The 110,409-nt window shown below is 65.6% G+C and carries 109 protein-coding genes and 2 pseudogenes (1 of these 111 only partly in view); 52 read left to right on the top strand and 59 right to left on the bottom strand.

Going from position 1 to position 110,409, the window contains the following annotated elements; all coding sequences use genetic code 11:
* A protein-coding gene (locus tag IE097_RS08340) for an RsmB/NOP family class I SAM-dependent RNA methyltransferase (RefSeq protein WP_189459818.1) crosses the window boundary here: on the top strand, positions 1-1,229 show its 3' portion. The gene continues 28 nt to the left of window position 1, outside the view; 1,229 of the gene's 1,257 nt are visible here — the last part of the coding sequence; the start codon falls outside the window, past its left edge; its stop codon occupies positions 1,227-1,229.
* A 65-nt stretch (positions 1,230-1,294) separates the two neighbouring features.
* Here IE097_RS08340 and IE097_RS08335 read toward each other — a convergent pair whose 3' ends face one another.
* The 7 genes from IE097_RS08335 to IE097_RS08305 all read right to left on the bottom strand — a co-directional run bounded on the left by IE097_RS08335 (position 1,295) and on the right by IE097_RS08305 (position 6,613).
* Positions 1,295-1,729: a ClpXP protease specificity-enhancing factor gene (locus IE097_RS08335; protein WP_189459817.1), complete on the bottom strand. Its 435-nt coding sequence runs from the start codon at positions 1,727-1,729 to the stop codon at positions 1,295-1,297.
* A 52-nt stretch (positions 1,730-1,781) separates the two neighbouring features.
* On the bottom strand, positions 1,782-2,387 hold the full coding sequence (locus IE097_RS08330; protein ID WP_189459816.1) for a glutathione S-transferase N-terminal domain-containing protein: 606 nt from the start codon (positions 2,385-2,387) through the stop codon (positions 1,782-1,784).
* Between the two features lie 156 nt (positions 2,388-2,543).
* Entirely contained in the window at positions 2,544-3,320 is a 777-nt protein-coding gene (locus IE097_RS08325) for a cytochrome c1 (protein WP_189459815.1), read from the bottom strand.
* A gap of 16 nt (positions 3,321-3,336) precedes the next feature.
* On the bottom strand, positions 3,337-4,689 hold the full coding sequence (locus IE097_RS08320; protein ID WP_189459814.1) for a cytochrome b: 1,353 nt from the start codon (positions 4,687-4,689) through the stop codon (positions 3,337-3,339).
* An 18-nt stretch (positions 4,690-4,707) separates the two neighbouring features.
* The gene (petA, locus tag IE097_RS08315) at positions 4,708-5,286 is read right to left on the bottom strand and encodes a ubiquinol-cytochrome c reductase iron-sulfur subunit (protein WP_189459813.1); all 579 of its coding nucleotides are present in this window, start codon (positions 5,284-5,286) and stop codon (positions 4,708-4,710) included.
* A gap of 119 nt (positions 5,287-5,405) precedes the next feature.
* Complete coding sequence (locus IE097_RS08310) at positions 5,406-5,861, bottom strand: hypothetical protein (RefSeq protein WP_189459812.1); 456 nt, start codon at positions 5,859-5,861, stop codon at positions 5,406-5,408.
* Complete coding sequence (locus IE097_RS08305) at positions 5,858-6,613, bottom strand: Nif3-like dinuclear metal center hexameric protein (protein ID WP_229797498.1); 756 nt, start codon at positions 6,611-6,613, stop codon at positions 5,858-5,860. Before IE097_RS08305 ends, IE097_RS08310 begins: the two co-directional genes overlap by 4 nt.
* Positions 6,614-6,620: 7 nt before the next feature.
* Here IE097_RS08305 and IE097_RS08300 point away from each other — a divergent pair, with 7 nt between their 5' ends.
* Positions 6,621-7,772 (top strand): Do family serine endopeptidase, encoded by a 1,152-nt coding sequence (locus IE097_RS08300; protein WP_189459811.1) that lies wholly within the window; start codon positions 6,621-6,623, stop codon positions 7,770-7,772.
* Positions 7,773-7,827: 55 nt separating this feature from the next.
* Here IE097_RS08300 and IE097_RS08295 read toward each other — a convergent pair whose 3' ends face one another.
* On the bottom strand, positions 7,828-9,798 hold the full coding sequence (locus IE097_RS08295; protein WP_189459810.1) for a monovalent cation:proton antiporter family protein: 1,971 nt from the start codon (positions 9,796-9,798) through the stop codon (positions 7,828-7,830).
* 104 nt (positions 9,799-9,902) lie between these two features.
* Between IE097_RS08295 and IE097_RS08290 the strand changes: the two genes are divergently transcribed.
* The 13 genes from IE097_RS08290 to IE097_RS08230 all read left to right on the top strand — a co-directional run bounded on the left by IE097_RS08290 (position 9,903) and on the right by IE097_RS08230 (position 19,028).
* Entirely contained in the window at positions 9,903-10,874 is a 972-nt protein-coding gene (locus IE097_RS08290; RefSeq protein ID WP_189459809.1) for a KpsF/GutQ family sugar-phosphate isomerase, read from the top strand.
* A gap of 15 nt (positions 10,875-10,889) precedes the next feature.
* Positions 10,890-11,405 carry a KdsC family phosphatase gene (locus tag IE097_RS08285; protein ID WP_189459808.1) on the top strand — a complete coding sequence of 172 codons (516 nt, stop codon included), beginning with the start codon at positions 10,890-10,892 and terminating at the stop codon, positions 11,403-11,405.
* A 3-nt stretch (positions 11,406-11,408) separates the two neighbouring features.
* Positions 11,409-11,987: an LPS export ABC transporter periplasmic protein LptC gene (gene lptC, locus IE097_RS08280; protein ID WP_189459807.1), complete on the top strand. Its 579-nt coding sequence runs from the start codon at positions 11,409-11,411 to the stop codon at positions 11,985-11,987.
* Positions 11,962-12,582, top strand: a complete 621-nt coding sequence (gene lptA / locus IE097_RS08275; protein WP_189459806.1) for a lipopolysaccharide transport periplasmic protein LptA — start codon at positions 11,962-11,964, stop codon at positions 12,580-12,582. Before lptC ends, lptA begins: the two co-directional genes overlap by 26 nt.
* On the top strand, positions 12,579-13,307 hold the full coding sequence (gene lptB / locus IE097_RS08270; protein ID WP_189459805.1) for an LPS export ABC transporter ATP-binding protein: 729 nt from the start codon (positions 12,579-12,581) through the stop codon (positions 13,305-13,307). Before lptA ends, lptB begins: the two co-directional genes overlap by 4 nt.
* Positions 13,308-13,315: 8 nt before the next feature.
* The gene (locus IE097_RS08265) at positions 13,316-14,737 is read left to right on the top strand and encodes an RNA polymerase factor sigma-54 (protein WP_189459804.1); all 1,422 of its coding nucleotides are present in this window, start codon (positions 13,316-13,318) and stop codon (positions 14,735-14,737) included.
* Between the two features lie 27 nt (positions 14,738-14,764).
* A complete protein-coding gene (hpf, locus tag IE097_RS08260) occupies positions 14,765-15,094 on the top strand; it encodes a ribosome hibernation-promoting factor, HPF/YfiA family (RefSeq protein ID WP_189459803.1) in 330 nt (109 codons plus the stop codon).
* 113 nt (positions 15,095-15,207) lie between these two features.
* On the top strand, positions 15,208-15,675 hold the full coding sequence (gene ptsN / locus IE097_RS08255; protein WP_189459802.1) for a PTS IIA-like nitrogen regulatory protein PtsN: 468 nt from the start codon (positions 15,208-15,210) through the stop codon (positions 15,673-15,675).
* A gap of 74 nt (positions 15,676-15,749) precedes the next feature.
* Positions 15,750-16,694 carry an HPr(Ser) kinase/phosphatase gene (gene hprK, locus IE097_RS08250; protein ID WP_189459801.1) on the top strand — a complete coding sequence of 315 codons (945 nt, stop codon included), beginning with the start codon at positions 15,750-15,752 and terminating at the stop codon, positions 16,692-16,694.
* A 19-nt stretch (positions 16,695-16,713) separates the two neighbouring features.
* Positions 16,714-17,568: an RNase adapter RapZ gene (gene rapZ, locus IE097_RS08245; RefSeq protein WP_189459800.1), complete on the top strand. Its 855-nt coding sequence runs from the start codon at positions 16,714-16,716 to the stop codon at positions 17,566-17,568.
* Between the two features lie 29 nt (positions 17,569-17,597).
* Positions 17,598-17,936: a NusG domain II-containing protein gene (locus IE097_RS08240; protein WP_229797497.1), complete on the top strand. Its 339-nt coding sequence runs from the start codon at positions 17,598-17,600 to the stop codon at positions 17,934-17,936.
* Positions 17,917-18,432 (top strand): Gx transporter family protein, encoded by a 516-nt coding sequence (locus IE097_RS08235; RefSeq protein ID WP_189459799.1) that lies wholly within the window; start codon positions 17,917-17,919, stop codon positions 18,430-18,432. The genes IE097_RS08240 and IE097_RS08235 overlap by 20 nt, the downstream gene beginning before the upstream one ends.
* Positions 18,429-19,028, top strand: a complete 600-nt coding sequence (locus IE097_RS08230; RefSeq protein WP_189459798.1) for a flavin prenyltransferase UbiX — start codon at positions 18,429-18,431, stop codon at positions 19,026-19,028. Before IE097_RS08235 ends, IE097_RS08230 begins: the two co-directional genes overlap by 4 nt.
* 3 nt (positions 19,029-19,031) lie before the next feature.
* Here IE097_RS08230 and IE097_RS08225 read toward each other — a convergent pair whose 3' ends face one another.
* From IE097_RS08225 to IE097_RS08210, 4 genes are all read right to left on the bottom strand, one after another.
* Positions 19,032-20,381 (bottom strand): MATE family efflux transporter, encoded by a 1,350-nt coding sequence (locus tag IE097_RS08225; RefSeq protein ID WP_189459797.1) that lies wholly within the window; start codon positions 20,379-20,381, stop codon positions 19,032-19,034.
* Between the two features lie 46 nt (positions 20,382-20,427).
* Positions 20,428-20,721, bottom strand: coding sequence for a hypothetical protein (locus IE097_RS08220; RefSeq protein WP_189459796.1), 294 nt, complete (start codon positions 20,719-20,721; stop codon positions 20,428-20,430).
* Between the two features lie 275 nt (positions 20,722-20,996).
* Positions 20,997-21,449 carry a D-aminoacyl-tRNA deacylase gene (dtd, locus tag IE097_RS08215; RefSeq protein ID WP_189459795.1) on the bottom strand — a complete coding sequence of 151 codons (453 nt, stop codon included), beginning with the start codon at positions 21,447-21,449 and terminating at the stop codon, positions 20,997-20,999.
* 62 nt (positions 21,450-21,511) lie between these two features.
* On the bottom strand, positions 21,512-21,901 hold the full coding sequence (locus IE097_RS08210) for a hypothetical protein (RefSeq protein WP_189459794.1): 390 nt from the start codon (positions 21,899-21,901) through the stop codon (positions 21,512-21,514).
* Between the two features lie 166 nt (positions 21,902-22,067).
* Between IE097_RS08210 and asd the strand changes: the two genes are divergently transcribed.
* The 3 genes from asd (at position 22,068) to IE097_RS08195 (ending at position 24,459) form a co-directional block, all read left to right on the top strand.
* Positions 22,068-23,174: an aspartate-semialdehyde dehydrogenase gene (asd, locus tag IE097_RS08205; protein WP_189459793.1), complete on the top strand. Its 1,107-nt coding sequence runs from the start codon at positions 22,068-22,070 to the stop codon at positions 23,172-23,174.
* A gap of 74 nt (positions 23,175-23,248) precedes the next feature.
* Positions 23,249-23,647 (top strand): hypothetical protein, encoded by a 399-nt coding sequence (locus tag IE097_RS08200; protein ID WP_189459792.1) that lies wholly within the window; start codon positions 23,249-23,251, stop codon positions 23,645-23,647.
* Complete coding sequence (locus tag IE097_RS08195) at positions 23,644-24,459, top strand: arylamine N-acetyltransferase family protein (RefSeq protein WP_189459791.1); 816 nt, start codon at positions 23,644-23,646, stop codon at positions 24,457-24,459. The genes IE097_RS08200 and IE097_RS08195 overlap by 4 nt, the downstream gene beginning before the upstream one ends.
* Here IE097_RS08195 and IE097_RS08190 read toward each other — a convergent pair.
* Genes IE097_RS08190 through IE097_RS08155 form a run of 8 tightly spaced genes read right to left on the bottom strand, consistent with a single transcriptional unit; the run spans position 24,456 to position 32,820 of the window.
* Positions 24,456-25,001 (bottom strand): isochorismatase family protein, encoded by a 546-nt coding sequence (locus IE097_RS08190; RefSeq protein WP_189459790.1) that lies wholly within the window; start codon positions 24,999-25,001, stop codon positions 24,456-24,458. The two genes, IE097_RS08195 and IE097_RS08190, sit on opposite strands and share 4 nt — an antisense overlap.
* A 4-nt stretch (positions 25,002-25,005) precedes the next feature.
* On the bottom strand, positions 25,006-25,770 hold the full coding sequence (yaaA, locus tag IE097_RS08185) for a peroxide stress protein YaaA (RefSeq protein ID WP_189459789.1): 765 nt from the start codon (positions 25,768-25,770) through the stop codon (positions 25,006-25,008).
* Positions 25,771-25,781: 11 nt separating this feature from the next.
* Complete coding sequence (locus IE097_RS08180) at positions 25,782-26,402, bottom strand: response regulator transcription factor (RefSeq protein ID WP_189459788.1); 621 nt, start codon at positions 26,400-26,402, stop codon at positions 25,782-25,784.
* A complete protein-coding gene (locus IE097_RS08175) occupies positions 26,386-28,611 on the bottom strand; it encodes a PAS domain-containing sensor histidine kinase (protein WP_189459787.1) in 2,226 nt (741 codons plus the stop codon). Before IE097_RS08175 ends, IE097_RS08180 begins: the two co-directional genes overlap by 17 nt.
* A 10-nt stretch (positions 28,612-28,621) precedes the next feature.
* A complete protein-coding gene (locus IE097_RS08170; protein ID WP_189459786.1) occupies positions 28,622-29,617 on the bottom strand; it encodes a 2-hydroxyacid dehydrogenase in 996 nt (331 codons plus the stop codon).
* A gap of 48 nt (positions 29,618-29,665) precedes the next feature.
* On the bottom strand, positions 29,666-29,917 hold the full coding sequence (locus tag IE097_RS08165; protein ID WP_189459785.1) for an RNA recognition motif domain-containing protein: 252 nt from the start codon (positions 29,915-29,917) through the stop codon (positions 29,666-29,668).
* A gap of 25 nt (positions 29,918-29,942) precedes the next feature.
* Positions 29,943-30,878 (bottom strand): complex I NDUFA9 subunit family protein, encoded by a 936-nt coding sequence (locus IE097_RS08160; RefSeq protein WP_189459784.1) that lies wholly within the window; start codon positions 30,876-30,878, stop codon positions 29,943-29,945.
* Between the two features lie 13 nt (positions 30,879-30,891).
* Complete coding sequence (locus IE097_RS08155) at positions 30,892-32,820, bottom strand: lytic transglycosylase domain-containing protein (protein ID WP_189459783.1); 1,929 nt, start codon at positions 32,818-32,820, stop codon at positions 30,892-30,894.
* A gap of 290 nt (positions 32,821-33,110) precedes the next feature.
* Here IE097_RS08155 and IE097_RS08150 point away from each other — a divergent pair, with 290 nt between their 5' ends.
* The gene (locus IE097_RS08150) at positions 33,111-34,385 is read left to right on the top strand and encodes an O-acetylhomoserine aminocarboxypropyltransferase/cysteine synthase family protein (protein ID WP_189459782.1); all 1,275 of its coding nucleotides are present in this window, start codon (positions 33,111-33,113) and stop codon (positions 34,383-34,385) included.
* Positions 34,386-34,445: 60 nt separating this feature from the next.
* On the opposite strand, the gene IE097_RS08145 is transcribed toward IE097_RS08150, so the two are convergent.
* On the bottom strand, positions 34,446-35,441 hold the full coding sequence (locus IE097_RS08145; protein ID WP_229797496.1) for a YeiH family protein: 996 nt from the start codon (positions 35,439-35,441) through the stop codon (positions 34,446-34,448).
* 254 nt (positions 35,442-35,695) lie between these two features.
* Between IE097_RS08145 and IE097_RS08140 the strand changes: the two genes are divergently transcribed.
* The 8 genes from IE097_RS08140 (at position 35,696) to IE097_RS08105 (ending at position 45,209) form a co-directional block, all read left to right on the top strand.
* Positions 35,696-36,622, top strand: coding sequence for a LysR family transcriptional regulator (locus tag IE097_RS08140; protein ID WP_229797495.1), 927 nt, complete (start codon positions 35,696-35,698; stop codon positions 36,620-36,622).
* A 49-nt stretch (positions 36,623-36,671) separates the two neighbouring features.
* On the top strand, positions 36,672-37,565 hold the full coding sequence (gene glyQ, locus IE097_RS08135; RefSeq protein WP_189459780.1) for a glycine--tRNA ligase subunit alpha: 894 nt from the start codon (positions 36,672-36,674) through the stop codon (positions 37,563-37,565).
* Positions 37,566-37,569: 4 nt separating this feature from the next.
* Positions 37,570-38,043, top strand: a complete 474-nt coding sequence (locus tag IE097_RS08130; protein WP_189459779.1) for a surface-adhesin E family protein — start codon at positions 37,570-37,572, stop codon at positions 38,041-38,043.
* Positions 38,044-38,048: 5 nt separating this feature from the next.
* A complete protein-coding gene (gene glyS / locus IE097_RS08125; protein WP_189459778.1) occupies positions 38,049-40,124 on the top strand; it encodes a glycine--tRNA ligase subunit beta in 2,076 nt (691 codons plus the stop codon).
* A 64-nt stretch (positions 40,125-40,188) separates the two neighbouring features.
* Positions 40,189-40,728, top strand: a complete 540-nt coding sequence (gmhB, locus tag IE097_RS08120; RefSeq protein ID WP_189459777.1) for a D-glycero-beta-D-manno-heptose 1,7-bisphosphate 7-phosphatase — start codon at positions 40,189-40,191, stop codon at positions 40,726-40,728.
* Between the two features lie 222 nt (positions 40,729-40,950).
* The gene (locus tag IE097_RS08115; protein ID WP_189459776.1) at positions 40,951-41,679 is read left to right on the top strand and encodes a lysophospholipid acyltransferase family protein; all 729 of its coding nucleotides are present in this window, start codon (positions 40,951-40,953) and stop codon (positions 41,677-41,679) included.
* On the top strand, positions 41,680-42,357 hold the full coding sequence (locus IE097_RS08110; protein WP_189459775.1) for a M48 family metallopeptidase: 678 nt from the start codon (positions 41,680-41,682) through the stop codon (positions 42,355-42,357).
* Positions 42,358-42,542: 185 nt separating this feature from the next.
* Positions 42,543-45,209: a family 20 glycosylhydrolase gene (locus tag IE097_RS08105; RefSeq protein WP_189459774.1), complete on the top strand. Its 2,667-nt coding sequence runs from the start codon at positions 42,543-42,545 to the stop codon at positions 45,207-45,209.
* Between the two features lie 82 nt (positions 45,210-45,291).
* Here the strand turns inward: IE097_RS08105 and IE097_RS08100 are convergent, their stop codons facing one another.
* Complete coding sequence (locus IE097_RS08100; protein WP_229797494.1) at positions 45,292-48,063, bottom strand: glycosyl hydrolase family 18 protein; 2,772 nt, start codon at positions 48,061-48,063, stop codon at positions 45,292-45,294.
* Between the two features lie 333 nt (positions 48,064-48,396).
* On the bottom strand, positions 48,397-49,929 hold the full coding sequence (locus IE097_RS08095) for an MFS transporter (protein WP_189459773.1): 1,533 nt from the start codon (positions 49,927-49,929) through the stop codon (positions 48,397-48,399).
* 228 nt (positions 49,930-50,157) lie between these two features.
* On the opposite strand from IE097_RS08095, the gene IE097_RS08090 reads away from it, so the two are divergent.
* Entirely contained in the window at positions 50,158-50,805 is a 648-nt protein-coding gene (locus IE097_RS08090; RefSeq protein WP_189459772.1) for a TetR/AcrR family transcriptional regulator, read from the top strand.
* 91 nt (positions 50,806-50,896) lie between these two features.
* On the opposite strand, the gene IE097_RS08085 is transcribed toward IE097_RS08090, so the two are convergent.
* From IE097_RS08085 to IE097_RS08060, 6 genes are all read right to left on the bottom strand, one after another.
* On the bottom strand, positions 50,897-51,148 hold the full coding sequence (locus IE097_RS08085) for a DUF2798 domain-containing protein (RefSeq protein WP_189459771.1): 252 nt from the start codon (positions 51,146-51,148) through the stop codon (positions 50,897-50,899).
* Between the two features lie 176 nt (positions 51,149-51,324).
* Entirely contained in the window at positions 51,325-51,828 is a 504-nt protein-coding gene (locus tag IE097_RS08080; RefSeq protein WP_189459770.1) for a heme-degrading domain-containing protein, read from the bottom strand.
* Positions 51,825-52,865, bottom strand: coding sequence for an oxidoreductase (locus IE097_RS08075; protein ID WP_189459769.1), 1,041 nt, complete (start codon positions 52,863-52,865; stop codon positions 51,825-51,827). The genes IE097_RS08080 and IE097_RS08075 overlap by 4 nt, the downstream gene beginning before the upstream one ends.
* Positions 52,858-53,613, bottom strand: a complete 756-nt coding sequence (locus IE097_RS08070; RefSeq protein ID WP_189459768.1) for a DeoR/GlpR family DNA-binding transcription regulator — start codon at positions 53,611-53,613, stop codon at positions 52,858-52,860. Before IE097_RS08070 ends, IE097_RS08075 begins: the two co-directional genes overlap by 8 nt.
* Before the next feature lie 57 nt (positions 53,614-53,670).
* A complete protein-coding gene (locus tag IE097_RS08065; RefSeq protein ID WP_189459767.1) occupies positions 53,671-54,246 on the bottom strand; it encodes a hypothetical protein in 576 nt (191 codons plus the stop codon).
* Positions 54,247-54,374: 128 nt separating this feature from the next.
* Positions 54,375-55,694, bottom strand: coding sequence for a deoxyguanosinetriphosphate triphosphohydrolase (locus IE097_RS08060; protein WP_189459766.1), 1,320 nt, complete (start codon positions 55,692-55,694; stop codon positions 54,375-54,377).
* Between the two features lie 185 nt (positions 55,695-55,879).
* Between IE097_RS08060 and IE097_RS08055 the strand changes: the two genes are divergently transcribed.
* The 6 genes from IE097_RS08055 (at position 55,880) to IE097_RS08030 (ending at position 62,221) form a co-directional block, all read left to right on the top strand.
* Positions 55,880-56,968 (top strand): ABC transporter ATP-binding protein, encoded by a 1,089-nt coding sequence (locus tag IE097_RS08055; RefSeq protein ID WP_189459765.1) that lies wholly within the window; start codon positions 55,880-55,882, stop codon positions 56,966-56,968.
* Positions 56,969-56,980: 12 nt separating this feature from the next.
* Positions 56,981-57,907 (top strand): ABC transporter permease, encoded by a 927-nt coding sequence (locus tag IE097_RS08050; RefSeq protein WP_189459764.1) that lies wholly within the window; start codon positions 56,981-56,983, stop codon positions 57,905-57,907.
* On the top strand, positions 57,897-58,676 hold the full coding sequence (locus IE097_RS08045; RefSeq protein ID WP_189459763.1) for an ABC transporter permease: 780 nt from the start codon (positions 57,897-57,899) through the stop codon (positions 58,674-58,676). The genes IE097_RS08050 and IE097_RS08045 overlap by 11 nt, the downstream gene beginning before the upstream one ends.
* Positions 58,677-58,825: 149 nt before the next feature.
* On the top strand, positions 58,826-59,887 hold the full coding sequence (locus tag IE097_RS08040) for an ABC transporter substrate-binding protein (RefSeq protein WP_189459762.1): 1,062 nt from the start codon (positions 58,826-58,828) through the stop codon (positions 59,885-59,887).
* A gap of 125 nt (positions 59,888-60,012) precedes the next feature.
* Positions 60,013-61,071, top strand: coding sequence for a polyamine ABC transporter substrate-binding protein (locus IE097_RS08035; protein ID WP_189459761.1), 1,059 nt, complete (start codon positions 60,013-60,015; stop codon positions 61,069-61,071).
* A gap of 40 nt (positions 61,072-61,111) precedes the next feature.
* Positions 61,112-62,221 (top strand): VanZ family protein, encoded by a 1,110-nt coding sequence (locus IE097_RS08030; RefSeq protein WP_189459760.1) that lies wholly within the window; start codon positions 61,112-61,114, stop codon positions 62,219-62,221.
* Positions 62,222-62,264: 43 nt separating this feature from the next.
* On the opposite strand, the gene IE097_RS08025 is transcribed toward IE097_RS08030, so the two are convergent.
* A complete protein-coding gene (locus tag IE097_RS08025; RefSeq protein WP_189459759.1) occupies positions 62,265-62,861 on the bottom strand; it encodes a 6-pyruvoyl trahydropterin synthase family protein in 597 nt (198 codons plus the stop codon).
* 56 nt (positions 62,862-62,917) lie between these two features.
* Between IE097_RS08025 and IE097_RS08020 the strand changes: the two genes are divergently transcribed.
* Positions 62,918-63,136, top strand: coding sequence for a hypothetical protein (locus tag IE097_RS08020; protein ID WP_189459758.1), 219 nt, complete (start codon positions 62,918-62,920; stop codon positions 63,134-63,136).
* Positions 63,137-63,532: 396 nt separating this feature from the next.
* Positions 63,533-63,997, top strand: a pseudogene (locus IE097_RS19670) (carbohydrate-binding protein); the annotation flags it as partial.
* A 360-nt stretch (positions 63,998-64,357) separates the two neighbouring features.
* On the opposite strand, the pseudogene IE097_RS19665 reads toward IE097_RS19670, so the two are convergent.
* A pseudogene (locus IE097_RS19665) lies at positions 64,358-64,711 on the bottom strand (hypothetical protein); the annotation flags it as partial.
* Between the two features lie 42 nt (positions 64,712-64,753).
* Between IE097_RS19665 and IE097_RS19660 the strand changes: the two are divergent.
* Together IE097_RS19660 and IE097_RS08010 are read left to right on the top strand one after the other, a co-directional pair.
* On the top strand, positions 64,754-66,751 hold the full coding sequence (locus tag IE097_RS19660) for a chitinase C-terminal domain-containing protein (RefSeq protein WP_229797518.1): 1,998 nt from the start codon (positions 64,754-64,756) through the stop codon (positions 66,749-66,751).
* Between the two features lie 176 nt (positions 66,752-66,927).
* Positions 66,928-67,083, top strand: coding sequence for a hypothetical protein (locus IE097_RS08010; protein WP_189459757.1), 156 nt, complete (start codon positions 66,928-66,930; stop codon positions 67,081-67,083).
* A 132-nt stretch (positions 67,084-67,215) separates the two neighbouring features.
* On the opposite strand, the gene IE097_RS08005 is transcribed toward IE097_RS08010, so the two are convergent.
* Genes IE097_RS08005 through IE097_RS07985 form a run of 5 tightly spaced genes read right to left on the bottom strand, consistent with a single transcriptional unit; the run spans position 67,216 to position 71,153 of the window.
* Complete coding sequence (locus IE097_RS08005) at positions 67,216-67,893, bottom strand: DUF502 domain-containing protein (protein ID WP_189459756.1); 678 nt, start codon at positions 67,891-67,893, stop codon at positions 67,216-67,218.
* A gap of 27 nt (positions 67,894-67,920) precedes the next feature.
* The gene (gene ubiB / locus IE097_RS08000) at positions 67,921-69,435 is read right to left on the bottom strand and encodes a ubiquinone biosynthesis regulatory protein kinase UbiB (RefSeq protein ID WP_189459755.1); all 1,515 of its coding nucleotides are present in this window, start codon (positions 69,433-69,435) and stop codon (positions 67,921-67,923) included.
* Positions 69,435-69,998 (bottom strand): ubiquinone biosynthesis accessory factor UbiJ, encoded by a 564-nt coding sequence (locus IE097_RS07995; RefSeq protein ID WP_189459754.1) that lies wholly within the window; start codon positions 69,996-69,998, stop codon positions 69,435-69,437. Before IE097_RS07995 ends, ubiB begins: the two co-directional genes overlap by 1 nt.
* A complete protein-coding gene (gene ubiE, locus IE097_RS07990) occupies positions 69,998-70,735 on the bottom strand; it encodes a bifunctional demethylmenaquinone methyltransferase/2-methoxy-6-polyprenyl-1,4-benzoquinol methylase UbiE (protein ID WP_189459752.1) in 738 nt (245 codons plus the stop codon). Before ubiE ends, IE097_RS07995 begins: the two co-directional genes overlap by 1 nt.
* A gap of 22 nt (positions 70,736-70,757) precedes the next feature.
* Entirely contained in the window at positions 70,758-71,153 is a 396-nt protein-coding gene (locus IE097_RS07985; RefSeq protein ID WP_189459751.1) for a gamma-butyrobetaine hydroxylase family protein, read from the bottom strand.
* Positions 71,154-71,319: 166 nt separating this feature from the next.
* Between IE097_RS07985 and phoB the strand changes: the two genes are divergently transcribed.
* From phoB to IE097_RS07965, 4 genes are all read left to right on the top strand, one after another.
* Complete coding sequence (phoB, locus tag IE097_RS07980) at positions 71,320-72,009, top strand: phosphate regulon transcriptional regulator PhoB (protein ID WP_189459748.1); 690 nt, start codon at positions 71,320-71,322, stop codon at positions 72,007-72,009.
* A gap of 94 nt (positions 72,010-72,103) precedes the next feature.
* Positions 72,104-73,399, top strand: coding sequence for a phosphate regulon sensor histidine kinase PhoR (gene phoR, locus IE097_RS07975; RefSeq protein WP_229797493.1), 1,296 nt, complete (start codon positions 72,104-72,106; stop codon positions 73,397-73,399).
* 187 nt (positions 73,400-73,586) lie between these two features.
* Positions 73,587-74,666, top strand: coding sequence for a transaldolase (tal, locus tag IE097_RS07970; protein ID WP_189459746.1), 1,080 nt, complete (start codon positions 73,587-73,589; stop codon positions 74,664-74,666).
* Positions 74,667-74,746: 80 nt separating this feature from the next.
* Entirely contained in the window at positions 74,747-75,481 is a 735-nt protein-coding gene (locus tag IE097_RS07965; RefSeq protein WP_189459744.1) for a class I SAM-dependent methyltransferase, read from the top strand.
* Between the two features lie 4 nt (positions 75,482-75,485).
* Here the strand turns inward: IE097_RS07965 and ntrC are convergent, their stop codons facing one another.
* The 10 genes from ntrC to glnA form a co-directional block, all read right to left on the bottom strand.
* On the bottom strand, positions 75,486-76,886 hold the full coding sequence (gene ntrC / locus IE097_RS07960; RefSeq protein WP_189459742.1) for a nitrogen regulation protein NR(I): 1,401 nt from the start codon (positions 76,884-76,886) through the stop codon (positions 75,486-75,488).
* The gene (glnL, locus tag IE097_RS07955; protein WP_189459740.1) at positions 76,883-77,962 is read right to left on the bottom strand and encodes a nitrogen regulation protein NR(II); all 1,080 of its coding nucleotides are present in this window, start codon (positions 77,960-77,962) and stop codon (positions 76,883-76,885) included. The genes ntrC and glnL overlap by 4 nt, the downstream gene beginning before the upstream one ends.
* A gap of 217 nt (positions 77,963-78,179) precedes the next feature.
* The gene (locus tag IE097_RS07950) at positions 78,180-78,674 is read right to left on the bottom strand and encodes a DUF4124 domain-containing protein (RefSeq protein ID WP_189459738.1); all 495 of its coding nucleotides are present in this window, start codon (positions 78,672-78,674) and stop codon (positions 78,180-78,182) included.
* A 32-nt stretch (positions 78,675-78,706) separates the two neighbouring features.
* A complete protein-coding gene (locus IE097_RS07945; RefSeq protein WP_189459736.1) occupies positions 78,707-78,997 on the bottom strand; it encodes an Rdx family protein in 291 nt (96 codons plus the stop codon).
* 15 nt (positions 78,998-79,012) lie between these two features.
* Positions 79,013-79,636 carry an HAD-IA family hydrolase gene (locus IE097_RS07940; RefSeq protein ID WP_189459734.1) on the bottom strand — a complete coding sequence of 208 codons (624 nt, stop codon included), beginning with the start codon at positions 79,634-79,636 and terminating at the stop codon, positions 79,013-79,015.
* Positions 79,637-79,669: 33 nt separating this feature from the next.
* Positions 79,670-81,148 (bottom strand): GGDEF domain-containing protein, encoded by a 1,479-nt coding sequence (locus IE097_RS07935; RefSeq protein ID WP_189459732.1) that lies wholly within the window; start codon positions 81,146-81,148, stop codon positions 79,670-79,672.
* Positions 81,149-81,260: 112 nt separating this feature from the next.
* Positions 81,261-81,737, bottom strand: a complete 477-nt coding sequence (locus IE097_RS07930) for an SgcJ/EcaC family oxidoreductase (RefSeq protein ID WP_189459730.1) — start codon at positions 81,735-81,737, stop codon at positions 81,261-81,263.
* Positions 81,738-81,870: 133 nt separating this feature from the next.
* Positions 81,871-82,215: a hypothetical protein gene (locus IE097_RS07925; protein ID WP_189459728.1), complete on the bottom strand. Its 345-nt coding sequence runs from the start codon at positions 82,213-82,215 to the stop codon at positions 81,871-81,873.
* Positions 82,212-82,523 carry an EthD family reductase gene (locus IE097_RS07920; RefSeq protein WP_189459726.1) on the bottom strand — a complete coding sequence of 104 codons (312 nt, stop codon included), beginning with the start codon at positions 82,521-82,523 and terminating at the stop codon, positions 82,212-82,214. Before IE097_RS07920 ends, IE097_RS07925 begins: the two co-directional genes overlap by 4 nt.
* A 138-nt stretch (positions 82,524-82,661) precedes the next feature.
* Entirely contained in the window at positions 82,662-84,071 is a 1,410-nt protein-coding gene (glnA, locus tag IE097_RS07915; protein WP_189459722.1) for a glutamate--ammonia ligase, read from the bottom strand.
* Positions 84,072-84,375: 304 nt separating this feature from the next.
* Between glnA and IE097_RS07910 the strand changes: the two genes are divergently transcribed.
* The 6 genes from IE097_RS07910 (at position 84,376) to IE097_RS07885 (ending at position 88,854) form a co-directional block, all read left to right on the top strand.
* Entirely contained in the window at positions 84,376-84,828 is a 453-nt protein-coding gene (locus IE097_RS07910; RefSeq protein ID WP_189459720.1) for a rhodanese-like domain-containing protein, read from the top strand.
* 62 nt (positions 84,829-84,890) lie between these two features.
* Complete coding sequence (gene aroE / locus IE097_RS07905) at positions 84,891-85,799, top strand: shikimate dehydrogenase (RefSeq protein WP_189459718.1); 909 nt, start codon at positions 84,891-84,893, stop codon at positions 85,797-85,799.
* Entirely contained in the window at positions 85,796-86,515 is a 720-nt protein-coding gene (gene mtgA, locus IE097_RS07900; protein WP_373295739.1) for a monofunctional biosynthetic peptidoglycan transglycosylase, read from the top strand. The genes aroE and mtgA overlap by 4 nt, the downstream gene beginning before the upstream one ends.
* Before the next feature lie 115 nt (positions 86,516-86,630).
* Positions 86,631-87,446: a Stp1/IreP family PP2C-type Ser/Thr phosphatase gene (locus IE097_RS07895; RefSeq protein ID WP_229797492.1), complete on the top strand. Its 816-nt coding sequence runs from the start codon at positions 86,631-86,633 to the stop codon at positions 87,444-87,446.
* Between the two features lie 39 nt (positions 87,447-87,485).
* On the top strand, positions 87,486-88,094 hold the full coding sequence (locus IE097_RS07890) for an FHA domain-containing protein (protein WP_189459716.1): 609 nt from the start codon (positions 87,486-87,488) through the stop codon (positions 88,092-88,094).
* 1 nt (position 88,095) lies between these two features.
* Positions 88,096-88,854, top strand: coding sequence for a 3',5'-cyclic-nucleotide phosphodiesterase (locus IE097_RS07885; protein WP_189459715.1), 759 nt, complete (start codon positions 88,096-88,098; stop codon positions 88,852-88,854).
* A 36-nt stretch (positions 88,855-88,890) separates the two neighbouring features.
* Here the strand turns inward: IE097_RS07885 and IE097_RS07880 are convergent, their stop codons facing one another.
* The 7 genes from IE097_RS07880 to IE097_RS07850 all read right to left on the bottom strand — a co-directional run bounded on the left by IE097_RS07880 (position 88,891) and on the right by IE097_RS07850 (position 99,265).
* Positions 88,891-90,513, bottom strand: a complete 1,623-nt coding sequence (locus tag IE097_RS07880) for a cyclic-di-GMP receptor FimW-related protein (protein WP_189459713.1) — start codon at positions 90,511-90,513, stop codon at positions 88,891-88,893.
* A complete protein-coding gene (locus IE097_RS07875; protein ID WP_189459712.1) occupies positions 90,510-90,947 on the bottom strand; it encodes an HIT family protein in 438 nt (145 codons plus the stop codon). Before IE097_RS07875 ends, IE097_RS07880 begins: the two co-directional genes overlap by 4 nt.
* 99 nt (positions 90,948-91,046) lie before the next feature.
* Positions 91,047-94,928 carry a DUF3683 domain-containing protein gene (locus tag IE097_RS07870; protein ID WP_189459709.1) on the bottom strand — a complete coding sequence of 1,294 codons (3,882 nt, stop codon included), beginning with the start codon at positions 94,926-94,928 and terminating at the stop codon, positions 91,047-91,049.
* A gap of 204 nt (positions 94,929-95,132) precedes the next feature.
* Positions 95,133-96,137 (bottom strand): tetratricopeptide repeat protein, encoded by a 1,005-nt coding sequence (locus tag IE097_RS07865; RefSeq protein WP_189459707.1) that lies wholly within the window; start codon positions 96,135-96,137, stop codon positions 95,133-95,135.
* A gap of 107 nt (positions 96,138-96,244) precedes the next feature.
* The gene (locus IE097_RS07860; RefSeq protein WP_189459705.1) at positions 96,245-97,474 is read right to left on the bottom strand and encodes a spore maturation protein; all 1,230 of its coding nucleotides are present in this window, start codon (positions 97,472-97,474) and stop codon (positions 96,245-96,247) included.
* Between the two features lie 36 nt (positions 97,475-97,510).
* Positions 97,511-98,518: a tetratricopeptide repeat protein gene (locus IE097_RS07855; RefSeq protein WP_189459704.1), complete on the bottom strand. Its 1,008-nt coding sequence runs from the start codon at positions 98,516-98,518 to the stop codon at positions 97,511-97,513.
* A gap of 153 nt (positions 98,519-98,671) precedes the next feature.
* Positions 98,672-99,265 (bottom strand): IMPACT family protein, encoded by a 594-nt coding sequence (locus tag IE097_RS07850; protein WP_189459702.1) that lies wholly within the window; start codon positions 99,263-99,265, stop codon positions 98,672-98,674.
* Between the two features lie 83 nt (positions 99,266-99,348).
* On the opposite strand from IE097_RS07850, the gene IE097_RS07845 reads away from it, so the two are divergent.
* Positions 99,349-100,167, top strand: a complete 819-nt coding sequence (locus tag IE097_RS07845; protein WP_189459701.1) for a ChaN family lipoprotein — start codon at positions 99,349-99,351, stop codon at positions 100,165-100,167.
* 84 nt (positions 100,168-100,251) lie between these two features.
* Here the strand turns inward: IE097_RS07845 and IE097_RS07840 are convergent, their stop codons facing one another.
* Genes IE097_RS07840 through IE097_RS07830 form a run of 3 tightly spaced genes read right to left on the bottom strand, consistent with a single transcriptional unit; the run spans position 100,252 to position 102,164 of the window.
* A complete protein-coding gene (locus IE097_RS07840) occupies positions 100,252-100,563 on the bottom strand; it encodes a DUF1330 domain-containing protein (protein ID WP_189459699.1) in 312 nt (103 codons plus the stop codon).
* 20 nt (positions 100,564-100,583) lie between these two features.
* Positions 100,584-101,423, bottom strand: coding sequence for a branched-chain amino acid aminotransferase (locus IE097_RS07835; RefSeq protein WP_189459697.1), 840 nt, complete (start codon positions 101,421-101,423; stop codon positions 100,584-100,586).
* 6 nt (positions 101,424-101,429) lie between these two features.
* Entirely contained in the window at positions 101,430-102,164 is a 735-nt protein-coding gene (locus IE097_RS07830) for an SDR family oxidoreductase (protein WP_189459695.1), read from the bottom strand.
* Between the two features lie 67 nt (positions 102,165-102,231).
* Here IE097_RS07830 and IE097_RS07825 point away from each other — a divergent pair, with 67 nt between their 5' ends.
* On the top strand, positions 102,232-103,167 hold the full coding sequence (locus tag IE097_RS07825; RefSeq protein ID WP_189459693.1) for a LysR family transcriptional regulator: 936 nt from the start codon (positions 102,232-102,234) through the stop codon (positions 103,165-103,167).
* A gap of 77 nt (positions 103,168-103,244) precedes the next feature.
* Here the strand turns inward: IE097_RS07825 and adeC are convergent, their stop codons facing one another.
* From adeC to IE097_RS07810, 3 genes are read right to left on the bottom strand one after another with little or no spacing between them, the layout of a single operon-like run.
* Positions 103,245-104,711: an AdeC/AdeK/OprM family multidrug efflux complex outer membrane factor gene (gene adeC, locus IE097_RS07820; RefSeq protein WP_189459691.1), complete on the bottom strand. Its 1,467-nt coding sequence runs from the start codon at positions 104,709-104,711 to the stop codon at positions 103,245-103,247.
* A complete protein-coding gene (locus IE097_RS07815; RefSeq protein ID WP_189459689.1) occupies positions 104,704-107,862 on the bottom strand; it encodes an efflux RND transporter permease subunit in 3,159 nt (1,052 codons plus the stop codon). The genes adeC and IE097_RS07815 overlap by 8 nt, the downstream gene beginning before the upstream one ends.
* Positions 107,863-107,874: 12 nt before the next feature.
* Complete coding sequence (locus IE097_RS07810; protein ID WP_189459687.1) at positions 107,875-109,050, bottom strand: efflux RND transporter periplasmic adaptor subunit; 1,176 nt, start codon at positions 109,048-109,050, stop codon at positions 107,875-107,877.
* 231 nt (positions 109,051-109,281) lie between these two features.
* Between IE097_RS07810 and IE097_RS07805 the strand changes: the two genes are divergently transcribed.
* A complete protein-coding gene (locus tag IE097_RS07805) occupies positions 109,282-109,869 on the top strand; it encodes a TetR/AcrR family transcriptional regulator (protein ID WP_189459685.1) in 588 nt (195 codons plus the stop codon).
* A 124-nt stretch (positions 109,870-109,993) separates the two neighbouring features.
* Positions 109,994-110,409 (top strand): pyruvate kinase (locus tag IE097_RS07800; protein WP_229797491.1); only part of this gene is annotated, 416 nt, incomplete at its 3' end.

Genomic DNA, 110,409 nt, shown 5'->3' with positions numbered 1-110,409 from the left:
TCGACGTGCTGCACACGGTGCTGCCGTTTACCGCGCCGGCCGACGTCTGCCTGTCGCGCTACTTCAAGGATCATCCGAAACTCGGCGCACGCGACCGGGCCGAGATTGCCGAAACCGTCTTCGGTCTGCTGCGCCACCTGCCGAGGCTGAAATGGGCCTGCGGCGACAAGGCCGGGGTGATCGACTGGATGGTCGCCTACTGGGCCGCAGTCGAGAAACGCAATCTCAAGGAATTGACGGCGATTTTCGATGCCCGCCGGATGGAGCAGGCCAAGGCGTACAAGGCGGTACGCTGGGATGAGGCACCGCTGGCGGTTCGCGCCGCACTGCCGCAGTGGACCGTCGACGCGATGCTCGCCGACGGCTTCGACGAGGCCGCGGTGCTCGAAACCGGCCGGGCGATGCTGCAATCGGCGCCGCTCGACCTGCGTGCCAACACGCTGAAGATGAAACGCGAGCCGGTGCAAACCGAGCTGGCCGCCCAGGGGATCGAATCGGTCCCGACACCGTTTTCGCCCTGGGGACTGCGCGTCACCGGCAAGCCGGGACTGTCGCGCCTGACCTTGTTCAAGGAAGGCGCGTTCGAGGTGCAGGACGAAGGCAGCCAGCTGCTGGCGCTGTTGACCGGTGCCCGCCGCGGCCAGATGATCGCCGATTTCTGCGCCGGCGCCGGCGGCAAGACGCTGGCGATCGGCGCGATGATGCAGTCGTCGGGGTCGCTGTACGCGTTCGACATCTCGGAAAAACGGCTGTCCAACCTGAAGCCGCGCCTCGCGCGTTCGGGATTGTCGAACGTCCGCCCGCAATTGATCGCGTCGGAAAATGACACCAAGATCAAGCGTCTGGCCGGCAAGATGGATGCGGTGCTGGTCGATGCGCCGTGCTCGGGTCTCGGCACGCTGCGCCGCAATCCGGACCTGAAGTACCGGCAGAGCGCGCAGAGCGTCGTCGAGCTCAACGCCAAGCAGGCCAGCATCCTGGCCTCGGCATCGCGACTGGTGAAGCAGGGCGGCCGTCTGGTCTATGCGACCTGCAGTTTCCTGCCGAGCGAGAACCGCAAGATCGTCGACGCCTTCCTGGCCGGGCATCCGGAGTTTCAGCTGGTCGACGTGCGCGAGCTGTTGGCGAAGGACAAGGTCGAGTTGGCACTCGACGGCGAATGCATGCAGCTGTCGCCGATGCAGCACGGTACCGACGGCTTCTTTGCCGCAGTGATGCAGCGCACCTGAGCCAAACCGGCGCCGGAAAAAACAAAGCCCGCATTTGCGGGCTTTGTTTTGCGGGGAAGTCGTGGCTACTTGACGATGCGCAGCGACGGGCGACCGCCACCGGGGCGCGATGGCGGCGGTTCGTCGCCACCGTCGTCCTTCGACGCCGGCGCACTTTCCGGTGCGTCTTCCTGCTCGCCGTCGGTCGGCCCCTCGTACTCGAAGCCCATGCCCTCACCGTTTTCGCGTGCAAAGATCGACACGACGGCGCCGACGGGGATGGTGATGTCGCGCGACACGCCGTTGAAGCGCGCCGAGAAGCTGACGTAGTCGTTGCCCAGGTTCAGGTTGCGCGTGGCGTTGTAACTGATGTTGAGCACGATTTCGCCGTTCTTCACGTACTCCATCGGCACCTGCATCTTGCCGCGGACGGCAACGACGAGATAGGGCGTGAAGTCGTGGTCGGAACACCATTCGTGAATGGCACGGATCAAGTAGGGCTTGGTCGAAACGGATTGCATGGCCAGCGTCCTCGGGTGAACAGAACGGCCGGGACGTGCCCGGCCGTGCAACTTACTTGCGCATTGCCTTTTCGTTCGGGGTCAGCGAATCGATGAAGGCCTGACGGCTGAACAGGCGTTCGGCGTACTTGAGGATCGGTACCAGCGGCTTGGTCATTTCGATGCCGTAGTGCTCGAGGCGCCACAGCAGCGGTGCGATCGCGACGTCGAGCATCGAGAACTCCTCGCCGAGCATGAACTTCTGCTTGGCGAACAGCGGCGCGATCTGGGTCAGGCTGTCGCGCACGGCGACACGCGCCGCATCGAGGGTCTTTTTGGTCGCGGCACCGTCTTCCAACGTTTTCATGTGCACGAAGAGTTCGCGCTCGAAGTTGAACAGCATCAGGCGGGCACGGGCGCGCATGACCGGGTCGGCCGGCATCAGCTGCGGGTGCGGGAAGCGTTCGTCGATGTATTCGTTGATGATGTTCGATTCGTACAGCGTCAGGTCGCGTTCGACCAGCACCGGCACTTCGTTGTACGGGTTCATCACCGCCAGGTCTTCCGGCATGCTGTGCGTGTCGACGTCGAGAATCTCGAAGTCCATGCCCTTTTCGAACAGGACAATGCGGCAACGGTGGCTGAACGGGCACGAGGTACCGGAGTAGAGCTTCATCATGGCGACGGGTTTCCCTGGGTGGATGCAATGGCGCCGATTCTAGCGATTTCGTTGTCGATAAGCCAGAAATAATGACCTAAGCAATTGATGTGTAAAGGTTTTTATGGCAATGAAAAAGGCGCCGGAAGGCGCCTTTTTCATTGCCGGAATCGGTGCTCAGTGCACGTCGCGCCAGTATTCCTTTTTCAGCAGGTAGGTGATCGGGATCAGGATGAACAGCAGGAACAGCAGGACGCCGTAGCCGATCTGCTGGCGCTTCACCTGTGCCGGTTCGCCAATGTAGACGAGGTAGCTGACCAGATCGCCGACACGCTTGTCGAACTCGTGCTGGTCGTACTGATTGTTCTCGCCGACCTGGGTCAAGAGGCCCGGCTTCACCAGTTTCAGGCCCTCGAGTACCTTCTCGTCCTTGCCGTCATGGCCTTTCACCGTCTTGTAGACCGGCTCCTGGATGCCTTGCAGTTCCCACAGCACGTGCGGCATGCCGACCTTGTCGAAGGCGACGTTGTTCCAGCCGGTCGGACGCGAGTCGTCACGGTAGAAGCCGCGCAGATAGGTGTAGAGCCAGTCGGCGCCGCGCGAACGCGCGATCAGCGACAGGTCCGGCGGGGTGGCACCGAACCATTCCTTGGCATCGTGCGCCTGCATCGCCACCTTCATCGGCTCGCCGACCTTGTCGGTGGCGAACATCAGGTTGGCCTTGATCTGGTCTTCGGTCAGGCCGATGTCCTGCAGCCGGTTGTAGCGCATGTTGATGGCGCCGTGACACGACAGGCAGTAGTTGGCGAAGGTTTGCGCACCGCGCTGCAGGCCTTCGACGTCACGCAGGTTGACGGGGGCCTTGTCCAGATGGACGCCGCCCTCGCTGGCGAAGCCGGCAACCGGGACGAGGAATGCCACGGCGGCCAGGAAACGACGGAATTGCTTGGTCATTTGTGGTCGTCCTCAATCAAACCAGTTTCGCGAAAATCGCGGCGCCGAGGAAGGTCACCAGCATCAGGATGCCGAAGATCATCTGGCGGCGGCCGTTGGTGTCGGTCACGCGCTCCGGTACCGGCAGCGTCTGGCCCCAGCGGGTGTAGAACGGCATGCCGAGGAAGAAGGCGAAATAGATCACCGAGAACACCTGCGACAGCGCGGTACGCAGGCCGTCCGGCGGCAGTGCACCGAGGATGCCCAGACCGATGAAGGCGACGAGGAAGACGGCGAGGATCCACTTGAAGACCGGCGGACGATAGCGGATCGACTTGACCTGCGAGCGGTCGAGCCACGGCAGGAAGGCGATCAGCACCACGGCCGCACCCATTGCCAGTACCCCCCAGACCTGCGTGCCGAGGAAGGACGGTACGGCGCGCAGGATGGCGTAGAACGGCGTGAAGTACCAGACCGGTGCAATGTGCGGCGGTGTCTTCAGCGGGTCGGCCGGGATGAAGTTGTTGTCCTCGAGGAAGTAGCCGAACATGTTCGGGAAGAAGAACACGATGGCGGTGAAGACCGCGAGGAAGACCGCAACGCCGAAGATGTCCTTGACCGTGTAGTACGGGTGGAACGGGATGCCGTCGAGCGGAATGCCGGTCTTCGGGTCCTTGTTCTTCTTGATCTCGACGCCGTCCGGGTTGTTCGAGCCGACTTCGTGCAGCGCGACCAGGTGGGCGACGACCAGCGCCAGCAGCACCAGCGGCACGGCAATCACGTGCAGCGCGAAGAAGCGGTTCAGCGTGACGTCGGAAACGACGAAGTCACCGCGGATGAAGGTCGACAGGTCCGGGCCGATGATCGGCAGCGACGCGAACAGGTTGACGATCACCTGCGCGCCCCAGAACGACATCTGGCCCCACGGCAGCAGGTAGCCGAGGAAGGCTTCGGCCATCAGGCACAGGAAGATCAGCGTGCCGAACACCCAGACCAGCTCGCGCGGTTTCTGGTACGAGCCGTAGATCAGCCCGCGGAACATGTGCAGGTAGACGACGACGAAGAACATCGACGCGCCGGTCGAGTGCATGTAGCGGATGATCCAGCCACCCGCGACGTCGCGCATGATGTATTCGACCGAGTTGAACGCGACCGAGACGTTGGTGCCCGGAATCAGGCTGCCGTCCGGCTTGTAGTTCATCGTCAGGAAGATGCCGGTGACGATCTGGATCACCAGCACCAGCATCGCCAGCGAACCGAAGAAGTACCAGAAGTTGAAGTTTTTCGGCGCGTAGTATTCCGATACGTGCGCCTTCCAGGTCGACGTCAGCGGAAAACGATCGTCAACCCAGTTCAGGACCTGTTGTCCTACTTGTTGTGCCTTGCTCATGCCTCAGCTCCCCTTGCCTTATTCGCCGACCATGATCCGGGTGTCGGACAGGTATTTGTAGGGCGGAATGTCGAGGTTCTTCGGCGCCGGGACGCCCGAATAGACCCGACCTGCGAGGTCGTATTTGGAGCCGTGACAGGGGCAGTAGTAGCCGCCGAGCCAGTCGCCGCCGAGGTCGGCCGGGCCGAGGTCCGGGCGGAAGGTCGGCGAACAGCCCAGGTGCGTACAGACGCCGACCGCGACGAGGATCTCGGGCTTGATCGAGCGTCCTTCGTTCTTGCAGTTGTCCGGCTGGACGCTGCCGTCCGATTTCGGGTCGAGCAGCTTCGGGTCGAGCTTGGGCAGGTTGGCGAGCATTTCCGGTGTGCGTTTGAGCACCCAGACCGGCTTGCCGCGCCATTCGACGTTGATCTGCTGGCCCAACTCGAGCTTGCTGATGTCTACCTCGACCGGTGCGCCTGCTGCCTTGGCGCGCTCGGACGGCAGGAAGCTCGCGATGAACGGTGTCGCAATCCCCGCGACCGCACCGGCGCCTGCGACGCCGGTGGCAATCAGCAGGAAGCGCCGCTTGCTGTTATCGACTTGCTGGTCACTCATACCCAATCCCTGATGTCTGGAACTAATACCTAAACCCGTGAATTCTACCCGAGCGGCGAGGGAACAGGAAGCTGACCACACGGTCGGCGTGGGTAAGAGGGTACGACGGGACCGGCTTGCTACCAGCTTGCGCCGCTGCGCGCGTAACGGGGCAGTTCGTCGGTGAGCTTGTCGGCGACCTGCGGGGTGATGTCGCTGACCGCTTCGCGCGTCGTGCCCGGGTAGCTGACCTGGAAGACGCGCGCCGACAGTTTCCAGCCCTTGCCGGCCGGGGTCAGCTCGTAGCGCATGCGGGCTTCGGTCGGGACCTTGGCCTTCGGGACGACCTGCTTGAATTCGACACGGTTGGCCGTGCGTGCGAGTACGCGCATGCCTTTCTGCGTCCGGTAGGCAACGACGTCGTCGAGAATGGCCTGCGGCGTGCGGCCGTCGATGACGATGCTCGGAACGGTTGCAGTCTGGGCCTGTGTCTGGTCCGGAGCCGGTGTGCTGGCGGCTGGCGGCTGGGCTGTCGGGGTGGCGCAGGCGGCAAGCAGCAGCGCAGCGGAGACGGAGACGAGAAAACGAAGGTTCATACCGGGTTCTCGATGTCGAGATGAATGAGTTCCAGACCAAACTGTCCGGCCAGATGTTCCCCGAGCGCCCGCACGCCGTAGCGCTCGGTGGCGTGATGGCCGGCGGCGATGAAGGCGACGCCGGTTTCGCGGGCGAGGTGGGTGACGAATTCGGAGGCTTCGCCGGTGACGAAGGCGTCGATGCCCAGTTCCACCGCTTGGTGGAAGTAGCCCTGTGCACCGCCGGTGCACCATGCCACACGCCGGACCGGCCTGGCTGTGTCGCCGATCACCAGTGGTGCACGGTCGAGCGCGGTACGGGTTCGGTCGGCGAAGTCGGCGAGCGTACAGGGCTCGGCCAGTTCGCCCAGCCAGCCGAGGTCCTGTTCGCCGAAGCGGCCGGTTGCGTTCAGACCCAGCAAGGCGCCGAGCCGGGCGTTGTTGCCGAGTTCGGCATGTGCGTCCAGCGGCAGGTGATAGGCAAGCAGATTGACATCGGCGGCCAGCAACGCGGCGATGCGGGCTTTCTTTGTACCGCGGATCGGCGCGGCTTCGCTTTTCCAGAAGTAGCCGTGGTGGACCAGCAGCGTATCGGCCTCCGCAGCGATCGCCGCGTCGACGGCGGCCTGGCTCGCCGTGACCGCCGTAGCGATTTTCCGGACCGAATCCCGGCCCTCGACCTGCAGGCCGTTCGGACAATAGTCCCGGAATCGGTCAACCGCGAGCAGTTGTCCGATATAATTTTCCAATTCGAATCTTGCGATCAACGTCATTCTGCCGATGAAAAAGCTATGGTTGATTTTCGCACAAACCGCCACGATCGGCCTCGCGGTCTGGTTCGTGATTTCGCTGGTCGCACCGCAATGGCTGCCGCGACCGGTTGCGGATGTGGTGACCGTGCGGCAGGCGCCGGCCGAGGCGTCGGGTGTCGTTGCGGCGCCGAACAGCTATCACGATGCCGCCCACCGGGCGATGCCGGCGGTGGTCAACATCTACACGGCCAAGGACGTCAAACCCCGCAGCCATCCGCTGATGAACGATCCGTTCTTCAAGCGTTTCTTCGGTGACCGGTTCGGCGGCGATGACGCGCAGCGTACGTCGAGCCTCGGCTCGGGCGTGATCGTTTCCGATCGCGGCTACATCGTCACCAACAACCACGTGGTCGAATCGGCCGACGAGATCGAGGTGGCGCTGGCCGACGGCCGCACCGCCGAGGCCAAGATCATCGGCAGCGACCCGGATACCGATATTGCGGTGATCAAGATCGACCTCGACCGGTTGCCGACGCTGACCTTTGCCGACGTCCAGCGCATGCAGGTCGGTGACGTGGTGCTGGCCATCGGCAATCCGTTCGGCGTCGGCCAGACGGTGACGATGGGCATCGTCTCGGCGCTGGGGCGCTCGCAACTGGGCATCAACACCTTCGAGAACTTCATCCAGACCGATGCGGCGATCAACCCGGGCAACTCGGGCGGTGCGCTGGTCGATACCCGTGGCAGCCTCGTCGGCATCAACACGGCGATCTATTCGCGCAGTGGCGGCTCGCTGGGCATCGGTTTCGCGATTCCGGCGACGACGGTGCGACAGGTGATGGATGCCATCATCCAGGATGGTGGCGTGACGCGCGGCTGGCTCGGCATCGAGGCGCAGGACGTGACGCCGGAGCTGGCGGCGTCGTTCAAGCTGGCCGAAGCACGTGGCGCCCTGATCGCCGGCATCGTGCGCGCCGGGCCGGCCGACGCTGCCGGCATGCGTCCGGGCGACATCCTGCTGGGAATCAACGGTCATCCGGTCAAGGACTCGTCGGACATGCTCAACCAGATCGCCGGGCTCCGGCCGGATACCGAGGTGCCGATGGAAATCTTCCGGGCCGGCAAGGGCGAGACCGTGCAGGTGAAAATCGGAAAGCGGCCGCGTTTGAGCGGACGATGAGTCATCGACGACGAAACAAAAAACGCCCGACCGGGCGTTTTTTGTTTCGCCGGATCTAGTTGCCCTGCAGCAGGATCATTTCCGCCGCGGCCAGGTTCTCCGGCTCGCCGAGCAGCACCAGAACGTCGTTCTCCTGCAGCACCAGCTCCTCCTGAACCTGTGCCGGCGGCATCGACTTGCGCCGCACGCCCTTGACCTCGACGTGCAGGCCCGCCAGGTCGATGTCGCCGAGGCGCCGGCCGATGGCGCTGGCGTCGTTGGCGAGATGGATCGTGTGCAGGCGCGGCTGGTTGGCGTTGTCCTCGAGATCCTCGGTCGTGCCGCGGAAGAAGCCGCGGAACATCTGGTAGCGGTCTTCGCGGACGTGGCGGATCCGTTTGAGTACCGTGTTCAGCGGCACGCCGAGCATCATCAGCGTGTGCGACGCCAGCATCAGGCTGCCTTCGAGGATTTCGGCGACCACCTCGGCCGCGCCGGCGTTCTTGAGCTTGTCGATATCGGTTTCGTCATAGGTCCGTACGATGACCGGCAGCTCCGGGCGGATCTGGTGCGCGAGTTCGAGGATCTTCATCGCCGAGTGGGTATCGGCGTAACTGACCACGAGCGCACGGGCACGCATCAGGCCGGCAGCCATCAGGACCTCGCGCTTGGCGGCGTCGCCGAAAACCACCGACTCGCCGGCGGCACCGGCTTCGCGGACTTTCTCCGGATCAAGGTCGAGCGCGAAAAAGGGGATCTTTTCCTCGGTCAGAATCCGCGCCAGGCTCTGGCCGCTGCGGCCGTAGCCGCAGACGATCACGTGGCCCTGACTCTGCATGGTGCGTACCGCGATCTGGTGCAGGTTGGCCGCCATGTTCATCCACTCGGACGCGGCAAAGCGCAGTACCAGCTTGTCCGAGTGCTGGACGATGAAGGGCGTCGCCAGCATCGACAGCACGATGGCTGCGGTCGTGGCCTGCAGCAGCGGTTCGGGCAGCAGCTTGCCGCTGTTGGCCAGTGCCAAGAGCACGAAGGCGAATTCGCCGCCCTGGCCGAGCGCGAAACCGGTCCGCAGCGAGACGCCGGCGCTGGCGCCGAACCAGCGTGCCAGCCCTGCAATCATGGCGATCTTCAGGGGCAGCAGGACGAAGAGGATGATCAGCACCAGCCACCATTGCGTGACGAGCTGGCTGAAGTTCAGCGTCATGCCGACGGTGACGAAGAACAGTCCGAGCAGCAGGTCGCGAAAAGGCCGGACATCGTCCTCGACCTGATAGCGGTATTCGGTTTCGGCGATCAGCATCCCGGCGAGAAAGGCACCGAGGGCCAGCGACAGGCCGGACAGCTCGGTCAGCCAGGCGATGCCGAGCGTCACCAGCAGCAGGTTGAGCATGAACAGCTCGCTCGAATGCTGCTTGGCGACGAGGTTGAACCACGGCCGCATCAGTTTCTGGCCGAGGTTGAGCAGCAGGAACAGCACCACGACGATCTTCAGCGCGGCAATCCCCAGTGCATTGAGCATCGCCTCGCCCGGCTGGCTGAGCACCGGCAGCATGATCAGCAGCGGCACGACCGCCAGGTCCTGGAAGAGCAGGATGCCGATCGCGTTCTGGCCGTGCGCGGCGTTCAGTTCGTTGCGGTCGGCCAGCAACTTGGACACCATCGCCGTCGACGACATCGCCAGCGCGCCGCCCAGCGCCAGCCCGGCCGCCCAGTTCAGCCGGACGATCAGCACCAGCCCGATGATCACGATCAGCACCATTGCACCGACCTGCGCGGCGCCAAGGCCGAATACGATGCGGCGCATGGCCTTGAGCTTGGCGAGGTTGAACTCGAGCCCGAGCGTGAACATCAGGAACACCACGCCGTACTCGGCCAGGTGCGTGGCTTCCTCGCTGCTGGCGATCAGGCCCAGGGCATAGGGGCCGATCAGCATGCCGACGAAGAGGTAGCCGAGCATGGCCGGCAGCTTGACCAGGCGGCAGAGCACCACGGTGATGACGGCAGCGGCAAGCAGCAGCAGCAGGGACGAGAGATGGATGGGCATGGGCTGCGGCCGGAGGGTTCCGTGGTGGGTCTGGCAAAAATTATACCTGCCGGTGTGGCCTACTTGCTGGCCGCGCCCCGCATGGCTCTTTTATACTGGGGCCCATGAGTGAAATCACGCAATCGTTGGCGCAGGCGCGTCAGGTGCTGGCGATCGAGGCCGACGCGATCACCGCCATGGCCGCGCGGCTCGACCACCGTTTCGATGCGGCCTGTACGCTGCTGCTGGGCTGTACCGGCCGTGTCGTGGTGACCGGCATGGGCAAGTCCGGCCACATCGCGCGCAAGATCGCCGCGACGCTGGCCAGCACCGGCACGCCGGCCATGTTCGTCCACCCGGCCGAAGCCGTCCACGGCGATCTGGGCATGATCAGGGCCGACGACGTTGTGCTGGCCTTGTCGTATTCGGGCGAAAGCGACGAGGTGCTGGCGATTCTGCCTAGCCTGAAGCGGCTGGGCGTCAAGGTGATCGCGCTCGCCGGCCGCGAGGAGTCGACGCTGGCGCGTGCTGCCGATATCTGGCTCGATGCCGGCGTGGCGCAGGAAGCATGTCCGCTCAATCTTGCACCGACAGCGAGCACGACCGCTGCGCTGGCGCTGGGCGACGCACTGGCGGTGGCCCTGCTCGATGCGCGCGGCTTCAAGGCCGAAGATTTCGCGCTGTCGCATCCCGGGGGCAGCCTCGGTCGGCGTCTGCTGGTGCACGTGCGTGACGTGATGCACGCGGGTGAGGCGTTGCCGGTCGTGAATGACGACGTGCTGTTGCGCGATGCCTTGCTGGAGATCAGCCGCAAGGGCATGGGCATGACCGCGGTGGTCGATGGCGCCGGCGTGCTGGTCGGCGTGTTCACCGACGGTGACTTGCGCCGCGCGCTCGACGACGGTCGCGATGTGCTGGCCACGCCGGTGGCGCAGGTGATGACCCGCAATCCGCTGACGATCGACGCGGACCACCTCGCCGCCGAAGCGGTGCAGGTGATGGAACAACGCCGCATCAACGGCCTGCTGGTGCTCGACGCCGGCAAGCTCGTCGGTGCGCTGAACATGCACGACCTGCTGCGTGCCCGGGTCGTCTGAGCAAAGGAAACCGAGATGCAGGAAAAAGCCCGTGCCGTACGGCTGATGATTTTTGACGTTGATGGCGTGATGACCGATGGTGGTCTGTATTACAACGACGCTGGCGAAGAGATGAAGGCCTTCAATTCGCTCGACGGCCATGGCCTGCGCATGCTGCAGCAGACCGGCGTGAAGCTGGCGATCATTACCGGCCGCAAGTCGAAGTTGCTCGAACACCGTGCCAACAACCTCGGTATCGACTTCGTTTACCAGGGCGCGCACGACAAGCTGGCGACCTTCGGCGAGCTGCTCGGCGCTGCCGGCGTTACGGCCGACGACTGCGGCTACATGGGCGACGACGTGATCGATCTGCCGGTGATGCGCCGCGCCGCCTTTGCCGTGGCGGTGCCCGATTCGCCCGAGATCGTGCTGCAGCACGCCGATTACGTGACCGGCCGCGCCGGCGGCCGCGGTGCGGTGCGCGAGGTCTGCGAGCTGATCATGCAGGCGCAGGGTACCTATGACGGGCTGATGGCCCATTACCTGCGCTGATCCATGGGCGGCCTGTCGACCAAGCTTCTGCCCATCGTGCTGCTGGCGACGCTCGGCGCGCTGGTGCTGATCCTCAACGAGGTCGCCCAGGTGCCCGGCATCGGCCGGCCCGAGCGACCGAACGATCCCGATCTGATCGCGCAAAATGCAACCGCTTACCGTTTCGACGTGAACGGCAAGCCCTTGTCGCGCATCTACGCCGACCGGTTGCGCCACTATCCGAGCGGCGACACCAACTGGCTCGACCAGCCGCGCATCCATTACACCAAGCCCGATACACCGGAGCTGACCGTCGTTGGCAAGCGCGCGCGCACCGAACAAAATGGTACCCTCGTCTGGTTTCCCGATGACGCCAAACTGACCCGGGCGCCGAGCGCGGACAAGCCGCAGCTCGACGTCGTCAGCTCGGACGTCTGGGTCAAGCCCAACGAGAACTTCGTCTGGTCCAAGACGCCGGTCAACGGCAAGATGGGCGCATATACCGTGTCCGGCGTCGGCTTCAATGCCGATCTGGACAAGGAAACCCTGGAACTCCTCTCCAAAGTGAGCACGACCTATGTCCCGCCGCCGCCGCGCCGCTGAACTGTCGGCGCTGATCCTGCTGACCGCGCCGCTGGCGCACGCAGAGTCCGCCGACCGCGAAAAACCGATGAACATCGAGGCGGACCACGCCAACTTCGACCAGAAGAACAATGTCGGCGTCTATACCGGCAACGTCATCGTCGTCCAGGGCACCATGACGCTGAAAGCCGACAAGGTCACCGTGCGGCAGGACGCCGACGGCAACCAGTTCTCGCTGGGTGATGGCAAGCCGGTGAAGTTTCGCCAGCGCATGGATACCGGCGAGTGGGTCGATGCCAATTCGCTGCATTACGACTACGACGGCAAGACCGGCATCCTGAAGCTGATCAACAAGGCCTGGGTACGCCGCGATACCGGTGACGAGGTCATCGGCGACGTGATCATCTACGAGATGACGACGTCGACCTACCAGGCGCAGACCGACGGCAAGCCGGGCAGCCGCGTCAACATCACGCTGATCCCGAAGAAGAAGGATGCCAGTGCGACCGCGGCGAAACCGGTCAAGGCCGCCGCGAGCAAGCCTGTCGCCAGCAAGCCGGCCGCGGCCGCCAGCGCGCCGAAGTCCGGCGGGTCCTGGAGCAAGGAAGCGCAATGACCGATGCCGTGCTCAGCGCCAGCGGCCTGATGAAGCGCTACAAGAAGCGCACCGTCGTCAAGGACGTGTCGATCGACGTCGCCGCCGGCGAGGTCGTCGGCCTGCTCGGGCCGAACGGCGCCGGCAAGACGACCAGCTTCTACATGATCGTCGGCCTGGTCGCCAAGGACGGCGGCGACATCCGGCTCGACGGCGTCGACATCGGCCATCTGCCGATGCACGAGCGCGCCCGCATGGGCGTCGGCTACCTGCCGCAGGAAGCCTCGATCTTCCGCAAGATGACGGTCGAGCAGAACATCCTCGCCGTGCTCGAGCTGCACGTCGCCGACAAGGTCGAGCGGGCGCGCCAGCTCGATGCACTGCTGGGTGACCTGCACATTTCCCACCTGCGTGAAAACAATGCGATGAGCCTGTCGGGCGGCGAGCGCCGGCGTGCCGAGATCGCCCGTGCGTTGGCGGCCAGCCCGCGCTTCATCCTGCTCGACGAGCCGTTTGCCGGGGTCGACCCGATCGCGGTGATGGACATCCAGCGCATCATCCGTTTCCTGAAGGAGCGCGGCATCGGTGTGCTGATCACCGACCACAACGTGCGCGAAACGCTGGGGATCTGCGATCGCGCGTACATCATTTCCGAGGGCGCGGTGATGGCGTCGGGCCTGCCGAGTGCCATCGTCGCCAACGAGCAGGTTCGCCGGGTCTATCTCGGCGAACACTTCCGGATGTAGCCGCAGCCATGAAGCAATCGCTGCAACTCCGCCTTTCCCAGCAGCTCAACCTGACGCCGCAGTTGCAGCAGTCGATCAAGCTGCTGCAGCTGTCGACGCTCGATTTTCAGCAGGAAGTCGAGCGCTTTCTGGCCGAAAATCCGCTGCTCGAACGTGGCGAGGATCATTCCTCCGCGCCGGAAGGCGAGGGGGCGGCCGAAGCACCGGCCGAGAGCAGTGGCGACGATGCACCGGCCAGCGAGTCGGGATTCGACAGCGACGACTGGGGCTGGGAAGGGAGCGGCAGCGGTGCGCGTGGTGGCGGCGACGACGATGACGATTTCGACCCGGCGAGCAACATCGCGCGCGAGCTGACCCTGCGCGAGCACCTGCTGGCCCAGGCGGGCCTGCTGCCGATTCCGTTGCGCGACCGCGCCGCGTTGACCTGGCTGATCGACGCGCTGGATGAGGATGGCTTCCTGACCCAGCCGCTCGAGGAAATCCTCACGCTGCTGCCTGCGGAACTCGCCGGCGAATTCGAGTTCGAACCCGATGATCTGGCGATTGCGCTGGCACGACTCAAGCAGCTCGAGCCGCTCGGCGTCGGCGCCAGGGACATGGCCGAATCGCTGGCGCTGCAACTGGCTGCACTGCCGTTCACTGACGTACGTCAACTGGCGCTCGGGATTGTGCGGGACAGTCTCGATTTGCTCGCGGCACGCGACTACACTAGGTTAAAACGCCGCCTGAAATGCGATGACGCGGCGCTGAAAGCCGCTCAGGCGCTGATCGTCAGTCTGAATCCGCGACCCGGTGCGCAATGGAGCGACGAATCGTCGCATTATGTGGTGGCTGACGTTCTTGTCAGCAGATACAAGGGGCAGTGGCGAGTGCGGTTGAATGACGCGGCCAGACCCAAGCTCAGGGTCAACCGGATGTACGCCGACATTCTGCAGCGCAGCGATGGCGGTGTGCTCGCCCGCGAGCTGCAGGAAGCCAAGTGGCTGGTCAAAAGCGTCCAGCAGCGCTTCGATACCATCCTGCGCGTCGGCCAGGCCATCGTCGACAAGCAGCGTGCCTTCTTCGAGCACGGCGAAATCGCCATGCGTCCCTTGGTGTTGCGCGATATCGCATCCGAACTCGACCTGCACGAGTCGACCGTCTCGCGCGTCACCACCCAGAAGTACATGCTGACCCCGCGCGGCATTTTCGAATTCAAGTATTTCTTCGGCAGTCATGTCGAGACCGAGGCTGGTGGCGAAGCGTCGGCGACCGCGATCAAGGCGCAGATCCGCCAGCTGATCCAGTCGGAGGACAAGCTCAAGCCGTTGTCGGATAGTGCCATCGCCGAAGCGTTGGCAGGGCAAGGGGTCGTGGTTGCGCGACGAACCGTTGCCAAATACAGGGAGGCGATGCAGATCCCTCCCGTCAATCTGCGCAAATGCCTGTAACGGCGATTTCCCTGAAGGAGAAGACCTATGAACCTCAATATCAGCGGCCATCACCTCGAAGTGACCCCGGCAATCCGTGATTACATCACGAGCAAGCTCGACCGGGTAGCGCGTCATTTTGACGCGGTGATCGAAGTCGGCGTCGTCCTTTCGGTCGAACGCCTGCAGCAGAAAATTGAGGCAACCGTGCACGTGCCGGGCAAGGACATCCACGTCGAGGCGATCGACGAAGACATGTATGCCGCGATCGACGCGCTGGCCGACAAGCTCGACCGGCAGATCGTCAAGCACAAGGAAAAGCGCAACGGTCATGATGGCGAGAGCATCCGTCGCCAGGTCGCGGCCGAAGAAGAGTAAGTGTTCTTTTCCTGCCAACGGGAACCCGTTCTACGGGTTCCCGTTTTTGTTTATGGGCCGGCTGACGATACAATGGTCGGCTTCGACGTTCCTCCTGCTCATGGATTCTCGCAATGAGCCTGATTTCCAAGATTCTGCCGACCCAAAACGTCTTCCTCGACATGGATGTCGGCAGCAAGAAACGCGTGTTCGAGCAAGTCGGCATCCTGTTCGAAAACAGCCACGGCATTGCCCGCAGCGTGATTTTCGACAGCCTGTTCGCACGCGAAAAACTCGGCTCGACCGGCCTCGGCCAGGGCGTGGCGATTCCGCACGGCCGGATCAAGGGGCTGAAGGAAGCCACCGGTGCCTTCGTGCGCCTGAAGGCGCCGATTCCGTACGATGCGCCGGATGGCAAGCCGGTATCGCTGATTTTCGTGCTGCTGGTCCCGGCCAATGCGACCGATCTGCATCTGCAGATCCTGTCCGAGCTGGCGCAGCTGTTTTCGGACAAGACGGTGCGCGAGCAGCTGTCTTCGTTCGACGAGGCGGGGCAGGCGTACAAGCTGATTTCGACCTGGGAACCGTACGCGGGCTTCTGAGCTGCGGCTCCCTCGTGTAAGCTCAAGGGGCGACGCCATGCGTTCGCCCCGTTTTCTTTCAGCCCCGAGCGACCATGCCGCAGATCACGACCAGGCAACTCTTCATCGACAACGCCGAGAAGCTGCGGCTGACGTGGGTCGCCGGCCAGTCGGGCGCCAACAACCTGCTGACCAACGACTCGGCCGAACAGAAGCCGATCCTCGCGCTGGTCGGCCATTTGAACTTCATCCACCCGAACCGGATCCAGGTGCTCGGCATCGCCGAGACCAAGTATTTCCTCGATCTGTCGCCCGAGGCGCAGCGCGAGTCGGTCGAGCGGCTGTTCGCCAGCGAAATGGCGGCGATGATCGTCGCCAACGGCCAGCCGGTGCCCGATGCATTGCGCGAGGGCGCCGAGCGCCATCACGTACCGTTGCTGACCAGCCCCGAGCAGTCGCCGTACCTGATGGACGTGCTGCGCTATTACCTCGCCAAGGCGCTGGCGGTGTCGACGCATCTGCACGGCGTGTTCCTCGACGTGCTCGAGGTCGGCGTATTGCTGACCGGCGAGTCGTCGATGGGCAAGTCCGAGCTGGCGCTGGAGCTGATTTCGCGCGGCCACGGCCTGGTTGCCGACGACGTCGTCGAGGTCTATCGGACCAATCCGGAGACGCTGGAAGGCCGCTGTCCGCCGATGTTGCGCGACTTTCTCGAGGTGCGCGGGATCGGCGTACTGAACATCCGCACCATTTTCGGCGAAACGGCGGTCCGGCCGAAGAAGACGCTGAAGCTGATCATCCATCTGGCCAAGGCCGGCGGCGATACGCTGGCGCCGATCGACCGGCTGCAGATGCAGGCTGCGACACAGGAAATCCTCGGCGTACCGACGCGCAAGCTCGTGATTCCGGTGGCGGCGGGCCGCAACCTGGCGGTACTGGTCGAGGCGGCGGTCCGCAACTACATCCTGCAACTGCGCGGCATCGACTCGACCCGCGAGTTCATCGAGCGCCACCAGCGCTTCATGGAGATGGGCGAGTAGGCCCGAAGGAGCGTTGAGCATGGTATGGCGTCGTCAGCAGGTCGTGCTGCTGTCCGGCCTGTCCGGAGCCGGCAAGAGCGTCGCGATCAAGGCGCTCGAAGACCTCGGTTACTTCTGCATCGACAACCTGCCTGCGCCGCTGCTGCCGCAGACGGTGGCGATGCTCGACGAGGACGGCTACCCGCGCGTGGCGATCGCCATCGATTCGCGCAGCGCGCACAACCTGGCAAGCTTCCCGCAACACTACGAAGCACTGGTCGAGCTCGGTCTCGACGTGCACCTGCTGTATCTGGAATCGAACAACGAAACGCTGGTCAAGCGCTTCTCGGAAACCCGGCGCAGCCACCCGCTGGCCAACGGCGCACTGACGGTGACCGAAGCGATCCAGCTCGAGCGCGAGGTGCTGGCCTACTTTGCCGAGCTGTCACACCGGATCGATACCAGCGGCCTGTCGGCCAACCAGCTGCGCGCCTGGGTGCGCGAATTCGTCGCGCTCGACCGCAGCAAGCTGACGCTGGTCGTGCAGTCGTTCGGCTTCAAGCACGGCCTGCCGCTCGACGCCGACTTCGTGTTCGACGTCCGCTGTCTCGCCAACCCGCACTACGATCCGGTGCTGCGTCCGCTGACCGGCAAGGATCAGCCGGTGATCGACTTCCTCGAACGCCAGCCGCAGGTCGGCCGCTACCTGACCCACGTGCTCGGTTTCCTCGAGCGCTGGCTGCCCGAATTCGACCGCGACAACCGCAGCTATGTGACGGTGGCGATCGGTTGCACCGGCGGACAGCACCGTTCGGTCTATCTGGCGGAACAGCTGAACAAGCATTTTTCCAAGCACCGGCAGGTACTGGTACGGCACCGCGAGCAATATCCCTGAGCGGTCGCCTGCGTGCGGGCGACTGGCTGTTGCTGCTGTTCGGCCTGCTGCTGGTCGTGGCGAGTGCGCTCTGGGGCTGGCAGGGGGGCAGTGCAACGCGGGTACGTGTGTACCAGGGCGGCAAGGTGTATGCCGACGTCGACCTGGCCGCCACGCGAACGCTGAGGGTGCCCGGACCACTGGGCGACACGGTGATCGAGGTGGCGGCCGGCAAGGCCAGGATCGCCGCCGACCCGAGCCCGCGCCAGTACTGCGTGCGCGAAGGCTGGCTGATGCGGGCCGGCGAGGCGGCGATCTGCCTGCCGAACCGGACCAGCATCGAACTGCTCGGCGAGGGAGGGCGCGGCTTTGACAGCCTCAGTTACTGAGCTGCGGCCGGGGCCGGACGACGTGCACGTCGCCCGGCTCGCCGCGGCGGCCATCGCGCTGGCAGTGCTCGAAGCCGGCATTCCGTCGCCGATTCCCGGCATCAAGCCGGGGCTGGCCAACATCGTCACGCTGTATGCGCTGGTCCGCCACGGTTGGCGCGTTGCTGCGTGGGTGTCGATGTTGCGGGTTTTCGGCGGCGCGATCCTGCTCGGCGGCTTCCTCTCGCCGGGTTTTGCGCTCAGCCTTGCCGGCGGCGTCGCCAGCCTTGCCGTGCTGGCCGCTGCACAGTATTTGCCGCGTCGCTGGTTCGGCGTGGTCAGCCTGTCGCTGCTGGCCGCTTTTGCCCATATCGCCGGTCAGCTTTTGCTGGCACGGCTGTGGCTGATTCCGCATGACGGCCTGAAACATCTGGTGCCGCTGTTTGTCATCGCAGCCTGGGGCTTCGGCCTCGTCAACGGCCTGATCGCCGCCCATCTGCTCGAGGATCCACCATGAAAACCATCACGCTCGCGTTCACCGGCGCTTCGGGTCTGCCATACGGCTTGCGTACGCTGGAGTGCCTGCTGGCAGCCGGCTGTACCGTACATGTGCTGTATACGCAGGCGGCACAGATCGTCGCCAAACAGGAGCTCGGCCAGACCTGGCCCGGACGTGCCGACGATCTGGCCAAGCAGTTCCGCGCCCGGTACGGCGTTGACGAGGACAGGCTCAAGGTCTGGGGCCAGCAGGAGTGGTTCGCGCCGATGGCGTCGGGCTCGAATCCGGGGGACGGCATGGTCGTGGTGCCGTGCACGATGGGCGCGCTGGCGGCGATCGCCGGCGGCGCCAGCGACAATCTGCTCGAACGCGCTGCCGACGTGATGATCAAGGAACGCAAGACGCTGGTCGTGGTGCCGCGCGAGGCTCCGTTCTCGGTCATCCACCTTGAAAACATGCTGCGGCTGGCGCGACTCGGCGTGGTGATCCTGCCGCCGAATCCCGGCTTTTACCATCACCCGAAGGACATCGGCGATCTGGTCGACTTTGTCGTCGCGCGCATTCTCGACCAGCTCGGGGTACCGCACCAGCTGATGCAGCGCTGGGGCGACTGACGCTCAGCGGGCCAGCGCGGCCCGGCTCTTCTTCAGGTAGAGCCAGACCAGCAGCGACGCCGCACAGACCAGTGCCAGCACGAGCGCCTGCCAGTAGCCGGCCGCACCGCTGCCATGGCGGCCGTGCCAGCCGAAAGCGAGGGCGTAGCCGAGCGGGATGCCGACCAGCCAGAACGCCGTGAGGTGGACCAGCATCGGCTGACGGGTCACCTTGTAGCCGCGCAGGATGCCGGCAGCGACGACCTGGGTGGCATCGGCGAGCTGGAACAGCCCGGCGTACAGCAGCAACACGCCGGCCAGCGCCAGTACGGCGGCGTCGGTCGTGTACCAGCTGGCGATCTGCGTGCGTCCGACGATGATCATGGTTGCCAGCCCGCAGGCTACGATCAGGCCGAGCACCAGGCCCGCGTTGCCGATTTCGCGTGCCCGGCGGACGTCACCGCTGCCGAGCGCATGGCCGACACGCACCGTCAGTGCCGTGCCGAGCGCGGACGGAATCATGAAGGTCAGCGAGGCGACGTTCAGGGCGATCTGGTGCGCCGCGACCGAGGTCGTGCCCAGTCGGGCCATCAGCAGGGCGATGCCGCCAAAGGCGCTGACTTCGACGAAGAACATGACGCCCATCGGTGCGCCGAGCCGGAACAGCTCGCGCTGACGGCGCCAGTCGATGCGCTGCCAGCGACGGAACGGGTAGGTCGCGCGATAGACCGGCGCATAGCGGATCCAGCCGACCATCATCAGCAAGGTCACCCACATGCAGAACGCGGTGGCCCAGCCGCAGCCGACGCCGCCCATGGCCGGAAAACCGAAATGGCCGTAGATCAGCATCCAGTTGGCGGGCACGTTCAGCGCCAGACCGATCAGCGAGATCACCATCATCGGCTTGGTCTGGCCGAGGCTGGCGCTGTAGCCGTAGAGCACGCGGAACAACGCGAACGGCACCAGTCCCCAGCTCACCGCAATCAGGAAGTCGTGCGCCTTGGCGGCGACTTCCGACGGCAGGCCGAGGTGCGGAAAGATCGGCGAGGCGGCCAGTGCGATCAGCCAGGCGAGCAGCGCCCAGCACAGACCCTGATACAGGGCCTGCTGCACCAGCGGCGGGACCTCGGCATGGCGTTGTGCGCCGACCGCATGCGCCACCAGCGGGCTGGCGGCGAGGTTCAGGCCGATCAGCGTGACGATCAGCATGACCCAGATCGAGGCGCCGACCGAGACCGCGGCGAGGTCGCCGGCGGAGACGTGGCCGGCCATGACCGCGTCGACGAACGACGTACCGGTCGAGGCCAGCTGACCGATCATGATCGGCCAGGCCAGGGTCCAGGTGGCGCGGGCTTCTTGGCGCAGGTGCAGCATTGCAGGTCCTTGAGGTGCCCGCCATGCCGCTCCTGTTGGGAGAGGCCTAGCGGCGGGTACAACGGTACCGGGTCGGTACCTCGTAGCACGCGATCAGCGTGGGAAACAGTGCCTGCAGCCGCAAGGCCAGATGAACGTCGATGCCGCGGATGTACAGCCGGGCGCCGTCGCGCCGGGCCGGGTAGCCGAGATCTTCGGCAACCGCCCGGGCGCGGAGCAGCTCGGCATCATCGCGCGTGTCGGGCGCCTTCAGGCACAGACTGGGTTCGGTACCGGCACGGGGTCGGGCGGGAACGGAACGGGCAGGGGTTGCGGTGCAGGGTTCGAGACAATCATACATGGCGGCCTCCGGTCGAAATGGGACGGCCGGCACAAGGCTCGGCCGACGCTTTAGCGGCATTTGGACGCGCCCCGCAAGTTGTCGCTTAACTCGGCGCGGCGGATGAGACGGCATCCGCGACCGGAAAACAAAAAACCCGCGTGCAGGGCGCGGGTTCGCTCGCACGCTTTAGCCGTATTTGTTGGCAGCGCCCGCAAGCTGGGGAGTCAAATCGGCGCTGTATTCAGGAGCCATTCTGGCGAGCGGCAGGCCCCCTCGTCAAGCCCCCGTGTGCGCTATTCGGGTTGCTTCGAATCAAGCATCAGCGTCACCGGGCCGTCGTTGACCAGCGCAACCTGCATGTCGGCACCAAACCTGCCGGTGGGTACGGTTTTGCCGAGTACCTCGCCGAGCCGGGCGACGAAGGCGTCGAACCGCGGTTGGGAGACGTCCCCGCGTGCGGCACGGCCCCAGGAGGGCCGGTTGCCCTTGTTGTAGCTGCCGTAGAGCGTGAACTGCGAGACGGCGAGTGCCTCGCCGCCGGTGTCGAGCAACGAACGGTTCATGACGCCGGCGTCATCCTCGAACACGCGCAGCCTGGCGACCTTGCCGGCCATCCAGACGAGATCGGCGTCGGTATCGGCGTCCTCGATGCCGACCAGCAACAGCAAGCCGGCGCCAATCCGCCCGCATACCGCATCATCGACCGAAACGTGCGCCTCGCGGACGCGCTGCAACAGGACCCGCATGCCGATTTCCATCAAGAACCGAGCCGGGAATGGTAGCGCCCCCGCTGCGCGCTGTCAGCCCGCTAGTCGCTGCTGCGGGTCCGGGTGCCGGCACGCAGCGCTGCGCTGACAAACCGTGACCGGGCGCTCGCCTCGTTCGGATCGTGTGTGCCGAAGAGCCGCATCCGCAGCATGCGGGCGCGTTCGGGGTGCTGGATGGCCAGCTTGTCGAGGTCGGCCACGATCGAACGCAACAGCGGGGGTTGCCTGGTTGCCGGTTCGCGGATCGCCAGTGCCTGGCCGTTCAGTTGCGCCATTTCGATCCGGAACAGCAGGTCGTGATAGGCGGCGGAACTGACCTTGCGGGCGACGTACTGCGGGATGGTCGTCGCCATGGCCATGGCCGAGTCGCGCTGGCGGGTGGCCCGTTCCGACCATTGCGTGCTGAGCAGTGTTTTCAGGCGATTGAGCAAGGTTGGCGCTTAACTGTGCATGAATATCCGAATGTAATAATTTCTAAACAAGTAAGCAAGCGTTTGTCACTACAACTTCGGTTACCGGTCGGCGCTGGCAATCAAACCGGTTTTTCACTAAGATCGAAAGCTCGCTCTATCTCACTGTTTTCCTAAGGATTTGATGATGAAACGCGTAGGCCTCGTCGGTTGGCGCGGCATGGTGGGCTCGGTCCTCATGCAGCGTATGCAGGAAGAAAAGGATTTCGACCTGATCGAACCGGTGTTCTTCACTACCTCGCAAGCGGGCAGCGCTGCGCCGAACTTCGGTCGCGACGCCGGCACGCTCAAGGATGCCAAGAACATCGCTGAACTGTCGGCGATGGACATCATCATTTCCTGCCAGGGCGGCGACTACACCACCGAGATCTTCCCGCAGCTGCGCGCTGCAGGCTGGAACGGCTACTGGATCGACGCGGCCAGCACGCTGCGCATGGAAGACGACGCGGTCATCATCCTCGACCCGGTCAACCGCGGCGTGATCGACGCGGCGCTGGCGCGCGGCGTGAAGAACTACATCGGCGGCAACTGTACGAATTCGATCCTGCTGATGGGCGTCGGCGGTCTTTTCCGCGAAGGTCTGGTCGACTGGGTCAGCTCGATGACCTATCAGGCCGCGTCGGGTGGCGGTGCCAACCACATGCGCGAACTGCTGAAGGGCATGGGCGTGGTTTACGGCACGGTGGCCGACGAACTGGCGACCCCGGCCTCGGCAATCCTCGACATCGACCGCAAGGTCGCGCAGGCGATCCGCTCGGACGTGCCGACCGAGTTCTTCGGCGCGCCGCTGGCCGGCGGCCTCATCCCGTGGATCGACAAGCAGCTCGACAACGGCCAGTCCAAGGAAGAGTGGAAGGGCCAGGCCGAGGTCAACAAGATCCTCGGTACCAGCGAAACCGTGCCGGTCGACGGCCTGTGCGTGCGGATCGGTGCGATGCGTTGCCATAGCCTGGCGCTGACGCTCAAGCTGAACAAGGACCTGCCGCTGGCCGACATCGAAGCCATCATCAAGTCGGGCAACGACTGGGTGAAATGGGTACCGAACGACCGCGAAGTCACCGTCAAGGAACTGACACCGGCGTCGATCACCGGCGGGCTGGAAATCGGTGTCGGCCGTGTCCGCAAGCTCAATATGGGCCCGGAGTACGTCAGCGCCTTCGTCATCGGCGACCAGCTGCTGTGGGGCGCCGCCGAACCGCTGCGCCGGATGCTGCGCATCCTGCTCGGCGAGTAAGCCGCGGTACTGCTCGACAACGGGACGCGTGGCGTCCCGTTTTTCATGGCGACGTGCTCGCCCGAGGACTCCGAATGAAACAGTGGTTGAAGAAGCTGTTCCGGCGCGACCTGACTGCCGCCGTTGCGTCGCACTTCCCGCCGACCGAGCTGATGCCGTCGCAGCGCCGCGCCGGCGAGGCAGGCAGCCACCCGCTCCGGCATTCGCTGACGTACCGGATCAAGCGCGATGCATTGATGATCGTCGCCGAAATGAACCGCGGCGCGACGATGGAAAACTGCGAACTGCTGGCCCGTCAGCTTGCCTTCGTGCAGAAGGAACTGATCCAGGCGGCGTACCACGACGATACGCTGCCGAAGGAGCAGCGCGTGGCGCTGGCGAAGTACCATGCGCTGAACATCCGTCAGGGACTGGGCGAGCGCCGCACCCAGCCGATGCGCGGCATCGTCGTGCCGCAAGGGGCGCGGGGATGACGCTGCCGGCCGATTATGCCGCCCGGCTCGGCGTCGCGCGGCGCGACGGCGAATCGCCGCAAGCGTGGCTGGCGCGACTGCACCGCGCCCACGTCGAAACGCTGCCGTTCAACAACGTCGACCTGCTGCTCGGCCAATTGCCGCAACTCGATGCCGCCAGCCGTTTCGCCAAGGTGCTCGAACGGCGGCGCGGCGGTTACTGTTTCGAGCTCAACGCCTGCTTTGCCGACCTGCTGGTCGCGCAGGGCTTCGAGGTCCGTTCGGGCATGGCGCGGGTACTGGTCGGTGGCGGAACGCCGCAGACCCGGCAGCGCAGCCATCATCTGCTGTTCGTGCGCCTGGACGGGGTGGAATGGCTGGCCGACGTCGGCTTCGGCGGTGGCGGACTGGTCGAGCCGGTGCCGCTGCGCGCGGGCGAGTTCGACCAGGGCCAGGTGTGCCTGCGGCTGCAACCGGACGGCGACGCGTGGCGGTTGCAGCGCCGGCGCGACGACGACTGGTCCGACCTGTATCACTTCGACCTGCAACCGGCGTACCCGATCGATTTCGACGTCGCGAACTTCTACATCGCCCGCTCGCCGCAATCGCTGTTCACCAACCTGCTGCTGGTGACGCGCTACGTCGCGGCTGGCCAGCTGGCGCTGGCCGCACTGCGTTTCACGCGGGTCGAAGACGGCATCGAGACGACCGAGGTGCTCGCCGACCCGTCACGATTGCGGCAGGTGCTGGCCGACGCGTTCGGGCTGGCAATCGACGCTGCCGAGGCATCCCGGCTGTTCGCGTTTGCAGCCAGCCGTCCGTCGCCGTTCTAGCCGGTGACCGCGGCCGTGTCGACGACGTGGCCGAGCCGGGGAAAGATGAATTTCACCGTCGCTTCGTGCGCTTCCGGGCTGGCGGTTTTCATCGCGTCGACGACGAAATACTGCGCATAGCCCAGCTCGAACGCCTGTCTGGCGGTCGATTCGACGCCGATATTGGTCGCGATTCCGGCCAGCACGATCGTGTCGATGCGGCGCCGGCGCAACTGCAGGTCGAGATCGGTGCCGAAGAATGCGCCCCACTGGCGCTTGGTCACCGTGTAGTCGTGCTCGCCGACGCCGAGCGCGTCGACAAAACATCCCCAGTCCGGCGGACGCTGGCCCGGCGCGGTGGGCGCATCGCACGATGGCGCCAGTACGTCGCGGCCGTCGTGGAAGTCGACATTGACGAAGGCGATGAAGCCGTTGTGGTCGCGAAAGCGCTTGACCAGCCGGGTCGCGCGTTCGACGACCGCATCGCCGTCGAAGGAGCGGACGATGCCGCACTGCAGGTCGATCAGTACCAGCGCGGTCCGCTTGAAGTCGAGGTCGAGCATGGAGCTACTCCGCAAGATGGCGCCTGAACACCCAGCGGTTTTCATCGCTGGCGTCCGGCGCGAATGCATAGCCTTCCAGATCGAAGCCCTGCAGCGCTTCGGGCTGGCGGACGTGATTGAGCGCGGCATAACGGACCATCAGCCCGCGGGCACGCTTGGCGTAGAAGCTGATGACCTTGTAGCGGCCGCCCTTGAAGTCCTCGAACACCGGCTGGATCAGTCGTGGTTCGAGTTTCTTCGGCTTCACCGACTTGAAGTACTCGTCGCTGGCGAGGTTGACCAGCGTGCGGGCGCCGATGGCGTTGACCGCCTCGGTGATCGACTCGCCCCAGAAGCTGTACAGGTTGGTGCCCATCGGGTTGGCCAGCCGGGTGCCCATTTCCAGCCGGTAGGGCTGGATCAGGTCGAACGGTTTCAGCAGCCCGTACAAGCCCGAGAGGATGCGCAGGTGCTTGCCGAGGTAGTCGAACGCGCCGCGTTCGAGCCCGTAGGCGTCGAGCCCTTCGTAGACGTCGCCCTTGAAGGCGAAGACCGCGGGGCGCGCGTTGTGCGGCGTGAACGGCGCCTGCCAGCGCTGGTAGCGGCCGGTATTGAGCACGGCCAGCTCGTCCGAGATCGCCATCAGCCGCGACAGCTCGGCCGGCGACTTCTGCCGCAGCGTATCGATCAGCGTCGCACTGCGGTCGAGGAAGTCGGGCTCGCTGTGGCGCCGTGTCGGCAGCGTGGTGGCGTAATCCAGCGTCTTGGCCGGTGAAATCAGCATCAGCAACGGCGCATTCCTCAGACGGTGATGTTGGCGTCGCGCAGCAGCGCGGCGAGTTCCATCGCGGTCTTGACGTGCATTTTCTCGAGAATGCGCGCCCGGTGGACTTCGACGGTCTTCATCGAAATCGACAGGTCGTCGGCGATCTGCTTGTTGAGCCGACCGGTCAGGATCAGCTTCATTACTTCACGCTCGCGCGGCGTCAGCGATTCGAGCCGGGCCTCGACCGCATTTTTCGCCTGCCACTGCGTGCGCTTGAGCGCATCGGCGGCGATCGAGCGTTCGACCAGATCGACGATGTCGTTGTCGTTGAACGGCTTCTCGATGAAGTCGGTTGCGCCGTCCTTGAGCGCGCCGACGGCCATCGGCACGTCGCCGTGGCCGGTCAGGAAGACCACCGGCGGCAGGTAGGGATATTCGCGCAGCTTCTGGAACAGCTCGAGGCCGCTCATGCCCGGCATGCGCACGTCGAGCAGCAGGCAGCTGAAGCGGTCCGGCGTGTAGTCGGCCAGCAGTGCCTCGGCGTTCGGGAAGGGCTGGACGTCGTGGTTGCGGGTCGAGAACAGCCACGCGAGCGCATCGCGCAGGGCGTCGTCGTCGTCGACGATGGCAATGCGGCGGTTAGGGTTCGATGGCATCGGGTTCCTCGCTGAACGGTACGGTAAAGATGAAGCGGCTGCCGCCGCCGGGATTGGCTTCGACCCACATCCGGCCCTGGTGGTGCTCGATGATGGAGCGGCAGATGTTCAGCCCCATGCCCATGCCGGTGTCCTTGGTCGTAAAGAACGGTTTGAAAAGCTGTTCGAGCTGCTCGGGCGACAGGCCCGGGCCGCGGTCGGCGATCGTCACGCGCAGGTAGTCGCCATCGCGCGTCAGCGAGATTGCCAGTGCCCGTCGTGCCGGCGGCGTCGCGTCCATCGCTTCGAGTGCGTTCTTGATCAAATTAAAGATCACTTGCTCGAGCATCACCGGGTCGGCGTACAGCGACGGCAGATCGGTCGACTGCTGCAGCGAGACGTCGGCATCGCGGCGGACGATCTCGTGGCCCAGCAGGCCGAGTACGGTGTCGAGCAGGGTGCCGATCTCGCAGCGCTTGCGCGACGGCGCGCGGCGCTGCACGAACTCGCGGATGCCGCGGATGATCTGGCCGGCGCGCTTGGCCTGTTCGGCCATCTTGTCGAGCGCCTGCGCCAGCTGCTTGAGGTTCGGGTCGGGGCTGCCGAGGATGTTGCGGCAGCCCGAGGCATAGCTGGCGATGGCGCCGAGCGGCTGGTTCAGCTCGTGCGCGAGGCTGGATGCCATTTCGCCCATGCTGATCAGCCGCGCGGTCTGCTGCAGCGTCTCGTTCTGGCGCCGCTCGCGCTCGGCGGCGGTCTTCAGTGCGGTGATGTCGGTGGCGATTTCGAGCCAGACCGCCGAGCCGTCGACCCAGACGCTCTGGCGGCTCTTGATCTGGTACCAGCGCTTGCTGAAGATGTCGTACCACTCCGCGTCGACCGGCGGCTCGTTGCGCCGCTTGACGAAGGGCACAATGCAGCAGCGGCCGCGCCAGTCGGGCAGGCCGAAAGCGCGGTCGAACTGTAGGTTGGACATCAGCAACTCGCCGGTGTCGGTGTCGGACACGGCCACGGCGGCGTCGAGCCCGTTGAGCACGGTGACGAAACGCTCGTGCGACGCCTGCAGGGCCTTGCGTTCGCGCCGCAGCTCGGTGATGTCGTACATCGCGTTCATCCAGCCGATGTGCTTGCCGTCACCATCGATCAGCCTGGATGCATAGAGGCGGACGTCGAAGCGCTCGCCGTCGCGGTGCATGAAGCGCACCGAGAAGCCGTTCGGGTCGAGCTGGCCGGCGAGGATGGCATCGGACGCCGCCATGCACCGTTCGATCTCTTCCGGTGGCCAGTACGGGAACGGTGGCAGCAGGCCGGTCAGCTCGTCGGCACTGTAGCCGGTCATTTCGCAGTAGCCGCGGTTGACGTGCAGGATCCGGCCTTCGAGGTCGGTGGCGCGCAGGCCGGTGACCAGCGAGTTTTCCATGGCCAGCCGCAGCGCGGTTTCGCTGCGCAGCTGGGCTTCGGTGTGCTCGCGCTTGCGGATGTGCCGGCGCAAGGCCCAGGTCGACGCCAGCATGGCGCCGGCGAGAATGAACAGCAGCCAGGGCAGCAGGTCGGCGAGCAGCGTGCGCGGCGTGTTGTAGGCACGTGCGGCCAGCGTCAGCCCCAGCGGCGGTCGGTCGAGACGGATCGTGTACGCCTTGTCGGCCGGATCGAACTGGCGCTGGTACTTCGACGCCAGCACGGCGTGGTCCGGGCCGAGCAGCGAGACCTGGTAGCGCTGGCCCAGCCACCACGGCACCTGGTGCTGCAGCAGCACGTCGAGCGCGATCGTTGCGACGATGTAGTTGCCGTGATCCGGCGTGACCGTCGTGTAGGTGACCAGCGGCTGGCCGTCGACGACCTGCAGCGCGCCCCAGCCGGTGCTGCCGCTGAACGGCTGGGTGTGGCGCGCCTGCGGCGCAGTCCAGCGGGCGCGGGCGCCGCCGTTGTGGATCGCCAGTCCGACGATCTCCGGATTGGTCTGGATCAGCGTCAGTACCCGGGCCTGGAACGGCGGGGCGGTATAGTCCTGGCCGGGCAACGTGGCGGCGAGGGCGAGCAGTGCTTCGCGATTGGCTTCGGCCTGCTGTTCGATCGCCTGCTTCTGCCACAGCATGTCCTGTTCGAGCTGGGCGGTGCGCAGCTGCTCGGTCTCGCCGCGGGTGACCAGCAGGAAACCGGCGAACAGCAGCGCGAACAGTGCGGCAATCAGCCCGGGCAGCGGTTGCAGCCAGCGGGCCGGGGCATGCACGAGACGCACGTCAGGCGCTGACCGCGTTGGCGAGCGGGAGGCCCTTGGCAAAGGCGTCGAGGTTGTCGAACACGGTGTCGGCGATGTTGGTCAGCGCCTCATGGGTCAGATAACCCTGATGCGAGGTGATCACGACGTTCGGGAACGTCATCAGCCGCGCCAGCGTGTCGTCCTGCAGGGCCGTACCCGACAGGTCCTCGAAGAACACGCCTTCCTCGTACTCGTAGACGTCGAGACCGACCCCGCCGATCTGGCCGCTCTTGAGGGCATTGACCAGTGCCGCGCTGTCGATCAGGCCGCCGCGGCTGGTATTGATGATGACCGCGCCGCGTTTCATCGTCGACAGCGAGCCGGCGTTGATCAGGTGACGGGTTTCCGGGAACAGCGGCACGTGCAGCGAGACCACGTCCGCTTCGCGCAGCAGTTCGTCGAGCGGTACGAAGGTGCAGCCGAGCTCGCCGGCGTGCTTGGTGTCGGGCGAGCGGTCGAACGCCAGCACGCGCATGCCGAAGCCGTTGGCAATCCGCATCGCGGCCTGACCGATCTTGCCGGCACCGATGACGCCGAAAGTACGGCCGTTCAGGTTGAAGCCTTCGAGCCCTTCGAGCGAGAAGTTGCCGTCGCGTACGCGGGTGTAGGCGCGGTGCGTCTTGCGCACCAGCGTCAGCAGCAGCGCGAACAGGTGCTCGGCCACCGCCTCGGGCGAGTACGCCGGCACGCGGGTCACGGTGATGCCGAGCTGCTTCGCCGCGGCGAGGTCGACGCCGTTGAAACCGGCGCAGCGCAAGGCGACGTGCTTGACGCCGAGCAGGGCCAGCGCGTTCAGCGTCGATGCATCGAGCGTGTCGTTGACGAAGGGGCAGACCGCGTCGAAACCGGCGGCGAGCGGAACGGTATTGCGGTTGAGCCGGTCGCCGAAGTACACCAGTTCGTGGCCGTAGCGTGCGTTGGCCGCATTGAGCGACGTCTCGTCATAGCGTTTGCTGTCGAATACCGCGATCCGCATCGTCTTTTCCAGGTCTGATCCATCGGGGCCGGCGCGACCGGCAGGGGCCTACTGGCCGAAAGGGTTGTAGCTGGCGGCGAGCTCGCGGCCGTTCCAGAAATGCCCGTTCAGGCGCTGCACCAGTACTTCGGCGGCGGCGGTGCTGCAGTCGATCGTGACCGATGCCGCGAGCTTTTCGCCCAGACCTTCGGCGATCGTCACGTCAGCGACGTCGGCCGTCATGCCCAGGTCGGTGAAGAGCGTACGCACGTCGTCGGCGCTGGTTTCGGGCGGCAGGTTGCCGATCAGAATGGCAGTCATTGCATGTCTCCTACAATCAGGGATTCTACGGGGAAGGGGAGGAACGGCCGGTCGGACCGCGGTGCGGTGCGGCCGGCGACGGTGGGGCCAGATAGCCCGGTGCGACGCTTTCCAGCGCCTGTGGCGCCCAGCCTAGCACGGCGGGGAAACCGCCGGCAGCCACGTTGTCGATTTTCATCGAATCAAGATTGTCGTGCGTCAACGGCGGGTCGGGCAGCAGCGCCATCAGCGTGGCCTCGACCCGGGCGATCGCGTCGGGCAACGGCAGCACCGGGCGCGGATGCTGCGACCACCGGCCGGCCAGCCGGACAAGCTCGGCCAGCGTATAGATGCGCGGACCGACGAGGTCGAGCCGCTGACGGATCAGGTCGTTGCGTTCGAGCGCGACGGCGAAGGCGCGGCTGACGTCCTCGACCCAGACCGGCTGGAAACGCACGCCGGCACCGGCCAGCGGCAGCAGGGGCAGATGCTGCTGCAGGCGGGCGAACAGGTTGAGGAAGCGGTCGTCACGGCCGAAGACGACCGAGGGCCGGAAGATCGTCCAGTCGAGCCCGCTGGCCGCAACGCCGGCTTCGGCACGGCCCTTGCTGCGCTGGTACAGCGACGGTGCGTCGACGCCGGCACCGAGTGCGCTCATGTGCAGGTAGCGCCGGACACCGGCCGCCTCGCAGGCGGCGACGATCTTTTCGGTCAGCGCAACGTGGGTGTGTTCGAAACGTGCGGCATCGCCGTGCAGGATGCCGACCAGATTGATCACCGCGTCGTGCTCGCTCACCAGCCCGGCGAGTGCCGCCGGATCGTGGACGTCGGCTTCGACCAGCGCCAGCAACGGCAGCACCAGCAGGCTTGCGTGCTGCTCGCGGTGTCGCGTCACCACGGTCTGGGTGTGGCCCGCCGCGGCCAGACGCGCCGCGATGCTGCTGCCGATGAAGCCGGTGCCGCCGATGATCAGGATCCGCATGCTGCGCCTCGCGTCAGTTGCTGTCGCCCCCGTCGGCGCCGCCGAGCGAACTGTCCTGCGGTGGCGTCACGAGCTTGCCGGGAATCGCGGCGAGGCGCTGGTGCAACGTCGTGCTGGTGCCGAAGCCGGCGCCGTAGTGCTGCGCATTGGCGAGCACCTTCTTCACGTAGTTGCGCGTCTCGTCGAACGGAATCGTTTCAATATAGATCGCGGCATCGAGCGCACCGTCGTTCTGCCAGTTGCGCGCCCGGCCCGGCCCGGCGTTGTAGCCGGCGGTGACCAGCACCGGGTGGTCGTCGAGCCGGTCGAGCAGGTAGCGCAGGTAGAAGGTACCCATGCTGACGTTGGTCGGGATGTCGGTGACCTCGGACAGGTCGAAGCGCTTGCGGCCCATCTTGCCGGCGACCCACTTGGCGGTGGCCGGCATCAATTGCATCAGCCCGGCGGCGCCGGCGCTCGAGCGGATGTCGGGAACGAAGCGGCTTTCCTGGCGGATCAGGCCGTAGACCCAGGCCGGATCGAGCCCCTGTTCCTGCGCGGCGCGGGTGACGACGTTGCGCCACGGGTAGGGATAGCGCAGCGTCGGGTCCGACAGCGGTTTCAGGCGCTCGGCCGTGTCGATCGAGCGGTCGTACAGGCCGCGGCTGTCGGCCAGCGTCGCGGCGGCGAGCATCTGGCTGTCGTTCATGCCCTTGAGCGCCCACGACCACTCGCGTGCGCCCTCGACGCGCCAGTTCTGCGCGTACAGCGCCAGCGCCCGGCGGATGCCCGGCTGCGCTTCGACGGCGCGGACTTCGCCGGCGTCGGCCCGCTTGTGCTGCGGTGCTTCGCTGGCGACCGGGCCGATTTCCTCGCGCGCCAGCAGGCTGTAGAAATCGTCGCCGTCGGTCAGCCCCAGCAGCAGCGGCTGCGCTTCGGCGTCGCGGCCCAGCGCCTTGAGCGCTTCGGCCTTCCAGTAGCGCCAGACCGACAGCTGCAGGTCGTCGGCCGGCATCGCATCGATGCGCGCGAGCACGGTCTTGAAGTCGCGTACGCGCAGCGCGGCGCGTACCGACCAGAACCGGCCGGCTTCGTCGAGTTCGGCCGTACCGCCGCGACCGAACCAGGTGCTGGCATTGTCGTTGTGGTTCTTGGCGGCGATCAGTCCGAGCTGCTGCCAGCCGTAGCGCCGGTCGGCTTCCGGCCAGTCGATCGACGCGGACTGGAACAGCTGTGCCGCCCGATCGGCGTCCTTGCGGGCCAGCCGCTGCATTGCGTACAGCTGCATTTCTCGGGCGGCGCGGCTGTCGGCGGCGGCATCGAAGACCTTGTCCGGCGTGTTGGCCGCGCGTGCCAGCGTCTTGGCCGACAGTTCGGCCGGGAAGCCGACGCGGGCCGCGAGCTGGCGGGCGAGATCGCTGCGGTTGGCCGCGAGCACGAGGCGGATGCGCGCCCAGGCATCGTCCTGCGTCAGCACGTTGCGGGCGAACAGGGTATCGAACACCGGATTGCAGGCGTCGGCCAGCGGCTTGGCGCTGAACCACAGCGGTTTGGCCTGCGCCAGCCGGGCCACGTCGTTGCGCAGCGCGGCCGATTGCGCGGCAAAGCACTTGAGTTCGACGCTGGGGCTGTCGAGCTTCGGGTACTCGATGTCGTACGACTCCCAGTCCTGCCGCTTGCCCAGCTCCTTGAGCCAGTCGGCACGCAGCCGTTCGGCCAGTGGCGATCCTTCGTAGCGGTTCAGGAAGGCGGCAACGTCGTCCTCGCCCAGGGTGGCGATCTGTGCGGACAGCAGGTAGTAACGCGGGTACATCTCGAGGACTTCGCCGTCGGCGCTCTGCGCCAGCTGGTTCAGCGTGGCCAGATCGCGCGAACGGGCGGCGTCGCGCAGCTGGGTCAGGTCGATTTGGGCCTGGGCGCACAGGCTGGCGCCGAGGGTGATCAGGGCAAGGAGCGATTTCATCGTGGCTCAACCGGCAGAAAGGCGGAAACGGGGCTGCTGCGGCTTGCGATCGCAATGCAGCACGGCGAGTCCGATTCTAATCCAAGCCCGCGACGGGCTGACGTGAATTGTCATATTGCAGCCTCGGCCGACGTGAAAGGGTGGGTCTGTCTTCGTCAGCTTGATCAGGATCAAGTGGTATAAAAGTTGCGAACAATCGGTATGAACGGTTATATGCGATGGTGCTAGATTCGACCCGATGCTGCCCGGCCATGGTGGCCGCAGCCCTCGTTCTTCCGGGAGTTTTCTGCATGCGCTTCGATACCCTGGCCATTCATGCCGGTTATAGTCCTGATCCGACCACCAAGGCGGTGGCAGTGCCGATCTACCAGACGAGCAGCTACGCCTTCGACGATACCCAGCATGCGGCCGACCTGTTCGACCTCAAGGTGGCCGGCAACATCTATACGCGGATCATGAACCCGACCACCGACGTGCTCGAAAAGCGCGTCGCCGCGCTCGAGGGCGGCATCGGCGGGCTGGCGCTGGCGTCGGGGCAGGCGGCGATCACCTATTCGATCCTGACCATCGCCGAGGCCGGCGACAACATCATCTCGATCTCGACACTGTACGGCGGCACCTACAACCTGTTCGCGCACACGCTGCCCCAGTACGGCATCGAAACGCGCTTCGTCGACTACCGCGACCCGGCGGCCGCCGCGGCGCTGATCGATGCGAAAACCAAGGCGATCTACGTCGAGTCGATCGGCAATCCGCTCGGCAACGTCGTCGACTTCGCGGCCTTTGCCGATGTCGCGCGCGCGCACGGCATTCCGCTGATCGTCGACAACACCGTGCCGACGCCGTACATCACCCGGCCGTTCGAACACGGCGCCGACATCGTCGTGCATTCGCTGACCAAGTACATCGGCGGCCACGGCAACAGCATCGGCGGCATCATCGTCGACTCGGGCAAGTTCCCGTGGGCCGAGCACAAGCAACGCTTCCGCCGGCTGAACGAGCCCGACGTCAGCTATCACGGCGTCGTCTACACCGAGGCACTCGGCGACGCGGCCTACATCGGCCGGGCCCGCGTCGTGCCGCTGCGCAATACCGGCGCGGCGATTTCGCCGTTCAACGCCTTCCTGATCCTGCAGGGGCTGGAAACGCTGGCGTTGCGGATCGAGCGCCACAGCGACAACGCGCTCAAGGTCGCCGAATACCTGCAGGGCCACCGTGCGGTCGAGTGGGTCAACTACGCCGGACTGCCGACGCACGAATCGCACGCGCTGGTGCAGAAGTACTTCGACGGCCGGGCCTCGGGGCTGCTGACCTTCGGCGTCAAGGGCGGCCGCGAAGCCGGTGCGCGCTTCCAGGATGCGCTGAAGCTGGTGACCCGTCTGGTCAATATCGGCGACGCCAAATCGCTGGCGTGCCATCCGGCGTCGACGACGCACCGGCAGCTCTCGCCCGAGGAGCTGAAGAAGGCGGGGGTTTCGGAAGAAACGGTGCGGCTGTCGATCGGCATCGAGCACATCGACGACATCATCGACGATCTCGAACAGGCGCTGGCCGCTGCAGCATGACCGGCGTACGTTCATAAGTAAAAAGCGGCCCGAGGGCCGCTTTTTCGTTGCCGGATGGCCTTACAACTGGCCCATCAGGTGCTGGACCATCAGGCTGCTGCCCGCGACGCAGACCCACACGCCCAGCCCGAGCAGGATGGGGCGGACGCCGGTGCCGCGCATCTGGCCGAGGTTGGACGACAGGCCGATGGCGGTCAGTGCGACGACGATCAGGAACTGCGCGATGTGGTGGGCCCACGGTACCAGTACGGCGGGGATCAGGCCGAAGGTGCTCAGCAGCGACGCAACGACAAACCAGAGGATGAACCACGGAAAGATGCGCTTGAGGCTGAAGTCGCCGGCGCCGTGCTTGTGCTCGCGGTGCGCCATGTAGGCGGCCATCGCCAGGCAGACCGGGATGATCAGCGTGGCACGGGTCAGCTTGACGATGGTCGCGTACTCGCCGGCGAGGTGGCTGAAGCTGTAGCCGGCGGCAACCACCGACGAGGTGTCGTTGATCGCGGTGCCGGCCCACAGGCCGAAACCCTTGTCGGACAGGCCGAGCACGTGGCCGAGCAGCGGGAACAGCAGCACGGCGACGAGGTTGAACAGGAAGATCGTCGAGATCGAGAACGCGGTTTCGTGGTCGTCCGGCTTGAGGATCGGCGTCACCGCGGCGATCGCCGAGCCGCCGCAGATCGCGGTGCCGACGCCGATCAGGATCTTGAGCTTGTCCGGCACGCCGAGCAGCTTGCCGAGCACGACTGCCGAAACGAAGGCGGTGGCGACGGTGACCAGCGTCACTTCGAGCGACTGCATCCCGGTTTCGGCCACCTGGGTGAAGTTGAGGCCGATGCCGAGGGCGATGATCGACCACTGCAGGATGTCCTTGGCGGCAAAGCCGATGCCGGGGCGGAAGCGCTCGCCCGGATGCCAGAGGTTGTTGACCGCGAGGCCGAGCACGATGCCGATGACCGGGCCGCCGACCAGCGGAAAGGCCTCGCCGAGCAGGGCGGCGACAGTGGCCAGCGCCAGTGCCAGCGCAAGACCGTGACGATGCGTACGTATGAAGTTCATTGCTGCCATCCTTGGCCGAAAGCTTTCTTGCTGACGGTTGTTATTGCAGATGGAGCTAACTATGTTCTTTATGGTTATATGTGTAAAAACGGTTATCTGGTGATATTTAATCGGTAAAACAGATTGGTTGGGCTTGGATGTCGCAAAGCCAGTCGTGGCGCGGCTTGCCGCGATGGTGGCGGCGGTGGCCGGTACCACCGCAGTAGCGATTCCGGTGTTTTTACCGGAGGTCGAGTCGAAAATTGGGGGGCGAAATGATCCGGTTGACCTTGCGCGAGCTTGAAGTGTTCGTGACCACGGCGCAGCTGGGCGGCATTACCGCCGCCGGTGCCGGGCTGGGTTTGTCGCAGTCGGCGGCCAGCGGTGCGCTGGCCGAACTCGAGCGCCGGCTCGGCGTCACGGTGTTCGACCGCATCGGCCGGCGGGTGCAGCTGAACGAGCACGGCCGCTGGCTGTTGCCGCAGGCCGAGGCCCTGCTGGCGCAGGCGCGCGAAATCGAGGCGCGTTTTCGCGGCGATGCGCCGGCGCGGCTGCGGCTCGCGGCCAGCTCGACCATCGGCAACCGGGTGCTGCCCGAGCTGCTGGGGCTGCTGATGCTCGAAGACCCGGAAAGCCGCGCCGAGATCGCGATCGGCAACACGCAGGAGGCGATTGCCGCCGTCGCCGAGTACCGCGCCGACCTCGGCCTGATCGAAGGCATCGCCCACGATGCGCGGGTGAACGCTGAACCGTGGCTGGCCGACGAACTGGTCGTGGTCGCGCCGCCGGCCCATCCGTGGGCCGGGGCGACGGTGACGCCGGCGATGCTGGCGGATGCGCAATGGGTGCTGCGCGAACAGGGCTCGGGCACGCGCGAGGTGCTCGAGTCGGCGCTGGCGCCGCTGGTCGGCAGCCCGAAGGTCGCGCTCGAGCTGGGGACCAGCGAAGCGGTCAAGGGCGCGGTGCGCGCCGGGCTGGGGCTGGCCTGCCTGTCGCGGCGGACCGTGGCGACCGAGCTGGTGCGCGGCGAGCTGGTCGCGCTGGCGACGCCGGATCTGGACCTGACACGCTGCTTTTACCTGATCCGTGCACGCGACAAGGTGCTGACGCAGGGCGCCGGGCGCTTCCTGACGCTGTGCCGTGCACAGCTGACGCGCGAACGGCAGGCGGCCGACTCGCCGGCCATGGGCAAAAGCAAGTAGAATCAGCAGGTTTCAGAACCGGAAACCGGACCATCCGGCCAAGACCGACATGCTGACCTTCCAGGACATCCTTCTCAAGCTGCAGACCTACTGGGCAAGCCAGGGCTGCGCGCTGCTGCAACCGTACGACCTCGAAGTCGGCGCGGGCACCTTCCACACCGCGACCTTCCTGCGCTCGCTCGGCCCCGAGCCGTGGAACGCCGCCTACGTGCAGCCGAGCCGCCGCCCGAAGGACGGCCGTTACGGCGAAAACCCGAACCGCCTGCAGCACTACTACCAGTTCCAGGTCGCGCTGAAGCCGAACCCGGACAACATCCTCGACCTCTACCTCGGCTCGCTGAAGGAACTCGGCATCGATCCGACGGTGCACGACATCCGCTTTGTCGAGGACGACTGGGAAAGCCCGACGCTGGGCGCCTGGGGCCTCGGCTGGGAAGTGTGGCTGAACGGCATGGAAGTCACCCAGTTCACCTATTTCCAGCAGGTCGGCGGCCTCGACTGCAAGCCGGTGCTCGGCGAGATCACCTATGGCGTCGAACGGCTGGCGATGTATCTGCAGGGCGTCGAGAACGTCTACGACCTCGTGTGGACCGTCTACCCGAACGGCCAGAAGGTCACCTACGGCGACATCTACCACCAGAACGAGGTCGAGCAGTCGACCTACAACTTCGAATACGCCAACGTCGAGCTGCTGTTCAAGCTGTTCAACGATTTCGAAGGCGAAGCACAGCGGCTGATCGAAGCCGGCCTGCCGCTGCCGGGCTACGAAATGGTGATGAAGTGTTCGCACACCTTCAACCTGCTCGACGCCCGTGGCGCGATTTCGGTGACCGAACGTGCTGCCTACATCGGCCGCGTCCGCAACCTGTCGCGCATGGTCGCGCAGGCGTATTACGACAGCCGCGAAGCCCTCGGCTTCCCGATGTGCAACCCGGCGGCCTGATGCAATGAAGGCGCTTGCGCTGTGCCTGCCCTTGCTGCTCGCCGCCTGCGGCGACTTCGAGGACGGCACGCGCGGGCCGCAACCGGTGCCGGGCAGCAGTGCCGACTGGCGCAACTACGGCGAACCCGACGGCATGAAGGTCGATGTCGACGTCAATTCGATCTCGCACCGCGACCGTGCGGGCAGCACCCAGTACACCTATGTGTGGATGCGCCAGACCTTCGCCGAAGACCAGATCGACGGCGAATCGAAAGGGCGTTACCGGGTCAAGTACGCGCGCCAGGCGATCGACTGCCCGAGCGGGCGGATGGCCGGCATCGCCGTGTCGTTGCGAACGCCCGACGGTGAGGAAATCGCCCGTTACGACGTTCCCGGCTTCCAGTGGGAATTCGCTGCACCCGAGCCCGACAGCTACGGCGCCGATTTCGTGCGTCAGGTCTGCAAGATGATGGCCGACAAGGCCCAGAACAAAGAGTGATCGTCATGTCCGATACCCAGTCCAGCAAGACCCTGTTGATCGAACTGTTTACCGAAGAGCTGCCGCCGAAGGCGCTCAAGAAGCTGGGCGACGCGTTCGCCCGGTCGATTTTCGACGAACTTGCCAAGCTCGGCTTCGTTGCCAAGGGCGGTGATTGCCACCCGTTCGCCAGCCCGCGCCGGCTGGCGGTGACGATTCCGGACGTGCTCGCGCTCCAGCCCGAGCAGCAGATCGAACGTCGCGGCCCGGCCGTCGCCTCCGGCTACAAGGACGGCCAACCGACGCCGGCGCTGGCCGGTTTCGCCCGTTCGTGCGGCGTCGAGATTGTCGCGCTCGAGCAGGGCTCGGACGGCAAGCAGGACGTGTTCATTTTCCGCAGCGTGAAGGCCGGTGAAACGCTGGCCAACGTGCTGTCCGGGCTGATCGAAGCCGCGCTGAAGAAGCTGCCGGCGCCGAAGATGATGCGCTGGGGCGATCGCGACGGCCAGTTCATCCGTCCGGTGCACGGTCTGGTCGTGCTGCACGGCAGCGATGTGGTGCCGGCCAAGGTGCTGCACCTCGAGTCGGGCCGTGTCAGCCAGGGCCACCGCTTCCTGTCCAAGGGCGCGGTAGAGTTCGCCGGTGCCGACGAGTATGCGAAGAAAATCTACGAGGAAGGCAAGGTCGTCGCCAGCTTCGCCGCGCGTCACGAGCTGGTCGTCGACCGCCTCAAGGCTGCTGCCGCCAAACTGAACGCGACGATTGCCGCCGACGACGCGCTGTTCGACGAAGTGACCGCGCTGGTCGAGTGGCCGGTGGTGCTCGAAGCCGGCTTCGAGGCCGAATTCCTCAAGGTGCCGCAGGAATGCCTGATCCTGACGATGCAGCAGAACCAGAAGTACTTCCCGCTGCTCGACCAGGCCGGCAAGCTGATGAACCGCTTCCTGCTGGTGTCCAACCTCGAAGCGGCCGACCCGAGCCACATCATCACCGGCAACGAGCGCGTGCTGCGCGCGCGGCTGTCGGACGCGCAGTTCTTCTATGCGCAGGACCAGAAGAAGAAGCTCGAATCGCGCGTCGAAGGGCTGCGCAGCGTCGTCTACCACAACAAGATCGGCACCCAGTACGAGCGCGTCGAACGCCTCGTGAAGCTGGCCGGCGAAATCGGCCCGGCGCTCGGCGCACAGCGCGCCGATTGCGAACGCGCCGCAAAGCTGGCCAAGGCCGACCTCGTGTCGGACATGGTCGGCGAGTTCCCGGAACTGCAGGGCACGATGGGCCGCTACTACGCGCAGATCGACGGTGAGAACGCCGCGGTCGCCGACGCGATCGAGCAGCACTACCGCCCGCGCTTTGCCGGTGACGCGCTGCCGGAAGGCCCGGTGGCGCAGGCCGTCGCGCTGGCCGACAAGCTCGAAGCCATCGTCGGCATCTACGGCATCGGCCTGATCCCGACCGGCGACAAGGACCCGTTCGCGCTGCGCCGCGCCGCACTCGGCGTATTGCGCCAGCTGCTGGTGCTGCCGCTGGACCTGAAGTCGCTGCTGACCGCGACCGCCGCGACCTTCCCGAACGGCGTGATCAGGGACGGCACGATTGCCGGTGTCCAGGGCTTCATGCTCGACCGGCTGAAGAACTTCCTCGCCGCCGACTATCCGGTGGCCGACATCGACGCGGTACTGGCGCTGAACCCGGAGCGTTTCGACGACGTCGTCCAGCGCCTCGACGCGGTTGCCGCGTTCAAGGCACTGCCGGAATCGGCTGCGCTGGCCGCCGCCAACAAGCGCATCCGCAACATCCTCAAGAAGGTCGACACCGCGCTGCCGGCGCTGAATGCGGCGCTGTTCGACAGCGAGGCCGAAAAGGCGCTGTTCGCGGCGTTCGAAGCCGTGACGCCGCAAGCCGAGGCTGTGCTGGCCAGGCAGGACTTCACCGGCGCCCTGAAGGCACTGGCTGCGCTGAAGACGCCGGTCGACGCGTTCTTCGACGGCGTGATGGTGATGGCCGACGATCTCGCCGTGCGCGGCAACCGTCTGGCGCTGCTGTCGGCGCTGGCCGGGCTGATGAACCGCGTTGCGGAGTTGTCGCTGCTTGCCGATTAAGCGCCGACCGAACCCGGGGGGCGAGCATGCCCCCTTGCCGTGGATGCCCGCAACGGAGGGGCCGATGAAGCTGCTGATTCTGGACCGCGATGGCGTGATCAATCACGACAGCCCGGACTACATCAAGTCGCCGGACGAGTGGATTCCGATCGAGGGCAGTCTCGATGCGATCGGTGCGCTCACCCGTGCCGGATGGACGCTGGTGGTGGCGACCAACCAGAGCGGCATCGGCCGCGGCTATTACGACGTGGCGACGCTGAACCGCATCCACGCCAAGATGCACCGGCTGGTCCACGACGCCGGTGGCGAGATCGACGCCATCTTCTTCTGCCCGCACATGTCGGAAGCGCAATGCCGCTGCCGCAAGCCGGCGCCGGGCATGGTGCTCGACATCGCCAAGCGCTTCCACGTGTCGCCGACCGAGTTGTGGATGGTCGGCGACAGCCAGCGCGACCTCGAAGCGATTGCCGCCGCAGGGGGCAAGCCGCTGCTGGTGCGTACCGGCAACGGCAAGAAGACCGAAGGCAAGAACTGCCTGCCGCCGGGAACCCGGGTGTTCGACAATCTGGCGGCGGTGGCCGACTGGCTCCAGCGTCTCGGTTAAGCGCGACGAATAAAACCCTGCTGGCGGCGTTGCGCTCACTTGCCGGTTTGTACTGTTGTGACCGGAGGGAGTCCCCGTGGGACGTTTCGCGCACCTTGCCAGCGCCGCTGCGCTGGGTTTTCTTCGTCGCACCGGCCGCGCACCTTTCACGGAGAAACGGTCGCGCGCTACGTGGTGCTTTGATGTTCTCGATTAACTTTTGATATCTGACACGGACCGGCAATGATCTGGATTCGCTCCATCCTCTACTGGCTCGGCATGGCGATCATCACGCCGCCGTACGCCATTTTCTGCATTCTGATCCTGCCGCTGCCGCCGGTGCTGCGCACGCGGCTCATCACCGGCTGGAGCCGGGTGCTGCTGTGGTGGCTCGGTGTGACCTGCGGCCTCAAGGGCCGGATCGTCGGCAAGGAAAACATTCCGGCCGGGCCGGCGATGATCGTCTGCAAGCACCAGTCGGCATGGGAAACGATGGCGCTGCAGATGGTGTTTCCGCCGATGGTCTTCGTGATCAAGCGCGAACTGCTGAAGCTGCCGTTCTTCGGCTGGGGGCTGAAGGCCACGTCGCCGATCGCGATCGACCGCGCCAACCGCTCGGAAGCGCAGCGCATGCTGATGGAGCAGGGGCAGGACCGGATCAGGCACGGTTACTGGATCACGATCTTCCCCGAGGGCACCCGCATTGCGCCGGGAGAACGCGGCAAGTACAAGCCCGGCGGTGCCCGGCTGGCGATTTCGCTGGGCATTCCGCTGGTACCGGTGATGGTCAATGCCGGCGAATACTGGCCGCGCAACTCCTTCCTCAAGCATCCGGGCACGATCACGATGAAGATCGGCAAGCCGATCGACACCGCCGGCCGCGACCCGCTCGAGCTGACCCGCGAGGTCGAGGACTGGATCGAAACCGAACTGGCCGCGATGCCCGATCGCGGACCCTGCTTTCCGAAGTAGATGAGCGAGCGGCGCGTACGCCACCCGGGCGGCGAAATCGCCTACACGGTGAAGCGCAGCGCCCGCCGCCGCTCGATCGGCCTGAAGATCGATGCCGGCGGCCTCAGCGTCGCGCTGCCGGCGCACGCCAGCCTCGCCGACGCCGACCGCGCCGTGCTGGGGCGGCTTGACTGGATTCTCAAGCACCTTGCCAGGCGACCGGCCCCCGCGCCGGCGCTGGCCGACGGTGTCAGCATCGGCTGGTTCGGCAAGCCGGTGCGCATCGTGACGGGGGGCACGCGCACCGGACTGATCGACGGTGCGCTGCACGTCGCCGGCCGTGACGACACGCTGGCACCGGCGCTGGCCCGGTTCCTGCAACGCACCGCCCGCGCCTATTTTGCCGAACGCGTGCCGCTCTGGTCCGGGCGGATGGGGCTGCAGCCGAGCCAGCTCAGGCTGACCTCGGCCGGTACGCGCTGGGGCAGCTGTACCGCCGCCGGCGCGATCCGACTGAACTGGCGGCTGGTGCAGGCGCCGTTCGACGTGATCGACTACGTGATCATCCACGAGCTGGCCCATCTGGCCGAGCTCAACCATTCGCCGCGGTTCTGGGCCATCGTCGCGCAGCACTGCCCGGCGTGGAAGTCGCAGCGCGACTGGCTCAAGCAGCATGGTCACGTGCTGCTCGGCTGGTAGTCGTCCTTCATGCCGTTACGGAATTAATTACTTACAATCTGCCTTGCATTTCCCTCGTCTTGATCTTGAACAACGACGTGTAAGCTTTGTGGGTGCAACCTTGTTTGCGGGAGGCGGGGCTGATTCAGTCCTGCTGCAGTCGATCAGTCCGGGTCACAAGCCCGGATGCAAGCAAGGAAAAGCAGATGAAAAGCAAACTGACATTGATGATGGCCAGCATGGCGTTTGCCGGCTTCGCATACGCAGGTTCCGGTGCGCAGCAACAGGTGGATACCATCGCCAGCCAGCTGGGCATCAAGGTCACCATGCTGGGCAACAGCCAACCGGCCAAGGAATGCTCGGCACTCGGCGCCGACTGGGCATCGTGCTACAAGCTGAATGTCACCTTCGATGCCGCCAGCGACATCACGGGTTCGGACTGGGCCATCTATTTTTCCAGCATCCGCCGCATCCTCCGCGTCGACAACGACCAGTTCAGGATCACCCACCTGACCGGTGACCTGTACCGCCTCGAGCCGACCGACAAGTTCAAGGGCTTCACCAAGGGCAAGCCGGTGCAGCTGGGCCTGATCGGCGAATACTGGCAGGTGTCGATGTACGACACGATGCCGCGCTGGTACGTGACCTCGGGCGACGCGAAGCCGAAGGTGATCGCCAGCACCGATACCGAAGAACTCAGCAAGTTCATGACCCCGCTGACCGTGGCCGACGCCAAGCGCTCGGCCGGCGACAACAACGTCGTCATGACCGCCGCCACCCGCTACGACGCCTACAAGGCCACGCCGCTGCTGCCGGCGCAGGACATTGCCGCACGCATCATCCCGGCACCGGCTGCACAGAAACTCACCGGCAAGACGGCCGACCTGTCCAAGGGCATCAAGCTCGATACGCGCGGCCTCGACAAGGCCAGCGTCGATGCACTGCAGTCGCGCGCCAGGGAAATCGGCGTCACCACCGGCAGCTACCCGGTCACCGTGCGCATTGCACCTAAATCGCTCAAGGGCGATGCGGCCAACGCCGAGGGCTATTCGCTGGTGATCACGCCCAAGGGCGCGCAAATCGTCGGCTATGACGCTGCCGGTGCGTTCTACGGCGTGCAGTCGCTGCTGTCGCTGGTCCCGACCCAGGGCGCCAAGGCCGTGCCGACGATGGAAGTCGCCGACGCGCCGCGCTTCGGCTATCGCGGCTTCATGATCGACACCGCGCGCAACTTCCGCAGCAAGGCCACCGTGCTGGCGGCGATCGACCAGATGGCCGCGTACAAGCTCAACAAGCTGCACTATCACCTGTCCGACGACGAAGGCTGGCGCCTGCAGATTCCGGGCCTGCCGGAGCTGACCGACGTCGGCGGCAAGCGCGTCCACGACCTGACCGAAACCAGGGGCCTGCTGCCGCAGCTGGGCCAGGGGCCGGACAGCAACAATGCCGGTTCGGGTTTCCTGACCCGTGACGATTTCATCGAGATCCTCAAGTACGCCCACGCCCGCAACATCGAAGTGATCCCGGAAATCGACATGCCGGGCCACGCCCGTGCCGCCGTGGTTTCGATGGAGGCGCGCTACAAGCGCCTGATGGCCGAAGGCAAGCCGGAAGCCGCCAGCGAGTACCGCCTCGTCGATCCGAAGGAAACCTCGAACATCACCGGCGTGCAGTTCTACGACCGCCTGTCGACGCTGAACCCGTGCCAGCCGTCGGCACTCAAGTTCACCGACAAGGTGATCGGCGAAGTCGCCCGGATGTACCAGGATGCCGGCATCAAACTCGAATCGTGGCATTTCGGCGGTGACGAAGCGAAGAACATCTTCTTCGGCGCCGGCTACGCCGACAAGAACGCCCCGGCCAAGGACAAGGACGGCAAGGGCTGGATCGACATGTCGAAGCAGGACCACCCGTGGGCCAAGTCGCCGGCCTGCCAGGCGCTGGTCAAGTCGGGCAAGGTGGCCGACGTCGAACACCTGCCGGGCTACTTCGCCCACGAAGTCAGCACCCTGCTGCCGAAGTACGGCATCAGCAACTTCCAGGCGTGGCAGGACGGCCTGAAGCATGCGCCGAACGCCAAGGACTTCGCCGCCAAGAACGTGCGCGTCAACTTCTGGGACACGCTGTACTGGGGCGGGGCCGACTCGGTGGTCGAATGGACCAACAAGGGCTACGGCGTGGTGATCTCCAACCCGGACTACGTCTACCTCGATTTCCCGAGCGAGGTCGATCCGATGGAAGGCGGTTACTACTGGGGTGCGCGCGTCAACTCGATAAAGAAGATCTTCAGCTTCGCGCCGGCCAACCTGCCGCAGAACGCCGAAACTTCGCTCGATCGTGACGGCAACGCCTTCGAAGCCAAGGCCAGCAAGCCGATGCCGCCGGTCGTGGGCCTGTCGGCGCAGGAATGGGCCGAAGTCGTCCGCACCGACACCCAGTTCGAGTACATGGTGTTCCCGCGGCTGATCGCCGTGGCCGAGCGTGCCTGGCACCAGGCGGGCTGGGAGCGTCCGTACACCGTCGGCGAACGCTACAAGTCCGGCGAAACCAAGCTGGTGAACACCAAGGCGCTGAACGCCGACTGGGAGACCTTCGCCAACGCCGTCGGCCAGCGCGAACTCGCCAAGCTCGACAAGGCCGGCGTCGGTTACCGCCTGTCCATGGTCGGCGCCAAGGTCGTCGACGGCAAGCTGGCCGCCGTGACCGAACTGCCGGGCGTGAAGATCCAGTACTCGCTCGACGCCGGCAAGACCTGGCAGGCGTACGACGCCACCAAGGCCCCGGCCGTGGCCGACGTCAACGCGGTCCAGGTACGCAGCGTCAGCTTCGACGGCAAGCGCTTCGGCCGCGCCAGCGGGCTGATCGCCAAGTAAGCGTTTCGGCTCGAAAGAAAAACGCCCCGGCATGCCGGGGCGTTTTTTCGTCCGGCGCAGGGGCGCCGGAGTCGTGTCGTGCTTAGAACTTGCCGACCGGGTAGAGCGGGTGCTCCTGCTTGAGCGAGAACGCCTTGCCGTTCACGATCAGCTGATAGTTGCTCGGTCCGGCGATCGGCAGACGGTAGGTGATCTTGATGTCCTTCACCGCACCGACCGCCAGTTTCGGCAGCGTGTAGTCGACGGTGTGGAAATCACCCTTGAGGCCGCCGATGTTGTTGCCGGTATGGCCCGACGTCACCGTCATGCCGCTGGCTTCCAGGTTGTCCGGCGCCGAGGTCGGATACTGGAAACGCAGCACGCTGCCGGCCGGGATGATGGCGCCGGTGTTGTTGACGATGTGCAGCTTCGGAGCGATCGGGAAGTTGTCGTCGCCCATCGCGAACGCCGTCAGCGAGGCCGACACGTCGACGACTTCGGCCGGCATGGCGGTGTTCGACAGCGTGTTGCCGTACGGCGTGGCGCTGCGGAAGTTGCTGGCCAGCAGACGGGTCAGCGTCGCGCCCGGCACGTACTGGCCCTTGCTGCCGGTCAGTGTCGTGCGGTTGGCATCCCAGTCGTAGTCGCCGGCCAGTTCCCAGTTCATCGCACCGCCGACGCCGTTCTTGATGATCCAGTCGGCCTTGGCCTGGATCGACTGCTCGTCCTCGGTCGACAGGAACACCTTCTTCTGCGCATTCCACAGCCACGGCGCCACGAGGGTGCTGTCGTAGTAGCGCGTGTAGGTGCCGGTCAGGTCGCTGGCCGCGAACTTGTACTGCGACAGGTAGTCGGCGGCAATGCCCTTCTCGAGGTTCTTGGCGTGCCACATCGGGTTGGAGCCGGCATCCTCGATGCTGCCCTTGTCATCGACGTCGAACCAGATGTTGTCGACACCGGCTGCGCCGACGCCGCATGGCGCTTCGACGCCAACCGGGCACGTATTGGTCTGCGAGGTGCCCCACAGGCCGTTGTTGCCGCCGGTCACGTCACGCCAGCCACGGGTGTAGAACGGAACGCCGACGTTGACCCGGCCTGCCGGCATGCCGCCACGGTAGTAGTGGTAAGCCCAGTCGGTGTTCAGGTAGCCGATGTTCTTGTACTGCGCGTCGCCGTAGACGTTCCAGAACGCCAGCTCGCCGTCCTTGCCGTCATCGAACAGCGCGGCGTTCGGGCCGACGAACTGGTTCCACGTGCCGTGCAGGTCGTAGCTCATCACGTTGACGAAGTCGAGGTAGGCCAGCGACTGGAAGGCTTCCATGCCGCGCAGCAGATAACCCGACGCCGGTACGGCGGCCGACAGTTCGTAGTACTTGCCGTCGGCGACCGAGGCCGCGTTGAGCTTCTCGCGCAGGACGCGCATCAGCTCGCGGTAGCTGGCCTGCAGACCCTTGAGGCGCGGGCTGGCGACGGTGAAGTCGAGCGGGTTGCCGGCGTTGGTCAGCGAAGTCGGGTACTCGTAGTCGATGTCGACACCGTCAAAGCCGTACTGGCGGATGAAGGCCACGGCCGAATCGGCGAAGGTGTTGATGCCGGCCGTGTTGACCGTGGCGTCGGCATTGGTCGACATCGCGTAGAAACCGCCCGATGCGACGCGCTTGCCGTCGGCACCGAAGTAGCCGCCGGTTTCGGCCCAGCCGCCGATCGACACCAGCGTGCGCACGTTCGGGTACTGCTTCTTGAACTTGTTCAGCAGGTTGAAGTGACCGGTGTACGGCAGCGACGGATCCATCTCGGCCCCGGCGACACCCGGCCAGCTCATGTCGGTCGACTCGTTGCCGGCGACGTCCTGATTGACCGAGACCTTGTTGTTGCCGTCGATGTGCGCGAAGGCGTAGTTGATGTGGGTGAGTGCATCCCACGGAATGTCGCTGGCCAGATAGCGCTGCAGGCCATCCTTGCCGGTGCGCCAGTTGGTGAAGTAACCGATGTTGCGGCGCTGCAGACCGTTGGCCAGCTTTTCGCGGCCGGTGCTGTCGTAGACGAGGCAGTACGGCACGTTGGCGACCTGAGACACGGCCAGCCCTTCCGGACGGCAGGCATCGTTGCTGCCCGACGGTGTCGGTGCGGGCGTCGGCGTCGGAGTCGGTGTCGGAGTCGGAGTCGGAGTCGGAGTCGGAGTCGGAGTCGGAGTCGGAGTCGGAGTCGGAGTCGGAGTCGGAGTCGGAGTCGGAGTCGGCGTCGGCGTCGGCGTCGGCGTCGGCGTCGGAGTCGGAGTCGGCGTCGGCGTCGGCGTCGGCGTGGCCGAGCAGCTGCCACCGGCCTTCCACAGCGTCGTGCTCGATGCCGGGTTCCAGTTGGTCCCGACGTAGGCGTAGTGCGTCGTCAGGGCGGTGTAGGTGTTGCCGTTGTAGCTGACCACGTCGCCGGCGTTGTACGGCCTGGTGTTACTCTCGGCCCAGACCGCGCAGCTACCGGGTGTCGGCGCCGGTGTCGGTACGGGCGTCGGTGTGGGGGCGGGCGTCGGCACCGGAGTAGGAACCGGGGTCGGCGTGGGTGCGGGCGTCGGCGCCGGTGTCGGGGCGGGCGTCGGCGTGACCGCGCCGTCGCACACACCCTTGTCGGCCCAGACGCCGTTGGCGCCGGACTTGCTCGGGTCTTCGTTCTGGGTCCACCACTTGTTCTGGTACAGATGGTTGGCCTGGGTGACCGAGGTACCGCCAGCGGCGTAGACCTTGGTCGCATCCCAGGCCGCAACGCCGGTACACGACACGGCGAGCGCCGTGGCAGGGATCACCGAGCCGGCAAACGCGGCAACGATGGACAGGGCCAGTACACGGCCATTGGACGGCAAGCGTCCGGATTTCGATTTCATGCAGCTCATCTCCTACCTGCTTGAATTGGATGAAGTTCAACGCAGGCCGAACATTCCGGTTTGAGTAAGTTTTTTCCGGTGTCAGGCTTGCGCGACGCAGCATTATTTTCGAAAGATGGCGTGTCAATCGCTGTCGGGTCGGGCGGAGCGAACGGCGGGCTGGCCGGTGTGCCGCCACGTCGCCGGGGCATCCGGCAGGGCAATGGCGGCCGTCTGCCGGACCGGGGCTTCCGGGGGCAAGCGGCGCAAAGCCCGATGCCCCGGCATGCCGGGGCATCGGGTGTCGTCGCCTGGATGGCGAGGCTGACCGAAGGTCAGACCAGGCGTCGATACTCAGCCGTTTGCTTGCGGCGCCAGCGTCGCGCCCGCTGCCTGTCTGGCGTGGGCATGGCGCAGGGTCACGAAGGCGATCAGGCCCGAGATCAGCGTCAGCGCGGCGAGCACGAACGCCATCTGCTGGAAGGCCTTGCCGTAGATTGCCAGCCAGACCGACGGGTCATGGCCGGGCAGGGCGGTCTGTGCCTGGGCGATGTCGCCCGCGGCCAGCGTATTGGCGATCGATACGACTGCAATGTGGTTGCCGAACTGCTGAGCCAGCCCGACCTGCAGCAGCCCGATCAGGACGACGCCCGAAATCGCCAGCCCCAGCGATTCGCCGGCGACCCGTACCGTGGTGAAGAACCCGGTTGCCATGCCGGCGCGCTCCCTGGCGACCACGCTGATGGCCAGATCGTCCATCAGTCCCCAGGGCAGGCCCGCACCGACGCCGATCAACAGCATCGGCCAGACGAAATCCGCAGCCGGTGCGCCGGGCGCCACGGTCGCCAGCCACAGCAAGGCGGCGGTCGAGATGGCAAAGCCGACCGCGCACAGGCTGCTGGCCGCAAACCAGCGTGTAAGCAGCGCACCGAGGAAGGGCACGAACAGCATCGGCGCCGAGAGCGGAATCATCATCAGTCCGGCGCGTACCGGGTCGTAGCCTTCGACGCCGATGAAGCGGACCGGCAGGATGATCAGCGGCACGACGAAGCTGAACGCCGTGCCCAGCGGCAATGCCTGCGCCCCGAGGAAACGCAGGTTGCGGAACAGGCGCAGATCGAGCATCGAACGCGGATGCAGGCTCTCGACCTGGATGAAGACCGCGAGGAACACGGCCGCGCCCAGCAGCAGGGCGACCACCAGCGGGCTGCTCCAGCCGCGTTGCGGGCCCTGCATGATGCCCAGCGTCAGCAGCAGCAACAGGCCGGTGAAGGTGACCGTACCCCAGAGATCGACGCCCCTGGCGTCTGGGTCGCGTGATTCGTGCATGCGCGGCACGCCGAAGAGCAGCACCAGCAGGCTGATCGCCACATTGGTCAGGAAAATGCTGCGCCAGCCGAACTGCTCGATCAGGAAGCCGGCCCAGACCGGGCCGAACGCGAGGCCGATGCCGAAACTGGTGCCGAGCAGGCTGTAGGCCTGCGTGCGCTGCTTGCCGTCGAACTCGTGCGCCAGCGACGCCGAGCCACCGGCCATCGCGGTCGCGGCGGCGATGCCCTGCAATGCGCGCAGCGTGATCAGCGAGGGCAGGTCCGGCGCCAGACCCTGCAGCAGCGACAGGGCCCCGAAGGCGGCGATGCCGTTGCGGAAGACGCGCTTGCGGCCGAACCGGTCGGCCAGTGCGCCGGCTGCCATCACCACGCTGCCGAAACTCAGGATGAAGCCGTTGACGACCCAGGCCAGTGCGGGCGTGCTGCCGCCGAGGTCCCGGCTGATGGCCGGAATCGCGATACCCGGCGCGGTAAAACTCAGCGGCAGCATCATGCCGGCAAGGCAGACGGCAGCCAGCACGAGCCACTTGCCGTAGGGATGGGGATGAGCAGACATCGTAGGAACTCCGGTGGTTTCGGTCTGGACAGACCGGCTTGGCGCGGAACGAAACGGGACGACGATCCGGTTCGCATTATTTGTATCGATCGATACAAATATGATTGGGGCATCCCGATCGGCCTGTCAATTTATTTCTGTTATGATCGTTACAGAAGTGTGACCGGTCGCTGTCCTGCCTTTCAGGCATCCCCCGTCGCACTGGTGGATGAAACCGGGAGACCGTACATGGCCGAGCGAGGACGCCCGCGCTGTTTTGACCGCGAACTGGCCTTGCGCCGGGCCATGGCCATTTTCTGGAAGCACGGTTACGAAGGCTCGTCGCTGGCGTGCCTGACCGATGCGATGCAGATCAACTCGCCCAGCCTGTATGCGACGTTCGGCTCGAAGGAGGCGCTGTTCAAGGAAGCGCTCGACCTGTACGACCGCGAAGCGGGCTCGCCGGTCGCCGAGATACTGCAGAACACCCCGTCGGCACGCGAAGCGGTTGCCGGCCTGTTGCAGGCCAGCGCCAGATGTTTCTGCGAGCCGGACCGGCCGGCCGGCTGCATGGTGCTGCTGTCGGCGCTCAACTGTACGCCGGCCAATGCCGGCGTCTGGCAGCACCTGCACGAGCGGCGGCTCCGTTCGGATGCACTGCTGAGGGCGCGGCTGGTGCGCGGTGTGGCGGACGGCGACATTCCGGCAACGGCCGATGTGCAGATGCTGGCGACGTTCTATATCGGCATCCGTCAGGGCATGTCGATGCAGGCGCTGGATGGTGCCGGTTACGACGTGCTGCTCGGCATGGCCGGCGCCGCGATGGCGGCATGGGATGTCCTGGTGAGCGGCGCGCCGCCGCAGCCGGTCCCGACGCCGGCATCCGGGACCGGCTGAGGCGATGCAGGGGGCCGCCCTGCCGCACGTTTCACACCAATGAACAACGCCCCGACTTGCCGGGGCGTTGTTCATTCGGGTCTATGCGGGATCACGCAGCCCGGACGATCAGCATCGTCAGCCGGCGCACGACCGGCAGTACCAGCAGCAGTACCGGAAACGCGACCAGCCACGACAGCCCCCAGGCGCCGAGCCAGACCTGCGGAAAGCCGGCCGGGCCGATGCCGCGCAGCGTACTGATGACCGAGACGATGCACGTCATCAGCAACGACAGCAGCAGCGGCATGACGATGCCGGCGTAGCGGGCGGGGAGTTTGCGGAACGAGGATTGCGGAGAAGACATGGAAGCTCCATAAGCCGGCAGAACAAGGCGCCCCTTCCGGCGGGCGGAAGGACACAACCCCGGCAAATGCCGGCAGAAGTTGGCGCGTTGCTTGACGTAAACGCTTACGGCGGCTTCCCGTGGGAGGCGCAACACCGATGCTAGGGGCAAAGACAAGGGCGTGGCAAGCCGGCGGCTCAGTCCGGCAGGGCGAGCGCGGCCGGGTCGATGCCGAGGTATTCGGCAATCACCGCGACCACCACCCCGTGGTCGTCGCGCTGCGGCAGACCGGAGATCGCGATGCTGCCGACGATGCCGGTGCCCCGGACCGCCAGCGGAAAGGCACCGCCGTGGGCGGCGTAGTCGCGCTCGGCCAGCGCATGCTTGCCGGCGAGGCTGTCGCCGTTTCCGGCGAGCTTGAGGCCGATCGCATAGCTGCTGCGACCGAAATGCCAGACCGTGTTGCGCTTGCGGCGCAGCCAGTCGGCGTTGCTCGGCGCGGTGCCGGGCATGGCGAAGAAGAACAGCGGACTGCCGTTCTGCCAGATCTCGATCGCCACCGGCGTGCCGTACGCGGTGGCGGCATCGCGCAGGCGGCTGCCGAGTTCGAACGCGGTGTCGGCGTCGAAGCGTTCGAACTGCAGCAGTTGTTCCTGTTCGGCAATCAGCGCCAGATCGGCGTCGATGGCGGCGGCGCTCATGGCAGTGCCAGTTCGCGGCGTTCCGCTGCGGCACGGATGGCCAGCTCGATCACCTCCATGACGAGGATGGCCTCGGCAGCGGGCACCGGGTTCGGACTGCCTTCGACGATCGCGTCGCGCACGCCGGCGTAGTAGTGGCGGTAGTCGCCGGGCAGCGTGGCGACCGGTTCGACGTGCGGCGCATCGGCATTGCCGACATAACGGACGCCGTGCTGGTCGTCGATGCCCCAGCCCTTGCAGCCGGGCTGCCGGCCGGCCTTGAGCTGGTCTTCCTGTACGTCGAGGCCGTGCTTGATGAAGCTGGCGGCGGTGCCGTGCACGACAAAGCGCGGGCTGCCGCCGGGAACGAGGACGCTGCCGTGCAGGATCACGCGCGTCTTCGGATAGCGCAGCAGCACGTGGAAGTAGTCGGTGGCCAGCGCGCCGTCGCGGCGGCGGTTGAAGTCGGCAAAGACGGCATCGGGTTTGCCGAACAGCTGCAGCGCCTGGTCGACGATGTGGGGGCCGAGGTCGTACCACAGCCCGGCGCCCGGCACGTCGGCTTCGCGCCAGCGTTGCCGTACCTGCGGGCGGAAGCGGTCGAAATGCGACTCGAACTGCACGACGTCACCGAGCTTGCCGGTATCGATCAGCGTCTTCAGCGTCAGGAAGTCGGCGTCCCAGCGGCGGTTGTGGAACACCGACAGTACCCGGCCGGCCTTGCGGGCGATCGCTTCGAGTTCGCGCGCTTCGGCGACGGTCACGGTGAACGGCTTGTCGACGACGACATGCTTGCCGGCGTCGAGTGCGCGCCGGGCCAGATCGAAGTGGGTGTCGTTCGGTGTCGCGATCACGACCAGGCCGATCGCGGGGTCGGCCAGCACGGTGGCGACGTCCGCATGCACCGCGACTTGCGGCCAGTCGGCGGCGACCTTGTCCCTGCTGCTCGACACGATGGCCGCGAGCGACATGCCGGGTATGCCGGCGATCAGCGGGGCGTGGAAGGTCTTGCCGGCGTAACCGTAGCCGACGAGGGCAACGTTGAGGGAATCAGCCATGCTGGGTCTCCGTGAGCAGGGTCAGGGTCGTCGTGGGCGCGACGGGCAGTTGCGGGTCGCGGTCGGTGAAAATGCGTTCGAAGGCGTCCAGCGGCGCGACGGCATACGGCGCGTGTTCGCCGAACTTGCTGTGGTCGGACACCAGCCAGCGGCGGGCGCTGCCGGCGATGAAGGTGCGCTTGATCGCGCCGTCCGATTCGTCGCTGGCGGTGACGCCGAGCACCGGATGGATCGCGCAGGCGCCCATGATCGCCAGATCGGCGCGGTACTGCTGCGCCATGGCCAGCATGGTCGCGCCGCGGAACAGCCGCTGCGAGGCGTCCCATTCGCCGCCGAGCAGGATCAGCTTCACCTGCGGGCGTTCGGACAGCAGCTGGGCGATGTCGAGCGAATGCGTGATCACCGTCAGCGCCACGTCGGGGAGGGCCTGCGCGACGGCCAGCAGCGAATTGCCGGCGTCGAGCATCAGCGTCTGGCCGGGTTCGACCAGCGCGGCCACGCGCCGGCCGAGTGCCTGCTTGACCTCCGGCAGCACCGCGGCGCGGGCGCTGCGGCGCATGTTGGGGACGTCGAGCGACAGCGCGCCACCGTGGGTTTTCTGCAGCAGGCCGAGCGCGGCCAGCGTGTTCAGGTCACGGCGTACCGTGTCGTCGGACACGGCGAGGGTGGCGGCGAGTTCGGTGACGCTGGCGCGTCCCCGGTCGGCGAGCAGGGCAACGATGCGTTGCTGGCGTTCATGCGTAAACATGCCGCCACTATGCGCTGCATTGCGGTTTTTTGCAAAGTAATGCGGTTATTTGCGGATTTATTCAGGTGTTAGCAGCCCGGACCGCATCGTCTTCGCTGCATCGGGCGCGGTGAAGACCGGCAAGGCGTTGCGGACCGGTGCGGCGACCGCCGGCGCCGACGAGTGGCTGGGCGCCGGTTTCGAGGCCGCGTTGACCGCAATGCTGCGCAGCTGCAGCCAGTCGGTCCGGAATGCGGCGAACGTGCTGGCATCGAGCCGCGCGGGTTTGCCGCGAATGTAGCGGGCGCCGTCGCAACGGCTGCCATCGGCCTTCCATGACAGCCGCGCGGTATGGGCGACAACGCGCTTGCCCTGCTGCACGGTGCCGAAGCTGCGCACGTAGCGCAGCGTATCGCCGCTGCTGTAGTAGCGGACCGACGTGCGCCCTTCATCGCGGGTTTCGACGATCAGTTCGCCGGCATCGCTGCTGGCACGGGTGATCTTGCGGTCGTCGCCGGCACCGACCGGCCGGGCGGTGGCGCCGGCGTTGTCGATGCGGGCACTGAGGCCGAGTGCGTCCTTTTCGCAGGACGGCGCGGCGAGTACGGGCAGGGCGGCCATGCTGGCCAGCATGGCGAACAGAAAGCGGGTCATCCGGTGGATCTCGTAAACGGACGTAACCCGGGATGGTCTCATCCGGCGCCGGGCAAGTTCCCGTCACAAAGCCGCTTGCCGACCGGCGTCCAGTCTGCCCTGAATGGATGGCCCCCCGGGGGCGGCGCTCAGCGGCCCATGCCGCCGACCTGCTGCGCCAGGTAGGTCGCGTAGTTGTCGGTCATGCCGCCGATGAAGTCGAGCACGCGCTGGTAGGCGTCGTACAAGGGCCATTCCTTTTTCGGCGCGTTGTAATCCATCAGGTCGAGCACCCGGCGCATCCGGAACGGCAGCTCGGGGCTGACCTTGAGCTGGTAGGCCGCGTTGCAGAAGGCGTCGAGCAGGATGTCGAGGCAGGTGAACGAACCGACCTCGATCTCGATCTTGCGGCGTTCGTTGAAGATGCGGTCGCGCGCCAGCTGCTTGGCTTCGAGAATGCCGTGGCGCATCGCCGCCGGACAGTCGTTGAGCAGGTCGCCCTGATAGCTGCCATCCATCAGCCGGCCGTACTGGGCGAGAAAGGTCGCGGCGACGTCGCGCACGCAGCGGTCGACGGCCTTGCCGCGCAACAGCGAAATCTTGCGGCGCACGCTCGGTGCGGCCGAGACTTCCAGCGCCAGCAGGTCGCGCTCGCCGCCGGCGATCTTCATCAGGATCGGCTCGACCGTTTCGTAGGCCAGCATGCCGATCTCGATGCCGTCCTCGAGGTCGAGAATCGCGTAGCAGATGTCGTCGGCCGCTTCCATCAGGTAGGAGAGCGGATGCCGCGCCCAGCGGCCCGGTGCCAGCTCGGGCAGGCCGAGCTCGGCGGCCACCTGCTGCAGTTGCGGCAGCTCGCTGGCATAGCAGCTGTACTTGCCCTTGGGGCCGGCGTGTTCGCTGGTCCACGGATACTTGAGCGTGGTGCCGAGCGTCGCGTAGGTCAGGCGCAAGCCGCCCTCGAAGCGGTGGTTTTCGAGCTGGGTGATGATGCGGAAGCCCTGCGCGTTGCCTTCGTAGGTGCTCAGGTCGCGGCGCTCGTCCGGGGCGAGGTTCTGCAGCAGGTAGGCGTGCTCGTCGCGGCGGAACCAGTCGCGGATCGCGTATTCGCCGGCGTGGCCGAACGGCGGGTTGCCGATGTCGTGCGCAAGACATGCGGCCTGGACGATGGCGCCGAGGTCGTACGGGTTGACGTGTCCGGGCAGCCGGTCGCGGATCGCCTCGCCGACCAGGACGCCGAGCGAGCGGCCGACGCAGGCCACCTCGATGCTGTGGGTCAGCCGGGTGTGGACGTGGTCGTTCTCGGTCATCGGGTGGACCTGGGTCTTGCGGCCCATGCGCCGGAACGGCGAGCAGAACACGATGCGGTCGTGATCCTTGTGGTAATTGCTGCGGCCGGCCTCGATCGGCGTGGCCCGATCGGTGCCGAGCCGGTCGGCGGAAAGCAGTCGTTGCCAGTCCATGGTCATGTTGTCGGTCCGCATCACAATGGTGCCGATTATACGGGCGCATGCCCCGCGGCATGCCGCTGCGGCGGCGCATCCGGGCCGTGGAGCGGAAATCCGGCGCAATCCCTTGTCTTTGTTGGTAAAAACGCCTGTCCCCGGGGGGGGATCTTCGCTAAACTACGGGCCGTTTTTTCTCGGGGAACAACATGGCGCTCTTGGAGATCCGCGACGTGGTCAAGACCTTCGGTGATTTCACCGCGGTCAACCATGTCAGCCTGTCGGTCGAGGCCGGCGAATTCTTCACGCTGCTCGGTCCGTCCGGCTGCGGCAAGACCACCTTGCTGCGCATGCTCGCGGGTTTCGAACAACCGGATTCGGGGCAGATCCTGCTCGACGGCAAGAACGTCGCTGGCGTGCCGCCGGAAAAGCGCCCGGTGCACACGGTGTTCCAGAGCTATGCGCTGTTCCCGCACATGACCGTCGCGCAGAACATCGCCTTTCCGCTGAAAATGGCCAGGGTGCCGCAGGCCGACATCAAGGCGCGTGTCGACGAGGTGCTCGACGACGTGCGGCTGACCCAGTTCGCCACGCGTTTCCCGCACGAGCTCTCGGGCGGCCAGCGCCAGCGTGTCGCCATTGCCCGCGCGCTGGTGAACCGGCCGCGCCTGCTGCTGCTCGACGAGCCGCTGTCGGCGCTCGACGCCAAGCTGCGCGAGGAAATGCAGATCGAACTGATCAATCTGCAGAAGGAAGTCGGCATCACCTTCGTCTACGTGACCCACGACCAGGGCGAGGCGCTGGCGCTGTCGCACCGGATCGCGGTGATGAACAAGGGGCAGGTCGCCCAGCTCGACGTGCCCGAGACGATCTACAGCTACCCGAACAGCCGCTTCGTCGCCGACTTCATCGGCCAGTGCAACCTGCTCGACGCGACCGTCGTTGCGATCGACGACGGCAAGATGAAGCTCGAGATCGAAGGCGTCGGCATCGCCGAAGCACTGCCGGTGGCGGGCGCCGCCGTGGGCGCCAGGGGCACGCTGACGCTGCGGCCGGAGAAGATCAAGCTCGGCGCCTCCCTGCCGGCCGGCGACGACCACGAAGTGCATTTCAAGGGCAAGGTCCACGACTGCCTCTTCCTCGGCGACGTGACGATCTACATCGTCGAGCTCGACAACGGCACGCTGGTCGAAACCATGCTGCCGAACGCCGCGTCGGGCCGTGCACGCTTCTTTGACGACAACGACCAGGTCGAACTGGCATGGCGTTTCGACGCCGGCCACTTCGTCCTCGCCTGACGGGACCCGGCAATGCGCAACAACCGCCTGGCCAAGTGGCTGATTTCCGGACCGCCGCTGCTCTATCTGCTGCTGTTCTTCGCGATTCCGTCGGCAATCATGGCGTTTGCCGCGTTCCGTTTTCCGGGCGACTACGGCGGCCTGCTGCCGCTGATGGACGTCAACCCGGACACCGGCAAGACCGAGTTGCTGATCAACGCGGCCAACTTCCGCGAGTTCCTGACGCTCGAAAACTTCGCGCGCTTCTTCCAGGAGCCGGTGTTCTTCGAGCTGTTCATCAAGTCGTTCTGGTACGCCGGGCTGACGACGGTGATCTGCCTCGTGCTGGCCTATCCGCTGGCGTGGCTGATTGCACGCAGCCCGAAAAAGCACCGCGACCTGCTGGTGCTGCTGGTGATCCTGCCGTTCTGGAGCAACTTCCTGATCCGCGTCTACTCGTGGATGATCATCCTCGGGCCGCAGGGCTATTTCGCCAGGTCGATCAATGCCGTGCTCGGCGTCATCGGCGTCGGTCCGGTACAGCTGCTGTTCAGCCACTTCGCGGTGATCCTGGTGCTCGTGTACGTGCACCTGCCGTTCATGGTGCTGCCGCTGTACGCCAACCTCGAAAAACACGACATGAACCTGCTCGACGCGGCGCAGGACCTCGGTGCCAATGCCTGGCAGCGCTTCTGGCGCATCACCTGGCCACTGTCGCTGCCCGGCGTGTGGGCCGGTGCGGCACTGGTGTTCATTCCGGCGCTGGGCATGTTCGCGGTGCCCGACCTTGTCGGCGGGACCGACGGCATCATGATCGGCAACCTGATCAAGCAGCAGTTCCTCGACAGCCGCGACTGGCCGTTCGGCTCGGTGCTGTCGATCATGCTGACGCTGGCGGTGCTGATGCTCGCCGGCCTGGCAACGCTGATCGGCCGGGGAGGCAAGCGCAATGCACTCTAAGCAATCGAAATGGCTGTGGGGCGCGGCCGGGCTGGTCTACCTGTTCCTGTACCTGCCGCTGATCATCGTCGTCGTCTATTCGTTCAACGACTCCAAGCTCAATGCGGAATGGGTCGGCTTCACGTTCAAGTGGTACGAGATCCTGTTCAACGACGCGCAGATGCTCACCGCGGCGCGCAACACGCTGATCATCGGTCTGGTCACCTCGGTCTGCTCGACCGTGCTCGGCACGCTGGCCGGGGTGGCCATGTACAAGTACAAGCTGCGGCTCTTGCCGGTGCTGGTGCTGACGCCGATCGCGATCCCCGAAATCCTCATGGGCGTCTCGCTGCTGATCTTCTTCGTCATGCTCAACATGACGCTGGGTCTGGTGTCCGTGACGCTGTCGCACATCGCCTTCTGCATCGGCTTCGTGGCCATCGTCGTGCGGTCGCGGCTGCAGGGCATGGACGAGTCGCTGGTCGAGGCCGCGCGCGATCTCGGCGCGACGCCGGTACAGGCGTTCCGGCTGGTGACGCTGCCCTTGATCATGCCCGGCATCATTGCCGGCGCGCTGATGGCGTTCACGCTGTCGATCGATGATTTCGTCATCACCTTCTTCACCGCCGGCGCCGGTGCGTCGACGCTGCCGCTGCAGATCTACTCGATGATCCGCATCGCGGTGACGCCGGAAGTGAACGCGATCTCGACGCTGCTGATGCTGCTGACACTGGCGCTGATCGTCATCGCCAGCAAGGTCGCGCCGGGCGCGATCAAGGCGCAGTCCTGAGATGCCGACGGTCATGCGCAACCCGCTCGAACTGCTCTGGGTGGATTTCTGCCCGGACTGAACCCTGTCCCCGCCTCCGGGCGGGGTTTCCCCTGACGTGCGGATGGACCGCACCGGCCTCGTGCCACTTTTTTAAAGGCGATGTGCTGATGAAAAAGCTGCTTCTTCCCCTGTTCCTTGTTTCCAGTCTTGCCGCTCATGCCGAGGGGGTCATGCACCTCTTCAACTGGAACAACGCCGTCTCGAGCGACACCATCAAGCGCTTCGAGGCCGAGTGCAAATGCAAGGTGCAGGAGACCTACTACGGGTCGATGGAAGAGGCGCTGGCCAAGCTCACCGCCGGTGCCAAGGGCTTCGACGTGATCGGCCCGTCGAACTACGGCATTCCGCCGCTGGCCAAGCTCGGCCTGCTGCAGCCGCTCGACAAGGCCAAGCTGCCGAACATCAGGAACCTGAACCCGGCGTTCGCCAACACGCCGCTCGATCCGAACAACCAGTACTCGGCGCCGTACGACTTCACCGTGACCCTGGTCGGCTACAACGCCGACAAGCTCAAGTCGCTCGGCATCGATCCGACCAGTTGGGCGGTGGTGTTCGATCCGAAGCTCCTCGCCAAACTGAAGGGCAAGGTCACCGTGCTCGACGATCCGCGCGAAGTGATCGCCGCCGCGCTGCGCTACAACGGTTTTTCGGCCAATTCGCAAAAGCCCGAAGAGCTGAAGAAGGCCGTCGCGACGATCAAGGCCGCCAAGCCGTACTGGGCCGCGTTCAACAGCCAGAGCTACATCAAGGAACTGACGCTGGGCAACATCTGGGTCGCGCTCGGTTACTCGAACGACCTGTTCCAGGCCAGGCAGGACGCGATCAAGGCCAAGCGGGCGTTCAGGATCGACTACACGCTGCAGAAGGAAGGCAACGGCATGACCGCGGATTCCTTCGTGATCCACAAGAACGCGCCGCGTCCGGATCTGGCGCACCAGTTCATCAACTTCATGCTCGACGGCAAGAACGCCGCCGGCATCACCAACAACGTCGGCGCCGGCAATCCGAACGCGGCCGCCAAGCCGTTCATCGACAAGGCGCTGCTGGCGGTGCCGGCGATCAATCCGGACGCCGAACAGGTCAAGCAGCTCGAACAGCTGACCGACCTGAACGCGGCCACCCGGCGTGCATGGAACCGCGCCTGGACCGACATCAAGGTCGGCGGCTGAGTCCGGCCTGACACGGTGTCGCAAGCCCGGTCGTGACGTTTGCAAACACGGCGGCTTGCGGCATCATCTGCTTCGTCGATGCGGTGCGGGAGTACCGCGATTTTTTCGGAAAACACGGAAAAAACATGAAAAAACTGCTGCTGGGCTTGCTTCTCACCGCCGGCGTCGCCCAGGCCGACGACGTGCTGCACCTGTACAACTGGAACAACTACATCGCACCGGAAACGGTGAAGCGCTTCGAGGCCGAGTGCAAGTGCCGCGTGGTGCAGGACTACTACGGCGCGATGGAAGAAATGCTCGCCAAGCTCGCGGCCGGCGCCAAGGGCTACGACGTCGTGGTGCCGACCGGTTTCGCGATTCCGCCGCTGGTGAAGCAGAACCTCGTGCAGCCGCTCGACAAGGCCAAGCTGCCGAACGCCAAGAACGCCAACGCCGCGTTCCTGAACAGTGCCTACGACAAGGGCAACCAGTATTCGCTGCCGTACTCGTTCACGACCACGCTGGTCGGCTACAACGACGCACGCCTGAAGGAAGCCGGTGTCGATCCGACGTCGTGGTCGGTGATTTTCGATCCGAAGGTGCTCGCCAGGATCAAGGGCAAGGTCACCGTGCTCGACGACAGCCGCGAAGTCTTCGCCGCCGCGCTGATGTACAACGGTTTCTCGGCCAACTCGGTCAAGCCGGAAGAGCTGAAGAAGGCCGCTGCAACGATCAAGGCCGCCAAGCCGTTCTGGGCCGCCTTCAACAGCCAGAGCTATATCAAGGAACTGACGCTGGGCAACATCTGGGTCGCCCACGGCTACTCGAGCGACATGTTCCAGGCCGCGCAGGATGCCAAGGCCGCAAAGCGCCCGTTCAACGTCAACTACACGCTGCAGAAGGAAGGCAACACGCTGTCGGTCGACAATATGGTGATCCTGAAGAGCGCGCCGCGCCCGGATCTGGCGGTCAAGTTCGTCAACTTCATGCTCGACGGCAAGAACGCGGCCGAACTGACCAATATGGTCGGCACCGGCAACCCGAACTCGGCGGCCGCACCGTTCGTGAAGCCCGAAATCAAGAAGATCAGCGCGGTCTTCCCCGATGCCGAGGCGATCAAGAAACTGCAACAGCTCAACGCACTCGAGGGCAAACAGCTGCGTGACCTGAACCGGCTGTGGACCGAAGTGAAGACGTCCAAGTAATGGAGCCGACGGGGCGAGGCGACTCGCCCCGTTGCACGCCATGCGCTTTCCGCCGATCAGCTACCTCGCGAACCACGTTTCGCAGTCGCGCGTCTCGCAGTACTTCTTCTACTGCTACCTGCTCGTCATCCTGACGATCAGCTTCTACCCGTTCACCGGCTGGCGCTACACCGGCGAACCGGTCTTCGCGTTCTACACCTACCCGCTGCCGTACTACTTCACGCTGTTCGACAACCTCGTCAACGTGCTCGCCTACGTGCCGCTCGGCGTCGCCGTCGGGCTGATGGCGCGCCGGCGCTGGTATGCATGGCCGCTGGCCACGCTGGTCGGCACGCTGCTGTCGGGTTCGGTCGAATTCGTCCAGCAGTTCCTGCCCGACCGGGTCGCGTCCAATCTCGACATGCTCAGCAACGGATTCGGCGCCTGCATCGGCGGCCTGCTGTCGCTGGTCATCGCCAACCGCCGCTGGCAGCGCGCATGGCAGGTCTTCCGCCACAGCCACCTGGCCGACAGCACGCTGGCCGAATGGGGACTGGTCTGGCTCGGCCTGTGGTTCGTCACCCAGTTCGATCCGTCGGTGCCGTTCCTCGGTGTCGTGGTCGCGCCGCGCGGCATCCCGCAACCGTTCGATTCGCCGCTCGCCGATCCGGCGCTGTTCCTGTCGCTGCTCGAGGCCGGCGGCATGATGCTGCACCTGGTCGGCGTCGCACTGTTCGTCTCGGTGCTGGTCAAGCACGTGCGCGAAGTACCGGCCGCGATCCGGCTGACGCTGCTTGCGGGGCTGGTCGTCAAACTCACTTTCGCCGGCATGCTGCTGCAGCCGGCGCAGTTCTTTGCCTGGATCAACCGCAACATCCTGATCGGCGGTGCCGTCGGCGTGCTGCTGCTGTGGGGGCTGTGGCAGCTGCGCCGCCGCTTGCGTGCGCTGGTCGGCGCGCTGGCGCTGGCGGCCGCGGTTGCGGTCGGCTGGATCTGGCCATTGAGCCCGCAGCTGTCGGCCACGTTGCCGCTGTTCCGCTGGCACTATGGCCATCTGATGCATTTCAACGGTCTGGCGTCGGTGATCGGGGATGTCTGGCCCTATGGCGCGGTGCTGATCCTGCTGTGCGCTGCGCTGACGCAGCCCGACTCGGGCGAGCGCTGGTCATGAAAAAGCCGCGGCATGCCGCGGCTTTTTCAATGCGTATCGGGTTTCAAGGCCTGACCTGCAACTCGACCGCCGGATTGGCGAACAGTTCGCCGGCCAGCAGCCTGGCGTACATCGACGGGTCGCGCCACTCGGCCTGTACCTGCTCGGAAAAGACGATGTCCGCCAGCGCGATCGGGCCCATGCGCGGGTTGTACGCGTCGTCGCGGAACGCCTGTGCATAGCCGGTCTCGGTTTCATGGGCGATCACCGAATGCAGCAGGACGTCGCCTTCGCCGTTGGCCATCGTTGTCTGCTTCAGCAGTGCGTCGATGACGACGAAGAACAGCCGGGCGAACTGTTCGGCCGAGGGCGACACCGGCATCGAAATCCATCGGGCCGAGAAGGTCTTGCACAGCGCGACGTAGTCGGGATCGTCCTTGTCCCAGAAGCAGATCGCGTGATCGAACGCATCGATCACGTCCTTGATCGTGCCTTTCATCAGACCGAAATCGTAAACCATCTGGCCGTGATCAAGCGCGTGCGCTTCGAGCAGCACCTCGACCTTGTAGCTGTGGCCATGGATCGACCGGCGGCAACGGTCGGACGAGCAGTTGCGCACGATGTGCGCGTTTTCGAACTTGAACAGCTTGCGAATCAGCATCTTGATTAACCGAGTAACTAACTCGGGTTTTATCAGATGCGCCGGCGAGCGGCAAGGTGAATGCCGGCATGCCAAACGGAAGGAACGTTTCGACGACGCCGGTCAATACCACTTTGGTCGCCGAAATCGCCGATCGCCGCATCGCGGACGGTGCGAAGCATATTTCTATGTCTGTTTTTATTCGTAAGAAACAAGAAATGTTTGTTGCCGGACGATGTAGCGCCGGCGCGAAAAACGGCATGCAGTTGATCGGGGACGAACGGCGGCTGCGGTGACCATCACGGCCGGACTACCTGTGGTTGTCGAAAAAACTACATGATTATTTCCTGATGTTTTTCCGCAAATCCAGAGTGGATGATGGGAAATGTATTCTCAAACAATGGGATGCACTCGTTCCGGATTGAGGTCGAAGATGGGCGCCGATTGGAATGTGTAGTCGGCGCAATGTGTTTTTTGTCGTGATTACATGCCGTTCGGCCAGCCGCCGGGCGGTGCCTTGACAGTGTTGGCGGCTTCCAGAGTAATCAAGCTTCGCCATGCATGGGCTCGCGCACATAGCGGGTCTGGCAATGCCTTCCTTGGGTTTTCTTACTCATAAATGACGGCAGTGGCGTTCATGGCTAATACCACTTGTTAGCCTGAACAAAACCAATAACGAGGAGACGCGTTCCATGTCCCGTTTCAACCGTTTCACCCTGGCTGCCATCCCGGCCGCGCTGATCGCAGTGCACGCCTATGCGGCGTACCCGGCCTGGCAGGAAGGTAATACCTACACTGCTGGCACTTATGTGTCGTACCTCGGTAACGACTATCAGGCGCTGGTGACCCATACCGCCTATGTCGGTACCAACTGGAACCCGGCTGCCAGCCCGACGCTGTGGAAGCTGATCGGCGCCAGCACCGGCACGCCGACCCCGGCACCTACCCCGGCACCTACCCCGGCACCTACCCCGGCACCTACCCCGGCACCTACCCCGGCACCTACCCCGGCACCTACCCCGGCCGGCAGCTGCACCGCCGCCGCCTGGAACGCCAGCACCGCCTACAACGGCGGCGCGACCGTGAGCTACAACGGCCGCAACTACTCGGCCAAGTGGTGGACGCAAGGCAACGTACCGTCGAGCAGCACTGGCGAAGGCCAGCCTTGGACCGACCTCGGCGCCTGCACCACCGGCACGCCGACCCCGGCTCCGACCCCGGCTCCGACCCCGGCTCCGACCCCGGCTCCGACCCCGGCTCCGACCCCGGCTCCGACCCCGGCTCCGACCCCGGCTCCGACCCCGGCTCCGACCCCGGCTCCGACCCCGGCTCCGACCCCGGCTCCGACCCCGGCTCCGACCCCGGCTCCGACCCCGGCTCCGACCCCGGCTCCGACCCCGGCTCCGACCCCGGCTCCGACCCCGGCTCCGACCCCGGCTCCGACCCCGGCTCCGACCCCGGCACCGACCCCGGCACCGACCCCGGCACCGACCCCGGCACCGACCCCGGCACCGACCCCGGCACCGACCCCGGCACCGACCCCGGCACCGACCCCGGCACCGACCCCGGCACCGACCCCGGCACCGACCCCGGCACCGACCCCGGCACCGACCCCGGCACCGACCCCGGCACCGACCCCGGCACCGACCCCGGCACCGACCCCGGCACCGACCCCGGCACCGACCCCGGCACCGACCCCGGCACCGACCCCGGCACCGACCCCGGCACCGACCCCGGCACCGACCCCGGCACCGACCCCGGCACCGACCCCGGCACCGACCCCGGCACCGACCCCGGCACCGACCCCGGCACCGACCCCGGCACCGACCCCGGCACCGACGCCTGCTCCGACCCCGACGCCGAGCGGCCAGGAAGCCTGCCGTCCGGACGGACTGGTCAGCAGCGTTGCCAACGTGCCGTACTGCACCGTGTACGACACCAACGGCCGCGAAATCCTGCCGAATGGCCTGAAGCGCCGCATCATCGGTTACTTCACCAACTGGCGTACCGGCAAGAACGGCCTGCCGAGCTACCTGGCTTCGGACATTCCGTGGAACGACATCACCCACGTCAACTACGCGTTCGCACACATCGACAGCAGCAACAAGGTGTCGGTCAATGCCGACGTTGCCGGCAACGAGTCGACCCAGATGGTCTGGGACGGTTCGGACGGCAAGCCGGCCGTGCCGGGCGTGACGATGGATTCGAGCCTGCCGTACAAGGGCCACTTCAACCAGCTGAACAAGTTCAAGAAGCAGCACCCTGGCGTGAAGACCCTCGTGTCGATCGGCGGCTGGGCTGAAACCGGCGGCTACTTCGGTGCCGACGGCAACCGTGTCGCTTCGGGTGGCTTCTACACCATGACGACCAACGCCGACGGTTCGATCAACCAGGCCGGCATCAACGTATTCGCCGACTCGGTCGTTGCCTTCCTGCGCCAGTACGGCTTCGACGGTGCGGATCTCGACTACGAATACCCGACCACGATGGACAAGGCCGGCAACCCGCTCGACTGGAGCGTGTCGAGCCCGCGTCTGAAGGGTCTGCAAGCCTCGTACCGTGCGCTGCTGGAAACCCTGCGCACCAAGCTCGACCAGGCTTCGGTTGCAGACGGCAAGTACTACATGATGACGATCGCTTCGCCGTCGTCGGCCTACCTGCTGCGCGGCATGGAATCGTTCCAGGGCGTCAAGTACCTCGACTACGTCAACATGATGACGTATGACCTGCACGGTGCTTGGAACGAATTCGTCGGTCCGAACGCTGCACTGTTCGACGACGGCAAGGATGCCGAACTCGCCAAGTGGTCGGTCTACAGCTCGGCACAGTATGGCGGCATCGGCTACCTGAACACCGACTGGGCTTACCACTACTTCCGTGGCGCACTGCCGGGCGGTCGCATCAACGCCGGTCTGCCGTACTACACCCGTGGCCACAAGGACGTGACCGGTGGTACCAACGGCCTGTGGGGCACGTCGCCGACGTCGAGCAACTGCGGTCCGGGCCTGACCACGTGCGGTCTGGGTGCGATCGGCATCGACAACATCTGGCACGATCTGGACCAGAACGGCAAGGAAATGGGCGCCGGTTCGAACCCGATGTGGCACGCCAAGAACCTCGAGAAGGGCATCGCGGGTGACTACCTGCCGCTGTTCAACCTCGGCGCGGCTGATCTGGTTGGCAGCTACACCCGCTACTACGACGCGACCCTGGTGGCGCCGTGGCTGTGGAACGCCAGCAAGAAGGTGTTCATCTCGACCGAGGACGAGCAATCGATCCAGAAGAAGGCCGAGTGGATCATCAACAACGGCGTTGGTGGTGCGATGTTCTGGGAAATGGCCGGCGACTACGATTGGGACGCCAACAAGACCAACCTGAACGGCACCAAGGGCCAGTACGTACCGGGCTCGACCCTGACCAAGCTGCTCGCGACCAACTTCCGCAACGCGTCGCCGTATGGCAACAAGCGTGCGAAGACCGCGATGCCGGCGCAGCAGATCGATCTGAAGTTCGACCTGACCAACTTCAAGCTGGGTGACCAGAACTACCCGATCAACCCGTACCTGCGCATTACCAACAACACCGGCGCAACCCTGCCGGGCGGTACCGTGATCGAGTTCGACTACCCGGTCGCTGCACCGAACAACATGAGCGATCAGTCCGGTACCGGTCTGAAGGTCGTGTCGTCGGAGCACACCGGCAGCAACGTTGGCGGCTTCAAGGGTGACTTCCACCACGTCAAGTTCTCGACCCCGAGCTGGCAGACGCTGGCCCCGGGCGCGACCATCGACATCACCCTGAACTACTACCTGCCGATCACCGGCCCGTCGAACTACGTCGTCACGGTTGGCGGCAAGACCTTCGCGGTGAAGCAGGAATACCCGACCCTGCCGGCTGGCTCGGTCCAATAAGCATCCTGTTGTAGACCTTGAACGGGCAGGCCTTCGGGCTTGCCCGTTTTTTTATGTCCGCATGGTCCAGGTCATGAACGGTTATTTGATTTCAGACGGTACAATTAACAGTTTTACAGAATATGCTGCATGGCAGCATAAAATGCAGGTGTATGTCATGCCACAAGGAAACCAAGATGGACACGAAACCGAATGCACTGTTTGACATTGCCACCCTGCGCGGCGCGCTCGAAGCGCGCGGCCCGGCCCTGATTCAGCAATACGATGGCCACGAGCGGCTGTGCGCCTGCCTGCAGGCCGGCGGTGAAACACCGGAAGGCAATGTGGCCTGAACCGGCCGGGCGCGTTTTTTCCGTCGGCATCACGGTCGGTGCGTCGTGAAAACGCAAGGCCGGGCCGGGATCCGACGGCCGGCGGGTCGTTCAATGTGACAGTCGACGAGCGGCTGGGCGCCTGAGGCGTGCTCAGCCGAGGCGGGCGGTTCCGCCGAGGACCGCCTTGCCGCTGCGCAGCATCGGTGGCGGGGTGATGCCCATCGAGACGTAGACACTGGTGAGCTTGTCGACGCCGATACTGGCCGGACGGATCCAGTCGGCCGGGACGTACAGCAGGCCCCCGCCGATCGGCACCGGCGCCGTCGGTACCAGCACCGCGTGATAGAGCCGGCCATCGAGGTCGACCGGCTCCGGATTCGGCATCAGCGCCAGTACCGCGACGCCGTCACCGCCAAAGAAGCACCAGACCGGGCTCATGGCCCCGATGTCGGCCTCCTGTTTCTGGTCGAGCAGGGCGACAAAGCGGTCGGCCAGATTGTAGAGGCTGCCGAACAGCGGAATCCGCCTGAGCGTGAGGTCGACCAGCTTGGCCAGCGGTTTCTTCAAGCCGGACTGCACGGCAAGGCCGAGCGGATAGATTGCAGCGATCAGCAGCAGCGTGCCGAGCAGGTAGGCGAGGATGGGGTTGTCGACCAGCGGCTGCCCCAGCGCGGCGAACAGCTTGCCGACCACGCTGCCCGGACCGATGAAGCGGTTCAGCAGACTGACGACCCAGCCGATCAGCGCCAGCGTCAGCGCCAGCGGCAGCAGGGCCAGCAGGCCGGCAAACCAGGTGGTCAGGATGGACTTGAAACTGCGTTTGATCATGGAAGACCGCGGGTCGGATGAATCGGATCAGTGCAGCCAGAGCGTGAGCAGCAGGCCGCCGAGCAAGGCTGCAATCGTACCCAGCAGCCAGTTGCGCTTTTTCTGTTCCCACATCAGCCCCTGATAGCCGGTCACTATCAGTTCGACGTGGTTGGCGCTGGCGAGCTCGTTCAGCTTGCGCGGCAGCGTCGGCAGCATCGCCGCCCACTGCGGCGCCTCGTGCTTCAGGTTGCGTACCAGCGCGCGCCAGCCGATCTGCTCGTTCATCCAGCGCTCGAGGAAGGGCTTGGCGGTGTCCCACAGGTCGAGGTCGGGGTCGAGCTGGCGGCCGAGTCCCTCGATGTTGAGCAGCGTCTTCTGCAGCAGCACCAGTTGCGGCTGGATCTCGACGTTGAAGCGCCGGCTGGTTTCGAACAGGCGCAGCAGGACCTGGCCGAACGAAATCTGCGAAATCGGCTTGTCGAAAATCGGCTCGCACACGGTCCGTACCGCGGCTTCGAGTTCCTCGACCCGCGTTTCCTTCGGTACCCAGCCCGATTCGATGTGGGCGCTGGCGACACGGCGGTAATCGCGGTTGAAAAAGGCGAGGAAGTTGATCGCCAGATACTGTTTGTCGACGTCGGACAGGTTGCCGACGATGCCGAAATCGAGCGCGATGTAGCGGTTGTCGGCGGCGACGAAGATGTTGCCCGGGTGCATGTCGGCGTGGAAAAAACCGTCGCGGAACACTTGGGTGAAGAAGATCTCGACGCCGTAGCGGCCGAGTTTCTTCAGGTCGATGCCGTTCGCGCGCAAGGTGTCGATCTGGCTGATCGGCGTGCCGTCCATCCATTCGAGCGTCAGTACGTCGCGGCAGGTCCAGTCGTAGAACACCTCGGGCACGATCAGCTGGGTCGAACCGGTGAAGTTGCGCCGCAGCTGGCTGGCATTGCCGGCCTCGATCATCAGGTCGAGCTCGTCGTGCAGGTACTTGTCGAATTCGGCGACGACTTCGCGCGGACGCAGCCGCTTGCCGTCGGCGAACAGCCGCTCGACCAGCCCGGCCATCACCCGCATCAGTGCCAGATCGGACTCGATCACCGGCAGGATGTCGGGCCGCAGCACCTTGACCGCCACCGCGCGGCCGTTGGGCAGCGTGGCCCGGTGGACCTGGGCAATCGACGCACTGGCGACCGGCGTGCGGTCGAATTCGGCGTAAAGGGCCGTCAGCGGCTGGCCGAGGCCGGCCTCGATCACCGCAACGGCGGTGTCGCCGGAGAACGGCGGCACCCGGTCCTGCAGCAGCGCGAGTTCGTCGGCGAGGTCGGTCGGCAGCAGGTCGCGGCGCGTCGAGAGCACCTGACCGAACTTGACGAAGATCGGCCCGAGGTCCTCGAGCGCCAGTCGCAGCCGTTCACCGCGGGGCTGGTCGAGCTTGCGCCAGAAGCAGATGCCGTTGATCAGCTTGCGCAGACCGTGGACGCGCTCGTGGCCGAGCAGGAATTCGTCGAGTCCGTACTGAAGGACGACCCGGGCGATCTTGAACAGACGGAGCAGGCGCATTATTTCCCGGCGAGTTTCTGGTCGAGCAGGGCGAGGCGTTTTTCCAGCCGAGCGAGGTCGTCGCGCAGTGTGTCGACCGCGGTGAAGTGGCGCTGGGCTTCGAGCCTGTGCGCCAGCAGCGGGGCCTCGTCGCGCCAGTATTCGATCAGATGCGCTGCCATGCGTGCGCCGATGGCGCCGGGCACGCCACCAACCTTGCCGGCCAGCCAGACCAGCCGTTGTGCGGCGACGTCGCCGACGAAGGACGACAGCGAGTCGGCCAGCTCCCAGCGCACCTGCCCGAGCGCGCGGCCGATGCCGGCGGCGAGCTGTGCATCACCGTCGAGCTGCAGCTGGCGTTGCGCGCCGGTACGGTCGAACGGCAGCGTGGCGAAAAAGCGCAGGCCCAAGGTCAGCGTCGCTTCGGGCGCCGCGTCGCTGGCGACGAAACGGCCGGCTTCGATCTGCAGCGTGGCCGAGATGGCCGGAAACACCAGCCTGACGATCCGGCCGTCGAAACGCGCGAGTTCGGCGCGGGCCGCAGCGTCGCGATCGAACAGGCGGTTGAGCAGGCCGGACAGCATCAGAACTTGTAGCCCTTGTGCAGCGCGACGATGCCGGCGCTCATGTTGTGGTACTCGACCCGGCCGAAGCCGACGTCCTGCATCAGCGTCTTCAGGGTTTCCTGGTCCGGATGCATGCGGATCGACTCGGCCAGATACCGGTAGGAGTCGGCGTCGTTGGTGATCAGCTTGCCCATCAGCGGCAGCAGCTTGAACGAATACAGGTCGTACACCGGCGTGACCGGCGCCCAGACCTTGGAGAATTCGAGCACCAGCAGCCGGCCGCCCGGCTTGAGCACGCGGTGCATCTCGGCCAGTGCCTTGTCCTTGTGCGTCATGTTCCGCAGGCCGAAAGCGACCGAAACGATGTCGAAATAGTTGTCCGGGAAGGGCAGTTTTTCGGCGTCGCACTGGGCGGCCGGCACGGCGAAGCCGGCATCGAGCAGCCGGTCGCGGCCGACACCGAGCATCGAGCTGTTGATGTCGGTGAGCCAGACCTGCCCCGTCTTGCCGACCTTCTTCGCGAAGGCCTTGCTGAGGTCGCCGGTGCCGCCGGCGATGTCGAGCACCTTGTTGCCGGGGCGCGCGCCGCTGGTCTCGATCGTGAAGAACTTCCAGGCGCGGTGCAGGCCGGCGCTCATCAGGTCGTTCATCACGTCGTACTTCTGTGCCACCGAATGAAAGACCTCGGCGACCTTCTGGGCCTTGTCCGATTCGTTGACGGTCTTGTAGCCGAAATGCGTTTGCTGTTCAGTCATTCAATCACCCGGTATTCAGTATTCAATCTTGCGGATCACCGCTGGCGCTCGCCGGGTCACGGCTGGCACCGCCGGCCGCGAGCTGGTCGAGATAGTCCTGCCACAAGCGGGCCCGGTCGCGGCCGAGTTCGAACAGCCAGTCCCACGAGTACAGGCCGGTGTCGTGGCCGTCGTCGAACACCAGCTTGACCGCGTAGTTGCCGACCGGCTCGATCGCGACGATGTTGACGTTGCGCTTGCCGACTTGGAGCACCGGCTTGCCGTGGCCGCGCACTTCGGCCGAGGGGCTGTAGACGCGCAGGTATTCGCACGGCAGCGAAAACGACGAGCCGTCGTCGAAGGCGATGTCGAGCAGGCGGGTCCCCTGATGCAGGGTCAGGGCTGTCGGTTGCGGCGTGTGGGCTTGGAGTCCGGCCATGGGGCAAGGGCCTTTGGGAACAGGCCGTCATGATACCGCGAGCCGGTGACGGGCGTCGCGCCCGAAGCGCCTTGCACAATGCGTCAGCACTTGCGAACTTGTAATATTAAATTCACATGAAGGCATTACGCTCGCCACAAACCACGAAATGCCACGGGAATTAATCATGCCTGCGAATATCCTGCTCGTCGAAGACGAACCCGCCATCCAGGAGCTGATTGCCTTCAATCTGACCCAGGCCGGCCACCACGTGATGCGTGCCGATTCGGTCGAGGGGGCGATGGGCATCGTGCGCAATGCGCTGCCCGACCTGATCCTGCTCGACTGGATGCTGCCGGGCATGTCGGGCATCGATTTCGCCCGGAAGCTGCGCGCCGAAGAGCGTACCAAGACGATCCCGCTGATCATGCTGACCGCACGCTCGGACGAACAGGACAAGATCGTCGGGCTGGAAACCGGCGCCGACGACTACATCACCAAGCCGTTCAGCCCGCGCGAGCTGCAGGCGCGGATCAAGGCGGTGCTGCGCCGCCGTTCGCCGCAGGTGACCGACGACGTCGTCGAGGTGCAGGGACTGCGGCTCGACCCGACCACGCACCGCGTGACCGGCCATGGCCAGCCGCTTGATCTCGGCCCGACCGAATTCCGTCTGCTGCATTTCTTCATGACCCACGCCGAACGCGTGCATTCGCGAGCGCAGCTGCTCGATCAGGTCTGGGGCGATCACGTGTTCGTCGAGGAGCGTACCGTCGACGTGCACATCCGCCGGCTGCGTTCGGCACTCGAGTCGTCGGGCTTCGATGCACTGATCCAGACGGTGCGCGGTACCGGCTACCGCTTCTCGGCGCAACAATAGATTTAACATTGCCGTAACGATTTGGCATCGCCGCTGCCACGCAGCGATGCCACAATCCCCCCCATCCCCCTGCGAGACGCGCTTGGCGCTGAACATGATGCTCTGGCTGCGTTCCCTGATTTACTACCTGTCGGTGGCGCTGATCGCGCTGTTCATCGGTGCCGTTGCCGGCACCGAGTGGGGACTGGTTTTCGCCCTCGTCGTCGTGGCGTGCTCGGCGCTGTTCCACCTCTACAATCTCGGCCGGCTGTACCGCTGGATGCAGGACCCGCACGTCGATCGCGTACCGGCGAGCTTCCTGCTGTGGCAGGACCTGTTCGACAAGCTCTACGATCAGGTGCGGCTGCAGAAGAAGCAGCAGGAGCGGCTGGCCGCGACGCTCGAACGCTTCACCAGCGCCGGCGAGGCCCTGCCCGACGGCGTGCTGATCCTCGACGAGCATGACAGGATCGAATGGTGCAATCAGGCGGCAACCCAGCATCTGGGCATCGATCGCGTCGCCGACGTCTGGCAGGTGATCACCAACATCATCCGTCAGCCCGGCCTGCGCGATTACCTGCGCAGCCAGGACTTTGCCCATCCGCTGATGCTGCGGCTGACCCGGCCGGTCGACCAGGTGCTGACGGTGCAGATGGTGCCGTTCGACTCGACCCGCAAGCTGCTGCTGTCGCGCGACATCACCCAGCTCGACCGCATCCAGACCGTCCACCGGGATTTCATCGCCAACGTTTCGCACGAACTGCGCACGCCGCTGACCGTGGTCGGCGGCTTCATCGAGACCATGCTCGACATGCCCGATGTCGACGCGGCGACGCGCAACAAGCATCTCGAACTGATGTACGACCAGACGCAGCGGATGCAGCGCCTGGTCGACGACCTGCTGACGCTCTCGCGGCTCGAGAACGGAATGCAGATGAAGGAGGAAGAGGTCGACGTGCCGCAGCTGATGCGATTGCTGGCGGTCGAGGCCGAAGGGCTGTCGCAGGGCCGGCATACTGTGGCGATCGGCTCCATCGTGCCGGCGCGGCTGATCGGCAACCACGACGAGCTGCACTCGGCCTTCGGCAACCTCGTCTCGAACGCGATCCGCTATACGCCGAACGGCGGCACGATCACGCTGCACTGGCGCATCGAAAGCGGCCAGCCGGTGTTTGCGGTCCAGGATACCGGCATCGGCATCGCGCCCGAGCATGTGCCGCGGCTGACCGAGCGTTTTTACCGTGTCGACCGCGGCCGGTCGCGTGCGACCGGCGGCACCGGCCTCGGGCTGGCCATCGTCAAGCACATCCTGCAGCGCCACCAGGCGCAGATGGCGATCCAGTCCAGGCTCGGCCAGGGCAGCGAATTTGCCGTGCGCTTCCCGATGCAGCGCCTGCTTGCCGAGGTCTGAACGGATCGGGTCTGTTGCCTAGATCGGCTGCGGTGGTTTTCTGGCACAATCAATGACACCCGCAATCCGGGCACTTTGCCCCAGCGCAATGTCTAATCCCATGCCGCTGTCAGATAATGCCTGCTGACGCTACCCCCGGCAGACGCCGGCGCTGGCGGCCCTTCCTTCATCGTATGAGGTTCACGTCATGAGCAAACTCGCTGCCATCAAGCCCTTCGGTCAACGCATCTGGCTGGACAACCTGTCCCGCGGCCTGCTGAAGTCCGGCGCCCTGCAGAAACTGATCGACGACGACGGCATCGCTGGCGTGACTTCGAATCCGGCGATCTTCTACAAGTCGATCTCGTCGGACCCGCTCTACACCGGCGACCTGGCCGAGCTGAAGAAGCAGGACCTGACCGCCGAACAGCGCTACGAAGCGCTGGTGGTGCCGGACATCCAGGCCACGTGCGACCTGACCCGCCCGCTGTACGACAACTCCAAGGGCCTCGACGGCTACGTCAGCCTCGAAGTGTCGCCGCATCTGGCCAACGATGCGCTCGGCACCATCGCGGCCGCCAAGCGCCTGTGGGCCGCAATCAATCGTCCGAACGCCATGATCAAGGTCCCGGCCACCCACGCCGGCGTGCTGGCGTTCGAACAGCTGATCGCTGCCGGCATCAACGTCAACATCACGCTGATGTTCAGCCTCAAGCAGACCGACGACGTGCTGACCGCCTACATCCGCGGCCTTGAAGCCCGTGCGGCCGCCGGCCTGCCGGTCGACCACGTCCAGGCCGTTGCCTCGGTGTTCCTGTCGCGCGTCGACGTGCTGCTCGACAAGCAGCTCGAAACCATCGGCAGCCCGGAAGCGCTGGCACTGCGCGGCAAGAGCGCGATCGCCTTCGTCAAGGTCGCCTACCAGCACTACAAGCAGCTGTTCCACGGCACCCGTTTCGAACAGCTCAAGGCCCTCGGTGCTCACCCGCAACGCCTGCTGTGGGCGTCGACCGGTACCAAGAACCCGGCCTACTCGGACGTGCTGTATGTCGAAGAGCTGATCGGCGCCGAAACCGTCAACACCGTGCCGGATGCAACGCTCGATGCCTTCCGCGACCACGGCGTGGCCGCCGACCGTCTCGACACCAAGATCGATGACGCGGTGCAGACGCTGGCCGCGCTGCGCAAGCTCGGCATCGACTTCAACCTCGTTGGCGAGCAACTGCAGAACGAAGGCCTGAAGCTGTTCGATGAAGCCTTCGACAAGCTGCTCGTTCTGACCGCCTGACCTCCTCGGGAACCATCGTGCAAAGCCAGCCTTCGGGCTGGCTTTTTACTTTCCGAACCTCTTTCGAACGGAGTCGCACCATGGTGCAGAACATCTACGACGATCCGGGCTTTTTCGCCGGTTACAGCCAGTTGCGCCGCTCGCGGGAGGGGCTGGACGGTGCGCCGGAGTGGCCCGCGCTGCAGGCGCTGCTGCCCGACTTGCGGGGATGCCGGGTCGTCGATCTGGGCTGCGGCTTCGGTTGGTTCTGCCGCTGGGCGAGCGAGCACGGTGCGGCCGCAGTGCTCGGCGTCGACGTGTCCGAAAACATGCTGGCCCGGGCGACCGGCATGACCGGCGCGGCGATGGCGATCCGCTACCGGCGCAGTGCACTCGAAACGCTGGCACTGGACGACGCGGGCATCGATCTCGTCTACAGCTCGCTCGCGCTTCACTACGTCGACGACGTCGCGGCGCTGCTCGCCAAGCTGCAGCGTGCCCTCGTCCCGGGCGGCCGGCTGGTGTTCTCGGTCGAGCACCCGGTCTACATGGCGGCGGCGAATCCGGGCTGGATCGCCGACGCCGCCGGCAGGAAAACCTGGCCAGTTGACGGCTATTCGGTCGAAGGGCCGAGGACGACGAACTGGCTGGCCGACGGCGTGATCAAGTACCACCGCACCATCGGCAGCTGGTTTGCCTTGCTGCGGCAGCAGGGTTTCGCGATCACCGAACTGGTCGAATGGGCGCCGACCGAGGCGCAGATTGCCGCCCATCCGGCGCTGGCCGAAGAGCGCGAACGGCCGATGCTGTTGCTCATCGGTGCCGAACGCCGCTGAGCGGCTAGAGCGCGTCCTCCATTCCCAGTTCCTGGATCTTGCGTGTCAGCGTGTTGCGGCCCCAGCCGAGCAGCTCGGCGGCCTCGATGCGTTTGCCGCCGGTGTGCGTCAGTGCCTGCACGATGACGGTGCGCTCGAAGGCCGGCACGATGTCGTCGAGCACACGTGCATCGCCACGCGACAGCCGCAAGGCGATTTCCTGCGCCAGCAGCCGGCGCCAGTCGCCGCCGACCGCCGCTTCGGTGTCGGCATCGCCGTCGAACAGTTCGGGCGGCAGGTCGTTGACGGTGACGACGGCGCCCGGTGCCATCACGGTGATCCAGTGGCAGAGGTTCTCGAGCTGGCGCACGTTGCCGGGGAAGGCAAAGCTCCCGAGCCGGGCCATCGCGTCGTCGGCAAGGCGCTTGGCCTCGACGCCGAGCTCGGAGGCCGAACGGCCGAGGAAATAGCGTGCCAGCAGCGGGATGTCCTCGCGCCGTTCGCGCAGTGGCGGCAGCCGCAAGCGGATCACGTTGAGCCGGTGGTAGAGGTCCTCGCGGAAACCGCCTTCCTTGACCCGGGTTTCGAGGTTCTGGTGCGTCGCGGCGATGACGCGGACGTTGGCCTTGATCGGCGAATGGCCGCCGACGCGGTAGAAGAAGCCGTCCGACAGCACGCGCAGCAGCCGCGTCTGCAGGTCGAACGGCATGTCGCCGATTTCGTCGAGGAAGAGCGTGCCACCCTCGGCCTGCTCGAAGCGGCCGGTCCGGCGCGCGTCGGCGCCGGTGAATGCACCACGCTCATGGCCGAACAGCTCGGATTCGAGCAGGTCCTTCGGAATCGCTGCCGAGTTGATCGCGATGAACGGTTTGGCTGCGCGCGGACTGTGCCGGTGCAGCGCCCGGGCAACGAGCTCCTTGCCCGACCCCGATTCGCCGGTGATCAGCACCGTGGCGGCCGACTGGCTCAGCCGGCCGATCGCGCGGAACACGTCCTGCATCGCCGGCGCCTGGCCGAGGATGTCCGGTGCGCTCACCGGTGCGGCATCGTCGCCGAGCTGGCGCTCGCCTTCCTGCATCGCGCGGCGGATCAGCGCGATCGCCGCATCGATGTCGAACGGTTTGGGCAGGTACTCGAAGGCGCCGCCCTGGAAGGCCGACACCGCGCTCTCGAGGTCCGAGTGCGCGGTCATGATGATGACCGGCAGGCCGGGATGCGCGGCCTTGACGCGCTCGAGGAAGGTCAGCCCCGACTCGCCGGGCATGCGGATGTCGCTGACGATGGCTGCTGGCGTCGAGCGCGACAACGCGTCGATGGCTTCGGTCGCCGAGCTGAACGTCGCATGGTCGATGCCGTCGCGCGTCAGTGCCTTTTCGAAGACCCAGCGGATCGAGCGGTCGTCGTCGATGATCCAGACTGTGCTCACGGTGTGCTTCCTTGTAGGGTTCGGGCCGACTGCCAGCCGTTCAGCGGCAGCAGCAGCGTAAAGCAGGTTTCACCGGGGCGGCTGTCGAACTCGATGCTGCCGTGGTGCTGGTTCACGAAGGTGTGCGCCAGATGCAGGCCGATGCCGGTGCCGCCGGGGCGTCCGGAGACCAGCGGGTAGAACAGCGTGTCCTTCAGCGCGTCGGGAATGCCCGGGCCGTTGTCCTCGATCTGCACCTGGATCGCCAGCGGAAAGCGCTTGCGGTTCAGCGTGACCTGCCGCGCGACGCGGGTGCGCAGCACGATTTCGCCGACACCGGCCATCGCCTGCACGGCATTGCGGACGATGTTCAGCAGCGCCTGGATCAGCTGTTCGCGATCGCCGATCAGGTTGGGCAGGCTGGTGTCGTAGTCGCGCCGTACGGCAAGGCCGTTCGGCGTCTCGGCCAGCACGACGCTGCGCACGCGCTCGAGCACTTCGTGGATCGACAGCTCGGACAACTGCGGCAGACGATGCGGAGTGAGCAGGCGGTCGAGCAGGCTTTGCAGCCGCTGCGACTCCTCGATGATGACCTGGGTGTATTCCTTCAGGTGCGGATTCGGCAGCTCGGTCGACAGCAGTTGCGCCGCGCCGCGGATGCCGCCGAGCGGATTCTTGATTTCGTGCGCAAGGTTGCGGATCAGCTCGCGGTTGGCCTGCTGCTGCGCCTGCAGGCGTTCCTCGTTGGCAATGCGCCGCTGCTGGTCGATCTGGCGGATTTCGACCAGGGCCAGCGTCTCGCCGTCCTGCTCGATCGGCGCGGCGTTCAGCGTCACGTAGACATCGCCGCCGTGCGCCACCGGCAGCAGCAGCTCGTACTCGGTGATGCTGACGTTCTTGGCCAATGCGGTTCCGACGGCGGCAACGACGGCACTGGCCGGCGACAGGCAGGCGGTCAGCGGCAGGCCGAGCTGTTCGGGGCGCAGCGCGAACAGATCGTCGGCAGCCGGATTGAAGTAGACGAGCGTGCCGTCGCTCGAGACGGCGAGTACTGCCGCTTCAAGGTAATCGAGGCCGCAAAAATGGGGGTCGTGCATGCTGGACACCGTGGCATGGATGACATGCCTTCGTTAAGCAATTACCGGGCCAGCTTGAGCGGGCGCGGAATGCGCGAAGCGCGGGCCATCGCGATCGGGATGATGCACCATCTTAGTGCGTTTGCCGTGCGGCCGGGCCGGAATGTGGCACCGGTGGCGGCACCCGGGCCGGTCAGGGGCTTCGATGCGGAGAAGGGGGGGGGGCGGTGCCGAGGGGTCAGCGCACGCGATTGAGTTCGCTGGTCAGCGCTTCGACATTCTTTTCGTGCGTGACTACAGCATCGCGCAGCCGGCCGAGACGCTCGACATAGCGCTGCGGGTTGGCTTTTTCTTCGGCGCTGCGGTTGCCTTCGGCGTCGGCGAGCGCCTGGCGGGCCGACGCGAGCGCGCTCCTTTCGCTGCCGAGCTCGTCCTGCAGGATCTGTTTGCGGTTGCTGTCGCGACTTTTCTGCGTAGCGGCGTCGACCTTGGGGAAGTCGGCCGGTGACGGTGTGTTGACGCGCGGCGTGCTGCTCTTGGTCCGCGGCTTGCTGCCCGTCGTCGTCGTCGGCCCCGGAATCACCGAAATCGAATCGACGTAAATGCGTTGCGCGCCCTTCATCGGCGTATTGGTGAAGGTGACGTGGCCGTTCTCGTCGACGTACTTGTAGATGTCGGCGCGGGCGAACAGCGGAACGAGCAGGGCAGCGAGCAGCAGGTAATGCGGTTTCATGGGTGAAAAGCTAACACAGCCTCGCCGGTACGTCAGTTTGCCGGCCGGTCACTGTGGCCCAGCGGTTTGTCTGGTGCGATGACGTCGCGTACGCGCTGCTTGAGGACCTTGGCCTCGGGAAAGCCCCCTTCCTGCTTGCGGTCCCAGACCAGGGTGCCGTCGACGTGCACCTGGAAGATGCCGCCGCTGCCCGGTTGCAGCGCGACCTCGCCGAGCTCGTCGACAAAGGTCGTCAGCAGTTCCTGCGCCAGCCAGGCGGCGCGCAGCAGCCACTGGCACTGGGTGCAGTAGAGGATGGTGATGCGGGGTTTGCGATCGTTCAAGGCAGGAAGTCCGGATCAGAACGCGAGGCCGAGCGCGCGGAGTCGTTGTGCGCTGCTGGCTGCGCCGAGGTGGTGGATGCCGTGCCAGCCGAGCGCGCTGGCGGCATCGGCGTTTGACCGGTTGTCGTCGATGAATGCGAGTTCATGTGCGGCGATGCCCGGCAGGTCTCGGTCGATGCGCGCGTGCATCTCGAAGTAGATCGCCGGGTCGGGCTTGATCAGCTTCAGCCGGCCCGACACGACGATGTCGCGGAAACGGTGCAGGAGCGGATAGTGCTGCCAGGCATAGGGGAAGGTTTCGGCGGACCAGTTGGTCAGCCCGTACAGCGGAACACCGGCGGCTTCGAGCGCGTCCATCAGCGCGACACCGTCGGCCAGCGTACCGGCCAGCGTTTCCGGCCAGCGTTCGGAGAACGCGCGGATATGGTCGGCGTACTCGGGGTGCTCGGCGATCAGCGCCGCATTCGCTTCACTGAACGGCCGGCCGCCGTCCTGCTGCAGGTTCCATGCCGGGCTGCAGACGTGTTCGAGGAACCAGCGGCGCTCGTCCGCGTCGGGAATCAGTTTGCGGTACAGATAGTCGGGGTTCCAGTCGAACAGGACCCCTCCGAAATCGAAGACGACGGCACGCAGTGACATGGCGGACGCAAGCTCGGGAACGGGAATTCCATTCTACCCGTCGCCGTTGTCGCAGACGACGCAATCGCGGCCACCGCGCTTGGCGCGGTACAGCGCATCGTCGGCGCGGCGGATCAGCAGCTCGAGGCTGTGGTCGTCGTCGCGCAGCGAGGCCATGCCGATGCTCACGGTGATGCGCACGATCTGGCCGTTGTCGAGCGCGATGCGGATCGCCGCGATCGCCTCCCGCAGTTTCTCGGCGACGCGGCGCGACTCGTCTTCGCTGGTGGCCGGCAACAGCACCACGAACTCCTCGCCGCCCCAGCGCCCGAAACTGTCGCTGGCGCGCAGTGTTGCCGTGCATGCGTCGCAGGCGGCGCGCAGCGCGAGGTCGCCGGCGTGATGGCCGTGCTGGTCGTTGATGTGCTTGAAATGGTCGAGGTCGAGCACCAGCACGCTGAGCGGCGCCGGATAGCGCTGTGCCTGCAGCAACTGCTCGGTGGCACGGCGCAACCATTCGCGCCGGTTGCGCGCGCCGGTGAGTTCGTCGATGGTCGCCAGTTCGGCCAGCTTGGCGTTGCTGGCGGCAAGCGCTTCGGTGCGGGCGATGACTTCGGCTTCGAGCCGCATCCTGTGGCGCAACAGCAGTGCCTGCGCCAGCGCGAGGTAATGCAGCATGAAGCCGGCCGAGAAAAGGAAGACCTGCAGGTTCAGGTAGGACAGCGTCGGGGTGGCGCCGACGAAAAAGCCGTGGCCGTGCGCAGTGCCGACGACGCTGGTCAGCGCCAGCAGCAGCATGGCCAGGCTGGTGCCGGGCAGACCGTGCTGGATGGCCAGCACCAGCAGCAGCGGCAGTACCAGCATCAGCGTGTGGCGGTAGACGAGAAAGGCGCTGGCAAGCACCGCAACGAAAGCGAAAATCCACCACCAGGGCAGCGAGACCAGCCGCGGCCAGCGGCCACGGTCGCGCCAGCCGGCATAACAGGGGCCGAGCAGGAACAGCCCGCTGGCATGGCCGAGTACCAGCATCAGCAGGTACCAGCCGGTTTCCATGAATGAACGCTCGCTACCGATGCCGGCCAGGTTCAGCAGCAGGACCTGCAGGGGCTGGGTGAGCAGCGGAGGCAGCATGGCCACATACAGCCAGAAGTAGAACAGCTCGCGCGGCTCGCGCAGCAGTGGGTGATGGAAGCGCGTTTCGCCGCTGCGCCAGCCCAGCCTTGCCAGGTGCGCCTCGGCGACGTTGAGCAGGCTCAGCGCGGCGGCCAGCAGCAACGCGAGCGGCCAGTCGAGCATCATTGCGAGCTGCGGCAGCTGGACGACGAGGCTGCCGAGCCAGACGCTGGCGTAACCGCGCCGGCCACCCAGCAGCAGGCAGGCCAGCCCGGCACCTGCGGCAAACTCGAGCAGCGGCAGCGACCCCGCCGCCACCCTGGTGAGCAAGACGCTGCCGTAGCCGCACAGCACATAGAATGCCGCGAGCGTGAGCGCGAGCCGGTTTGGCGTACCGGCAAGGGGGCGTAGCAGTCGCATGGTCGATGCCAGGCAATTGATTCACCTAGCATATTCCTGACTACCGGCCGGGCTCCGCCGCCCGTCGGCTGCAGGAAAAGAAAACCGCCAGACTGGCTGGCGGTGTCGGGGCTTACTTGGCGACCGGCTCGGGCATCGCCGACGAATGGTGATGGAGGATCTTCCACGTACCGCCGCGGTTTTCGTACACATAGGTGTAGCGTGCGGCGACCTGCTTGGACTGGCCGTCCTTGTCCTGCAGCGTGAATGTGTAGGTGCCCATGTCGACGGCGGTGTTGCAGTTGATCTTGATCGTGCGGGTGTCGATCTTGCCCTGCGGGTGCTTCTGCAGGAAGTCGACGAAATAGGCACGGATGCTGGCACGATCGGTGCGTGGCGTGTTCGAGACCGTCGGCAGCAGCACGGCGTCGGGCCAGTAGCGGTCAGCAACCTTGTCGGGGCTGTTCGTCGCCAGTGCGGCATTCCACTGGTCGAACAGGCTGGCGACTGCGGCATCACCGGTCTTGGCGCAATGCGGCGCCTTGGCAAGGGCGACGCCGGACAGCATCAGGCTGGCGGCGGCAAACAGGGTAAGGGGGAGCGATTTCATGGGTTGGGCGTCCTGAACGGGCGTTGATTCGGATCGGCGCAACAGCGCGCCCGCGTCAGTTCATCCTAATGGCATATGGTTCGGACCAAGACGGACAAGCGGTTGTTTTCGCCGTCGAACGGTGGAGCACCGCTCAGCGCCACCAGCGCGGAAACATGAAGATGACGATCAGACCGGTCAGGCTGAGGACCATGGCGCCACCTGCCGACATGGCCAGCCAGAGCATGCCGCGCCAGAACGCCGACTCGATCCGGCGCCAGTCGCCGCAGCGGGCGACGCGCCAGACATCGGCCATGTAGCCGCCGAGCGAGTCGGTCTCGAGCAGGCCCGATGTCGCCGCCGGGGCCAGTACGTCGTGATAATTCGACTCCAGATGGTCATAGACCAGCCGCGCCAGCAGCGTGAACAGCAGAAACCCGCCAAGGCCGCCGCACACCAGCATCGGCAGCAGGGTATCGAGGACGAAGGTCTTGATCACGCGAGTACCTCGGCAAACTGGATGTCGGGTGTCAGGTCGGTGTAGCGGGCGACATCCGCGAGGATTTCGGCGCCATGGGCGGACAGCCCGTCGGCCACGCGCGCAAGGTCGGTGAAATAGAGCTGGCCGACGGCCAGGAAGCGTGGGGCCGCGCCGTCGGGGCCGGGTACGCCGCGGACGACCTCGGCGCGCTGCAGCCCGAACGGCCCCAGCAGCCGCAGTACCATCGGCAGGTGCTGCTGGCGGTAGTAATCGAAATCGAAGCGCGCGCTGGCGCTGTACGGGTAATAGGCTGAGGCGAGAATCACCGGTGTCTCCTCGGGGCAAAAACCCACTTTAGACTGACTAGGTAGTTCACCTTATGGAAAGTTTGTGGTCGTGGTGGTTGATGCAACAAAAAAGCCCCGCATCGCTGCGGGGCTTTGGTACGACAGGAGTACCACTGGTTACAGCGAGTAGTACATGTCGAACTCAACCGGGTGCACGTTCATGCGGGTGCGGTTGACGTCCTGCATCTTCAGCTCGATGTACGAATCGATCCACTCGTCGGTGAACACGCCACCGCGGGTCAGGAACTCGCGATCCTTGTCCAGTGCGTCCAGGGCTTCGTCGAGCGAGGCGCAGACGGTCGGGATCAGCTTGTCTTCTTCCGGCGGCAGGTCGTACAGGTTCTTGTCGGCCGGATCGCCCGGGTGGATCTTGTTCTGGATGCCGTCCAGACCGGCCATCAGCAGCGCCGAGAAGCACAGGTACGGGTTGGCGAGCGGATCCGGGAAGCGCGCTTCGATCCGGCGGGCCTTGTCGCTGGCAACGTGCGGGATGCGGATCGAGGCCGAGCGGTTCTTGGCCGAGTAAGCCAGCTTCACCGGGGCTTCGAAGTGCGGCACCAGACGCTTGTACGAGTTGGTACCCGGGTTGGTGATCGCGTTCAGTGCCTTGGCGTGCTTGATGATGCCGCCGATGTAGTACAGCGCGGTTTCCGACAGGCCGGCGTAGCCGTTGCCCGCGAACAGGTTCTTGCCGTCCTTCCAGATCGACTGGTGAACGTGCATGCCCGAACCGTTGTCGCCAACGATCGGCTTCGGCATGAAGGTCGCGGTCTTGCCGTACTGGTTGGCCACGTTGTGGACCACGTACTTGAGGATCTGGGTCCAGTCGGCGCGCTGGGTCAGCGTGCTGAACTTGGTGCCGATTTCGTTCTGGCCGGCGTTCGCCACTTCGTGGTGGAACACTTCGACCGGCACGCCCAGTTCTTCGAGCACGAGCACCATCGAGGCACGGATGTCCTGGTGGCTATCGACCGGCGGAACCGGGAAGTAGCCGCCCTTGACGCGCGGACGGTGGCCAAGGTTGCCGCCTTCGAACTTCTCGCTGGTCGCCCAGGCGCCTTCTTCAGAGCCGATCTTGACGAAGCAGCCCGACATGTCCGTGTTCCAGCGGATGTTGTCGAAGATGAAGAATTCGGGTTCCGGACCGAAGTAGGCGGTGTCGCCGATGCCGGTGGTCTTCAGGTACGCTTCGGCGCGCTTGGCGAGCGAACGCGGGTCGCGGTCGTAGCCCTTGCCGGTGGCCGGCTCGATCACGTCGCAGGTGATGATGACGGTCGGTTCGTCGAAGAACGGGTCGATGTTGGCGGTCGACGCATCCGGCATCAGCAGCATGTCGGACGCTTGAATGCCCTTCCAGCCGGCGATCGACGAGCCGTCGAACGCGTGGCCGTGTTCGAACCACTCTTCGTCGACGACGTGCGCCGGCACGGTCACGTGCTGCTCTTTACCAATGGTGTCGGTGAAACGCAGGTCGACAAACTTGATGTCGTTGTCCTGGATCAGCTTGAGAACGTCGGCTACCGCCATCTTTACGCTCCTTAGGGTGCGAGAGAGTGTTGAAATTTTGAGGTGACCAATCGCGTTGCCGCGACCGGGATGGTGGTCTATTAAGCATGAACCGTGCCAGCCCGGCGGAAGTGTCGATCCATTGTGCCACAACCAGGTGCGCTAAGAGCAATCCCGTATTGCGGCACCCGAAATGACGTTTGGTGCGCCTTGTTTTGGTGCCTCTTTGTCATTGGCGCACCATGTTGGTGCCGTATTGCGTCATGGCCGTGAACGCACGAGAATCGTGCATCTGCAACGATGTCAACGGGCCGTGGAGTCCAACATGAGTGAAGCCGCCAAGATCCTCGAATCCGCCCGCCAGCGCGGTGCCGCGCAAGGCCTGCCCTATACCGGCGCGGTGACCCCTGCCGAAGCGCAGCAGCTGTTGAGTGCCTTGCCGAACGCGAAACTGGTCGACGTGCGGACGCATGCCGAATGGGCGTTCGTCGGCGTTGTACCCGGTGCCGAGCTGATCGAATGGAAGCGCTATCCCGGCATGATGCCGAATCCGGACTTCCTGACCCAGCTGAAGGCGGCCGTCGATCCCGAGTCGGTCGTGCTGTTCATGTGCCGCAGCGGTGCGCGCAGCCATGACGCGGCAGTCCTGGCGGCGGCCCATGGCTACGCGACGGCACTGAACGTGCTCGAAGGCTTCGAAGGCGACAAGGACGCCACCGAGCACCGCGGCCGCGTCAACGGCTGGAAAGTCGCCGGTCTGCCCTGGGTGCAGGGCTGACGCGCCAGGGTGGCGGTTTCGATCCGGCATCGATCCTTTCCGATTTAACTTTCCGGTTCAACATGCGTTACGTCGTCATCGGCAATCCGATTGCCCACAGCAAGTCCCCGCAGATCCATGCCGCCTTTGCCGCGCAATTCGGGTTGAGCGATTTCAGTTACGAGCGCCTGCTCGCGCCGCTGGACGGCTTTGCCGCGACAGCGCGTGCGCTGTTCGACGGTGGCGCGGGGGGCGCCAATGTCACGGTGCCGTTCAAGGAGGAGGCGTTTGCGTTCGCGGATGCGCTGAGCGAACGCGCCGCCGCGGCCGGTGCGGTCAATACGCTGATCCGCCACGCCGACGACCGCATCGAGGGCGACAACACCGACGGTGCCGGACTGGTGGCCGACCTGCTGCGCCATGGCGAACTGAGCGGCAAGCGCATTCTGTTGATCGGTGCCGGCGGTGCCGCGCGTGGCGCGCTGTTGCCGTTGCTGGTCGAGCGGCCGGCCATGCTGCTGATCGCCAACCGCACTGCAGCGCGGGCCGAAGCCTTGCTGGCCGACATCGTGCAGCCGTGGCTGCGTTCGACGGGCTTGCCGGTGACGGCGCAGCCGGCGCACGGTGCGGCAGCGTTCGATTTCCTGGTCGGCGGTGTGCCGGTCGAACTGAAGTCCGCCGTGCCCGCGAGCGCGGCATTGGGCCGGGACGGCGTCCAGTTCGACGTGATCATCAACGCGACGTCGGCCAGCCTCGGCGGTACCGGCATTCCCATGCATCCGGACGCATTCGCGCCCGATGCGCTTGCCTACGACATGATGTATGGCCGTGACGAAACGCCGTTCCTCAGACAGGCCCGTGAAGCCGGTGCGGCGCAGTGTGTCGACGGGCTGGGCATGCTCGTCGGTCAGGCGGCGGAAGCTTTTGCCCTGTGGACCGGGCACCGGCCCGATGTCGAGCCCGTGCTCGCGCAGCTGCGCGCTGCGTTGTGAGCCGCAACGGCGCCAGGCGGCGCATCTCGATCGGCGGCTGGATCGGCCGTATCCTGCTGCTGCTGCTGGGCCTGCTGCTGCTGTGGAACCTGTGGATCCTTGCGCACGTGCTGGCCTGGCGCTGGATCAATCCGTCGAATACCGCGTTCATGCGCGAAGGGCTGGCACGACTCGAAGCCAGCAATCCGGATGCCGAATTGCGGCAGCAGTGGGTCGATTACGCACAGATCTCGCCCAATCTGAAGCGGGCGCTGGTGGCGTCCGAAGATGCCAAATTCCTCGAACACGACGGTTTCGACTGGGAAGGCATCCAGACCGCATGGGAAAAGAACCTCAAGAAGGGCCGCATCGTTGCGGGCGGCTCGACCATCAGCCAGCAACTGGCCAAGAACCTGTTCCTGTCGTCAGGACGGACCCCCTGGCGCAAGGCGGAGGAAGCGGTGATCACGGTGATGCTCGAGGCCTTGCTCGACAAGCGGCGCATCTTCGAGATCTACCTCAACGTGATCGAGTGGGGGGACGGCATCTACGGGGCCGAGGCCGCCGCACGACACTATTACCGCACCGGTGCGTCGCGCCTCGGTACGGCGCAGTCGGCGAAACTGGCGGCCATGGTGACCAACCCGCGCTATTACGACGCACACCGCAGCGACCGCAGGCTGGCACGCAAGGCCGCGATCATTGCGCGACGGATTCCCTACGCCGACATCCCGTAAGCCAGCAGCCTGAACCCGGATTCCGGCTGGTCCATTACGTTTTTTTACCATCCTTCCCCGCCCGATCGCGCTGGCCGGTTTACGATGTAATCAGACGTAAACAAGGAATAAGAGCATGGCAAGGCTTTCGCAGGCGCTGGAGATGGTCGGTCAGACCGATCCGGGGCTGGTGCGCGCGCAGAACGAGGACGCGATCGCCTGGGATGCCGATGCGGGTTTCGTCGTGCTCGCCGACGGAATGGGCGGTTACAACGCCGGCGAAGTCGCCAGCGCCATGGCGGTCGACGTGCTGTCGCGTCGCCTGTCGCAGCCCTTGCCGTCGTCACCGCTGGCCCACAGCACACGGCTGTCGGTCAGTGCCTGGCTGACGCAATCGATCGACGAGGCCAACCGGGCGATCTACAACGGCGCGATCACGCAACCGCAATGCGCGGGCATGGGCACGACGCTGGTGTCGGCACTTTTTTATGACAATCGGGTATTGGTGGCGCATGTCGGCGATTCGCGCATGTACCGTTTACGCAACGCGGAGCTTACAAGGCTCACTCACGACCATTCCTTGCTGCAGGAACAAATCGACCTCGGTCTGGTCGATGAAACCGAGACGCGACAGGCGGCGCAACGCAACCTGCTGACGCGCGCCGTCGGGATCGATACCGAGGTGCATGCCGATCTGAGCGAGTTCGACGCCGAGCCCGGCGACGTCTATCTGCTGTGTTCGGACGGTCTCACCGACATGGTCGGTGATGTGCAGATTGCTGACATCATTCTGACTTTGAAGGACAATGCGCCGCTGGCCGCAATGCAATTGGTTCAGGCCGCCAATCATCACGGCGGACATGACAATATATCGGTCATTCTGGTCGCGGTTCGCCGCGCCTACCCGGCCGATGCCGGTTTCTGGTCCAGGCTGACGGCCTGGTTGAGTTGATCCCGTGCGCCCCGTGCGCCACACCACCTGTTAAACGCCATGGCGAAATTGCTGCTGTGTCTCGACGGTAACGTCATCAAGGAATACCGCATCCACCGCGACGTGTTCGCGATCGGGCGTCGACCGCAGAACGATCTGCAGATCGAGAATCTTGCGGTATCGGGTGAACATGCGCGCGTCGTCCGCGACGGCGACGAGCATGTGGTTGAGGACCTTGGCAGTACCAACGGTACGACGGTCAACGGTACTCCGGCGACGCGGACCGTGCTGCGCAACGGCGACGAAATCGGGGTCGGCCGCTACAAGCTGCGCTACTGGTGCGAACCGCAGGCCCCCGAAGGCTATGCCGAAACGATGGTGCTGCGCGAACCGGCTTCGACCGCGCGGCTTGGCGTGATCAAGGTGCTGACCGGTGGCAACAGCGGGCGGGAAATCGTGCTGAGCAAGACGGTGACGTCGCTCGGCAAGCCCGGTGTCCAGGTGGCAACGGTGGCGCGACGCCCGCTCGGCTACTACCTGACGCACGTCGAGGGTGCGACGCGACCCCAGGTCAACGGCAAGACGATTGGCGACGAGCCGCAATTGCTGGCCGAGGAGGACCTGATCGAACTGGTCGGAGTGCGGCTGGCATTCTTCTTCCGGGGCTGAGATGCAGTTGTACGTGCTGGGCTGCAGCGGGGGGATCGGCGGTGCCGCGCGTACCACGTCGCTGCTGCTCGGCGAACGCATCCTGATCGACGCCGGTACCGGAGCCGGCGAGCTCTCGCTCGACGCGCTGTGCAAAATCGACCATGTGTTCCTGACGCATTCGCATTTCGACCACATCGCCTGCCTGCCGATGCTGCTCGATACGGTGATCGGTGCGCGCTCGCGGCCGGTGACCGTCCATGCTTTGCCCGAGACCATCGCGGCGCTGCAGGCTCACGTATTCAACTGGCAGATCTGGCCCGATTTCAGCGTGATCCCCGAAAACGGCAATGGCGTGCTGCGCTGGGCACCGCTAGCCGTCGGCGAATCCCGCGACCTCGACGGACTGCGGATTACCGCGCTGCCGGCACAGCACACGGTGCCGGCGGTGGGCTATCTGTTCGAGAGCCCGACCGGTGCGCTGGCGTTCTCGGGGGACAGTGCCGACTGCCCCGCGTTCTGGGAGACTGTGGCCGGGGTGGACCGGCTGCGGGGACTGATTGTCGAAACGGCGTTCAGCGAGCGCGAGGCCGGTCTTGCCCGCGTGTCGAAGCACTACTCGCCTTCGACGCTTCTGGCCGCGCTGCAGCGGTTCGATGCCACGATCGACGTCTGGCTGACGCACCTGAAACCGCTCGACGCAGCGCGCATCGTTGCCGAAACCAGTAACGGGATTCACCGGATTTCGGCGCTGGTCGGTGGACAAACGCTGCAATTCTGACCGGGCCGTACCGCTGGTGCGGCCAGTCCGGAAGCGTTAGCGGCGTTGCTGACCGGCCGGGACCACGTGCATCCGCTCGAAGTCGACCCCGCGTTCGAGCAGTGCTTCGACGCGCATCTTCCGCAGGGTACTGCCGTCCCACCATTCGATCAGCCGGCCGCGGCGGTACCAGCCGACCGGAAGGATCAGCGATTGCGGTGCACGCAGCGCTGCTACGGCGGGCAGTGACAGGCATTCGATCCAGCCACGCCGGTCCGAATAGGCAAGTTCGACCGGACGGATGGCCGCCGCCGAGGGGAGCCCCGGCATCAGCCGAACGCCGACCTCGACGCTGCCGTCGTGCTCCTGCAGCCAGCGCACCACACCAAGATAGTGATTGCCTTCAAGCTGCACCGACAACAGTTGCTGCAGCGCGATCCGGCCGCCGGCATCGTTGCTGCGCGACAGTCGCAGCCCCTGTGCCGATTCATTGCGGACCTGCCAGGTTTCACCCGGTTGCGGCGTCACTGTTTCCGGGCCGGTGGCTCCGGCTACGGTCGATTGACCGAACAGCTGCAGCCGGACCAGATCCTGGCTGCCGAGCGGCGCCGGGCCGTCGTCGGGCAACGCGAAGCGCTCGTGGCCCAGCAGCGCGTGCTGGCGCGGCAGACCGAACACCGCTTCGAGCTGGCGCTGGCTGTCGTGCCGCGGCAACGCGCGTTCACTCGCCTGTTCGCACCAGGTGCGGTAGAGCTCGACCAGCAGGGTTTCGACTTGTGCGGCGGCGAACTGGCTGCCCAGACCGAGCTTTTCCGGGCTTTCGCCCTGACGCAGCAGCTTGATGCGACGCGACAGCGCCTGCGCCAGTTGCAGCGTGTCGAGTTCGCGGACGGTGTCGCCGGTGAGGCGGGGCTCGGTCCGGCGCGGTGCGCCGGGCTGGGCGAAGTCGATCTGCAGGCTGCCGCGGCCGGGAAGCGCGGCGGCTTCGCGTTCGAGCGGCGTACGTTGGGCCAGCGACGGCAGGTGTTCGTCGAGCCAGCGGATCTGCCGGCCGGTGAAATGGAACGGCGCCGACGCGGCGAGCAGCAGCAGGTGGACGAAGGCGTGCTGCGGTGTGGCAACGCCGGCGACCTTGAGCAGGCTGTCCTTGGCCGACTTCTCGGCCAGCCCGTTGGCTTCGATCAGCTGGTAGCTGTCGAACAGCTGCTGCCAGAGTTCGGCCGGGATCGGCCGGTAGCTGAGCAGCGATTCGCGCGCTGCCAGCGCCAGATAGCGCATCCTGCGCTGCGCGAGCAGCGCGGCGTGCGGCGCCGTTTCGGCATCGCCGGCCAGCGCGGCATCGAGGCCGGCGCCGTAGAGATCGGCCAGCCGGCTCCAGAGTGCGACGGTGGCATCACGCGCCTGGGCCTCGTCCGGGCCCAGCGGCAACGCGCGACCGAGAAAGCGTTCGGCCAAGGCGCCCTGAACCACGTGCAGCGGTTCGCGCAGCAGTTCGAGGATCTTCAGGGTTTCGTAGGGCGCAATCCCGCTGGTCGCGAGCAGGGCAATCGCGTCGGACAGCTCGGCATGAGCGATGGGAGTATTGATCAGGGGCAGCAGCTGCAGCCAGGACTTGGCGGAGCGCGCATCGCTGAAGGGAAGGGGACCGCTGAGGGTCTGGTGTATCGACAGGTCGGTCATGGCAGGCGCTGGACAGCCTCGAGCTCAATGTGTTGCAGGGCCAGCCGCAAACGGGCCAGCGTGTCGGCGGAAACGTGATGCCGTGCGCCGGGCCGGGCCGGGCTGGCCCAGACCGGTGCCGGAAAGGTCGCGTCGTCATGCCAGCGTGGAATGATATGCCAGTGCAGGTGCGGCACGACATTTCCCAGACTGGCAATGTTGATCTTGTCGGGCGAGAGTACCGTACGCTGTGCCGCTTCGACCGCAAACACGACGGCCATTAGTCGCTGACGATCGGCGGGGGGCAGGTCGGTCATTTCCGCGACGTGCTGACGCAGGATTACCCGGCAGAGGCCTGGATAGTCGGGCTCGTCGGCCAGCACGACCCGGCACAGCTCATTCTGCCACAGCAGTTCGCCACCGGTTTCCCGGCAAAAGACGCAATCGCGTTCCATTAACCTTTCCTTATGCAGCCCCGATTATTACCGCAAGGGCTGCACATAAACAACGGGGCATGCCCGTGGAGGGATGCCCCGTTGCGGCGTGGTGACGGATCAGAGCAGGACGCGCTCGATGCCGCCGTTCCGGGCCTTGTCGACATACTCGCTCAGCCAGTCGTCGCCGAGGATCTTCTTCGCCATTTCGACGACGATGTAGTCGGCCTTGGTGCCTGCGTCGTCATCGTAACGCTGCAGCCCCTGCAGGCACGACGGGCAACTGGTGAGCACCTTGACCGGCTGCTTCGCGTCGGCGACTGCGACTTCGGCCCGCAGCGTATCGGCACCCTTCTGCATTTCTTCCTGCTTGCGAAAGCGGACCTGGGTGGCGATGTCCGGCCGGGCGACGGCAAAGGTGCCGGATTCGCCGCAGCAGCGGTCGTTCAGGTCGACCCGCGTACCCATCAGCTCGTTGGCGACGTCGATGCCCTTGTACTGCTTCATCGGCGTGTGGCAGGGCTCGTGGTACATGTAGCGTTCGCCGCCGACGCCGTCGAGCTTCACGCCCTTTTCGAGCAGGTACTCGTGGATGTCGAGCAGGCGGCAGCCCGGGAAGATCTGCTCGAACTGGTACTTCATCAGCTGGTCCATGCAGGTGCCGCACGAGACAATCACCGTCTTGATGTCGAGGTAATTGAGCGTGTTCGCGACGCGGTGGAACAGGACGCGGTTCTCGGTGGTGATCTTCTCGCCCTTGTCGCCGTAGCCCGAGGCGGCTTGCGGGTAACCGCAGCACAGATAGCCCGGCGGCAGCACCGTGGTGGTGCCGACGTGCCAGAGCATCGCCTGCGTCGCCAGACCGACCTGCGAGAACAGCCGTTCCGAACCGCAGCCGGGGAAGTAGAACACCGATTCGCGTTCGTCCTGACGGATTTCCGGGTCGCGGATCACCGGCACGATGCTGGCGTCCTCGACGTCGAGCATGGCGCGGGCGGTCTTCGCCGGCACCTTGGCCGGCAGCGGCTTGTTGACGAAGTGGATGATCTGCGTCTTGATCGGCGGCTTGCCGAGCGTCGACGGCGGCTGCTTGGTGACGCTCTTGATCAGGCCGAAACGCTTGGCCAGCGTATGGCCGAGACGCTGGGCCTTGTAACCGATGCCGATCATGCCGGCGCGCATGGCCTTGATCGTCGCCGGGTCCTTGACCGTCAGGAAAGTCATGCCGAGCGCCGTGCCCGGGTTGAATTTCTTCTGGCCTTCCTTACGCAGGAAGTTGCGCATCGCGACCGACACGTCGCCGAAGTCGATCTTCACCGGACACGGATTGACGCAGCGGTGGCAGACCGTGCAATGGTCGGCGACGTCGCCGAGCTCCTCGAAATGCTTCAGCGACACGCCGCGGCGGGTCTGCTCCTCGTAGAGGAAGGCTTCGGTCAGCAGGCCGGTGGCGAGGATCTTGTTGCGCGGGCTGTACAGCAGGTTGGCCCGCGGCACGTGGGTGGTACAGACCGGTTTGCACTTGCCGCAGCGCAGGCAGTCCTTGATCGAGTCGGCGATGTTGCCGATGTCCGACTGTTCGAGAATCAGCGATTCGGCGCCGAGCAGGCTGAACGACGGCGTGTAGGCATTGGTCAGGTCGGCGCCGGGCAGCAGTTTGCCCTTGTTGAAGTGGCCCTGCGGGTCGACCTCCTGCTTGTACTGCTCGAACGGCGCGAGCTCGTCGCGCGTCAGGAACTCGTACTTGGTGATGCCGATGCCGTGCTCGCCGGAAATCACGCCGTTCAGCTCGCGTGCGACGTCCATGATGCGCGCGACGGCGTGGTGCGCGCGTTGCAGCATCGCGTAGTCGTCCGAGTTCACCGGAATGTTGGTGTGGACGTTGCCGTCGCCGGCGTGCATGTGCAGGGCGACCCAGGTCCGGCCCTTGAGCACCTGCTGCTGGATCGCGACGATCGCGTCCAGCAGCGGCTTGTCGTTGCGGCTCGAGAACATCGCCTCGAAGTCGGTCAGCAGTTCGCGCTTGTACGACACGCGGAGCACGAAGTCGCGCAACGCGAGGAAAACGCTCTGCGGTGCATCGCCGGCGGCGAGCTCGCGCTCGAGCGGCATGGTCGGGAATGCGGCGGTGTACGCCTCGAACGCGTCGTCGAGGTGGGTGCGGATCCATTCCCAGTGCGCGCGGGCGCGGGCGATCAGCTCGAGTGCGGCACTGCGGCGATCGCCGATCAGCGCGTCGCGGCTCAGCGGCGAGTCGGCGAAGTCGATCGGCAGGATGCCCTGCTCGAAGAAGTCGGTCAGGCGCTCGAGCAGTTCGAGCTTGTTGTCGATCGACAGCTCGATGTTGATCCGTTCGATCGCATCCGAGTACTCGCCGAGGCGCGGCAGCGGAATCACCACGTCCTCGTTGATCTTGAACGCATTGGTGTGCTTCGAGATCGCCGCGGTACGGGCGCGGTCGAGCCAGAACTTCTTGCGCGTTTCGGCGGTGACGGCGATGAAGCCTTCGCCGCTGCGCGCGTTCGCCAGCTTGACGACGTGCGATGCGGCTTCGCCGACGGCGGTCTCGTCGTCGGACACCAGGTCGGCAATCAGCACCATCTTCGGCCGGCCGCGGCTCTTGGCCTTGCTGGCGTAACCGACGGCACGCACATAGCGCCAGTCGAGGTGCTCGAGGCCGGCGAGCTGGACTTTCGGGTGCGCGTCGAGGTAGTCCTTGATTTCGACGATCGACGGTACCGCGCGGCTGACTTCGCCGAAAAATTCGAGACAGACGGTGCGCACGTGCGCCGGCATCCGGTGCAGCACGAAGCGGGCGCTGGTGATCAGCCCGTCGGTGCCTTCCTTCTGCACGCCGGGCAGACCGGCGAGGAACTTGTCGGTGACGTCCTTGCCGAGGCCTTCCTTGCGGAAGCGCTGGCCCGGAATCACCAGCGTGTTTTCGTTCAGCACCGTCTTGCCGTCGGGCTTGTAGGTGGTGACGCGGAAGGTGGCTTGCGGCGCGTCGTGGATCTTGCCGAGGTTGTGGTCGAGCCGCTCGATGAATTTCCAGTTGCCGTCCGGGTCGACCATTTTCCAGCTGACGAGATTGTCGAGTGCGGTACCCCACAGCACGGCCTTCTTGCCGCCGGCGTTCATCGCCACGTTGCCGCCGATGCACGAGGCGTCGGCCGAGGTCGGGTCGACCGCGAAGGCGAGGCCGGCGGCTTCGGCCGCCTCCATCACCCGGCGCGTGACGACGCCGGCGCCGCACTGGATCGTCGCGACCTCGTGGTCGACACCCGGGATCATCATCCGCTCGACGCCGTTGTGGCGGTCGAGCTTCTCGGTGTTGATGACCGCGCTCATCGGGGTCAGCGGCACGGCGCCGCCGGTGTAGCCGGTGCCGCCGCCGCGCGGGATGACGGTCAGCCCCAGCTCGATACAGGCGGCCACCAGCGGCGCCATTTCGGCTTCGGTGTCGGGCGAGAGCACGACGAAGGGGTATTCCACGCGCCAGTCGGTCGCATCGGTCACGTGCGAGACACGGGCCAGACCGTCGAAGCAGATGTTGTCGCGGCGGGTCAGGCCGCCCATGCGGCGCAGCACTTTCTTGCGCAGGCTGGCGACGTCATGGAAATCGTGCTCGAACGCGTCGACGGCGTGACGGGCGCGCTCGGCGAGCATGCCGACGCGGTCGTTGCCTTCGCGGCGCTTGTCGATTTCGGCGAGCCGGTGATGCATCGCATCGACCAGCATCCGCAGCCGCTTCGGGTTTTCGAGCAGATCGTCTTCGAGGTAGGGATTGCGCTTGACCGCCCAGATGTCGCCAAGCACTTCGAACAGCATCCGGGCAGAACGGCCGGTCACCCGTTCGGCACGCAGCACTTCGAGCGTTTGCCATGCGTCCGTACCGAGCAGCCGGATCACGATTTCGCGATCCGAGAACGAGGTGTAGTTGTACGGAATCTCGCGCAGGCGTTCGGTTGCGAGGTGCGAAGGAGCGGCGGTCAGCTCGGCCATGGCAGGACGATCTCGCTAAGGCTGTGATTCAAAGATGGAATTTTATCGGAAAAATTCCCCTTGAAGCCCCCATTTTTCTTGGGGTTTTGCGAAATTCGCGCCGGAGTTGCGCCGAGTCAGACTACAAACCGGTGCCGGGGAAGCACCGCGGGCGCTTCGCCCAAGTCCCTGCGGGCCGGAACGTAAGCGCGGCCTTGCTGCATGTCAGTCGGCGAGCCGCAGCTCCATCGTCGCAAAGCGCGAGGCCGAAAGCTGGCCGAGCAGCTGTTCGCGCAACTTGCCGAAGCGTTCGAGATGCGCCTGCGCATCAGCCGCCTGTCCGAGGCGCTGGAACAGCTCGGCCAGCACCTGGTGTGCGCGGGCGGCAAGGCTGGTCGTGCCCATCGCTTCGGCCAGCGCCAGCGCCTGGACCAGTTCGTCGCGGGCATGGTCGAAGTCGCCGGCAGCGAGGCTGCATCGGCCGAGGGTGATCAGGTTGAACGCCTCGCCCCAGCCGTTGCTGTTCAGGCGACTGAGCTTGAGTGCCACGCGCAGATGCCGCTGGGCGCGTTCGATGTCGCCGCGGGCGAGCGTGATCTGCGCCCGCAGCCCGTAAACCTCGGCCTCGTGCTCGGCGTGCGGATTGAGGCGGATCAGCGGCAGCGCTTCGTCGAGTGCCGCTTCGGCTTCGTCGAGACGGCCGAGCTGCAACTGGTCGGCCGCGACATTGATCAGCGCGGCGGCACGATACAGGGCGAGCGCCGGGTCGACGGTCAGGTCGACCGCATGACTGTGGTGGGCGAGTGCCGATTCGAACTGTTCCTGTGCGTACAGCAACTGGCCCAGTCCGATGTGCGCGAGGCAGCGGACGTCGCCGTCGGCCTGCTCGGGCGGCAGGTCGAGGCAGGCGAGCCAGCATTCGGCGGTCCGGTCGTAATCGCCCTGGGCGTAGTACGAACGGGCGATCTGCTGCAGCGCTTCACCGTGGAGGGGACCGAGTTCCACGCCACGGCCGATCTCGAGCGACGCCAGCAGCGCCGCGCGGCCTTTCTCGAAGCGGCCGAACATCAGCATGGCCTGACCGTGCAACAGCAGCGCTTCGGCTTCGGCGAGCGGCAGTGCCCGCTGTCGTGCCAGCTCGCGCGCCTGCGCCGCCTGCGCGATGGCTTCAACGGTCTGGGACGGGATGATGCGGCGAACGCGGTCGAGTAGCGGGCGGAGGTCGGTCATGGCGGATTGCAACGAATGGATCAGGGATTACCCTAGTCCAAATTCTTACCGACAAATAATTATTTGTTAGGTTTCGTTACAAAAGTGCTGCAGTGGTATGAAAGTTTTTAGGCAAAAAACAGATAAGCCACCCAGACCGAGGCGATGAAGCCGACCACGTCCGCGAACAGCCCGTAGGCGACCGCGCCGCGCGTCCGGGTCAGCCCGACCGAGCCGAAGTAGACGGCAAGCACGTAGAAAGTGGTCTCACTGCTGCCCTGCAGGATCGAGACCAGCCGTCCGGCAAACGAATCGGCGCCGGCGGTCTTCATCGTGTCGATCATCAGCGCCCGCGCGCCGCTGCCCGAGAGCGATTTCATGATGCCGACCGGCAGGCCGTCGACCCAGCGGCTGTCGTAGCCGAGCATGCCGACCGCGTGACGCAGCCCCGACAGCAGCAGTTCGAGCGCACCGCTGGCGCGCAGCAGTGCAATCGCCACCAGCATGGCCACCAGGTAGGGGACGATGCCGATGGCGACCTTGAAGCCTTCCCTGGCGCCGTCGATGAAGGTCTCGTAAACGTCGACGCGCCGAAAGAGCGCGGTGCCGACGAAAATCACGACGACGGCGAGCAGCAGGAAGTTGCTGACCAGTGCCGACTGGGCGGCGCGCGCGTCGGCCGGCAGCTGCAGGAACCATGCGGCGACGCCGAAGATCAGGGCCGCCAGCCCGCCAAGGTAGGCGAGGACCACCGGATCGAACAGCTTCAGGCCCTGGCGAAGCCCGACGAGCACGACGCCGGCGATCGTTGCGGTAAAGCTGGCGATCAGCAGCGGGATGAAGATGTCGGTCGGGTCGGCGGCGCCGAGCTGGGCGCGATAGGCGAAGATCGTCACCGGAAACAGCGTCACGGCGGCCGTGTTGATGACGAGGAAGAGCACCTGTGCGTCGGTGGCGGTATCGGGGCTCGGGTTGAGCGTCTGCAGCTCTTTCATCGCCTTGAGTCCGAGCGGCGTTGCGGCGTTGTCGAGGCCGAGCATGTTGGCGGCGATGTTCATCGTCATCGCGCCGAGCGCCGGATGGCCCGACGGTACGCCCGGAAACAGCCGGCTGAACAGTGGGCCGAGCAGACGCGCCAGCATGGCGATCAGTCCGGCCGCTTCGCCGATCTTCATGATGCCGAGCCACAGCGTCATCACGCCGGTCAGGCCGAGCGCGACTTCGAAACCGAGCTTGGCGGCATCGAACATCGACCGTGTCATCACGGCGAAGACATCGTGCTGGCCGAGTGCGAAGCCCTGGATGCAGGCCACGGCGAATGCCAGCAGGATGAAGCCGGCCCAGATACGGTTGAGCATGGAAAAAGGGACTCCTGACGCGCTCGCGCCGGGCGGTCAGCGGTTCAGCCTGGCTTCGAGCGCCTGAAGTTTAGCGTAGGTGCCCGAACGGACGATACGGCTGAAGGCTTCCTGATAGCGGCGGTGGAAGTACTCGGCCTGGGCGGTGTTGCCCATGCGCTGGTAGATTTGCGCGAGCAGGTGGTGCGCCTGGAAGGTCTTGTGACAGGTGCCCATCTCGTCGGCGCGCAGCAGTGCAGTGTGGACGGCGGTCAGCGCTTCGTCGAAGCGCCCTTCGAACAGGTAGAGGCGACCGCGGGCGATGTTCTGCGAGATTTCGCCCCAGGCCCAGACGCGGCGCATCGCGACCGCTTCGTCGAGCCGCGCGTGGGCTTCGGCCGGATTGCCGCGTGCGAGCGCGACGGCACTGCGATAGACGAGAATTTCGCCGACGTACTCCGGGTTGCCGGCGGCTTCGGCCAGCGGCAGCGCTTCGTCGAGCTCGAGCGCCACGTCGTCGAAACGTTCGAGCTTGGCATAGTCGGCGGCGAGGTTGATCAGTACCCGGCAGTGCAGGTCGGTGTCGACCGGTGCGCTGATCAGCGCCTTGGCATCGAGGTGGTTCTGCAGCGCCATCTCGTAGCGTTCGTGCGCGTAGTAGACCTGGCCGAGACCGATGTAGGCGTGGATGCGGGTGTTGAGCGTGAAGCCCTCGGTATCGATGCAGTCCGCCCAGTAGGCGATCGCCTCGTCGTAATCACCCTGGGTGTAATAGGCGCTGGCGAGATCCTGGATCAGCTCGCCGCGTTCGGCGACCAGATCTTCGGCGTCGGCGAGCGTCAGTGCCTTGAACATCGCATGCTGGCCGTCCGGAATGCGGCCGAAGGCGAACAGCATCGTGCCGTAGCGGCGCCATGCCGAAATGCCCAGCAGGAGGTCGCCACAATCCGGCACGAGCCGGCTGGCCGATTCGGCCAGGCGCAGCGCTTCGTGCGGATCGATGTACGTGAGCCGATCGCTTTCGCTGATCAGTTGCGCAAGCGCCAGGGGCTCGCCGGGGTGCATTGGATCAGGGACGACTTGAAAGAGGGGACCGCAACAGCCTAAACGCTTGTTTTCAAGCTTTCAAGCCTGTCCGACAGTTGGTAAGCAATTTATTACACAACCCAGTGGTCCTTGCGTAAACATACATACAGACCAGTGCAGGCGCGCCGCGATTCAAGCGCTCGACCGTCCGCAGTGCAGGCGACCGGCCGTCAGGTCGGTCAGTGCGGCGATCATGGCGTCGACCCCGGCGGCGGGCAAGGACACCTCAATGGTTACAAGTGACGCATGCCGGACAGCGGTGATCGGATAGCCCGCTTGCTGCAGCCAGTGACGGACACGGTTCTCGTCGGCGTACGGCAGGATCAGTTCCCGACGTGCCATGGCCACGCGTTCGGTCTTGACCGCTTGTGCCAGGGCGCCGGCGACGGCGTCGGTATAGGCGCGCACCAGACCGCCGGCACCGAGGCGGATGCCGCCGTAGTAGCGAACCACCGTTGCCAGCGCGCCTTCGAGGTCGTGGTGGCGCAGCACTTCGAGCATGGGGCGTCCGGCGGTGCCCGACGGTTCGCCGTCGTCGCTCATGCCCGACTCGCCGCCGGCCAGCAGGGCCCAGCAGACGTGAGCGGCATCCGGATGGGCGGCGCGCAGCGTGTCGACGATGGCCAGCGCGTCGGCACGACCGGCGACGGGTTCGATCCGGCCGAGGAAGCGGCTTTTCTTGATGTCGAGCGTGTGTTCGACGGGGGCGGCAAGCGTGAAGGGCATGCGGGGATTATTGCGGCTGCGATTGGACTTGTCAGCGTGAAAGCTATTGGATGAGAATGATTCTCTTTTTGTTTGGAGTCGTCATGTCCCGCGCCATCCGTTCCCTGGTCCTGCTGTCCGCCGCCTTGCTCGGGGCATGCGCCTCGGCGCCGCCATCGACGTCGGTGGCCGAACAGTTCGCAGGCAAGCGCGTGGTGCTGCTCGGCGAGGTCCACGACAATGCCGCCGGCCACGAAGCGCGCTTCGCCGCGCTGAAGGCGGCCGTCGACGCCGGCTGGCGCCCGGTGATCGCGATGGAGCAGTTCGATCGCGAACGTCAGGCGGACCTCGATGCGGCGCGCAAGGGCGGCGATGCCGAGGCGGTGATCCAGGCCGCGGCGCCGGCCAAGTCGAGCTGGAACTGGGCGTTCTACAAGCCGGTGATCGCGCTGGCGCTGCAGTACGATCTGCCGCTGGTTGCCGCCAACGTCTCGCGCGCCGACGCCGGCAAGGTCGTCCGTGGCGGTTACGCGGCGGCATTCGATCCGGCCGCACTGAAGGTGGCCCGGCTCGATGCGGCACCGGCGGCCGACATCGTCGCCGGCCAGCAGCACGAAGTCGAAGTCGGCCATTGCGGCAAGCTGCCGCAGGCAATGGTGCCGGGCATGGCGCAGGCGCAGATCGCCCGCGATGCCTTCATGGCGCAGGTGCTGCGCGACAACGCGCAACGCGGCGTGGTGCTGATCGCCGGCAACGGCCATGTACGTGCCGACATCGGCGTGCCGCGCTGGCTGGCCGGCGTACCGGCGTCGCAGGTGCTCAGCGTCGGTTATCTCGAGAGCGACAGGGATGCCAAGGCGTTCGACAAGGTCGTGACGATTCCTGCGGAAAAGCGGCCGGACCCGTGCGCGACGCTCGGTTGAGCGGATTACCCAGGCAAAACGCCCCTCGACGAGGGGCGTTTTGCTTTCGGCCGGATCGGCGTGCGGATGTGGCGGTGTCGCCGTTCAGGCCAGGGTCGCGACCGGTACCTGGTGCCCGTCGATGATGTACAGGCTGCCCTGCGATGCGGCCTGACGGATCGGCCGGATCGCGCGGTAGGCGTCGGAGTCGTACCAGCGCTGCGCGTGTCCGACGCTCGGGAATTCGAGCACGACGATGCGCGCTTCGGGCAGTTGTCCCTCGAGCACCTGCTTCGGGCCGTTGCGGACCAGATAGCGGCCGCCATGGGCGGCGATGGTTGCCGGCGACCGTTCGGCATAGGGGGCGTAGGCGACGGCGTCGTGAACGTCGACGGTGGCGATGACGTAGGCGGGCATGCGGACTCCTGTCGGGCGGATCAGCGTGGGCTGGCGGCGCTGAACTGCAGGTACAGCTCGCGGGCGCGCCGGGCGACCGGGCCGTGGGCGAACGGTTGTGCGTCGACGCGATGGCAATGCAGCACCTTGCCGTAGTTGCCGGTGCTGAAGACCTCGTCGGCGACCAGCAGGTCTTCGGGCCAGAGCGTGGTTTCGACGACCTGGATGCCGTCGTCGCGCAGCAGCCGGATGACCCGCTGGCGGGTGATGCCGTTCAGGAAGGTGCCGTTCACCACCGGTGTCTTTGCGATGCCATCGCGGACCAGCCACAGGTTGGCGACGGCGAACTCGGCGATCGCGCCGTCGGGGTCGAGCATGATCGCGTTGTCGAAACCCTGCTGCGCCGCGTCGCGCATCGCACGCTGGGTGTTCGGATACAGGCAGGAGGCCTTGGCATCGGTCGGCGCCATCGACGGCGGGGGCCGGCGGTAGTCGCTGAAGGTCGCGGAAAAACCGCTGTCGGCCGGCAGCGGTGCCTCGAACAGGTGCAGCGCCAGCGTCGTCGTCGCCGGATCCGGCAGCAGGAAACCGCCCGGACAGTAGAACAGGATCTTGATGTAGTAGTCGTGCGCGACGGGGAGCTGCGCCAGACCCTCGTGCACCAGCCGGACGATGTCGTCGCGGCCGACCCCGGGCTGCATGCCCATCGTGACGGCCGAGTGGATCGCGCGCTCGCAGTGGGCGTGCAGGTCGGGCAGCTGGCCGTGAATGGCGCGGGCGCCGTCGAAAACGGTCGAGCCCATCCAGAAGGCGTGGTCGGCCGCGCCGATCAGCTTTGTGCCGCTGGACCACTGGCCGTCGGACCAGATCAGTGAATGCATGATGGCTTACTCCTTGAAGGTGGAAATCGTGGCTGCGCTGCCGTGCTGCCAGCCGCCGTCGCAGACCAGTACCTGGCCGGTGACGTAGGCGGCGGCGTCCGACGCCAGAAAGGCCGCGCTCTGGCCGAATTCGTCGCTGCCGCCGAGTCGGCCGGCGGGGATCCGCGCCAGCACCGTGGCGTCGAGCCCTAGCTGCGTCAGTCTTTCGGTCCGGTGATAACCCGGTGCCAGCGCGTTGACGGTGAGGCCGGCGGCGGCGTATTCGGCGCTCAGCGTCGTCACCAGCCCGTGCAGGCCGGCGCGCAGCGAGGTCGAGATCGCCATGCCCGGCATGTAGCGGCTGGCGGCGACCGAGGTGACCCAGATCACCCGGCCCCAGCCGCGTTCGGTCATCACCGGCAGCAGCGCGGACAGCAGCGCCAGTGGCGTGGCCCACAGCGACTGGAAGCCGTCGGTCCAGTCCTGTGCCGACAGGTCGGCGGTCGTGCCCTTGGCCGGGCCCGGGCCGTTGATCACGACGATGTCGGGGCTGGCATCGAGGGCGGCCAGTGCGCTCAGGCAGGCCATCACCGAGTCGGGTCGGTACAGATCCAGCGGCACGACGTCGTGCCGCCCGGGTGCGACCGGGCGCGAGCTGGTGCAGATGACGCGATGGCCCGACTGGCGCAAGGCCTCGGCTACGCCTTGCCCCAGACCGGACAGGCCGCCGCAGACCAGCGCGGTACGCGGGAGTTCCTGCATGGGGCCTCCTAAGTCATTGATTGGTCTGGATTATAATAGGGGGCAAAACCGTGTTATTGGGCGCTGCATGCTGCTATCTGATATTGGCATTACTTATAACTGGAGCGTCGCCGAACTCAACGCCTTCTGCATGGTGTGCGAGTCGAAAAACCTGAGCCAGGTCGCCGTGCGGCTGGATCTGAGCCAGTCGGCGGTGTCGCTGATGGTGCAGCGCTGGCGCGAGGCCGTCGGCGACCCGCTGTTCGTGCGCACCCGGCACGGGGTGGCGCCGACCGACACCGCGCTGGCGCTGCGGCAGAAAATCCTGCCGTTGCTCGAAGGGCTGAAACTGGCGCTGTCGCAGCCGCTGGGCTTCGATCCGGGCAAGTCGGAGCGGGTGTTCCGCGTGCACATGTCCGACATCGGCCAGCTGGTGTTCCTGCCGGACCTGTGCGACCTGCTGGCGCAGCAGGCGCCCGGGGCGCGGCTGCAGGTCCGGAACCTGCCGTGGGAGGGCGTCGAGACCGCGCTGAGCGCCGGCGAGGTCGATCTGGCGATCGGCTCGCTGCCGATGATCCGCGGCCGCGTGCATACGCGGGTGCTGCGACGCGAACCGTATGTGACGCTGATGCGCAGCCAGCACCATCTGGCGCAGCGCAAGCTGGACCTGAAGGCTTTTGCCGATGCCGAACATCTGGTGATCGACTCGTCAAGCAGCGGCCATGCGCTGGTCGACAGCATCCTGCGCTCGAAAGGCATCCACCGACGTGTCGGGCTGGCGATGCCGCACTATCTGGCGGTCGAGGCGCTATTGGCACGCAGCGATTACCTGCTGACGATGCCGGCCGTCGCGGTGCGTTCGTTCCGCGCACCCGAGGTTTTCCACATCGTGCCGACGCCGCTGCCCTTGCCGACCTTCGACATCCGCGTGCACTGGCACGAGCGCAGCCGCGAGGACGAGGGCGTGCGCTGGCTGCGCAACGCGATGATCGACCATCTGGGGCAGGGCGCTGCGGCAGCGTGAGCGGCTGAAATGAAAAAAGCCGCCGTCACTCGGTGACGACGGCTTGGCTGCGGTGCAGCTGCGTGCGATGCGGCGGCTTACGCTGCGCCGGCCTTCGCTGCGGTGCCGGTCGTGGCTGCCGTTGCGGCGGCCTCTTCCTGACCGCCGCCGCCGAACACCTTGTACAGCGTGACGAGGTTGGCCTGACGCGACAGGCGGATCGAGATCAGCCCCTGTTGCGCGCTGTACAGCGAGCGCTGCGAGTCGAGCACGTTCAGGTAGCTGTCGACGCCCTTGCCGTAGCGCGCCTGCGACAGCGTGTAGCTCTTCGCCGAGGCATCGACCAGCGCCTGCTGTGCGCTGACCTGTTCGTCGAGCGTGCCGCGGTCGGCCAGCGCGTCCGAGACTTCGCGGAACGCGCTCTGGATCGACTTCTCGTACTGCGCGACGGCGATCTTCTCGTCGGCCTTGGCCGCGTCGAGGTTGGCGATGTTGCGGCCACCTTCGAAGATCGGGATGCTGATCTGCGGCATGAAGCTCCACGCGCCCGAGCCGGCCTTGAACAGGTCGCCGAGGCTGGCGCTGGCGCTGCCGGCGCTGGCGGTCAGCGTGATGCTCGGGAAGAACGCCGCGCGCGCCGCGCCGATGTTGGCATTGGCCGACTTGAGCTGGTGTTCGGCCTGGACGATGTCCGGGCGGGACAGCAGCACGTCGGACGGCAGGCCGCCCGGCACGTCGCGCAGCGCGGTGACCGAGTCGACCGACGCCGACGGCTGCAGCTCGGCCGGCAGGCGCGTGCCGAGCAGCAGGGTCAGCGCGTTGCCGTCCTGCGCGATCAGGCCGGTGAACTTGGCGACGTCGACACGCGCCGATTCGACGCTGGTCTGCGCCTGGCGCACGTCGAGTTCGGACGCGACGCCGAGATCGAAGCGCTTCCTGGTCAGCTCGAACGATTCGCGCTGGCTCTTCAGCGTGTCCTGCGCCAGCCGCAGCCGGTCGTTGTCGGCCGCCAGCGTCAGATAGGCGCTGGCGACTTCGGCAATCAGGCTGATCTGGGCGCTGCGACGGGCTTCTTCGGTGGCGAAGAACTGCTCGAGCGCGGCGTCCTTGAGGCTCTGGACGCGGCCGAACAGGTCGATTTCGTACGAGGCGAAGCCGAGGCCGGCACTGTACTGGTGGCTGATTTCCGGACTGCCGGTACCGGACAGGCTGCCCGGCGTGCGCTGGCCGGTCCCGCTGCCGCTGGCGCGGATCGACGGGAACAGGTCGGCACGGCTGATCTGGTACTGGGCGCGGGCCTTCTCGATGTTCAGCGCCGCCACCCGCAGGTCGCGGTTGTTGGCCAGCGCCAGCGAGATGACCTGCTGCAGCTTCGGATCGCTGAAGTAGTCGCGCCACGCGGTCTCGGCGAACTGGCGGCCGTCGGCGGGCGCGGCCGGGTAGGCCGCGCCCTGCGGCCACGAGGCCTCGACCGGTGCGGCCGGGCGCTGGTAATTCGGCGCCATCGAGGTGCAACCGGCAAGGAAAGCACTGGACAGGGCCAGGCTCAGGAGGGTGTTACGCATCTTGTTGGCGCTCCTCGAGTTGGGCGGGGGCGGCGTGCGCCTTGGGCTTGGTGAAGCGGTCGAAGATCTTGTGCACCACGACGAAGAACAGCGGCACGAAGAAGATCGCCAGCAGCGTCGCCGACAGCATGCCGCCGAGCACGCCGGTACCGATCGCGTTCTGCGCGCCCGAGCCGGCGCCGGAGTTCAGCGCCATCGGCAGCACGCCGAGCGCGAACGCCAGCGAGGTCATCAGGATCGGACGCAGCCGTTCGCGCACCGCGGTCAGCGTCGCGTCGATCATGCCGGCGCCGGCTTCCATGTGCTCCTTGGCGAACTCGACGATCAGGATCGCGTTCTTTGCCGAGAGGCCGATCGTCGTCAGCAGGCCGACCTGGAAGTACACGTCGTTGGACAGACCGCGCACCGTCGTGGCCAGCACGGCGCCGAGCACGCCCAGCGGCACGACCAGCATCACCGAGAACGGGATCGACCAGCTTTCGTACAGCGCGGCAAGGCACAGGAACACGATCAGCAGCGAGATCGCGTACAGCGCCGGTGCCTGCGAGCCCGACATCCGTTCCTGGTACGACTGGCCGGTCCATTCGATGCCGACGCCCGGCGGCAGCTTGGCGACGATGTCCTCGATCGCCTTCATCGCCTCGCCCGAGCTCTTGCCCGGCGCGGCCTGGCCGAGGATTTCCACCGCCGACAGGCCGTTGTAGCGCTCGAGACGCGGCGAACCGTAGTCCCAGTGCGCGCTGGCGAAGGCCGAGAACGGCACCATCTCGCCCTGTGCATTGCGCACGTACCACTTGTTCAGGTCTTCCGGCTGCATCCGTGCCGACGATTCGGCCTGCATGTAGACCTTCTTGATCCGGCCGCGGTCGAGGAAGTCGTTGACGTAGGACGAACCCCAGGCGGTCGAGATCGTGTCGTTGATGCTGGCGATCGAGACGCCGAGCGCACCGGCCTTTTCCTGATCGATGTCGAGCTGCAGCTGCGGATTGTCTTCCTGGCCGTTCGGACGGACGCCGACCAGGGCCGGGTCCTTGGCCGCCATGCCAAGCAGCATGTTGCGTGCTTCGATCAGCTTTTCGTGGCCGACGCCGGCGCGGTCCTGCAGGAAGAAGTCGAAACCGGTCGCGTTGCCGAGTTCGATCACCGCGGGGGGCGCGAAGGCGAACGCGAAGGCTTCGCGGATCTGCGAGAACGCACCCATGGCGCGGCCGGCGATCGCGTTGACGTGATCGTCGGCGGCCTTGCGCTGGTCCCAGTCCTTCAGGCTGATGAAGGCGATACCGTTGTTCTGGCCGCTGCCGCCGAAGCTGAAGCCGGCGACCGAGAACACCGACTCGACGTTCTTCTTCTCGTCGACGAGGAAGTGGTTCTCGACCTTCTTGATCACCTCGAGCGTCTGCTCCTGGGTCGCGCCGGCCGGCAGCATGATCTGCGAGAACAGGATGCCCTGGTCCTCGTCCGGCAGGAACGACGTCGGCAGGCGCATGAACAGCACGGCCATGCCGGCGGCGATCAGCACGTAGATGACCATGAAGCGGCCGCTGCGGCGCAGGATGCCGCCGACCATGCCCTGATAGCGGGCGTTGGTCGCGTCGAACTTGTTGTTGAACCAGCCGAAGAAGCCCTTGTCGGACGCGTGGTGACCCTTCTCGATCTGCTTGAGCATGGTCGCGCACAGCGCCGGCGTCAGCACCAGCGCGACGAGCACCGACAGCGCCATCGCCGAGACGATGGTGATCGAGAACTGCCGGTAGATGACGCCGGTCGAGCCGCCGAAGAAGGCCATCGGGATGAACACCGCCGACAGCACCATGGCGATGCCGACCAGTGCGCCGGTGATCTGGCCCATGGATTTCTTGGTCGCTTCCTTCGGCGACAGGCCTTCCTCGCTCATCACCCGCTCGACGTTCTCGACCACGACGATCGCATCGTCGACCAGGAGGCCGATCGCCAGCACCATCGCGAACATCGTCAGCGTGTTGATCGAGAAGCCGAACGCCGCAAGGATGCCGAAGGTGCCGAGCAGCACCACCGGCACCGCGATCGTCGGGATCAGCGTCGCGCGGAAGTTCTGCAGGAACAGGTACATCACCAGGAAGACGAGCACGATGGCTTCGGCCAGCGTCTTGACCACTTCGTGGATCGAGATCTTCACGAACGGCGTGGTGTCGTACGGATAGACGACCTTCATGCCGGCCGGGAAGAACTTGGCCATTTCGGCGACGCTCTTCTCGACGGCGCTCCGGGTTTCCAGCGCGTTGGCGCCGGTGGCGAGCTGGATGCCGATACCGGCGGCCGGCTTGCCGTTGAAGCGCGCCACGCTGTCGTAGCTCTGGGCGCCCAGTTCGACCCGCGCAACGTCGCGCAGGTAGACGGTCGAGCCGTCGCCGTTGATGCGCAGCTGGATCGCGCCGAACTGTTCCGGTGTCTGCAGCATCGTCTGTGCCGACACCGTGGCGTTCAGGCGCTGGCCCGACACCGACGGCGTGCCGCCGAGCTGACCGGCCGACACCTGGACGTTCTGCGCGCGGATGGCCTGCGCGACGTCGCTCGGCGTCATCTTGTAGTTGTTGAGCTTGCTCGGGTCGAGCCAGATCCGCATCGCGTACTGCGAGCCGAACAGCTGGATGTTGCCGACGCCGTTGACGCGGCTCAGCGGGTCCTGCACGTTGGCGGCGACGTAGTCCGAGAGGTCGATGTCGCTCATGCTGCCGTCGGTCGAGACGAAGCCGAGCACCATCAGGAAGCTCGACGACGACTTCGACACCGAGATGCCCTGGCGCTGTACGGCTTCGGGCAGCAGCGGCGTCGCCAGCTGCAGCTTGTTCTGCACCTGCACCTGGGCGATGTCCGGGTTGGTGCCGGCCTCGAAGGTCAGCGTGATCGCGACCGCACCGGTCGACTCGCTGGTCGCCGACATGTACATCAGGCCGTCGAGCCCCTTCATGTTCTGCTCGATCACCTGGGTGACGGTGTCTTCGAGCGTCTTGGCCGATGCGCCCGGGTAGGTCGCATTGATCGCGACCGTCGGCGGCGCGATGCTCGGGTACTGGGCGACCGGCAGCGTGCGGATCGCCAGCAGGCCGGCGAGCATGATGATGATCGCGACGACCCAGGCGAAGATCGGCCGATCAATGAAAAAACGAGCCATGAATGGATCCCCTTACTTGGCTGCGACGACGGGGGCGCTGGCCACACCGCTGGCGGCCACGGTCTTGACCTTGGCGCCCGGGTGGATTTTCTGCAGTCCGTCGATGATGAGCTTGTCGCCGCTCTTGAGCCCGTCGGTCACCAGCCAGTTGTCGCCGACGGTGCGGGTGGTCTTGAGCATGCGCGGTTCGACCTTGTCGTCCTTGCCGACGACCATCGCCGTGGCGTTGCCGCGCGCGTCGCGGGTGACGGCCTGCTGCGGTGCCAGGATGGCGTTGTCGTTGACGCCTTCCTCGATCACCGCGCGCACGTACATGCCCGGCAGCAGCTGGTGCTTCGGGTTCGGGAACACCGCGCGCAGCGTGACCGTACCGGTGCTCTGCTCGACGCTGACTTCCGAGAACTCGAGCTTGCCTTCGAGCGGGTAGGTGCTGCCGTCGTCGAGCTTGAGCCTGACCTTGGCGGCGTCGCTGCCGGCACGCTTCAGGCTGCCGCTGGCGAGTTCGCGCTGCAGGCGCAGCAGCTCGTTGCTCGACTGGGTGACGTCGACGTAGATCGGGTCGAGCGTCTGCACCGTCGCCAGCGATTCGGCCTGGTTGGCGGTGACCAGTGCACCCGGCGTGACCGACGAGCGACCGATGCGGCCGTCGACCGGCGAGGTGACCTTGGTGTACGCGAGGTTGATGCGCGCGGTCTCGACCGCGGCGCGGCCGGCGGCGACGTCGGCTTCGGACTGCTTCAGCGTCGCGTAGGCGTCGTCATAGTCCTGCTTGCTGACGGCGTTGATCTTGACTAGATCGGCGTAGCGGTCGGCGCGGTTCTTCGCGCTCAGCACATTGGCTTCGGCCTTGGCGAGCGACGCCTTGGCACTGTCGTACGCGGCCTGGTAGGTCGCCGGATCGATCTGGTACAGCACCTGACCGGCCTTGATGTCGCTGCCTTCGGTGAACAGGCGTTTCTGGATGATGCCGCCGACCTGCGGACGGACATCCGATACTTGATAGGACGACGTCCGGCCGGCGAGCTCGGTGGTCATCGGCAGCGACTGCCCGGCGACCGTGACGATTCCGACCACCGGTTCGGGTTGCGCGGCATGGTTGGCTGCATCGGGTTCGCCGCAGCCGATCAGCGCCAGGCTGCCAGCGATCAGGCTGGCGGCGACAAGCGCGCGTCTCGGGGTCAGTTTCATGGAGGCCTCTTCGTGGGAGTCGATTCAATGGAAGCGGCCGCCCGGCAGTACGCCCGGCGGCTAGGTGTTTGCAGACACTATCCAGACAGAAAGGTTCGCAATAGAATGAATGTTCAATCTAGAATGATCATTCTAGAGCGATCATTCTAATTAAAACGGCAATCATATGGCAAGTGCCTGAGCCGACAAGATATGACGGACGAATGGCGACAGGTTTGAACGAGGATTCGCATGACAACTGAACAGGACCGGGGCGAGGCACGCTGCAACCAGGTGCTCGACGCCGCAGCGACGTGCTTCCGCCAGCGGGGGTTCCATGGCGCGAGCATGGCCGAGCTGGCCAGGGCCGCCGGCATGAGCGTGGGCCACATCTATCACTATTTCGAGAACAAGGAAGCGATCATCGCGGCGATCGTCGAGCGCGACGTCGCCGAGATCCTTGCGCTGCTCGACTCGCTGCACGACGAAGAAGACATCCTGCAGGCCCTGATCCGCGAGGCGGGCAACGAAATGGAAGAGTCGCCGTGCAGTGACGAAGCCCTGCAGGTCGAAATCCTTGCCGAAGCCTCGCGCAATCCCAAGGTCGCGGTGACGGTACACGAAGGGGACAGAAGGGCCCGGACGCGGCTGGCCGAAACGATCGCATCGGGCCGGGCACGGCGCGGCCTGCCGCCGCTGGCCGACCTCGAGGCGCGGACCGAAATCATCATCGCGCTGTTCGAAGGGCTGATGCTGCGGCGGATCCGCCATCCGAAGGCCGTGGACGACGCCACCATCGCGGTCCTGCGCAGCACGCTGCACACGCTGCTGGAAACCTGACCGTCCGGCGCGGGTTGTGCCGGATTGCCGGCAATAGACGATTTACTTGTCGGAGCCGCCTGACGACAATGTCGGTCAGGCCGGCCCCCGATGGCCGGCAGCGATTCCGACACAGGAGAATGTCATGCCCCGCGGTACCAAGATCGTCGCCACCCTCGGCCCCGCCTCGACCGACCCGGCCGTCCTCGAACAGCTGATCCGGGCCGGCGTCAACACCGTCCGACTCAACTTCTCCCACGGCAGCGCCCAGGACCACACCGACCGCGCCAACACCGTCCGCGCCATCGCCGACAAGCTCGGCGTCGCCGTTGCCGTCCTCGCCGACCTGCAGGGGCCGAAGATCCGCATCGGCAAGTTCGAGAAAAACAAGATCGAGCTGAAGAAGGGCACCCCCTTCATCCTCGACGCCGCCTGCGAACTCGGCAATGCCGAACGCGTCGGCCTCGACTACAAGGAGCTGCCCAACGATGTCGAACCGGGCGCGATCCTGCTGCTCGGCGACGGCGAGATCCAGCTCGAAGTCAACGCGGTCAAGGGCAC

Source organism: Jeongeupia chitinilytica (assembly GCF_014652315.1).
Taxonomy (GTDB): Bacteria; Pseudomonadota; Gammaproteobacteria; order Burkholderiales; family Chitinibacteraceae; genus Jeongeupia; species Jeongeupia chitinilytica.
Note: the sequence above shows the minus strand (reverse complement) of the source record. Positions and strands in the feature narration are given on the sequence as shown.

What these genes read in the sequence shown, in the direction of transcription:
- gmhB (WP_189459777.1), top strand. Translation starts at nt 40,189, where the DNA reads ATGAAGCTGCTGATTCTGGACCGCGATGGCGTGATCAATCACGACAGC.
- IE097_RS07985 (WP_189459751.1), bottom strand. Translation starts at nt 71,153, where the DNA reads ATGGCCGGACTCCAAGCCCACACGCCGCAACCGACAGCCCTGACCCTG.
- IE097_RS08050 (WP_189459764.1), top strand. Translation starts at nt 56,981, where the DNA reads ATGCGCAACAACCGCCTGGCCAAGTGGCTGATTTCCGGACCGCCGCTG.
- IE097_RS08325 (WP_189459815.1), bottom strand. Translation starts at nt 3,320, where the DNA reads ATGACCAAGCAATTCCGTCGTTTCCTGGCCGCCGTGGCATTCCTCGTC.
- IE097_RS07830 (WP_189459695.1), bottom strand. Translation starts at nt 102,164, where the DNA reads ATGCAGGAACTCCCGCGTACCGCGCTGGTCTGCGGCGGCCTGTCCGGT.
- IE097_RS07995 (WP_189459754.1), bottom strand. Translation starts at nt 69,998, where the DNA reads ATGCTGTCCGGCCTGCTCAACCGCCTGTTCGATCGCGACGCTGCGGCC.
- IE097_RS08010 (WP_189459757.1), top strand. Translation starts at nt 66,928, where the DNA reads ATGGACACGAAACCGAATGCACTGTTTGACATTGCCACCCTGCGCGGC.
- aroE (WP_189459718.1), top strand. Translation starts at nt 84,891, where the DNA reads ATGCGTTACGTCGTCATCGGCAATCCGATTGCCCACAGCAAGTCCCCG.
- IE097_RS08140 (WP_229797495.1), top strand. Translation starts at nt 35,696, where the DNA reads ATGATCCGGTTGACCTTGCGCGAGCTTGAAGTGTTCGTGACCACGGCG.
- IE097_RS08045 (WP_189459763.1), top strand. Translation starts at nt 57,897, where the DNA reads ATGCACTCTAAGCAATCGAAATGGCTGTGGGGCGCGGCCGGGCTGGTC.
- IE097_RS08320 (WP_189459814.1), bottom strand. Translation starts at nt 4,689, where the DNA reads ATGAGCAAGGCACAACAAGTAGGACAACAGGTCCTGAACTGGGTTGAC.
- IE097_RS07940 (WP_189459734.1), bottom strand. Translation starts at nt 79,636, where the DNA reads ATGTCACTGCGTGCCGTCGTCTTCGATTTCGGAGGGGTCCTGTTCGAC.
- IE097_RS08170 (WP_189459786.1), bottom strand. Translation starts at nt 29,617, where the DNA reads ATGCGGATCGCGGTATTCGACAGCAAACGCTATGACGAGACGTCGCTC.
- IE097_RS08030 (WP_189459760.1), top strand. Translation starts at nt 61,112, where the DNA reads ATGCGCTTTCCGCCGATCAGCTACCTCGCGAACCACGTTTCGCAGTCG.
- IE097_RS08090 (WP_189459772.1), top strand. Translation starts at nt 50,158, where the DNA reads ATGGCCGAGCGAGGACGCCCGCGCTGTTTTGACCGCGAACTGGCCTTG.
- IE097_RS08040 (WP_189459762.1), top strand. Translation starts at nt 58,826, where the DNA reads ATGAAAAAGCTGCTTCTTCCCCTGTTCCTTGTTTCCAGTCTTGCCGCT.
- IE097_RS08035 (WP_189459761.1), top strand. Translation starts at nt 60,013, where the DNA reads ATGAAAAAACTGCTGCTGGGCTTGCTTCTCACCGCCGGCGTCGCCCAG.
- IE097_RS08225 (WP_189459797.1), bottom strand. Translation starts at nt 20,381, where the DNA reads ATGCTGCACCTGCGCCAAGAAGCCCGCGCCACCTGGACCCTGGCCTGG.
- IE097_RS08155 (WP_189459783.1), bottom strand. Translation starts at nt 32,820, where the DNA reads ATGAAATCGCTCCTTGCCCTGATCACCCTCGGCGCCAGCCTGTGCGCC.
- IE097_RS08070 (WP_189459768.1), bottom strand. Translation starts at nt 53,613, where the DNA reads ATGTTTACGCATGAACGCCAGCAACGCATCGTTGCCCTGCTCGCCGAC.
- IE097_RS07825 (WP_189459693.1), top strand. Translation starts at nt 102,232, where the DNA reads ATGCTGCTATCTGATATTGGCATTACTTATAACTGGAGCGTCGCCGAA.
- ptsN (WP_189459802.1), top strand. Translation starts at nt 15,208, where the DNA reads ATGAGCCTGATTTCCAAGATTCTGCCGACCCAAAACGTCTTCCTCGAC.
- IE097_RS07950 (WP_189459738.1), bottom strand. Translation starts at nt 78,674, where the DNA reads ATGAAACCGCATTACCTGCTGCTCGCTGCCCTGCTCGTTCCGCTGTTC.
- IE097_RS07930 (WP_189459730.1), bottom strand. Translation starts at nt 81,737, where the DNA reads ATGAAATCGCTCCCCCTTACCCTGTTTGCCGCCGCCAGCCTGATGCTG.
- IE097_RS07910 (WP_189459720.1), top strand. Translation starts at nt 84,376, where the DNA reads ATGAGTGAAGCCGCCAAGATCCTCGAATCCGCCCGCCAGCGCGGTGCC.
- lptA (WP_189459806.1), top strand. Translation starts at nt 11,962, where the DNA reads ATGTCCCGCCGCCGCCGCGCCGCTGAACTGTCGGCGCTGATCCTGCTG.
- IE097_RS07885 (WP_189459715.1), top strand. Translation starts at nt 88,096, where the DNA reads ATGCAGTTGTACGTGCTGGGCTGCAGCGGGGGGATCGGCGGTGCCGCG.
- IE097_RS07810 (WP_189459687.1), bottom strand. Translation starts at nt 109,050, where the DNA reads ATGAAACTGACCCCGAGACGCGCGCTTGTCGCCGCCAGCCTGATCGCT.
- IE097_RS08080 (WP_189459770.1), bottom strand. Translation starts at nt 51,828, where the DNA reads ATGAGCGCCGCCGCCATCGACGCCGATCTGGCGCTGATTGCCGAACAG.
- IE097_RS08335 (WP_189459817.1), bottom strand. Translation starts at nt 1,729, where the DNA reads ATGCAATCCGTTTCGACCAAGCCCTACTTGATCCGTGCCATTCACGAA.
- IE097_RS08145 (WP_229797496.1), bottom strand. Translation starts at nt 35,441, where the DNA reads ATGAACTTCATACGTACGCATCGTCACGGTCTTGCGCTGGCACTGGCG.
- IE097_RS08330 (WP_189459816.1), bottom strand. Translation starts at nt 2,387, where the DNA reads ATGATGAAGCTCTACTCCGGTACCTCGTGCCCGTTCAGCCACCGTTGC.
- IE097_RS07860 (WP_189459705.1), bottom strand. Translation starts at nt 97,474, where the DNA reads ATGCTCAACCGTATCTGGGCCGGCTTCATCCTGCTGGCATTCGCCGTG.
- IE097_RS08310 (WP_189459812.1), bottom strand. Translation starts at nt 5,861, where the DNA reads ATGAACCTTCGTTTTCTCGTCTCCGTCTCCGCTGCGCTGCTGCTTGCC.
- IE097_RS08220 (WP_189459796.1), bottom strand. Translation starts at nt 20,721, where the DNA reads ATGTATGATTGTCTCGAACCCTGCACCGCAACCCCTGCCCGTTCCGTT.
- IE097_RS08230 (WP_189459798.1), top strand. Translation starts at nt 18,429, where the DNA reads ATGAAAACCATCACGCTCGCGTTCACCGGCGCTTCGGGTCTGCCATAC.
- IE097_RS07890 (WP_189459716.1), top strand. Translation starts at nt 87,486, where the DNA reads ATGGCGAAATTGCTGCTGTGTCTCGACGGTAACGTCATCAAGGAATAC.
- IE097_RS07850 (WP_189459702.1), bottom strand. Translation starts at nt 99,265, where the DNA reads ATGCCCTTCACGCTTGCCGCCCCCGTCGAACACACGCTCGACATCAAG.
- IE097_RS08285 (WP_189459808.1), top strand. Translation starts at nt 10,890, where the DNA reads ATGCAGGAAAAAGCCCGTGCCGTACGGCTGATGATTTTTGACGTTGAT.
- IE097_RS08085 (WP_189459771.1), bottom strand. Translation starts at nt 51,148, where the DNA reads ATGTCTTCTCCGCAATCCTCGTTCCGCAAACTCCCCGCCCGCTACGCC.
- hpf (WP_189459803.1), top strand. Translation starts at nt 14,765, where the DNA reads ATGAACCTCAATATCAGCGGCCATCACCTCGAAGTGACCCCGGCAATC.
- IE097_RS07805 (WP_189459685.1), top strand. Translation starts at nt 109,282, where the DNA reads ATGACAACTGAACAGGACCGGGGCGAGGCACGCTGCAACCAGGTGCTC.
- IE097_RS08195 (WP_189459791.1), top strand. Translation starts at nt 23,644, where the DNA reads ATGACGCTGCCGGCCGATTATGCCGCCCGGCTCGGCGTCGCGCGGCGC.
- IE097_RS08025 (WP_189459759.1), bottom strand. Translation starts at nt 62,861, where the DNA reads ATGCTGATTCGCAAGCTGTTCAAGTTCGAAAACGCGCACATCGTGCGC.
- IE097_RS08180 (WP_189459788.1), bottom strand. Translation starts at nt 26,402, where the DNA reads ATGCCATCGAACCCTAACCGCCGCATTGCCATCGTCGACGACGACGAC.
- IE097_RS07815 (WP_189459689.1), bottom strand. Translation starts at nt 107,862, where the DNA reads ATGGCTCGTTTTTTCATTGATCGGCCGATCTTCGCCTGGGTCGTCGCG.
- IE097_RS08100 (WP_229797494.1), bottom strand. Translation starts at nt 48,063, where the DNA reads ATGAAATCGAAATCCGGACGCTTGCCGTCCAATGGCCGTGTACTGGCC.
- IE097_RS07840 (WP_189459699.1), bottom strand. Translation starts at nt 100,563, where the DNA reads ATGCCCGCCTACGTCATCGCCACCGTCGACGTTCACGACGCCGTCGCC.
- glyS (WP_189459778.1), top strand. Translation starts at nt 38,049, where the DNA reads ATGTCCGATACCCAGTCCAGCAAGACCCTGTTGATCGAACTGTTTACC.
- ubiB (WP_189459755.1), bottom strand. Translation starts at nt 69,435, where the DNA reads ATGCGCCTGCTCCGTCTGTTCAAGATCGCCCGGGTCGTCCTTCAGTAC.
- IE097_RS08060 (WP_189459766.1), bottom strand. Translation starts at nt 55,694, where the DNA reads ATGACCATGGACTGGCAACGACTGCTTTCCGCCGACCGGCTCGGCACC.
- IE097_RS08295 (WP_189459810.1), bottom strand. Translation starts at nt 9,798, where the DNA reads ATGCCCATCCATCTCTCGTCCCTGCTGCTGCTGCTTGCCGCTGCCGTC.
- IE097_RS07870 (WP_189459709.1), bottom strand. Translation starts at nt 94,928, where the DNA reads ATGGCCGAGCTGACCGCCGCTCCTTCGCACCTCGCAACCGAACGCCTG.
- IE097_RS07875 (WP_189459712.1), bottom strand. Translation starts at nt 90,947, where the DNA reads ATGGAACGCGATTGCGTCTTTTGCCGGGAAACCGGTGGCGAACTGCTG.
- glnL (WP_189459740.1), bottom strand. Translation starts at nt 77,962, where the DNA reads ATGCACGACCCCCATTTTTGCGGCCTCGATTACCTTGAAGCGGCAGTA.
- IE097_RS08150 (WP_189459782.1), top strand. Translation starts at nt 33,111, where the DNA reads ATGCGCTTCGATACCCTGGCCATTCATGCCGGTTATAGTCCTGATCCG.
- hprK (WP_189459801.1), top strand. Translation starts at nt 15,750, where the DNA reads ATGCCGCAGATCACGACCAGGCAACTCTTCATCGACAACGCCGAGAAG.
- phoB (WP_189459748.1), top strand. Translation starts at nt 71,320, where the DNA reads ATGCCTGCGAATATCCTGCTCGTCGAAGACGAACCCGCCATCCAGGAG.
- IE097_RS08305 (WP_229797498.1), bottom strand. Translation starts at nt 6,613, where the DNA reads ATGACGTTGATCGCAAGATTCGAATTGGAAAATTATATCGGACAACTG.
- IE097_RS08005 (WP_189459756.1), bottom strand. Translation starts at nt 67,893, where the DNA reads ATGATCAAACGCAGTTTCAAGTCCATCCTGACCACCTGGTTTGCCGGC.
- lptC (WP_189459807.1), top strand. Translation starts at nt 11,409, where the DNA reads ATGGGCGGCCTGTCGACCAAGCTTCTGCCCATCGTGCTGCTGGCGACG.
- IE097_RS08105 (WP_189459774.1), top strand. Translation starts at nt 42,543, where the DNA reads ATGAAAAGCAAACTGACATTGATGATGGCCAGCATGGCGTTTGCCGGC.
- IE097_RS07880 (WP_189459713.1), bottom strand. Translation starts at nt 90,513, where the DNA reads ATGACCGACCTGTCGATACACCAGACCCTCAGCGGTCCCCTTCCCTTC.
- IE097_RS08115 (WP_189459776.1), top strand. Translation starts at nt 40,951, where the DNA reads ATGATCTGGATTCGCTCCATCCTCTACTGGCTCGGCATGGCGATCATC.
- ubiE (WP_189459752.1), bottom strand. Translation starts at nt 70,735, where the DNA reads ATGACTGAACAGCAAACGCATTTCGGCTACAAGACCGTCAACGAATCG.
- IE097_RS08200 (WP_189459792.1), top strand. Translation starts at nt 23,249, where the DNA reads ATGAAACAGTGGTTGAAGAAGCTGTTCCGGCGCGACCTGACTGCCGCC.
- IE097_RS08055 (WP_189459765.1), top strand. Translation starts at nt 55,880, where the DNA reads ATGGCGCTCTTGGAGATCCGCGACGTGGTCAAGACCTTCGGTGATTTC.
- IE097_RS08265 (WP_189459804.1), top strand. Translation starts at nt 13,316, where the DNA reads ATGAAGCAATCGCTGCAACTCCGCCTTTCCCAGCAGCTCAACCTGACG.
- petA (WP_189459813.1), bottom strand. Translation starts at nt 5,286, where the DNA reads ATGAGTGACCAGCAAGTCGATAACAGCAAGCGGCGCTTCCTGCTGATT.
- IE097_RS07835 (WP_189459697.1), bottom strand. Translation starts at nt 101,423, where the DNA reads ATGCATTCACTGATCTGGTCCGACGGCCAGTGGTCCAGCGGCACAAAG.
- IE097_RS08095 (WP_189459773.1), bottom strand. Translation starts at nt 49,929, where the DNA reads ATGTCTGCTCATCCCCATCCCTACGGCAAGTGGCTCGTGCTGGCTGCC.
- lptB (WP_189459805.1), top strand. Translation starts at nt 12,579, where the DNA reads ATGACCGATGCCGTGCTCAGCGCCAGCGGCCTGATGAAGCGCTACAAG.
- IE097_RS07895 (WP_229797492.1), top strand. Translation starts at nt 86,631, where the DNA reads ATGGCAAGGCTTTCGCAGGCGCTGGAGATGGTCGGTCAGACCGATCCG.
- asd (WP_189459793.1), top strand. Translation starts at nt 22,068, where the DNA reads ATGAAACGCGTAGGCCTCGTCGGTTGGCGCGGCATGGTGGGCTCGGTC.
- IE097_RS08300 (WP_189459811.1), top strand. Translation starts at nt 6,621, where the DNA reads ATGAAAAAGCTATGGTTGATTTTCGCACAAACCGCCACGATCGGCCTC.
- IE097_RS08075 (WP_189459769.1), bottom strand. Translation starts at nt 52,865, where the DNA reads ATGGCTGATTCCCTCAACGTTGCCCTCGTCGGCTACGGTTACGCCGGC.
- glnA (WP_189459722.1), bottom strand. Translation starts at nt 84,071, where the DNA reads ATGGCGGTAGCCGACGTTCTCAAGCTGATCCAGGACAACGACATCAAG.
- IE097_RS07855 (WP_189459704.1), bottom strand. Translation starts at nt 98,518, where the DNA reads ATGCACCCCGGCGAGCCCCTGGCGCTTGCGCAACTGATCAGCGAAAGC.
- IE097_RS08290 (WP_189459809.1), top strand. Translation starts at nt 9,903, where the DNA reads ATGAGTGAAATCACGCAATCGTTGGCGCAGGCGCGTCAGGTGCTGGCG.
- IE097_RS08110 (WP_189459775.1), top strand. Translation starts at nt 41,680, where the DNA reads ATGAGCGAGCGGCGCGTACGCCACCCGGGCGGCGAAATCGCCTACACG.
- IE097_RS08130 (WP_189459779.1), top strand. Translation starts at nt 37,570, where the DNA reads ATGAAGGCGCTTGCGCTGTGCCTGCCCTTGCTGCTCGCCGCCTGCGGC.
- IE097_RS08065 (WP_189459767.1), bottom strand. Translation starts at nt 54,246, where the DNA reads ATGACCCGCTTTCTGTTCGCCATGCTGGCCAGCATGGCCGCCCTGCCC.
- IE097_RS07865 (WP_189459707.1), bottom strand. Translation starts at nt 96,137, where the DNA reads ATGACCGACCTCCGCCCGCTACTCGACCGCGTTCGCCGCATCATCCCG.
- adeC (WP_189459691.1), bottom strand. Translation starts at nt 104,711, where the DNA reads ATGCGTAACACCCTCCTGAGCCTGGCCCTGTCCAGTGCTTTCCTTGCC.
- IE097_RS08190 (WP_189459790.1), bottom strand. Translation starts at nt 25,001, where the DNA reads ATGCTCGACCTCGACTTCAAGCGGACCGCGCTGGTACTGATCGACCTG.
- IE097_RS07845 (WP_189459701.1), top strand. Translation starts at nt 99,349, where the DNA reads ATGTCCCGCGCCATCCGTTCCCTGGTCCTGCTGTCCGCCGCCTTGCTC.
- tal (WP_189459746.1), top strand. Translation starts at nt 73,587, where the DNA reads ATGAGCAAACTCGCTGCCATCAAGCCCTTCGGTCAACGCATCTGGCTG.
- IE097_RS07965 (WP_189459744.1), top strand. Translation starts at nt 74,747, where the DNA reads ATGGTGCAGAACATCTACGACGATCCGGGCTTTTTCGCCGGTTACAGC.
- glyQ (WP_189459780.1), top strand. Translation starts at nt 36,672, where the DNA reads ATGCTGACCTTCCAGGACATCCTTCTCAAGCTGCAGACCTACTGGGCA.
- IE097_RS08160 (WP_189459784.1), bottom strand. Translation starts at nt 30,878, where the DNA reads ATGCGGATCCTGATCATCGGCGGCACCGGCTTCATCGGCAGCAGCATC.
- phoR (WP_229797493.1), top strand. Translation starts at nt 72,104, where the DNA reads ATGATGCTCTGGCTGCGTTCCCTGATTTACTACCTGTCGGTGGCGCTG.
- rapZ (WP_189459800.1), top strand. Translation starts at nt 16,714, where the DNA reads ATGGTATGGCGTCGTCAGCAGGTCGTGCTGCTGTCCGGCCTGTCCGGA.
- IE097_RS08165 (WP_189459785.1), bottom strand. Translation starts at nt 29,917, where the DNA reads ATGACTGCCATTCTGATCGGCAACCTGCCGCCCGAAACCAGCGCCGAC.
- IE097_RS07935 (WP_189459732.1), bottom strand. Translation starts at nt 81,148, where the DNA reads ATGCGACTGCTACGCCCCCTTGCCGGTACGCCAAACCGGCTCGCGCTC.
- dtd (WP_189459795.1), bottom strand. Translation starts at nt 21,449, where the DNA reads ATGCGGGTCCTGTTGCAGCGCGTCCGCGAGGCGCACGTTTCGGTCGAT.